The 113,962-nt window shown below is 70.0% G+C and carries 98 protein-coding genes, 8 tRNA genes and 1 pseudogene (2 of these 107 cut by a window edge); 53 read left to right on the forward strand and 54 right to left on the reverse strand.

Features of this window, described 5'->3' with window-relative positions; all coding sequences use genetic code 11:
- From ACT53Q_RS01815 to ACT53Q_RS01825, 3 genes and pseudogenes are all read right to left on the reverse strand, one after another.
- A protein-coding gene (locus tag ACT53Q_RS01815) for a sulfurtransferase (RefSeq protein WP_476184941.1) crosses the window boundary here: on the reverse strand, positions 1–49 show its 5' end (the start). Its footprint begins 803 nt before the window's first position; only the first 49 of its 852 coding nucleotides appear in the window; the start codon lies at positions 47–49; the stop codon falls past the left edge of the window.
- 2 nt (positions 50–51) lie between these two features.
- Positions 52–923, reverse strand: a pseudogene (locus tag ACT53Q_RS01820) (NUDIX hydrolase).
- Between the two features lie 69 nt (positions 924–992).
- Positions 993–1,754: an FKBP-type peptidyl-prolyl cis-trans isomerase N-terminal domain-containing protein gene (locus ACT53Q_RS01825; protein ID WP_476184942.1), complete on the reverse strand. Its 762-nt coding sequence runs from the start codon at positions 1,752–1,754 to the stop codon at positions 993–995.
- Between the two features lie 241 nt (positions 1,755–1,995).
- On the opposite strand from ACT53Q_RS01825, the gene ACT53Q_RS01830 reads away from it, so the two are divergent.
- The 16 genes from ACT53Q_RS01830 (at position 1,996) to ACT53Q_RS01905 (ending at position 15,227) form a co-directional block, all read left to right on the forward strand.
- Complete coding sequence (locus tag ACT53Q_RS01830; RefSeq protein ID WP_476184943.1) at positions 1,996–2,808, forward strand: enoyl-CoA hydratase/isomerase family protein; 813 nt, start codon at positions 1,996–1,998, stop codon at positions 2,806–2,808.
- Complete coding sequence (locus ACT53Q_RS01835) at positions 2,805–3,476, forward strand: hypothetical protein (RefSeq protein ID WP_476184944.1); 672 nt, start codon at positions 2,805–2,807, stop codon at positions 3,474–3,476. Before ACT53Q_RS01830 ends, ACT53Q_RS01835 begins: the two co-directional genes overlap by 4 nt.
- Before the next feature lie 41 nt (positions 3,477–3,517).
- On the forward strand, positions 3,518–3,862 hold the full coding sequence (locus ACT53Q_RS01840; RefSeq protein ID WP_476184945.1) for a hypothetical protein: 345 nt from the start codon (positions 3,518–3,520) through the stop codon (positions 3,860–3,862).
- Between the two features lie 4 nt (positions 3,863–3,866).
- Positions 3,867–4,577: an endonuclease III gene (gene nth / locus ACT53Q_RS01845; protein WP_476184946.1), complete on the forward strand. Its 711-nt coding sequence runs from the start codon at positions 3,867–3,869 to the stop codon at positions 4,575–4,577.
- Between the two features lie 121 nt (positions 4,578–4,698).
- Positions 4,699–5,913: an OprO/OprP family phosphate-selective porin gene (locus tag ACT53Q_RS01850; RefSeq protein WP_476184947.1), complete on the forward strand. Its 1,215-nt coding sequence runs from the start codon at positions 4,699–4,701 to the stop codon at positions 5,911–5,913.
- Between the two features lie 217 nt (positions 5,914–6,130).
- Complete coding sequence (gene pstS, locus ACT53Q_RS01855) at positions 6,131–7,159, forward strand: phosphate ABC transporter substrate-binding protein PstS (protein WP_476184948.1); 1,029 nt, start codon at positions 6,131–6,133, stop codon at positions 7,157–7,159.
- A gap of 211 nt (positions 7,160–7,370) precedes the next feature.
- Entirely contained in the window at positions 7,371–8,339 is a 969-nt protein-coding gene (pstC, locus tag ACT53Q_RS01860; RefSeq protein WP_476184949.1) for a phosphate ABC transporter permease subunit PstC, read from the forward strand.
- Between the two features lie 23 nt (positions 8,340–8,362).
- Positions 8,363–9,244: a phosphate ABC transporter permease PstA gene (gene pstA / locus ACT53Q_RS01865; protein WP_476185162.1), complete on the forward strand. Its 882-nt coding sequence runs from the start codon at positions 8,363–8,365 to the stop codon at positions 9,242–9,244.
- A gap of 64 nt (positions 9,245–9,308) precedes the next feature.
- Positions 9,309–10,142, forward strand: coding sequence for a phosphate ABC transporter ATP-binding protein PstB (gene pstB, locus ACT53Q_RS01870; RefSeq protein WP_476185163.1), 834 nt, complete (start codon positions 9,309–9,311; stop codon positions 10,140–10,142).
- Positions 10,143–10,302: 160 nt separating this feature from the next.
- Positions 10,303–11,007, forward strand: coding sequence for a phosphate signaling complex protein PhoU (gene phoU / locus ACT53Q_RS01875; RefSeq protein ID WP_476184950.1), 705 nt, complete (start codon positions 10,303–10,305; stop codon positions 11,005–11,007).
- 177 nt (positions 11,008–11,184) lie between these two features.
- Entirely contained in the window at positions 11,185–11,742 is a 558-nt protein-coding gene (locus tag ACT53Q_RS01880; protein ID WP_476184951.1) for an RNA polymerase sigma factor, read from the forward strand.
- A gap of 54 nt (positions 11,743–11,796) precedes the next feature.
- Positions 11,797–12,321, forward strand: coding sequence for an HvfA family oxazolone/thioamide-modified RiPP metallophore (locus ACT53Q_RS01885; RefSeq protein ID WP_476184952.1), 525 nt, complete (start codon positions 11,797–11,799; stop codon positions 12,319–12,321).
- A 115-nt stretch (positions 12,322–12,436) separates the two neighbouring features.
- Positions 12,437–13,291: an HvfB family MNIO-type RiPP peptide maturase gene (locus ACT53Q_RS01890; RefSeq protein ID WP_476184953.1), complete on the forward strand. Its 855-nt coding sequence runs from the start codon at positions 12,437–12,439 to the stop codon at positions 13,289–13,291.
- Positions 13,269–14,069 carry an HvfC family RiPP maturation protein gene (locus ACT53Q_RS01895; RefSeq protein ID WP_476184954.1) on the forward strand — a complete coding sequence of 267 codons (801 nt, stop codon included), beginning with the start codon at positions 13,269–13,271 and terminating at the stop codon, positions 14,067–14,069. Before ACT53Q_RS01890 ends, ACT53Q_RS01895 begins: the two co-directional genes overlap by 23 nt.
- A 46-nt stretch (positions 14,070–14,115) precedes the next feature.
- Entirely contained in the window at positions 14,116–14,739 is a 624-nt protein-coding gene (rnt, locus tag ACT53Q_RS01900) for a ribonuclease T (protein WP_476184955.1), read from the forward strand.
- Positions 14,736–15,227, forward strand: coding sequence for a hypothetical protein (locus tag ACT53Q_RS01905; protein ID WP_476184956.1), 492 nt, complete (start codon positions 14,736–14,738; stop codon positions 15,225–15,227). Before rnt ends, ACT53Q_RS01905 begins: the two co-directional genes overlap by 4 nt.
- Positions 15,228–15,248: 21 nt before the next feature.
- Here the strand turns inward: ACT53Q_RS01905 and ACT53Q_RS01910 are convergent, their stop codons facing one another.
- Both ACT53Q_RS01910 and rlmB read right to left on the reverse strand, forming a co-directional pair.
- Complete coding sequence (locus ACT53Q_RS01910; protein ID WP_476184957.1) at positions 15,249–15,512, reverse strand: CBU_0592 family membrane protein; 264 nt, start codon at positions 15,510–15,512, stop codon at positions 15,249–15,251.
- Complete coding sequence (gene rlmB / locus ACT53Q_RS01915; RefSeq protein WP_476184958.1) at positions 15,509–16,273, reverse strand: 23S rRNA (guanosine(2251)-2'-O)-methyltransferase RlmB; 765 nt, start codon at positions 16,271–16,273, stop codon at positions 15,509–15,511. Before rlmB ends, ACT53Q_RS01910 begins: the two co-directional genes overlap by 4 nt.
- Positions 16,274–16,360: 87 nt before the next feature.
- Between rlmB and ACT53Q_RS01920 the strand changes: the two genes are divergently transcribed.
- Complete coding sequence (locus tag ACT53Q_RS01920) at positions 16,361–17,608, forward strand: TIGR03862 family flavoprotein (RefSeq protein WP_476184959.1); 1,248 nt, start codon at positions 16,361–16,363, stop codon at positions 17,606–17,608.
- 216 nt (positions 17,609–17,824) lie between these two features.
- Here ACT53Q_RS01920 and rnr read toward each other — a convergent pair whose 3' ends face one another.
- A complete protein-coding gene (gene rnr, locus ACT53Q_RS01925; protein ID WP_476184960.1) occupies positions 17,825–20,383 on the reverse strand; it encodes a ribonuclease R in 2,559 nt (852 codons plus the stop codon).
- Between the two features lie 122 nt (positions 20,384–20,505).
- Here rnr and ACT53Q_RS01930 point away from each other — a divergent pair.
- A tRNA-Leu gene (locus tag ACT53Q_RS01930) sits at positions 20,506–20,590 on the forward strand.
- A 503-nt stretch (positions 20,591–21,093) separates the two neighbouring features.
- Here the strand turns inward: ACT53Q_RS01930 and ACT53Q_RS01935 are convergent.
- The 5 genes from ACT53Q_RS01935 to ACT53Q_RS01955 all read right to left on the reverse strand — a co-directional run bounded on the left by ACT53Q_RS01935 (position 21,094) and on the right by ACT53Q_RS01955 (position 30,870).
- Positions 21,094–22,524 carry a vanadium-dependent haloperoxidase gene (locus ACT53Q_RS01935; RefSeq protein WP_476184961.1) on the reverse strand — a complete coding sequence of 477 codons (1,431 nt, stop codon included), beginning with the start codon at positions 22,522–22,524 and terminating at the stop codon, positions 21,094–21,096.
- 161 nt (positions 22,525–22,685) lie between these two features.
- Positions 22,686–23,990: an MFS transporter gene (locus ACT53Q_RS01940; RefSeq protein ID WP_476184962.1), complete on the reverse strand. Its 1,305-nt coding sequence runs from the start codon at positions 23,988–23,990 to the stop codon at positions 22,686–22,688.
- A 118-nt stretch (positions 23,991–24,108) separates the two neighbouring features.
- On the reverse strand, positions 24,109–26,526 hold the full coding sequence (locus ACT53Q_RS01945; protein WP_476184963.1) for a TonB-dependent receptor: 2,418 nt from the start codon (positions 26,524–26,526) through the stop codon (positions 24,109–24,111).
- A gap of 69 nt (positions 26,527–26,595) precedes the next feature.
- The gene (gene pgmB, locus ACT53Q_RS01950) at positions 26,596–29,622 is read right to left on the reverse strand and encodes a beta-phosphoglucomutase (RefSeq protein ID WP_476184964.1); all 3,027 of its coding nucleotides are present in this window, start codon (positions 29,620–29,622) and stop codon (positions 26,596–26,598) included.
- Positions 29,623–29,856: 234 nt separating this feature from the next.
- Positions 29,857–30,870, reverse strand: a complete 1,014-nt coding sequence (locus ACT53Q_RS01955; protein WP_476184965.1) for a substrate-binding domain-containing protein — start codon at positions 30,868–30,870, stop codon at positions 29,857–29,859.
- Between the two features lie 189 nt (positions 30,871–31,059).
- On the opposite strand from ACT53Q_RS01955, the gene parC reads away from it, so the two are divergent.
- The 7 genes from parC (at position 31,060) to ACT53Q_RS01990 (ending at position 38,529) form a co-directional block, all read left to right on the forward strand.
- Positions 31,060–33,303: a DNA topoisomerase IV subunit A gene (gene parC, locus ACT53Q_RS01960; RefSeq protein WP_476184966.1), complete on the forward strand. Its 2,244-nt coding sequence runs from the start codon at positions 31,060–31,062 to the stop codon at positions 33,301–33,303.
- A gap of 17 nt (positions 33,304–33,320) precedes the next feature.
- Positions 33,321–33,980: a thiopurine S-methyltransferase gene (locus ACT53Q_RS01965; RefSeq protein WP_476184967.1), complete on the forward strand. Its 660-nt coding sequence runs from the start codon at positions 33,321–33,323 to the stop codon at positions 33,978–33,980.
- Positions 33,981–33,988: 8 nt separating this feature from the next.
- Positions 33,989–34,303 (forward strand): hypothetical protein, encoded by a 315-nt coding sequence (locus ACT53Q_RS01970; protein WP_476184968.1) that lies wholly within the window; start codon positions 33,989–33,991, stop codon positions 34,301–34,303.
- A 4-nt stretch (positions 34,304–34,307) separates the two neighbouring features.
- Positions 34,308–36,677, forward strand: coding sequence for a penicillin acylase family protein (locus tag ACT53Q_RS01975; protein ID WP_476185164.1), 2,370 nt, complete (start codon positions 34,308–34,310; stop codon positions 36,675–36,677).
- A gap of 93 nt (positions 36,678–36,770) precedes the next feature.
- The gene (locus ACT53Q_RS01980; RefSeq protein WP_476184969.1) at positions 36,771–37,079 is read left to right on the forward strand and encodes an ArsR/SmtB family transcription factor; all 309 of its coding nucleotides are present in this window, start codon (positions 36,771–36,773) and stop codon (positions 37,077–37,079) included.
- 150 nt (positions 37,080–37,229) lie between these two features.
- The gene (locus ACT53Q_RS01985; protein ID WP_476184970.1) at positions 37,230–38,018 is read left to right on the forward strand and encodes an SDR family NAD(P)-dependent oxidoreductase; all 789 of its coding nucleotides are present in this window, start codon (positions 37,230–37,232) and stop codon (positions 38,016–38,018) included.
- Between the two features lie 13 nt (positions 38,019–38,031).
- Positions 38,032–38,529 carry a GFA family protein gene (locus ACT53Q_RS01990; RefSeq protein ID WP_476184971.1) on the forward strand — a complete coding sequence of 166 codons (498 nt, stop codon included), beginning with the start codon at positions 38,032–38,034 and terminating at the stop codon, positions 38,527–38,529.
- A gap of 25 nt (positions 38,530–38,554) precedes the next feature.
- On the opposite strand, the gene asnB is transcribed toward ACT53Q_RS01990, so the two are convergent.
- From asnB to map, 8 genes are all read right to left on the reverse strand, one after another.
- Positions 38,555–40,258 (reverse strand): asparagine synthase B, encoded by a 1,704-nt coding sequence (gene asnB, locus ACT53Q_RS01995; protein WP_476184972.1) that lies wholly within the window; start codon positions 40,256–40,258, stop codon positions 38,555–38,557.
- Positions 40,259–40,550: 292 nt separating this feature from the next.
- A complete protein-coding gene (locus tag ACT53Q_RS02000; protein ID WP_476184973.1) occupies positions 40,551–41,354 on the reverse strand; it encodes an alpha/beta hydrolase in 804 nt (267 codons plus the stop codon).
- Positions 41,351–42,484 carry a succinyl-diaminopimelate desuccinylase gene (dapE, locus tag ACT53Q_RS02005; protein WP_476184974.1) on the reverse strand — a complete coding sequence of 378 codons (1,134 nt, stop codon included), beginning with the start codon at positions 42,482–42,484 and terminating at the stop codon, positions 41,351–41,353. Before dapE ends, ACT53Q_RS02000 begins: the two co-directional genes overlap by 4 nt.
- On the reverse strand, positions 42,484–42,840 hold the full coding sequence (locus tag ACT53Q_RS02010; RefSeq protein ID WP_476184975.1) for a Spx/MgsR family RNA polymerase-binding regulatory protein: 357 nt from the start codon (positions 42,838–42,840) through the stop codon (positions 42,484–42,486). Before ACT53Q_RS02010 ends, dapE begins: the two co-directional genes overlap by 1 nt.
- Positions 42,841–42,929: 89 nt before the next feature.
- Positions 42,930–43,397, reverse strand: coding sequence for a hypothetical protein (locus tag ACT53Q_RS02015; protein ID WP_476184976.1), 468 nt, complete (start codon positions 43,395–43,397; stop codon positions 42,930–42,932).
- 11 nt (positions 43,398–43,408) lie between these two features.
- Complete coding sequence (gene dapD, locus ACT53Q_RS02020; protein ID WP_476184977.1) at positions 43,409–44,248, reverse strand: 2,3,4,5-tetrahydropyridine-2,6-dicarboxylate N-succinyltransferase; 840 nt, start codon at positions 44,246–44,248, stop codon at positions 43,409–43,411.
- A 37-nt stretch (positions 44,249–44,285) separates the two neighbouring features.
- On the reverse strand, positions 44,286–46,910 hold the full coding sequence (gene glnD, locus ACT53Q_RS02025) for a [protein-PII] uridylyltransferase (protein ID WP_476184978.1): 2,625 nt from the start codon (positions 46,908–46,910) through the stop codon (positions 44,286–44,288).
- Positions 46,911–46,913: 3 nt separating this feature from the next.
- A complete protein-coding gene (gene map, locus ACT53Q_RS02030) occupies positions 46,914–47,693 on the reverse strand; it encodes a type I methionyl aminopeptidase (RefSeq protein WP_476184979.1) in 780 nt (259 codons plus the stop codon).
- A 431-nt stretch (positions 47,694–48,124) separates the two neighbouring features.
- Here map and ACT53Q_RS02035 point away from each other — a divergent pair, with 431 nt between their 5' ends.
- The 6 genes from ACT53Q_RS02035 to tsf all read left to right on the forward strand — a co-directional run bounded on the left by ACT53Q_RS02035 (position 48,125) and on the right by tsf (position 54,938).
- On the forward strand, positions 48,125–48,619 hold the full coding sequence (locus ACT53Q_RS02035; RefSeq protein WP_476184980.1) for a Csu type fimbrial protein: 495 nt from the start codon (positions 48,125–48,127) through the stop codon (positions 48,617–48,619).
- A gap of 15 nt (positions 48,620–48,634) precedes the next feature.
- A complete protein-coding gene (locus ACT53Q_RS02040; protein ID WP_476184981.1) occupies positions 48,635–49,396 on the forward strand; it encodes a fimbrial biogenesis chaperone in 762 nt (253 codons plus the stop codon).
- A 7-nt stretch (positions 49,397–49,403) separates the two neighbouring features.
- A complete protein-coding gene (locus tag ACT53Q_RS02045; RefSeq protein ID WP_476184982.1) occupies positions 49,404–51,716 on the forward strand; it encodes a fimbria/pilus outer membrane usher protein in 2,313 nt (770 codons plus the stop codon).
- A gap of 8 nt (positions 51,717–51,724) precedes the next feature.
- Positions 51,725–52,750: a Csu type fimbrial protein gene (locus ACT53Q_RS02050; protein ID WP_476185165.1), complete on the forward strand. Its 1,026-nt coding sequence runs from the start codon at positions 51,725–51,727 to the stop codon at positions 52,748–52,750.
- A gap of 299 nt (positions 52,751–53,049) precedes the next feature.
- Entirely contained in the window at positions 53,050–53,886 is an 837-nt protein-coding gene (rpsB, locus tag ACT53Q_RS02055; RefSeq protein WP_476184983.1) for a 30S ribosomal protein S2, read from the forward strand.
- 173 nt (positions 53,887–54,059) lie between these two features.
- Complete coding sequence (gene tsf, locus ACT53Q_RS02060; protein ID WP_476184984.1) at positions 54,060–54,938, forward strand: translation elongation factor Ts; 879 nt, start codon at positions 54,060–54,062, stop codon at positions 54,936–54,938.
- A gap of 118 nt (positions 54,939–55,056) precedes the next feature.
- Here tsf and ACT53Q_RS02065 read toward each other — a convergent pair whose 3' ends face one another.
- The gene (locus ACT53Q_RS02065) at positions 55,057–56,922 is read right to left on the reverse strand and encodes a glycoside hydrolase family 13 protein (RefSeq protein ID WP_476184985.1); all 1,866 of its coding nucleotides are present in this window, start codon (positions 56,920–56,922) and stop codon (positions 55,057–55,059) included.
- Positions 56,923–57,186: 264 nt separating this feature from the next.
- On the opposite strand from ACT53Q_RS02065, the gene ACT53Q_RS02070 reads away from it, so the two are divergent.
- From ACT53Q_RS02070 to ACT53Q_RS02090, 5 genes are all read left to right on the forward strand, one after another.
- Complete coding sequence (locus tag ACT53Q_RS02070; RefSeq protein WP_476184986.1) at positions 57,187–59,424, forward strand: TonB-dependent receptor; 2,238 nt, start codon at positions 57,187–57,189, stop codon at positions 59,422–59,424.
- Positions 59,425–59,435: 11 nt separating this feature from the next.
- Positions 59,436–60,371 carry a ThiF family adenylyltransferase gene (locus ACT53Q_RS02075; protein ID WP_476184987.1) on the forward strand — a complete coding sequence of 312 codons (936 nt, stop codon included), beginning with the start codon at positions 59,436–59,438 and terminating at the stop codon, positions 60,369–60,371.
- Entirely contained in the window at positions 60,368–62,029 is a 1,662-nt protein-coding gene (locus ACT53Q_RS02080) for a class I adenylate-forming enzyme family protein (RefSeq protein ID WP_476184988.1), read from the forward strand. The genes ACT53Q_RS02075 and ACT53Q_RS02080 overlap by 4 nt, the downstream gene beginning before the upstream one ends.
- Positions 62,026–63,456: an MFS transporter gene (locus tag ACT53Q_RS02085; protein WP_476184989.1), complete on the forward strand. Its 1,431-nt coding sequence runs from the start codon at positions 62,026–62,028 to the stop codon at positions 63,454–63,456. The genes ACT53Q_RS02080 and ACT53Q_RS02085 overlap by 4 nt, the downstream gene beginning before the upstream one ends.
- Before the next feature lie 76 nt (positions 63,457–63,532).
- Entirely contained in the window at positions 63,533–64,324 is a 792-nt protein-coding gene (locus ACT53Q_RS02090; RefSeq protein ID WP_476184990.1) for a helix-turn-helix transcriptional regulator, read from the forward strand.
- A gap of 27 nt (positions 64,325–64,351) precedes the next feature.
- On the opposite strand, the gene ACT53Q_RS02095 is transcribed toward ACT53Q_RS02090, so the two are convergent.
- The gene (locus ACT53Q_RS02095; RefSeq protein ID WP_476184991.1) at positions 64,352–65,083 is read right to left on the reverse strand and encodes an AIM24 family protein; all 732 of its coding nucleotides are present in this window, start codon (positions 65,081–65,083) and stop codon (positions 64,352–64,354) included.
- 87 nt (positions 65,084–65,170) lie between these two features.
- Here ACT53Q_RS02095 and ACT53Q_RS02100 point away from each other — a divergent pair, with 87 nt between their 5' ends.
- The gene (locus tag ACT53Q_RS02100; RefSeq protein ID WP_476184992.1) at positions 65,171–65,536 is read left to right on the forward strand and encodes a cupin domain-containing protein; all 366 of its coding nucleotides are present in this window, start codon (positions 65,171–65,173) and stop codon (positions 65,534–65,536) included.
- A 72-nt stretch (positions 65,537–65,608) separates the two neighbouring features.
- On the forward strand, positions 65,609–66,331 hold the full coding sequence (pyrH, locus tag ACT53Q_RS02105) for a UMP kinase (RefSeq protein ID WP_476184993.1): 723 nt from the start codon (positions 65,609–65,611) through the stop codon (positions 66,329–66,331).
- 105 nt (positions 66,332–66,436) lie between these two features.
- On the opposite strand, the gene ACT53Q_RS02110 is transcribed toward pyrH, so the two are convergent.
- The 9 genes from ACT53Q_RS02110 to ACT53Q_RS02150 form a co-directional block, all read right to left on the reverse strand.
- Positions 66,437–68,467 carry an alpha/beta hydrolase family protein gene (locus ACT53Q_RS02110; RefSeq protein ID WP_476184994.1) on the reverse strand — a complete coding sequence of 677 codons (2,031 nt, stop codon included), beginning with the start codon at positions 68,465–68,467 and terminating at the stop codon, positions 66,437–66,439.
- A gap of 91 nt (positions 68,468–68,558) precedes the next feature.
- The gene (locus tag ACT53Q_RS02115) at positions 68,559–70,487 is read right to left on the reverse strand and encodes an alpha/beta hydrolase family protein (protein WP_476184995.1); all 1,929 of its coding nucleotides are present in this window, start codon (positions 70,485–70,487) and stop codon (positions 68,559–68,561) included.
- Between the two features lie 113 nt (positions 70,488–70,600).
- A complete protein-coding gene (gene rfbD / locus ACT53Q_RS02120; protein ID WP_476184996.1) occupies positions 70,601–71,491 on the reverse strand; it encodes a dTDP-4-dehydrorhamnose reductase in 891 nt (296 codons plus the stop codon).
- A 7-nt stretch (positions 71,492–71,498) separates the two neighbouring features.
- Complete coding sequence (rfbC, locus tag ACT53Q_RS02125; RefSeq protein WP_476184997.1) at positions 71,499–72,062, reverse strand: dTDP-4-dehydrorhamnose 3,5-epimerase; 564 nt, start codon at positions 72,060–72,062, stop codon at positions 71,499–71,501.
- Positions 72,063–72,075: 13 nt separating this feature from the next.
- A complete protein-coding gene (gene rfbA, locus ACT53Q_RS02130) occupies positions 72,076–72,963 on the reverse strand; it encodes a glucose-1-phosphate thymidylyltransferase RfbA (protein ID WP_476184998.1) in 888 nt (295 codons plus the stop codon).
- Positions 72,960–74,015, reverse strand: a complete 1,056-nt coding sequence (gene rfbB, locus ACT53Q_RS02135; RefSeq protein ID WP_476184999.1) for a dTDP-glucose 4,6-dehydratase — start codon at positions 74,013–74,015, stop codon at positions 72,960–72,962. Before rfbB ends, rfbA begins: the two co-directional genes overlap by 4 nt.
- 103 nt (positions 74,016–74,118) lie before the next feature.
- The gene (dnaQ, locus tag ACT53Q_RS02140; RefSeq protein WP_476185000.1) at positions 74,119–74,835 is read right to left on the reverse strand and encodes a DNA polymerase III subunit epsilon; all 717 of its coding nucleotides are present in this window, start codon (positions 74,833–74,835) and stop codon (positions 74,119–74,121) included.
- Positions 74,832–75,284 carry a ribonuclease HI gene (gene rnhA / locus ACT53Q_RS02145; protein WP_476185166.1) on the reverse strand — a complete coding sequence of 151 codons (453 nt, stop codon included), beginning with the start codon at positions 75,282–75,284 and terminating at the stop codon, positions 74,832–74,834. Before rnhA ends, dnaQ begins: the two co-directional genes overlap by 4 nt.
- A gap of 38 nt (positions 75,285–75,322) precedes the next feature.
- Entirely contained in the window at positions 75,323–75,985 is a 663-nt protein-coding gene (locus ACT53Q_RS02150; RefSeq protein WP_476185001.1) for a hypothetical protein, read from the reverse strand.
- A 37-nt stretch (positions 75,986–76,022) separates the two neighbouring features.
- On the opposite strand from ACT53Q_RS02150, the gene gloB reads away from it, so the two are divergent.
- Together gloB and ACT53Q_RS02160 are read left to right on the forward strand one after the other, a co-directional pair.
- Complete coding sequence (gloB, locus tag ACT53Q_RS02155; RefSeq protein WP_476185002.1) at positions 76,023–76,808, forward strand: hydroxyacylglutathione hydrolase; 786 nt, start codon at positions 76,023–76,025, stop codon at positions 76,806–76,808.
- A gap of 103 nt (positions 76,809–76,911) precedes the next feature.
- Positions 76,912–77,697, forward strand: coding sequence for an enoyl-ACP reductase FabI (locus tag ACT53Q_RS02160; protein WP_476185003.1), 786 nt, complete (start codon positions 76,912–76,914; stop codon positions 77,695–77,697).
- A 112-nt stretch (positions 77,698–77,809) separates the two neighbouring features.
- Here the strand turns inward: ACT53Q_RS02160 and ACT53Q_RS02165 are convergent, their stop codons facing one another.
- The 13 genes from ACT53Q_RS02165 to ACT53Q_RS02225 all read right to left on the reverse strand — a co-directional run bounded on the left by ACT53Q_RS02165 (position 77,810) and on the right by ACT53Q_RS02225 (position 87,962).
- Positions 77,810–79,786 (reverse strand): peptidyl-prolyl cis-trans isomerase, encoded by a 1,977-nt coding sequence (locus ACT53Q_RS02165; protein ID WP_476185004.1) that lies wholly within the window; start codon positions 79,784–79,786, stop codon positions 77,810–77,812.
- Positions 79,787–79,952: 166 nt separating this feature from the next.
- Positions 79,953–80,029 (reverse strand) — tRNA-Asp (locus tag ACT53Q_RS02170).
- 145 nt (positions 80,030–80,174) lie between these two features.
- Positions 80,175–80,249: transfer RNA gene (locus tag ACT53Q_RS02175), tRNA-Val, on the reverse strand.
- Between the two features lie 16 nt (positions 80,250–80,265).
- Positions 80,266–80,538 carry an HU family DNA-binding protein gene (locus ACT53Q_RS02180; protein WP_476170802.1) on the reverse strand — a complete coding sequence of 91 codons (273 nt, stop codon included), beginning with the start codon at positions 80,536–80,538 and terminating at the stop codon, positions 80,266–80,268.
- 246 nt (positions 80,539–80,784) lie between these two features.
- A complete protein-coding gene (lon, locus tag ACT53Q_RS02185; RefSeq protein WP_476185005.1) occupies positions 80,785–83,307 on the reverse strand; it encodes an endopeptidase La in 2,523 nt (840 codons plus the stop codon).
- Between the two features lie 192 nt (positions 83,308–83,499).
- Positions 83,500–84,780: an ATP-dependent Clp protease ATP-binding subunit ClpX gene (gene clpX, locus ACT53Q_RS02190; RefSeq protein WP_476185006.1), complete on the reverse strand. Its 1,281-nt coding sequence runs from the start codon at positions 84,778–84,780 to the stop codon at positions 83,500–83,502.
- 134 nt (positions 84,781–84,914) lie between these two features.
- Positions 84,915–85,544 carry an ATP-dependent Clp endopeptidase proteolytic subunit ClpP gene (gene clpP, locus ACT53Q_RS02195; RefSeq protein WP_476170805.1) on the reverse strand — a complete coding sequence of 210 codons (630 nt, stop codon included), beginning with the start codon at positions 85,542–85,544 and terminating at the stop codon, positions 84,915–84,917.
- A 66-nt stretch (positions 85,545–85,610) separates the two neighbouring features.
- The gene (tig, locus tag ACT53Q_RS02200; RefSeq protein WP_476185007.1) at positions 85,611–86,915 is read right to left on the reverse strand and encodes a trigger factor; all 1,305 of its coding nucleotides are present in this window, start codon (positions 86,913–86,915) and stop codon (positions 85,611–85,613) included.
- A 324-nt stretch (positions 86,916–87,239) separates the two neighbouring features.
- Positions 87,240–87,324, reverse strand: a tRNA-Leu gene (locus ACT53Q_RS02205).
- Positions 87,325–87,393: 69 nt separating this feature from the next.
- Positions 87,394–87,469, reverse strand: a tRNA-Lys gene (locus ACT53Q_RS02210).
- A 121-nt stretch (positions 87,470–87,590) separates the two neighbouring features.
- Positions 87,591–87,667 (reverse strand) — tRNA-His (locus ACT53Q_RS02215).
- Between the two features lie 82 nt (positions 87,668–87,749).
- Positions 87,750–87,826: transfer RNA gene (locus tag ACT53Q_RS02220), tRNA-Arg, on the reverse strand.
- A 59-nt stretch (positions 87,827–87,885) separates the two neighbouring features.
- Positions 87,886–87,962: transfer RNA gene (locus ACT53Q_RS02225), tRNA-Pro, on the reverse strand.
- 113 nt (positions 87,963–88,075) lie between these two features.
- Here ACT53Q_RS02225 and ACT53Q_RS02230 point away from each other — a divergent pair.
- Positions 88,076–88,834 (forward strand): Bax inhibitor-1/YccA family protein, encoded by a 759-nt coding sequence (locus ACT53Q_RS02230; protein WP_476185008.1) that lies wholly within the window; start codon positions 88,076–88,078, stop codon positions 88,832–88,834.
- Between the two features lie 80 nt (positions 88,835–88,914).
- Here ACT53Q_RS02230 and ACT53Q_RS02235 read toward each other — a convergent pair whose 3' ends face one another.
- The 3 genes from ACT53Q_RS02235 to grxC form a co-directional block, all read right to left on the reverse strand.
- The gene (locus tag ACT53Q_RS02235; RefSeq protein WP_476185009.1) at positions 88,915–89,922 is read right to left on the reverse strand and encodes an isocitrate dehydrogenase; all 1,008 of its coding nucleotides are present in this window, start codon (positions 89,920–89,922) and stop codon (positions 88,915–88,917) included.
- Between the two features lie 229 nt (positions 89,923–90,151).
- The gene (locus tag ACT53Q_RS02240; RefSeq protein ID WP_476185010.1) at positions 90,152–90,574 is read right to left on the reverse strand and encodes a carboxymuconolactone decarboxylase family protein; all 423 of its coding nucleotides are present in this window, start codon (positions 90,572–90,574) and stop codon (positions 90,152–90,154) included.
- Entirely contained in the window at positions 90,571–90,819 is a 249-nt protein-coding gene (gene grxC, locus ACT53Q_RS02245; protein WP_476185167.1) for a glutaredoxin 3, read from the reverse strand. The genes ACT53Q_RS02240 and grxC overlap by 4 nt, the downstream gene beginning before the upstream one ends.
- 288 nt (positions 90,820–91,107) lie before the next feature.
- Here grxC and ACT53Q_RS02250 point away from each other — a divergent pair, with 288 nt between their 5' ends.
- From ACT53Q_RS02250 to ACT53Q_RS02285, 8 genes are all read left to right on the forward strand, one after another.
- Positions 91,108–92,688 carry a M48 family metalloprotease gene (locus ACT53Q_RS02250; protein WP_476185011.1) on the forward strand — a complete coding sequence of 527 codons (1,581 nt, stop codon included), beginning with the start codon at positions 91,108–91,110 and terminating at the stop codon, positions 92,686–92,688.
- A 168-nt stretch (positions 92,689–92,856) separates the two neighbouring features.
- Entirely contained in the window at positions 92,857–93,546 is a 690-nt protein-coding gene (gene phoB, locus ACT53Q_RS02255; protein WP_476170810.1) for a phosphate regulon transcriptional regulator PhoB, read from the forward strand.
- A gap of 40 nt (positions 93,547–93,586) precedes the next feature.
- Entirely contained in the window at positions 93,587–94,927 is a 1,341-nt protein-coding gene (gene phoR / locus ACT53Q_RS02260) for a phosphate regulon sensor histidine kinase PhoR (RefSeq protein ID WP_476185012.1), read from the forward strand.
- Entirely contained in the window at positions 94,924–97,053 is a 2,130-nt protein-coding gene (gene ppk1, locus ACT53Q_RS02265) for a polyphosphate kinase 1 (RefSeq protein ID WP_476185013.1), read from the forward strand. The genes phoR and ppk1 overlap by 4 nt, the downstream gene beginning before the upstream one ends.
- Before the next feature lie 140 nt (positions 97,054–97,193).
- Positions 97,194–98,729, forward strand: a complete 1,536-nt coding sequence (ppx, locus tag ACT53Q_RS02270) for an exopolyphosphatase (RefSeq protein ID WP_476185014.1) — start codon at positions 97,194–97,196, stop codon at positions 98,727–98,729.
- Between the two features lie 4 nt (positions 98,730–98,733).
- Positions 98,734–99,003 carry a hypothetical protein gene (locus ACT53Q_RS02275; RefSeq protein ID WP_476185015.1) on the forward strand — a complete coding sequence of 90 codons (270 nt, stop codon included), beginning with the start codon at positions 98,734–98,736 and terminating at the stop codon, positions 99,001–99,003.
- Positions 99,004–99,112: 109 nt separating this feature from the next.
- Entirely contained in the window at positions 99,113–100,306 is a 1,194-nt protein-coding gene (locus ACT53Q_RS02280; protein WP_476185016.1) for a glycosyltransferase family 4 protein, read from the forward strand.
- Positions 100,254–100,820 (forward strand): phosphatase PAP2 family protein, encoded by a 567-nt coding sequence (locus tag ACT53Q_RS02285; protein ID WP_476185017.1) that lies wholly within the window; start codon positions 100,254–100,256, stop codon positions 100,818–100,820. Before ACT53Q_RS02280 ends, ACT53Q_RS02285 begins: the two co-directional genes overlap by 53 nt.
- A 307-nt stretch (positions 100,821–101,127) precedes the next feature.
- Here ACT53Q_RS02285 and ACT53Q_RS02290 read toward each other — a convergent pair whose 3' ends face one another.
- From ACT53Q_RS02290 to creB, 6 genes are all read right to left on the reverse strand, one after another.
- Complete coding sequence (locus ACT53Q_RS02290) at positions 101,128–102,012, reverse strand: carbon-nitrogen hydrolase family protein (RefSeq protein ID WP_476185018.1); 885 nt, start codon at positions 102,010–102,012, stop codon at positions 101,128–101,130.
- Positions 102,009–102,623 carry a GNAT family N-acetyltransferase gene (locus ACT53Q_RS02295; protein ID WP_476185019.1) on the reverse strand — a complete coding sequence of 205 codons (615 nt, stop codon included), beginning with the start codon at positions 102,621–102,623 and terminating at the stop codon, positions 102,009–102,011. Before ACT53Q_RS02295 ends, ACT53Q_RS02290 begins: the two co-directional genes overlap by 4 nt.
- A 79-nt stretch (positions 102,624–102,702) precedes the next feature.
- Complete coding sequence (locus ACT53Q_RS02300; protein WP_476185020.1) at positions 102,703–103,020, reverse strand: hypothetical protein; 318 nt, start codon at positions 103,018–103,020, stop codon at positions 102,703–102,705.
- A gap of 14 nt (positions 103,021–103,034) precedes the next feature.
- Positions 103,035–104,429, reverse strand: coding sequence for a cell envelope integrity protein CreD (gene creD / locus ACT53Q_RS02305; RefSeq protein WP_476185021.1), 1,395 nt, complete (start codon positions 104,427–104,429; stop codon positions 103,035–103,037).
- 288 nt (positions 104,430–104,717) lie between these two features.
- Positions 104,718–106,172, reverse strand: coding sequence for a two-component system sensor histidine kinase CreC (creC, locus tag ACT53Q_RS02310; protein WP_476185022.1), 1,455 nt, complete (start codon positions 106,170–106,172; stop codon positions 104,718–104,720).
- Between the two features lie 9 nt (positions 106,173–106,181).
- Positions 106,182–106,889, reverse strand: a complete 708-nt coding sequence (gene creB, locus ACT53Q_RS02315) for a two-component system response regulator CreB (RefSeq protein WP_476185023.1) — start codon at positions 106,887–106,889, stop codon at positions 106,182–106,184.
- Between the two features lie 102 nt (positions 106,890–106,991).
- Between creB and ACT53Q_RS02320 the strand changes: the two genes are divergently transcribed.
- Positions 106,992–107,849 (forward strand): 23S rRNA (adenine(2030)-N(6))-methyltransferase RlmJ, encoded by an 858-nt coding sequence (locus tag ACT53Q_RS02320; RefSeq protein WP_476185024.1) that lies wholly within the window; start codon positions 106,992–106,994, stop codon positions 107,847–107,849.
- A gap of 30 nt (positions 107,850–107,879) precedes the next feature.
- Here ACT53Q_RS02320 and ACT53Q_RS02325 read toward each other — a convergent pair whose 3' ends face one another.
- Positions 107,880–108,794, reverse strand: a complete 915-nt coding sequence (locus ACT53Q_RS02325; RefSeq protein ID WP_476185025.1) for a cation diffusion facilitator family transporter — start codon at positions 108,792–108,794, stop codon at positions 107,880–107,882.
- Positions 108,795–108,951: 157 nt separating this feature from the next.
- Between ACT53Q_RS02325 and ACT53Q_RS02330 the strand changes: the two genes are divergently transcribed.
- The 3 genes from ACT53Q_RS02330 to ACT53Q_RS02340 all read left to right on the forward strand — a co-directional run bounded on the left by ACT53Q_RS02330 (position 108,952) and on the right by ACT53Q_RS02340 (position 113,687).
- The gene (locus ACT53Q_RS02330; RefSeq protein WP_476185168.1) at positions 108,952–109,539 is read left to right on the forward strand and encodes a GNAT family N-acetyltransferase; all 588 of its coding nucleotides are present in this window, start codon (positions 108,952–108,954) and stop codon (positions 109,537–109,539) included.
- 114 nt (positions 109,540–109,653) lie between these two features.
- On the forward strand, positions 109,654–113,151 hold the full coding sequence (gene mfd / locus ACT53Q_RS02335; protein ID WP_476185169.1) for a transcription-repair coupling factor: 3,498 nt from the start codon (positions 109,654–109,656) through the stop codon (positions 113,149–113,151).
- Complete coding sequence (locus ACT53Q_RS02340; protein WP_476185026.1) at positions 113,148–113,687, forward strand: SixA phosphatase family protein; 540 nt, start codon at positions 113,148–113,150, stop codon at positions 113,685–113,687. The genes mfd and ACT53Q_RS02340 overlap by 4 nt, the downstream gene beginning before the upstream one ends.
- A gap of 59 nt (positions 113,688–113,746) precedes the next feature.
- Here the strand turns inward: ACT53Q_RS02340 and virB11 are convergent, their stop codons facing one another.
- On the reverse strand, positions 113,747–113,962 hold the final stretch of the coding sequence (virB11, locus tag ACT53Q_RS02345; protein ID WP_476185027.1) for a P-type DNA transfer ATPase VirB11. It continues 834 nt past the right edge of the window; only the last 216 of its 1,050 coding nucleotides appear in the window; its start codon lies off the right edge, out of view — the gene reads right to left on this strand; its stop codon occupies positions 113,747–113,749.

Below are 113,962 nucleotides of genomic sequence, written 5' to 3' on the forward strand. Positions count from 1 at the left end.
GGCGCGCGGCGAGCGCGTCGACGGACACCAGCGTGGTCCATCCAGTCATGGTCAGGTCCTTCCGGCGATGCGCGCGAGCCGTTCGCGCAGGTTGAACAGGATCGTTGCGGTCACGCCCCAGATGCGGTGCTGCGGCACCCGCGGGGCGCGTTCGAATTCCAGCACGTGGCGCACGCGGCCGCGGTAGTCCATGCCGATGCTGCGCAGGCTGGCGGGCGCGAGCAGGAAATCGAGATCGACCTCGAACACTTCCGCGACCTCGTTCGGATCGGGCATCGCGACGTAGCCGGGATCGACCCGCGCCACCACCGGCAGCACGCGGAAGCCGGTGATCGTGACCATCGGATCGAGGTAGCCCATCGGCGCGACCAGCGACGCGCCGAGCCCGATTTCCTCGTGCGCCTCGCGCAGCGCCGCGGCCACGCTGTCGACGTCGTCCGCTTCGACCCGGCCACCGGGGAAACTCACCTGCCCGGCATGGTGGCGCAGGCTGTCGGTGCGCCGGGTGAGCAGCACCTGCAGGCCGTCCTCGCGCGGCACGAGGCCGACCAGCACCGCGGCCTCGACCGGCACCGCATCGCCGATCAGGTCGGCCAGTTCGTCGCGATTCCACGGTGGTGCGGTCGGCGGCTCGCCCAGCGGATGCAGCGCCTGCGCCAGCGTGTCGAACGGCGGCGGCAGCGGTCGCGCGGTCATCACGACCGAGCTCCCGCTGAGAGGCGGGCCTCGCGGGCGGGCAGCACGTCGTCCATCACGTGCAGGCGTTCGGCGTCGGTCATCGTCGACCAGCGCGCGATCTCGTCGCCCGTGCGGAAACAGCCGTCGCAATGGCCGTCGGGCGCCAGCGTGCAGACGCCGATGCAGGGAGTGAGGATCGCGTGGACGGTCACGGGGAAAACCGGAATGGAGGGTCCGAAAAGCATCACGCCGGCGCGGGGCCGGCGTGACGGGTGTTGCGGGGCGTCGACGCCGGCGGCATCAATTCGACAAGATCAGTTCTGGCCGGCGGTCGGCTGCGCGCTCGGCGCCGGCAGCACCGGGCCCACGCTGAGCAGCTTGATGTCGAAGATCAGCACCTGGTTGGCCATGCGGCCCGAGCGCTCGACGGACGTGCCGTAGGCGGCGCTGCCCGGCAGGGCGACTTCCCAGCGCGAACCGGCCTGCATCATCTGCAGCGCTTCGCGCAGGCCCGGCATCGGGATCTCGCTGAGGCGGATGGTGACCGGACCCGGGGCCTGGCCGTTGATCGCCTTGTTGGTGTTCTCGACTTCGGTGCCGTCGGGCAGCTTGGTGACGAATTCGACGGTGATCTGGTTGGCCTGGGTCGGCTTGGCGCCATTGCCGGCTTCGATCACCCGGTACTGGACGCCGTCCGGCAGGACCTTCACGCCGGCCTTGCCCTTGTTCTGTGCCAGGAAGGCGTCGCCCTTGGCCTTGTTGTCGGCCGCGCGCTTCTCCAGCTCGGCCTTGGCCTTGGCGACGATGCGGGCCTGCAGGGCCTGCATCACCGGCGCGGCCTGCTCGGGCGTGATCGCCGGCTGCTTGTTGCCGATCGAGTCCTGGAACGCCTTCATGACCGTGGCCATGTCGAGCTGTTCGCCACTGGACATGACCTGGGCGATTTCGCCGCCGGCGCGATAGCCGAGGGCATAGCTCATCTTGCCCTTGTCGGTCGAGATGTCCTGGGCGGACGCCGCACCTGCGGTCAGGGCCAGGGCCGCCAGCGTGCAGGCGGCAAGCACACGCAACTTCATTCAGTCACTCTCCAGAGAGGGGATCGTGCCGGATTCCGGCAAGGGATGGAGCGGTGGAACCGCCCCGGTATGGACTCGACAAACGACGGGCTAGGATACTGTCCGCCGCACTTAACCGCCACTGAGGCCGGCCCTGTGACCGGCCCGGGCACCACAAGTTCCCGGATCGCGCCGGCTTTTCCACGAACCGGCGCGCCCCGCATTTCCGTCGATGACCCCGCCCTTTCCGGACACGCTGCCCATGACCCAGGACACCGCCCCCGCCTCGCCCCTGACGATCGACGACCTGCCCGTGGCCGGCCACGGCGTGGTCCGGCGCATCGCCGTGACCCGGCCGGAGCGGCTGAATGCGCTCGATTCCCGCACGATCGACGCCCTGCAGGCCGCCTTCGACGCCGCCGCGGCCGACGCCTCCGTACGGGTGGTGGTCCTGACCGGCAGCGGCCCCAAGGCCTTCGTCGCCGGCGCCGACATCTCGGAGATGCGCGGCCTGACCCCGGCCGAGGGCCGCGATTTCTCGCTGCGCGGCACCCGGATGATGCGCCGCATCGAGAAACTGCCGAAGCCGGTGATCGCCATGGTCAACGGCTTCGCCCTCGGCGGCGGGCTGGAGCTGGCGATGTCCTGCCACCTGCGCATCGCCGCGGACACCGCCAAGGTCGGCCAGCCCGAGATCAACCTCGGCCTGATCCCCGGCTTCGGCGGCACCCAGCGCCTGCTGCGCCTGTGCGGCCGCGCCGCCACGCTGGAGCTGTGCCTGCTCGGTGCACCGATCGACGCCGCCCGCGCCGCGCAGCTCGGCATCGTCAACCGCGTCGTGCCGGCCGCCGATCTGGAAGCCGAGACGATGAAGCTAGCCGAGCAGTTGGCCGCCTCCGCCCCGCTGGCGCTGCGCGGCATGCTCGACTGCGTGAACGTCGGCGGCGAATGCGGGCTGGAGGAAGGCCTGGAATACGAATCCGCGCAGTTCGGTCTGGTGTTCTCCACCGACGACATGCGCGAAGGCACGTCGGCGTTCCTGGAACGCCGCAAGGCGGCGTTCACCGGCAAATGAGCGAATCCGTCGATCCGTGGCAGCCCCCTGCCGCGAAGTCTCGCCAAGTGGCCGTGTTCGTTACCGGCCGACCGGCGTCGCCTGCTCGTTTCGTGCTGATCCCATGGGCGGTGCTGTCGCTGCAGCTGATCGTCATCTTGACCAGTGCACTGTGGATTGAACCATTGCCACTGAGGCTGCTGCTGGCGGTGATCGTCGGCGTGGCCCCCCTGCGCTGGTCGGGCTGGTTGGGCCGCCTGCGCCCGCCTTCGGCGCAGTTGCGCTGGCTGCCCGGTGGCGGCGCACGACTCTCCGGCAATTTCGCGGAGCGATACATCCCGCTGATGAAACCGCTGATCTTGAATGCCATCGACCTGCGCAACGACCGGTTGGCCTTCGACGTACAAGCGATCACGCCTGCCGGTTCAACGGAAACGCTTTCGCTCGACTGCAAGGCCTTCCGCAGTGTCTCTGCAGGCGATCTGCATGCCTTGTTCGCAGCCGCCATGACAGGAGACGGCGCAGCCGTCGCATCGGTTGCAAAGGCACGAAACCTGAAACTACGCGAGCGGACGCCGGGCCTGACCGTTCCGGTCATGGAGGCGAAATGGATGCATGCGCTTTCGCTAGCCGGCTCTTTCTGCATCCTGGCGATCGCATTTCCGTTCCGGCACTTGGTGCTGCCATGATGCTGCTACCCGTGAGATCGGCCTGTCCCGTCCATGCATCCGTGCAGACCCTTGCGTTGCGCGACGCGGTCGACGGCAGCGACATCGACCACGCCATCTCGCTGGGCCTGCTGACGTTCGAGCCCGGTCCGCATCGCTGCGACAACTGTCGCGCCACGATCGAAACACTCCTCGCCGCCCGCGACGCCCGCCTGCGCGCGCTCGCCGCGCGCGAGCGCTTCCGGGCGCGTGCGGTGCGGCTGGCCGCACGTGCCGAGGCGCGCGCGAAGCGGCGCGCGGAAGCGCAGGCCGCCCCGCGCGCACCGGCGATGCCCGCGCTGCCGCCGGCCGCCGCGGCCGCGTTCGCGCGGGCGATGGCGAAGGCGTCGACGAAGCGCGAGGGCTGAGCGCATGGCCGCGAAGAAAGCCACCGCGAAGAAGACGCCCGCCGCATCGGCACGGACCTCGCGCGGCCTGATGCCCGAAGCCGATGTGCGCACCGCATTCGAACGCTGGCGCGAACTGAATCCGCATCCGACCACCGAACTGGAATACACGACGCCGTTCGAGCTGCTGGTCGCCGTGGTGCTGTCGGCGCAGGCCACCGATGTCGGCGTGAACAAGGCCACGCGAAAACTGTTTCCGGTCGCCAGCACGCCACAGGCCATCGCCGCGCTGGGCGTGGAGAAGCTGAAGTCCTACATCGCGACCATCGGCCTGTTCAACACCAAGGCCGCGAACGTGATCGCGCTGTGCGAGCGGTTGATCGCCGAGCACGGCGGCGAGGTGCCGCGCGACCGCGCCGCGCTGGAAGCCCTGCCCGGCGTCGGCCGCAAGACCGCGAACGTGGTGCTGAACACCGCCTTCGGCGAACCGACCATGGCCGTCGACACGCACATCTTCCGCGTGTCCAACCGCACCGGCATCGCGCCGGGCAAGACCGTGCTCGCGGTCGAGCAGGCGCTGCTCAAGCGGGTGCCTGCCGAGTTCCTGCTCGACGCCCACCACTGGCTGATCCTGCACGGGCGCTACACCTGCATCGCGCGCAAGCCCGCCTGCGGCCGCTGCCCGATCCGCGACCTCTGCCGCTTCCCGGACAAGACGCCGGACGCCGAAACCTGAACGGCTGGCCGGCCGCCGGGCGGCCCGATCCGTGACCTTCGGCGGACGACTGTCACCCGAACGAAATATTCACGGCCTACGCTTGCCCGCGGTCTTTCCCACTGCCGAAGGCGGCTTCCCCATGACGCTCTCCCGCAACACCCTGTCGCTCGCCCTGCTGGCCGCGATGTTCGCCCCGCTGGCCCACGCCGAAGTGCCGATCGACGTCATCGGCAATTCCGAGGTCTCGTTCGAGGGCCTGGTCCAGGTCGATTCCTACAAGTTCGACGTCGACACCATCGACTACGGCGCCGATTCGGCGTCCGACCAGGACGGCAAGGAGCGCCTGCAGGAACTGCGCCGCGCCGAACTCGTGCTCAAGGGCAAGGGCCCGGGCAACTTCGAGTGGGTGCTGGGCTACGACGCCAAGGACGACAAGTTCCTCGACGCCAACATCAAGTACAAGTTCGGCAACAACGCGAACCACTACCTGCAGATCGGCCAGTTCAAGCAGCCGGGCGCCACGATGGAGGAACTGTCCTCCACCAAGAACAACGACTTCATCAGCAAGTCGTCGATCACCAACAGCTTCGGCACCGCGCGCCGCCTCGCCATCGCCTACAACTACGGCGACGTGAACTGGGGCGTGACCGGCAGCTTCTTCGGCCGCGAACTCACCCGCGACCGCGAAGTCGGCGCCGGCTACAGCCTGCGCGGCTACTACGCCCCGATCAACGAGAGCGGCAACGTCCTGCACTTCGGCCTGAACTACACCAACAAGGACACCGACCACGACGTGGCCCGCCTGCGCGCGCGCCCGATGGCCGACATGGTGCCGACCCGCTTCATCGACACCGGCAGCACCGGCCTGCGCGCCGCCGACCGCATCGGCACCTTCGGCGTGGAAGGCCTGTGGGTGAAGGGTCCGTTCAAGCTGCAGGGCGAGTACATGCGCGCCGACGTCTCGCGTTACGGCAGCTTCAAGGACTTCAACGCCGATGGCTTCTACCTCAGCGGCGTGTGGAACATCAGCGGCGAGACCTGGGGCTACAAGGCCGGCGCGCCGACCACCCCGCTGCCGAACGATCCGGCCAAGGGCCTGTGGCAGGTCGGCCTGCGCTACGACACGATCGACCTCAACGACGGCAGCCCGATCGTCGGCACCTCCGGCGTCAACGGCGTGCTCGGCGGCAAGATGGATTCGTGGACGCTCGGCGTGAACTGGTACTGGCGCTCGAACTTCAAGTTCATGCTGAACTACGCGCTGGTGAACCAGGAGAAGTACAGCACCTCGCTGCGCCGGAACACGCAGGACAATCCGAACATCGTCGAAGCCCGCGCCCAGTTCTACTGGTAAGCAGGCGGCGCCGCGCAGGGATGCGCGGGATGCGAATGAACGAAAAGCGCGGCTTCGGCCGCGCTTTTTTCGTGGGTCGGACCACGGCCGCCTGAACCTCCGACCACTCGATGACAGTTTTCACGGCAGTGACACATTCGTGTCCCGGGATTGTCACACGCCGGTTTTGAAATGGCGGGCATCGCAACACCCGCCGCATCCTTCCCCGGAGTCCTCCGTGTCCAACCCGATCTCCTCGTTCAAGACCCGCCTCGCCGCCGTCGCGCTCGCCGGCCTGTTCAGCGCCAGCGCGTTCGCCGCCGATGTCACCGGCGCCGGCGCTTCCTTCGTCTATCCGGTCATGACCAAGTGGTCGTCCGACTACGCCAAGGCCACCAGCACCAAGGTCAACTACCAGTCGATCGGTTCCGGCGGCGGCATCGCCCAGATCAAGGCCGGCACCGTCGATTTCGGTTCGTCCGACGCCCCGCTGAAGCCGGAAGACCTGGCCGCCTCGGGCCTCGCGCAGTTCCCGTCGGTGATCGGCGGCGTGGTGCCGGTGGTCAACCTGGCCGGCGTGCAGTCCGGCGCGCTGAAGCTGGACGGTCCGGTGCTGGCCGACATCTTCCTCGGCAAGATCACGATGTGGAACGACCCGCGCATCGCCGAGCTCAACGCCGGCGTCGCCCTGCCCGCGCAGAAGATCTTCGTCGTGCACCGCTCCGACGGTTCGGGCACCACGTTCAACTTCGTCAACTACCTGTCGAAGGTCAGCCCGACCTGGAAGTCGTCGGTCGGCGAAGGCACCGCGGTCAAGTGGCCGACCGGCATCGGCGGCAAGGGCAACGAGGGCGTGACCGCCTACGTGAAGCAGATCAAGGGCGCCATCGGCTACGTCGAGCTGTCGTTCGCGCTGCAGAACAAGCTCACCTACCTGCGCATGAAGAACGCCGCCGGCAACTACGTGATCCCGAGCGACGACAGCTTCTCCGCCGCCGCCGCGAACGCCGACTGGGCCAGCGCGAAGGACTTCTACCTGGTCATCACCAACGCCCCGGGCGAGAAGTCCTGGCCGATCACCGCCACCAACTTCATCCTGATGTACAAGCAGCCGAAGAACGCCGCCGGCGCCAAGGCCGCGAAGGAATTCTTCCGCTGGGTCTACACCAACGGCGACGCGCAGGCCAAGGCGCTGGACTACGTCCCGCTGCCGGAAGCGCTGGTGAAGCAGATCGAGGCCTACTGGGCCAAGAACATGGCCTACTGAGCCGACGACGCAACCCCCTCCCTCCTCTCTCCTCTCCTTGAGAAAGCGGGCCTCCGGGCCCGCTCTTTTTTTGCCGACAGGACTGGGCGCGACGGCGGTCGCCGCGACGCCCACGTGACCGTGTCACACCCGCGTCACAAAAAAATCATTTGATAGGCGCAGGCCGAACGCCTGCCCCGTTCCCATCCAGCCCTCCGGACGCCCCTTCCGCATGAGCAACGCCCCTTCCATCGCCGACCCGCGCGGCATGCGCGACCGGATCGATGCGCGCCACGACCGCTGGTTCAAGGCGGTGGCGACGCTGGTCGCGGTGTTCGTGCTGTTCAGCCTCGCCGGCGCGGCCCTGTCGATGCTGTGGGGCGGCCGCGGCGTGCTGGCCTCGCAGGGCGCATCGTTCTTCTATTCCTCCGACTGGAACCCGGTCGAGAACCAGTACGGCGCGCTGGTGCCGATCTACGGCACGATCGTCACCGCCCTCATCGCGATGCTGATCGCGGTGCCGGTGAGCTTCGGCATCGCGTTCTTCCTGACCGAGGTCGCGCCGCGCTGGCTGCGCACGCCGGTGGGCATGGCGATCGAACTGCTGGCCGGCGTGCCGTCGATCATCTACGGCATGTGGGGCTTCTTCGTGCTGATGCCGGTGATGCGCGACACCATCATCCCGCTGCTCAACGACCACGTCGGCACCTGGCCGGTGGTCGGCGTGCTGTTCCAGGGCCCGCCGATCGGCGCCGGCATGCTCACCTCGGGCCTGGTGCTGGCGATCATGGTCGTGCCGTTCATCTCCTCGGTGATGCGCGAGGTGTTCCTCACCGTCCCCGGCCGCCTGAAGGAATCGGCCTACGCGCTGGGCTCGACGCGCTGGGAAGTGATCTGGGACATCGTGCTGCCCTACACCCGCTCGGCGGTGATCGGCGGCATCTTCCTCGGCCTCGGCCGCGCGCTGGGCGAAACGATGGCGGTCGCGTTCGTGATCGGCAACAGCGTGCAGTTCACCAAGTCGCTGCTGGAGCCCAGCACCACCATCGCCGCACTGATCGCCAACGACTTCGGCGAAGCCACCGCCGAATACCGCTCGGCGCTGCTGCTGCTCGGCTTCGTCCTGTTCATCGTGACCTTCGCGGTGCTGGCGGTCGCCCGCCTGATGCTGATGCAGCTCTCGCGCAGGGAGGGCAACTGATGAACGCCTCCGCCCGCCCCCGCATGACTTCGCCCACGCCGCGCAGCGCGTCGCAGGGCCTGTATCGCCGCCGCCGCGCCGCCAACGTGATCGCGATCATGCTGGCCTGCGCCGCCGCCGCGTTCGGCCTGCTGTTCCTCGGCTGGATACTGTGGACGCTGATCGCCAAGGGCCTCGGCGGCCTCGACCTCGCGCTGTTCACGCAGGACCAGCCGCCGCCGCTGGAAGCAGGCGGCCTGCGCAACGCCTTCGTCGGCAGCATCCTGATGTGCGGCATGGCGGTGCTGATCGGCACGCCGCTGGGCATCGCCGCGGGCACGTGGCTGGCGGAATACGGCAACGGCCGCAAGCTCGGCACCGTGGTCCGCTTCGTCAACGACATCCTGCTGTCGGCGCCGTCGATCGTGCTGGGCCTGTTCGTCTACGCGGTGTTCGTGATGCAGGTCGGCGGCGGCAAGTTCTCCGCGCTCGCCGGTGCGGTCGCGCTGGCCTTCATCGTGCTGCCGGTGGTGGTGCGCACCACCGACGAGATGCTGCGCCTGGTGCCGTCGCAGATGCGCGAGGCGGCGCTGTCGCTGGGCGTGCCGCAGTGGAAGGTCACGGTGCAGGTGCTGTACCGCTCCGCGCTGCCGGGCATCGTCACCGGCGTGCTGCTGGCGCTGGCGCGCATCTCGGGCGAGACCGCGCCGCTGCTGTTCACCGCGTTCGGCAACGGCTACCTCAGTTTCGACGTCACCAGCGAGATGTCCGCGGTGCCGCTGGTGATGTTCCGCTTCGCCGGCGCCGGCTTCGAGAACTGGGAACACATCGCCTGGGCCGGCGCGCTGGTCCTCACCCTGTTCGTGCTGTCGGTCAGCCTGGTCGCCCGCACGGTCCTGCTGCGCAACAAGATCACGCACGACTGATGCCGCCATGACCGATGCAGCCCTGATCGATGCGGCGACGACTCCCCTTCCGAACGGCCACGACATGAACGACCTCGCGACCACGCCTTCCGCACAGCCCCATCTCGGCATCGTCGCCGCGCACCGCGACGCCGCGGCTGCGGCGCCGATCAAGCTGCGCGCGCAGGGGCTGGATTTCTTCTACGACAAGTTCCATGCGCTCAAGCACATCGACCTGGACATCCCGGAGAAGCGCGTCACCGCGCTGATCGGGCCGTCGGGCTGCGGCAAGTCGACGCTGCTGCGCATCTTCAACCGCATCTACGCGCTGTATCCGAAGATGACCGCCACCGGCGAGGTGCTGCTGGACGGCGAGGACATCCTCGATCCGAAGTACCCGATGAACCGGCTGCGCAGCAAGGTCGGCATGGTGTTCCAGAAGCCGGTGCCGTTCCCGATGACGATCTTCGAGAACGTGGCCTACGGCATCCGCCACCATGAGCGACTCTCGAAGTCGGCGATGGCCGATCGCGTCGAGGAAGCGCTGCGCCAGGGCGCGCTGTGGGACGAGGTGAAGGACAAGCTCAACCAGAGCGCGCTGGGCCTCTCCGGCGGCCAGCAGCAGCGCCTGTGCATCGCCCGCGCGGTCGCGCTGCGCCCCGAGGTGCTGCTGCTGGACGAGCCGACCTCGGCGCTGGACCCGATCTCGACCAGCCGCATCGAGCAGCTGATCGAGGAGCTGAAGCAGAACTACACGATCGCGATCGTCACCCACAACATGCAGCAGGCCGCGCGCGTCTCCGACTACACGGCCTTCATGTACCTGGGCGACCTGATCGAACACGATTCGACCGAGAAGATCTTCTCGCGGCCCTCGAAGCAGCAGACCGAGGACTACATCACCGGGCGGTTCGGGTAAGGCAGGTCGTTTGCGCGGCATTGTTTCTGGTAGAGCGGGCTTCAGCCCGCTGCGCATCGATTCCACGCGACGGCAAGCGGGCTGAAGCCCGCTCTGCCGAAGACGGCCACCCCACCGCCCCCCGACGCTCCAGGCGATCCACCTTCACGAGACACCGACCATGAATCCTCCTCCGCACCACCACATCGTCAAGAGCCACGACGACGAGCGCCGCGTCCTGCTGGAGGAAATCCTGCGCATGGGCGAGATGGCGGCCGCGCAGCTGGAAGCCGCGCTGGACGTGGTCGACCGCCGCGACGGCAAGGCCGCCGAGCGGATCATCGCCAACGACGAGGCGATCGACGCGCTGGAACTGCAGGTCAGCCACGACGCGATGAAGCTCGCGCTGCGCGGCCCGCTGGCGCGCGACCTGCGCGAGATCCTCGCCGCGCTGCGCATCGCCTCCGACATCGAGCGCATCGGCGACTACGCCTCGAACGTGGCCAAGCGCTCGATGGCACTGAACCTGTCGCCGCCGCTGCCGCACACCCGCGGCCTGGGCAGCCTCGGCCGGCTGGTGGTGCGCCAGGTGCGCAAGGTGCTGGCGGCGTACCGCGACGGCGACGTCGAGGCCGCGCAGCAGGTGCGCGCCGAGGACGCGGAGATCGACACCCAGTACACCGGCCTCTTCCGCGAGTTGCTGACCTACATGATGGAGGACCCGCGGGTGATCACGCCCTGCACCCACCTCCTGTTCATGGCCAAGAACCTGGAACGGGTGGGCGACCATGCCACCAACATCGCCGAGAACCTCTGGTTCCAGGAATACGGCGAGACCGCGATGCCGCCGCGCGACAAGCGCGACAACTCCAGCACGACCGTCTGAGCCCGCCGGCCGGAAGCATGACTTCCGGCCTATCGCCCTGCCCGGAAAGCTGAATTCGGACTGAACCTTTCCCGCGGAGGCACGCAAACGGGCGCAACGCCCGCCCCGCCCGGGGACTCCTTTGGCGCGACCGTGAACGCAATCCCGCGTTACAGTGCGAGCCCTCAGGAGCAGGCCATGCAGGACTCACAGTTCGAACACTCCCTCGACCGCGCCCGCCGGGGCGACCGTACCGCGCTGGAGCGCGTGCTGGTGCGTTCGCGCCAGGACCTGCGCCGCTACGCCGAGTACCACTGCGCGGTGAACGACGTCGAGGACGCGGTGCAGGAAAGCCTGCTGCTGGTGTCGCGCAAGCTGGCCAGCCTGCGCGAACCGGCCGCCTTCACCTCGTGGCTGTTCCGCATCGTCAAGCGCGAGTGCAACCGCCTCAAGCGCGCCACCCGCTTGGTGCTGATGCAGCCGTCCGACCTCGAGGAGATCGAAGGCCCGCATGCCGCGGCACCGAGCGGCCTGGTGCGCGACGTCGCCCAGGCGCTGGCGCGCCTGCCGGCGCACTACCGCGAAGCCATCCTGATGCGCGATCTCGAGGGCATGACCATCGCCGAGATCGCCAAGCAGCTGTCGCTGCATCCCGAAGCCGCCAAGGCCCGTATCCACCGTGCGAGGAGCCTGGCGCGACAGTACCTGTCCGGCTCCGATGCCTGCCCGCTGTCGGCGCTGCCCGTTTCCGGCTGATCCGCCGCCACCCCGTTCCCTTTCCGCAACACTTCACACCCCAGGAGAGACTCCATGTCCAGCAACAAGAAGCCCGTCGCCCTCGCCATCTCCACCGCCCTGCTGCTGTCGGGCTCCGCGTTCGCCTCCACCCCGCTCAGCCAGGGCTACCAGCTCGGCGCCGACACCGTGATCGACGCCAAGGCCGCCGAAGGCAACTGCGGTGGCGCCAAGGCCGGCGAGGCCAAGTGCGGTGCGAACAAGCCGGCCGCCGAGGCCAGCTGCGGCGCCAACAAGCCCGCCGCCGAAGCCAAGTGCGGCGCCAACAAGCCGGCCGAAGGCAAGTGCGGCGAAGGCAAGTGCGGCATGGCGAAGATGGACACCGACAAGGACGGGAAGCTCTCCCGCGCCGAGTTCGCCGCGGCCCACGGCGGCAAGGACGACATGTTCGCCGGCCACGACACCAACAAGGATGGCTTCATCAGCGCCGACGAAATGAAGGCCGCGCATGAAGGCAAGTGCGGCGAGGGCAAGTGCGGTGGCGACAAGGCCCAGGCCGAAGGCAAGTGCGGCGAAGGCAAGTGCGGCGGCATGGCCTGATGCCCGCCCGCGCCGGCGTCCCTCGCGACGCCGGCGCTTCCCCGCGGCCGCCCGGACGACGGACGGCCGCGATGAAGGTCCCGATCCCCCGTCGTCCGTCCCGCGAACGTTCTCGATGACCGTCTCCCCGCTTCCCGACCATGCCGCCGGCCTCGGCCTGCGCCGTCCGCTGCTGGCGGACATGCGCGCCGCCTCCGCGGGCGCCTTCGACTTCCTCGAAGTCGCACCGGAGAACTGGATCGGCGTCGGCGGCGCGCTGGGTGACGGCTTCGCCGACCTGGCGTCGCGCCACCCGGTGGTCTGCCACGGCCTGTCGCTGTCGGTCGGCGGCCCGGCGCCGCTGGACGAACCGTTCCTGCTGAAGCTGCGGCGGTTCATGGACACCCATCGCTGCCCGCTCTACAGCGAACACCTCAGCGCCTGCGGCGACAGCCGCGGCCATCTCTACGACCTGCTGCCGCTGCCGTTCACCGAGGCGTCGGTGCATCACGTCGCCGCGCGCATCCGCCGCGTGCAGGACGTGCTGGGACAGCGCATCGCGATCGAGAACATCTCGTACTACGCCGCGCCGTTCCGCGAGATGGACGAGATCGATTTCCTCAACGCCGTGCTGGCCGAGGCCGACTGCCTGCTGCTGCTCGACGTGAACAACATCGTGGTGAACGCCACCAACCACCGCTACGACCCGCGCGCCTTCCTCGCCGCCGTGCCGGGCGACCGCATCGCCTACCTGCACGTCGCCGGTCATTACGACGAAGCCGAGGACCTCAAGATCGACACCCACGGCACCGCGATCGGCGACGCGGTGTGGGATCTGCTCGACGACACCTACCGCCGCTTCGGGCCGCTGCCCACGCTGCTGGAGCGCGACTTCAACCTGCCCCCATTCGAGGACCTGCTGGACGAACTCGGCCAGGTCCGCCGCCGTCTCGCCGGAGCGCCCGCGCATGACCAGCGTCGCGCCGCCTGACGCCGTGCTGCGCGCGCAGCAGGACGCGCTGGCCGCCCACATCCGCGACCCCGACGGCGTCGCGCCGCCGGACGGCGTCGAGGCGCGCCGGCTGAAGATCTACCGCGAGCTGTTCTTCAACAACGTCGAAGGTCTGCTCGCCGGCAATTTCCCGGTGCTGCGCCGCGTCTACGGCGACGACGGCTGGCCCGCGCTGGTCCGCGCGTTCTACCGCGACCACGACTGCCACACGCCGCTGTTCACCGAACTGGGACGCGAATTCCTGCGCTACCTCGACGAGCGCGCCGACGGCGACGCCGGCCGCGACGATCCGCCGTGGCTGCGCGAACTGGCGCACTACGAATGGGTGGAACTGGCGCTGCAGATCAGCGAGGCCACCCGCGACGACGTCGCGCACGATCCCGCCGGCGACCTGCTGGCCGGCGCGCCGCGGGTCTCGCCGCTCGCCTGGCCGCTGGCCTACGCCTGGCCGGTGCACCGGATCGGCCCCGACTACCGGCCCGATACCCCGCCGGACACGCCGACGCTGCTGCTGGTCCGCCGCGAACCCGACGGCCGCGTCAGCTTCCATGCGCTGACGCCGCTAGCATTCCGGCTGCTGCAGCGGCTGGAGGAAACCCCGGATCTGTCCGGCCGCGAACAACTGGTCGCCCTGGCCGCGGAGGCCGGCGCGCCGGACCTCGACGGCTTCGTCGCCGAGGGCGCCGCCCTGCTGGCCCGGATGCGCGACGAGGGCACGCTGGTCGGTACCAGCCTCGCCCGACCCGGACAAGACTGACCGTCGGCACGGCAGCCCGGCCGGGGGCGTCTGCTAGGCTTTGCGCATGGAAGCCGCCCCTGCCCCCGCCCTCGGCAAGATGTCCGAACGTTTCCGCGGCTACCTGCCGGTGGTCGTCGACGTGGAAACCGGCGGCTTCGACTGGAACCGCCACGCGCTGCTGGAGATCGCGGTGCAGCCGGTCGACCTCGACGAGGACGGCCGGCTCGTGCCCGGCGACATCGCCAGCGCCCACCTGATTCCCGCGCCCGGCACCGAGATCGATCCGAAGTCGCTGCAGATCACCGGCATCGACCTCGACCATCCGTTTCGCCTCGCCAAGCCCGAGAAGGACGCGCTGGACCACGTGTTCGCCGCGGTGCGCGCCGCGGTACGCAAGCACGAATGCCAGCGCGCGATCCTGGTCGGCCACAACGCGCATTTCGACCTGAACTTCCTCAACGCCGCGGTCGCGCGCACCCAGCACAAGCGCAACCCGTTCCATCCCTTCAGCGTGTTCGACACCGTCACGCTGGCCGGCGTCGCTTACGGCCAGACCGTGCTGGCGCGCGCGGTGATGGCCGCGGGGCTGTCGTGGAACGGCGAGGAAGCGCACTCCGCGGTCTACGACACCGAACGCACCGCCGAGCTGTTCTGCAAGATCGTCAACGGCTGGCCGCGGCTGGGGTGAGGACGAACGGGCACGCGCTGGCGCCCTGGTTCGGACCGCGCGACGGCAGTCTGTTCGATCTCGACATCGTCTTTGCATCCCCGGGCGGCGTCATCGCCGCCTTCGATGCGCTGTTCGCGCGGCATGGCGGTCGCAATGTCGCGAAGAAAGCATCGCTGTGGCTGCGGGCAGAAGAGACGGAAGTGCCGTTCACCGGCCCCGGCGACGCGCGCCGTGTGATCGACGGCACCATCGATGGCTTCCACGTCCTGCTGGGCGGTCTCATGGTCGACGGCGTGGCATTGCCGGACATCGGGGTCTTCGTGCATGCGGACACGCTGGGGTTCGACATCGCCCCCGGCCCGGAGTGGACCGATGCGGCGATCGCGGCCTTCATCACGCTGCTGGCGTCGCTGCGAATCCACGGCGGCCGGCTGGACGCCACGTCGGCCGGCAGCGAAGGCACGGTGGCGTTCCGGCGCGAGATCGACGCGATCGCCACGCGGTAGCGCTGCCCGGGGCGATGCAGCTCAGCCGCCAGCCGTCGCCTGCTGCCCCCGCCACCCGCGCACGATCCCGAACAGGCTGATCGCGATCCACGTGCATTGCAGCAGCGCGACCGACAGGTTGAAGCCGCCGACCAGCGACACGAGGATGCAGGACGAGCCGGCGATGTTGGCCAACTGGTACGGCAGGCCGGTGCCCGACAGGCGCCCGCTCTGCATCAGGAAGTAGCTGCCGACGACGAGCGCGCTGCCGAGCAGGCCGACGCCGTCGTACCACGCCAGATTCAAGCGGACACCCGCTGCCGCACCGCCTCGAACAGCGCCACGCCGGTGGCGACCGAGACGTTGAGGCTTTCCACACCGGGCGCGTTCGCCAGGCCCGGCATCGGAATGGTGACGAGGCCGTCGCAGTGCTCGCGGGTGAGCCGGCGCAGGCCGTCGGCCTCGCCGCCCAGCACCAGCGCGATGTTGCCGCGCAGGTCGATGGAATACAGCGACGCCGTGGCCTCGCCGGCCAGGCCGTAGATCCACACGCCGAGTTGCTGGATCTCGCGCAGCGTGCGCGCGAGGTTGGTCGCGCGCACCACCGGCACGCTGTCGGCGGCGCCGGCGGAGGTCTTGCGCACGGTGGCGTTGACCTGCACCGCCTTGTCCTTCGGGATGATCACCGCGGTCACGCCCGCGGCCGCCGCGCTGCGCAGGCAGGCACCGAGGTTGTGCGGGTCCTGCACGCCGTCCAGCACCAGCAGCAGCGCCTTGCCTTCGGCGGCTTCGATCAGCGCCGGCAGGTCGTCGTCGGTGTAGGTCTTCGACGCGGCATAGCGCGCGACCACGCCCTGGTGGCGCAGGCCGCCGGCGACGCCGTCGAGCGCGTTGGTCGCGACCCGGCGCACGTCGATGTCCTTGCGGCGGGCGTTTTCCTCGATCTCGGTCAGGCGCGGGTTCTTCGCGCCGGCCTCGATCATCACTTCGCGCACGTGGTCGGCGTCATGCTCGACCGCGGCGGCCACGGCGTTGATGCCGGCGATCCACTGGGAAGATTTGCTCATCCCGCCATTGTGCCCGGACCGCGGGGCGTTTGCCCGGCCACGCTATCATCCCGGCCCCGTCCGATCGCGCCCCACGACCGCCCCGCCATGTCCGCCGACACGCCCGAACACGCCCGGATCGCCATCGTCGGCGGCGGCCCCGCCGGGCTGATGGCGGCCGAGGTCGCGACCGCGGCCGGCGTGCAGGTCGACCTGTTCGAGGCCAAGGGCTCGGTCGGCCGCAAGTTCCTGATCGCCGGCAAGGGCGGACTCAACCTCACCCACGGCGAACCACGCCCCGCGTTCGACGCGCGCTACCGCGAGCGCGCGCCGCAGGTCGCGCGCTGGCTCGATGCCTTCGACGGCGAAGCGCTGCGCGCATGGGCACGCGGGCTGGGCGTGGAGACCTACGTCGGCAGCTCCGGGCGCGTGTTCCCGGACGACCGCAAGGCCGCGCCGCTGCTGCGCGGCTGGGTGCGGCGCCTGCGCGAGAGCGGCGTGCGCTTCCACGTGCAGCATCGCTGGCTCGGCTGGGACGCCGACGGCGCGCTGCGCTTCGCGACGCCCGCGGGCGAGCGCCACGTGCACGCGGACGCGACCGTGCTCGCGCTCGGCGGCGCGAGCTGGCCCGAACTCGGGTCCGACGGCGCGTGGTTCGGCGGTCTCGCCGCGCGCGGTGTCGACCTCGCGCCGCTGCGGCCATCGAACTGCGGCTTCGACATCGGCTGGAGCGCGCTGCTCGCCGACAAGCACGCCGGCGCGCCGCTGAAACCGGTGGTGCTGCACTGGCGCGACCTCGACGGCGGCGAATGCGCGCTGCAGGGCGAATGCGTGCTCACCGCGACCGGCGTCGAAGGCAGCGCGATCTACGCAATCTCGGCCGATTTGCGCGAGACCATCGCCCGCGACGGCCACGCGATGCTGTGGCTGGACCTCGCCCCAGGGCGTCAGCTGGAACGTCTGGAAGCCGTTCTCTCCGCGCCGCGCGGAAAACGCAGCGTCGGGGAATTCCTGCGGCGGCAGGCGGGGCTCGATGCGGCGAAGGCCGCGCTGGTGTTCGAAGTGTTGCCGCGCACCGCGTTCGACGATGCCGATGCCCTCGCCCGCACGATCAAGCGCCTGCCCCTGCGCCTCGTCGCCGCGCGCCCGGTCGCCGAAGCCATCAGCACCGCTGGCGGCGTGCGCCTGGAAGCGCTGGACGACACGCTGCAGCTGAAGGCCCTGCCCGGCGTCTTCTGCGCCGGCGAGATGCTCGACTGGGAAGCCCCGACCGGCGGCTACCTGCTCACCGCCTGCTTCGCCAGCGGCTTGGTCGCGGGGCGCGGGGCGGCGGCCTCACTCGAAACGACGTCGTAGGGCGGGCCCTGGCCCGCCGTTGCGACTGTTCCGATGATCGTGGCAACGATCGACACCGCTTCGATGATCCAGCGGTGCGATCGGGCACGCCGCAATGGCGGGCCAAGGCCCGCCCTACGTGCCTTTTCTGATGATCATGGCAACGATCGACACCGCTTCGATGATCCGACGGTGCAATCGGGCACGCCGCAATGGCGGGCCAAGGCCCGCCCTACATCAATATTTCTGCTTCGGCCGCTTCGCCGGCTGGCCGCGCGGGGGCGGCGGTTTGACGCCGCGTTCCTCGAACAGGCGGAAGTCGATCTTGCGGTCTTCCAGGCTGGCCTTGAGCACAACGATGCGCACGCGGTCGCCGAGGCGGAAGACGCGGCCGACGCGTTCGCCCGACAGCGTCTTGCGGATCGGATCGAAGTGGTAGTAGTCGTGCGGCAACTGGGTGACGTGCACCAGGCCGTTGACCTTCGAATCGTCCAGTTCGACGAACAGGCCGAAGCTGGTGACGCCGCTGATGGTGCCGTCGAACTCGCCGCCGACGTGCTTCTCCATCCACGCGGCGCGGTAGCGCTCGTCGACCTCGCGCTCGGCCTCGTCGGCGCGGCGCTCGCGTTCGGAACACTGCAGCGCAAGCCCGGCCATCGCGTTCGCCGAATACGTGAACGCCGCCGGCTTCTCGCCGCTCAGCGCATGTTTGATCGCGCGGTGCACCAGCAGGTCGGGATAGCGGCGGATGGGCGAGGTGAAGTGCGCGTAGGCCTCCAGCGCGAGGCCGAAGTGGCCGGCGTTGTCCGGCGAATACACCGCCAGCGACTGCGTGCGCAGCAGCACCGATTCCAGCAGCGTGGCGTCGGCACGGTCGCGGATCTTGGTCAGCAGCGCGGTGAAATCGCGCGGCTCGACCTTCGCCCAGGGCGGCATCCGCAGCTTGAACTCCTTGAGGAATTCCAGCAGGTCGGCGTACTTGCCTTCCGGCGGCTTGTCGTGGATGCGGTACGGCGCCGGCACCTTCTTCTTCAGCAGGAAGCGCGCGGCCTCGACGTTCGCCGCGATCATGCATTCCTCGATCAGCTTGTGCGCGTCGTTGCGCTGGAGCATGCCGGCCTGCACCACCTCGCCCTGCGGACCGAGGACGAAGCGGACTTCGCTGCTCTCGAATTCGATCGCGCCGCGGGCCTTCCGCGCCTTCGCCAGCAGTTGGTAGAGCTGGTGCAGGCGCTGCACCTGCGGCAGCAGCGAGCCGATGCGCGCGACCGCGTCGGCCTCGCCCGCACCGACCGCCTGCCACACCTGGGTGTAGGTCAGCCGCGCGTGCGAATGCATCACCGCTTCGTAGAACTTCGACTTCGTCACTTCGCCGTCGAAGTCCACCTGCATGTCGCAGACGAAGCAGAGGCGATCGACCTTCGGATTGAGCGAGCAGATGCCGTTGGACAGCGTCTCCGGCAGCATCGGCACGACGAAACCGGGGAAGTACACCGACGTCGCGCGCAGCTGCGCCTCGTCGTCCAGCGGGGCGCCGGGGCGCACGTAATGCGAGACGTCGGCGATGGCGACGATCAGCCGGAAACCATTCCGGTTCGGTTCGCACCACACCGCGTCGTCGAAGTCCTTGGCGTCCTCGCCGTCGATGGTGACCAGCGGCAGATGCCGGATGTCGATTCGCTTGGCGTCGGCGTGGCCGGCGAGATCGGCCTCGGTGACCGACAGCGGCACCGCGGTCGCTTCGGCGAGCACCGCGGGCGGGAATTCATGCGGCAGGTCGTGGCCGTGGATCGCGGCCTCGACCACCAGCGACGGCGTGAGCTTGTCGCCGAGCACGGCGAGGATGCGGCCGATCGGCGGCCGGTAGGCCTCCGGCGCGCTGACGATCTCGCAGACCACCAACTGGCCGTTGCGGGCATCCATCCGCGCCTCGACCGGGATCTGCACGTTGCGCTGGATGCGGGCGTCGTCGGGGACGACGTAGCTGATGCCGGAGTCGACCGTGAACCGGCCGATCAGGCGGCTGATCCGCCGCTCCAGCACTTCGACGATCGCGCCTTCGCGCCGGCCGCGGCGATCGACGCCGGTGACGCTGGCCATCACGCGATCGCCGTGCAGCACCTTGCGCATTTCCAGCGGCGGCAGGAACAGGTCGTCGCCGGCCTCCTGCCCGGCCACGACCTCGGGGCGCAGGAAGCCGAAGCCGTCGGGGTTCGCGATCACGGTGCCGCGGATCAGGTCGACCCGCGCCGCCGGCAGGTAACCACCGCGCCGGTTCTGCAGCACCTGGCCGTCGCGCAGCATCGCCGCGAGGCGCTTGCCGAGGGCATCGCGACGCTCGGGCGTGTCGAGGCCGAGATGGCCGGCGACGACTTCCGCGGTCATCGGGCCGTCGGCGCCGCCGAGCAGGCGGAGGATGGCCTCACGGCTGGGAATGGGATCGGCGTAGCGTGCGGCTTCGCGTTCGGCGAAGGGATCCTGCACGCCGCCGGTCTGGGCGGGACGCGGGGTAGCGGGGCGCGACCGGGTGTCGGGCTTCGCGCGGGCCGGTGCGGCACCGGCGACGGCATCGGGCAGCCACGGGGCCGGCTTGTTCGAGCGCGGGCCGGGTCCCTTGCGACCTTCCGACCTGGGGCCTGCGGCGGGGCGCTTCGGCGCCTTGGGCGGCTTGCCGGAACCGGGGGAACGCGGATCCGCGTTCTTCGCGGCCTTCGACCCGCCCGCGTGAGAGGAAGCGCCGGCGTCGGCGCGCGGGGGACGGCTGGCTGCCGTCTTTTTCTTGGTTTTGTTGGACATCGACCGACAGTATACGCCCCGGCCGGAACCGTGCCGGCAGGCCCGCCGCCAGGGCTCGAACACGACATGCGCAATCAACCGTTGACATCGCGCGCGTCGCAAAGCAACATACGCGCCCACCTGCCCAGGTGGCGGAATTGGTAGACGCACTAGTTTCAGGTACTAGCGGGTAAAACCGTGGAGGTTCGAGTCCTCTCCTGGGCACCAGACACGAAACAGAAAACCCCGCGAAAGCGGGGTTTTTTGTTGCCTCGGCGACGCCGATGCGAAGGCACCAGTACGGCGGTGCGGATCACGTCGGGCAGGCGATGAACTTGCCCTTCGGATCGCGGCAGGTCTTCTTCGATGCGGCGGCGGTCGGGCACCTGGCGAAGTGGCCCTTGGCGTCGCGGCAGCGCGCGGGCATGACGACCTTCGCGGCCGGTGCGGCAGCCGGCGTCACCGCGGACGCAGCGGTGGCCGGCCTTGCGGCCGGGGGCGTGGCGGTGGTCCGGGCAAAGGCGGCGGGAATGCTGGCCGCGGACAGAATCAGGGCAGCGAACAAGGAAGCAAGGGCGGGTGCACGGCGCATCACAGGTCTCCGGAAGCATCAGCCGGATCGGCTGGTCGCAGTCTCGGCCCGCGGCCTTTGCCATCGCCTTGCGGGCACATGACGATGCGTCCATGCGCCGGAAGCTCCGCCGCCGCGACGGCGGCGGAGCGGTGCCGGATCAGCGCCCGGCGGTGCCGTTGATGTAGGCGCGGCTCAGGGCATACGCCTGCGCGCCGATGCGATGGCCGAGCTTGCGCCCTTCCAGGTCGCCGTTACGGAAGTGGATACCACCGTACAGCCGCGAGATGCCGGCTTCGTCGGCCGCGGCGGTGAACGTCGACCACGAGAGCGTGAGGTCGCGCGCAGGCACCGTGCCCGGTTCCACCGACGAGCTGCCGGCCTTCACCACGGCCGAGTTCGGGAAGACATCGCTGCCGGTGAACAGCTTGAGCACTTCCGCCGCCGAGGCGCTGAAGGTGCTGTGGCCTGACACGTGTTCCGAGAACGGCGGGGTGATGAAGGTCGCGACCTGGTACGGGCGCCAGTTCTGGCCCTGGATGATCTTCGTGCCCTGCCCTTCACCGCCCCACGCGGGGATCGCGCGGCCGTTGAACAGGTAGCGGATCAGCGTGATCGGGCGCACGTAGTCGTACTGGCGCTTGAAGCCCCACACCGAGATGCCGGCGTCGAACATCGCATTGCTCAGCGCGAAGTGCATGCGCACGTCCTGGCCGAGGTCGTGGTGGCGGCGATCGGACACCTGCTTCGCGAACAGCAGCCACGTGCCCGGCGGGGTTTCGGAACCCGGACCGTCGGCCCACCATTCGGCGATGCTCTTGGTGCGATCGGTGAGCGTGGCGCTGTAGCCCACGACTTCCGCCGACTGGCGCCAGAACTCGAAGCTGCCCTGCGGCGCCGGGGCCGACACCGCGAACTGGTTGTAACGGGCGATGCCGAAGCCCTTGACGTTCCCCCAGTGCGGCACGAGGAAGCTCTGGATGGTCGTGCCGCCGCTGCCGTTGGGCACCGCCAGCGGCTGCCAGCGGGTGGGATCGATGACCTGGGTCGGCGTGTTCACCGGCACGTAGCCGGTGTAATCGCTGTAGGCCGCGCCGCCGTTGATGTCGCCCAGCTGGTTGGCGCCGTCGGCGTGGCGGAACTGGATGACGGCCGCCGCGGCGACGTTACCCACGCCCTGCGCGGTGGCGAGGTCGCCGCCGAAATCGCTCGGGTTGTAGCCCAGACGCAGCATTTCGGCGTCGAACTGCGCCTTGCGGGTCGGGAACAGATCGACCAGCGTGCGGTAGGCGGCGTAGCTCATCGCCTTGCGACGGTTGGCGTCGTTGCGTTCGGCCTCGGGACGACGCAGTTCGCCGCCCAGTTGCGTGCCGTTGGCCCTGGTGTCGTAGGCGGCCCAGGCGTCGTACATCGCGGTGTTCATGATCGCCGCCGCACGGGCGAAGATCGGCGGCGCCATGCGCGTGGCGCGCACGGCCTGCAGGGCCTGGTCGTTCCAGTCGGTGACGAGGGTGGCCGCGCCGGCATTGCCGATCGCGCAGAAGCAGGCGGCGCAGGCGATCGCCAGCGCGCCAAGGGACAGTCGTTTCATTTCGGGTCCTTGAAGGGGGTGAGCGTGACGGTGCACTGTCCGTCGGCCCCCCTGCCGCCCCCCGGACTGTCTACCCCATCACGCGGCGCATGGTGCATGGATGTCGCGGACGCCGCAACGCGGTCGCGGGTCCGGCACGGGATACGGGGAAACGGGCCGGATCAGGCCACGCGTCCATCCACGTTGGCCGCCGCCTCCACCCGACGGTGCAGGCCCAGCACCGAGCCGGCGAGCAGCGCCAGCGGCACCAGGGTGAGATAGAACGCGGTCTGCCCGCCGACGCGCGCGAACAGCTGGCCGGTCACGAACGAACCCGTGGTGCCGCCCAGCGCCGAGAACACCACGATCAGGCCGGTCATCGCCGCATGCCGGTGCTTCGGCAATGCGCTGAGCACCACCGAGTTGATGGTCGGATAGATCGGTGCGAGGAACAGGCCGATCAGCGGCAGCGCGAACGCCGCCGCAGGCGCGTGGCGCCAGCCGTCCGCAGCGGGCGGTGCGACGCCGTCGGCCAGCGGCAGCGCGAGCAGCACGATGCCGGCGGCCGCGCACAGGCAGCCCAGCAGCAGCCATTGCCAGGGAACGCGGCGCAGCACGAGGCCGGCGAGCAGCCGCCCCAGCGCCGTGCACGCGGCGAACACGCTCGCGAGCTGCACGCTGGTGGCGGTCGACAGGTGCAGCAGGTCGGCGTTGAAGGTCGGCAGCCACGTGCCGATGCTCTGTTCGATCAGCACGTACAGGAACGCCGACACCACGAACACCGCGACCAGCGGTCGCAGGGTGAGGCGCAGCATGTCGATGAACGCGCTGCCCGCAGGCGCATCGCCGGCAGCCGCCTCGTCCGCACGCGCACGCGATTCGTCCAGGCGCACGCTGGCGAGCAGCGCGATCGCCAGCGCGCACGCGCCGGCCAGCCAGAGATAAAGATCCAGCCACACCGGATCGGTGGCCGCCTGCTGGCGTTGGATGAAGAGGCCGAACAGCCACGGTCCGGCGAGCACGCCGACCATGAACCAGCCTTCGATCGTGCTGGTGAGGCTGGCGTGGCGGCGGCGATCGTCGGTGAGCAGGCCGATCGCCGCGTACACCGACACCTTCACCAGCGCGAACGCCACGCCGGTGGCGGCGAGCATCAGCTTCACCATCCAGAACGCGTTGGCCGCACGCATCGCGAGGCAGGCGATCGCGACCAGCGCGAGCCCGGCCATCATCGCGCGGCGGTAGCCGAAGCGCGGCAGCCACGCGGCGACGAGGAACGACACGATCGCGATCGGCAGGTCCTTGTAGCCGTCGAGCACGCTGACCGCGGCCTTGTCCGCGCCCAGCGCGACCTGGCTCTGCAGGATCAGCGTGCCGACGCTGTTGAGCAGCACGGCGAAGATCGCGTAGGTGGCGATCATCGCCGCGATCATGCGGCGGCGGGCGCCGGCGGGGGCATCGACGGTGGACGCGGAGGTGGTGGTCATCGCGATCTCGGAAGGCCGCCGGCGCGGAGGCACCAGCGGCAGGGACGGATAGGGTCGCATCGATCGGGCATCGCCCCCCGCCCCAGGAGAGGGGTTGGGGCGGAGGGCGACCCCGCGATCACCACCGGTACGCGGCGGAGACCTGGTAGGAGGCACCCTCGATCGGGCGACCCATGAACACACCCGCGCTGGTGGCATTGCCGATGACGCGGGCATTGCCTTCGGTCAGCGCGATCTCGTCGGTGACGTTGCGGCCGGTGAGCGCGAATTCCCAGCGCTCGCCGACGCGCATGTTCGCGCCGATGTCCCACGTGGTGTACGCCGGCAGCACCTGGCCGTTGGCCGGATCGGAATAGCGATCGCCGACGCGGGTGACGGTGGTGTAGACCTTGGCGTCGCCCCAGGGCAGCGTCCAGTAGTAGCTCGGCGTCAGCCGCGCGCGGAACCGCGGCTGGCGCACCACCTGGTTACCGCTGAAGGCGCCGAAGCGGCCGTAGTTCGCATCCAGCCAGGTCGTGTTCCAGCCCAGCTCGAACCCGGCGAGGGGCCGCCACGCGCCCTCGAACTCCAGGCCTTTCGCGCGCGAGTCGCCGATCACGACGATGTTGTTGCCGCCCTGGTCGAAGGCCTGGAACGGCAGGCCCTTGAAGTCGTTCCAGAACGCGGTGAGGTACAGCTCGTAGGTGTCGCCGGCGGCCTTCAGGCCGACTTCGTACTGGTCGATCTCCTGCGTTTCGGTCGCGCGGTCGCGCAGGTTGTCGAACGAGGGGAACTTGAAGCCGCTGTTGATCCGGCCGAACACGCTCAGGCCGTCGTTGACCTTGAAGTTCGCGCCCGCCGTCCACGACGTGTGGCTGTCGGTGCGATCGATCGAGCGCGGCGTGGTGGCGACCGACGTGTTGTTGTCGTACAGCGTGTCCGGGTTGCCGTCGAGATCGACCGACACCGGATCGACCACGGTGCCGTCCACCACCTGCCGCTCGCGGCGCACGCCGGCGTCGAAACGCAGGCGATCGGTGGGATTCCACTCGTCGGCGACGAACAGCGCGGTGTTACGGCCGTCGTAATCGCCGCGGATGTTGTAGAACGAAGTGCCGACGAAACCCTGCCGCGTCGCGACGCGGCCGTCTGCCAGCGCCACGTCGATGCGGCGGGCGTTGTTCTCGGCGCTCAGCAGCATGTTGTTGCCCAGCCACCAGCGATCCTTCGACGAGTACTTGGCGACGTACGCACCGAACGTCAGCGCGTTCTGCTCGCCCAGGTCGATGCTGAAGCGCAGGTCGTTGGTGAACGAACGCAGGTGCTTGTCGACCACCCACCAGCCGGCGGTCAGCACCTGCTGGTCCTGCGCCACCGTGCCGCCGCCGTTGACGAACGTGCCGGTGCCGGTCGCGCCGGCGCCGTAGGTGTCGGTGATGAACGACGACAGCGTCTGCGGGTTGGCACCGGTGAACAGCGCGTTGGTCGGCGCGTCGCCCGACAGCACGTTGAAGCGGTCGCTGATCGTCCAGCGGCCCACGGTCCAGTCCAGCGCGCCGCCGAACACGGTGATGTCCACGCCACGGCCGTCGGCCATGTAGCGCCGCATGGTGCCGTTGCCGATGCCGGTGGGCAGCGTCACCCGGCGGAAGTCGTCGCCGATCAGCGTGCCGCTGGTGGCGTCGATGCCCGGGAAGCCGGAGATGTCGCTGCCGTTGTTGCGCGAGCGCAGCGGGATCGCGGTGTAGAAGGCGTTGCGGTCGTCGGTGCGGCGGCCGTAGACGGTGAATTCGCCGGTGTCCCAGCGCCGGGTGAGCGTGCCGACGATCTGGCCGCCCTGCTCCGCCGGATAGCCGATGTGGCGTACGCCGTCGGTCTCGCGCCAGAAGCCGCCGACGCTGTACGACCAGCCGTTGCCCTCGCCGAGCGGACCGCCCTGGAAGACGTCGACGCGGCGCAGCGCGTCGGTGCCGAACGTCGCGCGCACGCTGCCGGCCGGGGTGTCGCCGCCCTTCTTCTGGATGAAGTTGACGGTCACGCCCGGCTGGCCGTTGGAGAAGATCGGGCTGGGGCCGCCGCGCAGGCCTTCCACGCGCTCGACGGTGTCGTCGATGCGGAACAGCGTGGTGTTCTCCAGGAACGACAGCGTCGGCGGCGGATAGATCGGCGAACCGTCGAGCTGGAGGGTGAAGAACGGCGCATCGCCTTCCGACGGCATGCCGCGCACGAACACGTTGGCGCCGGTGCCGCCGCCGCTGGATTCGGCCCACACGCCGGGCACGATCTTCAGCAGGTCGGCGGTGCTCGCCGGTGCCGCCTCGCGCACTTCGTCCTCGTTTGCGGTGCTGATCGAATAGCTCGCGTCGCGCTTGCGCACGCCGCGGAATTTAGCGCTGCCGCTGACGACGATGGTGTCGAGTTCGCCGGCCGCCTGCGCGGCGTTGCCGTCGTCGCGGCTGGCCGGTGTCGCGGCGTCCTGCGCGGCGACGAGCATCGGCGCGAGCGCCGCGGCGATGGCCATCGACAGGGCGTAGCGCATCGGGGTCGTGGACTGCATGGTGTTCCCTCCGGGTGTCTGAATTCGAGCGAGGTGGAAAAGCCGCCGCGGTTTCTGGGTCCGCGTGCGTCAGGGGTGCGGGTGTGGCTGGATGAAGCGGTCGAGGTCGAGGTCGGCGATCGACGGCAGCACGACGTCGGCACGCGCCAGCCGCAGCGGATCGCCGATGCCGATCGCCGGCATGCAGGCCGCGCGGATGGCCTCGATGCCGGCCGCGGCGTCCTCGATGCCGATGCACGCCGCCGGCGCGACGCCGAGCCCGCGCGCGGCGTCGAGGAACAGGTCGGGATCGGGCTTGCCGCGCAGCACGCGCGCCGGATCGGCGACGTAGTCGAACAGCTCGGCGATGCCCAGCCGTTCCAGCAGCCGCGGCGCATTGCGGCTGGCCGAGGCCAAGCCGAGGCGCAGGCCCCGCGCGCGCGCCGCGACCAGCAGTTCGCGCGCCCCGGGGAACAGATCCTGCGGGCCGAACGCGTCGATCGCGTCGAGGTAATAGCCGTTCTTGCGCTCGGCGAGCGCCTGCTTTTCGGCGTCGGTGAACGTCCGCGGCGCGCGCGCCAGCACGCGCTCCAGCGAGCCCATGCGATCGACGCCCTTCAGCGCCTCGTTGTCCTCGGCGGTGAACGGCGTGCCGGTCTCGTCGGCGATCCGCTTCCACGCGAGGAAATGCATGCGCGCGGTGTCGGTGAGCACGCCGTCGAGATCAAGGATCAAGGCCTCGCAGCGATGCGGGAACGCCGGCGCGCGCCGCGACGCGGCCGGCGCCAGCGGCATGCGCACCAATGCCTCTGTCGTCAGCGTGAAGGCGGTGCCGTCGTGCGACAGCGAAAGCGGCTCGCCGTCGATCAGGCGGTAGTCGACGCCCTCGCCGTCCACGCGTACCTGCAGCGCGCGGCCGCGCCAGCGCAGCGCGAACGCGTACGCGGGCCAGCCCGGCGGCAGCTGCGGCGCGAACGCCAGCACGCCGTCACGCACGCGCACCCCGCCGAAGCCCTGCACCAGCGCGAGCCAGCTGCCGGCCATCGCCGCCATGTGCACGCCGTGGCCGGTGTTGCCGTGCAGGTCGTCGAGATCGACGCGCAGGCAGTCGAGGAAGTAGTCGAGCGCGCGCGCGGGCTCGCCGATCGCCGCGGCGACGATGCCGTGCACCGACGCCGACAGCGTGGAATCGTGCGTGGTCAGCGCTTCGTAGTAGTCGAAGCTGCGCTTCATCCGCAGTGGCGGCACGTCGTCGCCGGCCAGCGCCAGCGCCATCACCACGTCGGCCTGCTTGCAGATCTGGTGGCGATACAGCGTGAGCGGGTGGTAGTCGAGCAGCAGCGGCCGGTGGCCGTCGGTCTTGCGCGCGAACGGCCAGCGCGGCTTGTCGAGGAAGGTGTCGTCCTGCGCATGGATGCCCAACTGCGCATCGACGCCCTGCCACATCGCGTCGGCCGCATGGCGCCACAGCGCGACCTCGTCCTCGTCCAGCGCCAGGCGCGCGGCCAGCGCGGCCTGCGCGTCCGGACGCTCGCGGTACAGGCGTTCCCAGACGTCGGCGGCACGCCACAGGTGCCGCTGCGCCATGCGGTTGGTGTAATGGTTGTTGTCGACCAGTGCGGTGTATTCGTCCGGGCCGGTGACCTCGTGCAGGCAGAAGGCGCCGTCGCGGCGCGGGTCGAAGTGGCCGATCTGCGGCCAGATGCGCGCGGTCTCGAACAGCATCTCCGCGCCGGCGTCGACGAGAAAGTCGAGATCGTCGGTGGCGTCGACGTACAGGCCGATCGCGTACGCCACCGCGGCGTTGATGTGGTACGCCGCTGAGCCGCTGGGATAGTGCGCCGAGCATTCGCCGCCGGCGATCGTGCGCCACGGGTACAGCGCGCCGCGCGGATGGTTGAGCTCGCGCGCATGCGCCCGGGCGGCGTCCAGCGTGCGATGGCGCCAGCCGAGCATCGCCCGCGCCGCCTCCGGTGCGACCAGCGCCATCACCGGCAGCACGAAGGCTTCGGTGTCCCAGAAGCAGTGCCCTTCGTAGCCCTCGCCGGTGAGGCCCTTGGCCGCGGTGCCGTCGACGCCGCTGCGGCCGGCCGACTGGAACAGGTGGAACAGGTTGAAGCGCAGCGCCTGCGTGATCGCAGGATGGCCGGCCACCTCGGCATTCGCGCCGTTCCAGAACGCCTGCAGCGTCGCGGCCTGGCGTGCGGCCAGGCCGTCGAACCCGTGCGTGTCCGCGAAGACGAGCGCGCGCGCGGTGCGCACGTCCAGCGCTTCGCCGGCATCGCTCGCGGCATGCACCACGTGTTTTTCCAGCACGACGGTCGAGCCCGGCGCGGCCTCGGCCGCGAACACCTGGAACACCCGCCCCGGCTCGACGCCGGCGTCGACGCACTGCAGGCCGTCGCCGGGCACGTGCCGCTGCACGCAGCGCACGCGCAGCACGCCGTCGCGCCCGCTCTGCGCGCGCCACGCGACGTGCGTGTCGGCATCGCCGCCGACGTCGCGCAGGCCCGCGCCGCCACCGGCGCCGATGCGCGGGTCGTCGCCCTGCGCGACCGCACGCCCGCCGGAAATCAGGCACGACACCAGCCGCAGCGGGCCGCGATACGTTTCCGAGGTCACCGCGTAGCGGATCGCCAGCACGTCGGGTGCGTCCAGCGGCAGCACGCGCTCGGCGCGGATCGACAGCACCTCGCCGCCGGCCGTGCGCAGGCGCTGCGTGCGCACGTAGCGCCCGGTGCGCAGGTCGAGCGTGCGTTCGGCGTCGAGGACGTCGCAGGCGGCCGGGTCGAGCCAGCGGTCGCCCAGCCACAGTTCGATGCGGGTGCCGTCGGCGACCGGCACGCGGGTGTCGGTGCTGCGCGCGAACCCGGGCAGGCGCTCGTGATGGTGGATCGGCGACTGCGCGTAGGCCGCGGCCAGGAAGGTGCCGCCGGCGCCGTCGGCCGATTCCTCCGCCCCGCCGCGGACGCCGAGCGAGCCGTTGGCGAGCGCGAACAGGGTGTCGTCCAGCGCGGCGCGGGCCGGATCGACGCCGGTCACCTGCAGCCGCCACGGGTCGATCCCGGCCGTCGCCGTCTGCCCGTCCCGCCCCGCTTCGCCACCCAGATCGCGCATGCCGTCCCCGGTCATCCGTCCGCCGACCGCGGACGGGCGCACCTTGGAATCGACTGTTATCGATGTCAAGTCATCGATGTCAGCTCATGCCCGCGCATGCCAAGCCCGGCATCGCGCACGGCGAAGGACGGCGCAAGCCCTTGTTTCGATTGAGACGGGCAGCAGGCACGGCACGACCGGCGGGCCGCCGATCGTGGTGCGACGCAGCAGGAATCCGCGCGAAGGCGGGCAGGCTCAGGTGTCGCGGACGACCAGATGGGTCGGCAGCATCTCCGAGGCAGCCGGCGTGCCCTCGATCAGCGCCCGCACCTTGCGCGCGAGCAGCACCCCGCCCTCGACGAAGCTCTGGTGGATCGAGGTCAGCGGCGGGACGTAGGTGGCGCCCAGCGGCGTGTCGTCGTAGCCGATGACCGACACGTCCTCCGGCACCCGGCGGCCGCTGGACAGCAGGCCGCGGATCGCGCCGATCGCCAGCAGGTCGCTGGCGGCGAACAGCGCGTCGGTCTTCGGCCGGTCGCGCAGCACGGCCTCCGCGGCCGCGGCGCCGGCGGTGACGGTGAACGCCGGCACCGTGACCATCTCCGGGACGATGCCGTAGCGCGCGAAGGTGTCGCGGAAGCCGGCGAAGCGTTCGGCGAATTCGCCGTGGGCGTCATCGCCGAGGAACACCGGGTGGTGCCGGCCCAGCGAGCGGAAGCGCTCGGCCGCCAGCGCGCCGCCGCGGACGTTGTCGCTGCCGACGACGACCTGCGATTCGTGGCGGCTCATCGCACCCCAGACCACGAGCGGGCGGCCCCACTGCCGCACCGCGTGCATGGCGCCCTCGTGCGAGCCCTGGCCGAGCAGGATCACGCCGTCGGCGGCCAGCACCGCCGGCGGCACCTCGGCCTGCAGCGCGGTCAGCAGCACGCTGTAGCCCTGCGGCGTGAGTTCCTGGGTGATGCCGCCGAGCAGGTCCAGCGGGTACGGCCCGGACATCTGGCGGTCGGGGCTGGGCGTCATCTCCACCACCACCGCCACGGTCATGCTGCGGCGCAGGCGCAGATTGCGGGCGCTGACGTTGAAGGCATACCCCTGGGCCTGCGCGACCTCGCGGATGCGCGCCCGCGTCTCGGCATTCACCAGCGGGCTGTCGCGCAGCGCGCGGGACACGGTGATCGCCGACACCCCGACGAGCTCCGCGATGTCCGCCATCGTCGGCGTGCCGCCGCCGGCGGGCGGGCCCTTGCCGGAGGACGGCCGGCTCACTGCCCGGCTCCCGGGCACGGCCTGCGGCGCGAGACGAAGGACGATGGCGTCATGCGGAACCTCGCGGGGACGGGGCGGAGGGGTGACGCACGTTAACCGAAGCACTCCCGGCAGGCGAGAGCAGACGCGACACATCCCCCTGCTACCATGCCGGGCTGATCCCCTCCGCACCCCTCGCACGCCCCCACGATGCCCGACACGCTCCGCCCCGCCTTCCACGGGTTCGAACAGATCCCGCTGCGCGAATACGCCGAACGCGCCTATCTCGACTATTCGATGTACGTGGTTCTGGACCGCGCCCTGCCCTTCCTCGGCGACGGCCTGAAACCGGTGCAGCGGCGCATCGTCTATGCGATGAGCGAGCTGGGCCTCAACGCCGCCGCGAAGCCGAAGAAGTCCGCGCGCACCGTCGGCGACGTGATCGGCAAGTACCACCCCCACGGCGACAGCGCGTGCTACGAGGCGCTGGTGCTGATGGCGCAGCCGTTCTCGTACCGCTATCCGCTGATCGACGGCCAGGGCAACTTCGGCTCCAGCGACGACCCGAAGTCGTTCGCGGCGATGCGCTACACCGAATCGCGGCTGACGCCGATCGCCGAGGTGCTGCTGGGCGAGCTCGGCCAGGGCACGGTCGACTGGGACCCGAACTTCGACGGCACGCTGGAAGAGCCCACCTGGCTGCCGGCGCGGCTGCCGCACCTGCTGCTCAACGGCACGACCGGCATCGCGGTGGGCATGGCCACCGACGTGCCGCCGCACAACCTCAACGAAGTGGTCAGCGCCTGCGTGCGCCTCCTCGACGATCCGGACGCGACCACCCGCGACCTCTGCGAGCACATCCGTGGCCCCGACTACCCGACCACCGCCGAGATCATCACCCCCGCCGCCGACCTGCTGGCGATGTACGAGACCGGCAACGGCAGCGTGCGCGCCCGCGCCACGTACGTGAAGGAAGCGGCGAACATCGTCGTCACCGCGCTGCCGTACCAGGTCAGCCCGAGCAAGGTGATCGAGCAGATCGCGCAGCAGATGCGCGCGAAGAAGCTGCCGTGGCTGGAGGACCTGCGCGACGAGTCCGACCACGCCAATCCGACCCGCATCGTGCTGATCCCGCGCAGCAACCGCGTCGACGTCGAACAGCTGATGGGCCATCTCTTCGCCACGACGGACCTGGAGAAGAGCTATCGCGTCAACATGAACGTGATCGGCCTCGACGGGCGCCCGCAGGTGAAGCACCTGAAGGCGCTGCTGTCGGAGTGGCTGGCGTTCCGTGCCGACACCGTCACGCGCCGGCTCAAGCATCGTCTGGAGAAGGTCGACCGCCGCCTGCACCTGCTGGCCGGCCTGCTGGTCGCCTTCCTCAACCTCGACGAAGTGATCCGCATCATCCGCACCGAGGACGAACCGAAGCCGGCGCTGATCGCGCGCTTCGGCCTCAGCGAGGAGCAGGCGGAGTACATCCTCGAAACCAAGCTCAAGCAGCTCGCCCGCCTGGAGGAGATGAAGATCCGCGGCGAGCAGGCGGAACTGGAAGCCGAGCGCGAGAAGATCGCCGGCATCCTCGAGAGCAAAGCCAAGCTGAAGAAGCTGATCAAGGACGAACTGCTGGCCGACGCGAAGAAGTTCGGCGACGCGCGCATGTCGCCATTGGTGTCCCGCGAGGCCGCGCAGGCGATCGACGAGACCGAACTGGTCGCCAGCGAGCCGATGACCGTCGTGCTGAGCGAGAAGGGCTGGATCCGCGCGGCGAAGGGCCACGACATCGACCCGGCGGCGCTGGGCTACCGCGACGGCGACGGCCTGCTGTGCGCGGTGCGCGGGCGCAGCACGCAGCAGGTGGCGTTCCTCGACGCGACCGGCCGCAGCTATTCGACCGCGATCCACACCCTGCCCTCGGCGCGCGGCAACGGCGAGCCGCTGACCGGCCGCTTCTCGCCGCCGGCGGGCGCGGGCTTCCAGGCGATGGCCGCCGGCGCGAACGACGACCGCTTCGTGCTGGCGTCGTCGCACGGCTACGGCTTCGTCACCAAGTTCGAGAACCTCACCGGCCGCAACAAGGCCGGCAAGGCGATGCTGTCGCTGACGCCGGGCTCGACGGTGCTGGCACCGGTCGCCGCCGCCGGCGGCGACGCCGGCCGCATCGTGGCCGTCACCAGCGCCGGCCACCTGCTCGCGTTCCCGCTCGCCGAACTGCCGGAACTCGACAAGGGCAAAGGCAACAAGCTCATCGAGATCCCGAAGGCCAAGCGCGGCACCGAGCGCGTGGTCGCGATCGCGGTGGTGCCGCCCGGCGGCACGCTGTCGGTGAAATCCGGCGCGCGCACGATGTCGCTGTCGTTCAAGGAACTGGAACCGTACATCGGCGCCCGCGGCGGCCGCGGCGGCCTGCTGCCGCGCGGCTGGCAGAAGGTCGACGCATTGTCGGTGGAGTGACGGAAGGAGTCGTCGCGATGCATCCGGATTTCTGGCTCCAGCGCTGGCAGGACGCGAACATCGGCTTCCACCAGGACGCCCCCACGCCGTTGCTGTGCAAACACTGGCCGGCGGTCGGCGTGCCGGCCGGCGGCACCGTGTTCGTGCCGCTCGCGGGCAAGTCGCTGGACATGGTCTGGTTCGCGTCGCAGGGCCATGGCGTGCTCGGCGTGGAGCTGTCGCCGCTGGCGGTCGAGCAGTTCTTCGCCGAACACGGGCTGGTGCCCGAGGTCTTCGAGACGCGGTACGGCCGGCACCATCGCGCCGGCGGCATCGAACTGATCCTCGGTGATGCGTTCGGCCTCGACGCCGAACTGCTGGCCCACTGCGACGCCGTGTACGACCGCGCGGCACTGATCGCGCTGCCGCCCGAACTGCGCGCCCGCTACGTCGGCGAGCTGTATCCGCGCCTGCCCGCACATTGCCGCGGCCTGCTGATCACGCTCGAATATCCGCAGCACGAAAAGGCCGGCCCGCCGTTCTCGGTGCCCGAGACCGAAGTCGCCGAGCGCTACGCCCCGCACTGGAACGTCGACCTGCTGGAACGCCGCGACATCCTCGCGACGCAGCAGGGATTCGTCGACGCGGGCGTCACCGCGCTGGATACGTGCGTGTATCGCCTGCAACGAAAGGAGTGAAGGTCGCGATGTCGTACTTCCGCGGGAATCACTACGTCTGGTCGGACGGCGACTGTCTCCATCTGTGGAGCGAGGCGCCCTACGAACCGGCGAACGACCAGTACGCCACCGGCGTGTCGATGCCCGAGGCGCTGATGGACCAGTTCGCCGTGATGCGCTTCGCCGAACTCGTGTGGCTGGGGCGTGCGGATGCCGCAATCACCGACGCCTTGCAGGCCATGAATTTCGGCGGAGATGCGCTGCGGGCGCGGGCCGACGACATCCGCCGCATCGTCGCGGCCCTCGAACAGACACGTTCCGACGGGAACGGCACCAGGGACTGACATGATCACCAAGTGGCTCAAGCGCCTCGTTTCGCTCCTGCTCGTGTTGATCGTGATCGGCACGCTCGCCGGCTGGTGGCTGCTGCGCGGCAGCCTCGCGACACTGGACGGCGACCTCGCGCTGGACGGACTGTCGGCGCCGGTGAAGGTGGAACGCGACGCCAACGGCACCGTCACCATCGACGCGGCGAACGAGGCCGACGCCATGCGCGCGCTCGGCTACGTGCATGCGCAGGAACGCTACTTCGAGATGGACCTGATGCGCCGCGTGTCCGCGGGCGAGCTGTCGGAGCTGTTCGGGCCGATCGCGATCGAGAAGGACAAGGCGCAGCGCGTGCATCGCATCCGCGCGCGGGTGCGGGCGAACCTCGCCGCGATGGCCGACGGCAAGCACGCGGTGCTCGACGCCTACACCGCAGGCGCGAATGCCGGTTTGGCGGCGCTGCGTACGCGCCCGTGGCCGTACCTGCTGGTCGGCCAGCAGCCGAAGCGCTGGACGCCCGAGGACGCCGCGCTCGTCGGCTACGCGATGTACTTCGACCTGCAGGATGCCAGCGACGCGCACGAACTGGCGCTGTGGCGGATCAAGCCGCACCTGCCGCCGGCGCTGTACACGCTGCTGACCCGCGACGGCACGCGCTGGGACGCGCCGCTGGTGGGCGCGCCGCGCGGCGATGCGCCCCTGCCGACCGCGGAGGAAGTCGACCTGCGCCGGCTGCCCGGGCCGCCGGCGGAGCGCCATGCGATCGGCTCGGATGACATCGTGCCGGGCAGCAACAACTTCGCCGTCGCCGGCCAGCTCACCGCCGACGGTCGCGCGATCGTCGCCGACGACATGCACCTCGGTCTGCGCGCGCCGAACATCTGGTTCCGCGCGCGCCTGCGCTACCCCGATCCGCGCGCGCCGGGCGGCAAGGTCGACGTCACCGGCTTCACCCTGCCCGGCCTGCCGGCGGTGGTGGTCGGCAGCAACACGCACGTGGCGTGGGCGTTCACCAACGGCTACATCGACAGTGCCGACTGGCGCATCCACACCGCCTGCGGCGGCGCGAACGTCGACGCTTCCACGTGCGTGAAGCCGACCTCGCATGCCGAGGTCATCCGCGTCGCCGGCGCGGCGCCGGTGGAATTCGAGGTGCAGGAAACCGAATGGGGCCCGGTGCTGCATCGCGAGGGCGACCAGTTGTTCGCGCTGCGCTGGAACGCGCACCTGCCGGGCGCGCTGGGTTTCGGCCTCACCGACATGCCGCTGGCCGGCAACGTCGACCAGGCGCTGGCCATCGCCGACCGCAGCGCGGTGCCGGCGCAGAACTTCGTGGTCGGCGACAGCACCGGCCGCATCGCGTGGCGGCTGATCGGCCCGCTCGCGCAGCGCGCGCCCGGCTGCGCGCCGGCGCTGCCCGCCACCGACGCCGAGCAGGCCGCGACCTGCCCGCCGTGGCGCGTCGCCACCGATCGCGCGCCGCGGCTGGTCGACCCGCCGACGCACCGGCTGTGGAGCGCGAACAACCGCACCCAGGACGGCGAGACGCTGGCGCAGGTCGGCGACGGCGGCTACGCCTTCGCCGCCCGCGCGAAGCAGATCCGCGACGGCCTGTTCGCGAAGGAGCGGTTCGCCGAACGCGACCTGATGGCGATCCAGCTCGACGATCGTGCGCTGCTGCTCACCGACTGGCAGCAGTTGCTGGAAGACACCGCAGCGCGCGCGAAGACGCCGGCGCTGCAGGCGCTGGCCGACGCCGCGAAGACGTGGGAAGGCCACGCCAGCGTCGACTCGGTGAGCTATCGCGTGGTCCGCGCGTGGCGCCTGGCCGTGCACGAGCGCGTGGCCGAAGGCCTGACCGCGCCGGCGCACGCCGCGCTGGGCGACGCGTTCGAGATGCCGGCGTTCCAGCAACTCGAAGGCGTGGTCTGGCCGCTGGTGACGCAGCGCCCGGCGCACCTGCTGTCGCGCAAGTACGCGAGCTGGGACGCGCTGCTCGAAGACGCGGCGAAGCAGGTGCGCGACGAACTCGGGAAACAGGGCCCGATCGCGCAGCGCACCTGGGGCGAACGCAACACCGCGACGATCTGCCATCCGCTGGCGAAAGCGATCCCGGTCGTCGGCAAGCGCCTGCTGTGCATGCCGGGCGACCAGATCCCCGGCGACGGCGGCATGCCGCGCGTGGTCGGCCCGGATTTCGGCGCCTCCGAGCGCATGGTCGTCTCGCCCGGCCACGAAGCCGACGGCCTGACCCACATGCCGGGCGGCCAGAGCGGCCATCCGCTGTCGCCGTTCTGGGGCGCGGGCCACGAGGACTGGGTGCACGGCCGGCCGACGCCGTTCCTGCCCGGCAAGACCGCCTACACATTGACCCTCGAACCGGCGCGCTGACGGCGCGCCATCGCGCACAAGCCCGGCTGGTCGGGCTTGTGCGTGTCCAGCGCGTCGCTTACCTTATGTCGAACCGATTAAACATATAGGCACATGCCCATCCCGCCCGACCAGGTCGCCGGCACCATGTCCGCCTGCACGCCGCTCTTCTTCGCCCTGGGCGAGCCGGCGCGGCAGCAGATCCTCGTGCTGCTGACCGAGCACGAGGAACTCAACGTGAATCAGCTGACCGAGCGGCTGCCGCTGTCCCGGCCGGCGATCTCGCATCACCTCAAGGTCCTCCGCCAAGCCGGGCTGGTCGGTGTCCGTCAGGCCGGCGTGGAGAACTTCCACTTCCTGACGGTGGACCCGGCGATCGAGCTGCTCGAACGCTTCGTCGCCGAGGTCAAGGACTGCGGCTGACCCCACCGCGACGGTGATGCGCCGTCGCACCGGGCGTCGAAGCGTCCCCGCGCCGCCCTCCCCTCTGCCCTTTCGCCCGACCGGGGCCTGTCGCGCTGTCTGGCCGGCCCATTAGGTCGATACGTTTGAACCTACTGACAGGATTTTCCCATGCAGACTTCCCTTCCGTGGGCGCTGGTGACCGGCGCCTCCAATGGCATCGGCCTGGAACTGGCGCGCGGTCTCGCGGCCGCAGGCCATCCCGTGGCGCTGGCGGCACGCAGCGGCGACAAGCTCGAAGCGCTCGCGGCCGAACTCACCCGCGACTACGGCGTGGAGGCCCGGGTCTTCGCCATCGACCTCGGCGAACCCGGGGCCGCCGATCGCCTGGTCGACGCGCTGGATGCGTCCGGCATCCACCCGCGGGTGCTGGTCAACAACGCCGGTTTCGGGCTCTACGGGCTGCACGCCTCGACCGACATCGCGCGCGAGCAGGCGATGATCGATCTCAACGTCACCGCGCTGATGCGCCTGACCAAGCGGCTGCTGCCGACCATGCTGACGGCGCGCGACGGCCGCATCCTCAACCTCGCGTCCACGGCCTCGTTCCAGCCCGGTCCGTACATGGCGGTGTACTACGCGACCAAGGCCTTCGTGCTGTCCTACAGCGAGGCGCTGGCCGAGGAACTGGACGGCAGCGGCGTCACCGTGACCGCGCTCTGCCCGGGACCGACGGCCTCGGGCTTCCAGGAGGAAGCGGCCATGCAGGCGTCGGGGCTGGTCAAGGGCAAGCGGCTGCCAAGCGCGAAAGCCGTCGCCGACTACGGCCTGCGCGCGATGCGCCGCGGCCAGCGCGTGGCGATCCACGGAACCGCGAACTGGCTGCTCGCCCAGAGCGTGCGCTTCACGCCCAGGCGCGTGGTGACGCGGCTGGTGGCGATGCTGTCGAAACCGGTCTGACGGACACACGCGCATGTCCACGCCACCTCCCGCCCATCACAGCGCATGCCCGTGCGGGCACGCCCGCTTCACCCTCTCTGCCGCGCCGATCGCGCGCTTCTACTGCCATTGCCTGATCTGCCAGCGGCTCTACGGCGCGCCGTACGCGGACGTGTCGGTGGTGCCGGCGCGGCACGTGCATGGGCCCGACCGCGACACGGTCGCGATCGGCCGTCACCGGCCGCCGCCAGCGCTGGCGCGCGCGCTGTGCCGGGACTGCGGCAAGCCGGTGCTCGGCATGCTCGGGTTCGCGGGCCTGTCGCTGCTGGCGTTCGTGCCCAGCGCCAACCTCACCGATCCCGCGCTGCTGCCGCCGCCCGCCGCGCACCTGTTCTGGAACAGGCGCACTTCGGAGCACACGGACGCCCTGCCCCGGCACAGCGGCTACTGGCGCAGCGAGCTGGCGGTGGTCGCGACCGTGCTGCGCGCGGCCACGCGCCGCGCCGATGCGCCGGGCACGCCGGGCCTGTGACCGCCGGCCCGGCGCGTCCGGCGGCTTACAGCGCCGCCTGGTGCACGCCTGCGATCGCGCGACCCGACGGATCGGCGGCGTTCGCGAACGCCGCGTCCCAGGCGATCGCCGCCGGCGACGAGCACGCGATCGACTTGCCGCCCGGCACCGTCTCCGCGCAGGCCTTGCCGGGGAACTGCTCCTCGAACAGGCGGCGATAGAAATACGCTTCCTTGGTCTGCGGCGGGTTGATCGGGAAGCGCTGCTCGGCCGCGGCGAAGTCGGCGTCGCTGACCTGCGCCTCGGCGTGCGCCTTGAGGCCGTCGATCCAGCCGTAGCCGACGCCATCGCTGAACTGCTCCTTCTGCCGCCAGAGGATTTCCTTCGGCAGATAGCCCTCGAAGGCTTCGCGCAGCACCGCCTTCTCGATCGGCCGGCCGCCGTCGGGGCCGGGGCGCACCATCTTCGCCGCCGCGTCCATGCGCATCGCCACGTCGAGGAATTCGGTGTCGAGGAACGGCACGCGCGCTTCCACGCCCCAGGCCATCATCGACTTGTTGGCGCGCAGGCAATCGTAGTTGTAGAGCGCGTCGAGCTTGCGGATGGTCTCGGCATGGAACTCGCGCGCGTCCGGCGCCTTGTGGAAATAGAGATAGCCGCCGAACACTTCGTCGCTGCCCTCGCCCGACAGCACCATCTTCACGCCCATCGCCTTGATCCGCCGCGCCAGCAGGAACATCGGCGTCGACGCGCGGATCGTGGTGACGTCGTAGGTCTCGATGTGGCGGATCACTTCCGGCAGCGCGTCCAGGCCTTCCTCGAAGGTGTAGGTGAAGCCGTGGTGCACGGTGCCCAGCGCCTTCGCCGCGATCTCGGCGGCGGCGAGATCGGGCGAACCCTTCAGGCCGATCGCGAACGAGTGCAGGCGCGGCCACCATGCTTCGGTCTGGTCGCCATCCTCCACGCGCTTGCGGGCGAAGCGCGCGGCGCAGGCCGCGACCAGCGACGAATCCAGCCCGCCCGACAGCAGCACGCCGTAGGGCACGTCGCTCATCAGCTGGCGATGCACCGCGGCCTCGAACGCCTCGCGCAGTTCGCGCGCGGAGACCTGCACGCCGTCGGTGGCGGCATGATCACGCCAGGCGCGCTCGTGGTAGCGGTGCAGTTCGCCGGTGGCGCTGTCGTACCAGTGGCCCGGCGGGAACTGCGCGACGTCGTCGCAGACGCGCACCAGCGCCTTCATCTCCGACGCCACCCAGACCCGGCCGTCGGCGTCGTGGCCCCAGTACAGCGGACAGACGCCGAGGGGATCGCGGGCAACGATGAAACGCCCGGCCGCACCGTCCCACAGCACGAAGGCAAAGATGCCGTTGAGGCGGTCGATCCACGCGCCGACGTCGCCGCTGCGCGCCTTCGATTCGACGTACAGCGCGTTGATCACTTCGCAGTCGGAGCCGCTCTGGAATGCGTACGGCTGCCTGAGCGCGCCTTCCAGCAGGCGGTGGTTGTAGATCTCGCCGTTGACGGCCAGCACGAGCGAACCGTCTTCCGACAGCAGCGGCTGTGCGCCGCCGGCCGGATCGACGATCGCCAGGCGCTCGTGCACCAACAGCGCGTGCGGCTCGACGTGCACGCCGGACCAGTCGGGACCGCGATGGCGTTGTCGTGCGGACAGCGACAGCGCGAGGGGGCGCAGCGGGCCGAGATCAGCGCCGGCGCGCAGGTCGAAGACACCGAGAATCGAACACATGGGGAAGCTCCTGGGGGTTGTCGGTACCCCGGAAGCGCGAAACCCGCGCTTCCGGCGCGGGTTTCTGGGACTGGGCGGTGTTGCTGGAACTTATGCCTGGTCGCCGGTTCGCCTCGCGCGCACGGTGTGGTCGCAATTGTTCGAATTGCGATTATTGGCGCGATTGCGATTGGCGAGGCGGAAGGTCATGGGCCCACCCTAACCCGCCGGCGATGACCGGCGCAAGCCCGGAGCCCCCCGCTCGCCGGTCATCCATCGGCAGCCGGCGCGATGCGGGCCACGTCGTGCAGGCTCAGAGTCCTGCCAGCGCCTCGCGCACGGCGGCCAGCGCACGCTGGATCTGCACGGGATCCTGCGGCGCATGCCCCTGCCCCGGGAGTTCCACCAGCACGCAGGCGTTGCCCAGCGCGCGCAGCGCGGCGCAGGCGCGACGCGACTGGTCGATCGGCACCAGCACGTCCGCGGTGCCGTGGACGATCAGCGTCGGCGGCATGCCGGGCACGAGATGCGCCAGCGGCGAGGCCGCCTCGGCCGGCTGCCCGGCCAGCAGCGCCGCCACCGCCCCGGGCACCCAGCCCGGTGCGTCCGGCGAGACTGTCGACAGGTCCCACGGCCCCCACAGCACGATCAACCGCGCCGGCCGCTTCGCGGGGTCGGGATCGCGCGCGGTCCACGCCGCCAGATGACCGCCGGCCGAGCCGCCGAGCAGCGCGATCCGGCGCGGATCGATCCCGAGCGGACCGGCATTCGCCCGCATCCAGGCCAGCACCGTCGCCACGTCGTCCGCCGGCATCGGCCAGTGCACGCCGGGCTGCGAGGTCAGCCGGTAGTCCATGCTCAGCACGACCGCGCCCTCGCGTGCGGCCAGCAGGGCGAGGTCGCGCAGTTCGGTGCGATCGCCCGCGGCCCAGCCGCCGCCGTGGACCATCAGCACCGCACGGCGTCCGCTGGTCGGCCCGCCGTCGGGCGGCGCGTAGAGGTCCACCGCCAGCCCGTACGGGCCGACGTGCCGGGTCAGGGTCGGGCCATCCGCCGCGCGGCCGCAGCCGGCGAACAGCAGGCAGAGCGCGAAGAACAGTGCGCGCAGGAACGTCACGGCGCGGGCAGCAACCGTTCCAGGATCGCGAGATACAGATCCGGCAGGCGTTCGAGATCGGCGACGGCCACGTGTTCGTCGACCTTGTGGATGCTCGCGTTGACCGGGCCGATCTCCACGCACTGCGCGCCCAGCGGCGCGATGAAGCGGGCGTCGGAGGTGCCACCGGCGGTGTTCTCCTCCGGCGCGGCACCGGCGAACGCGGTCAGCACCTCGCGCGCGGCCGCACGCAGCGGCCCTTCCGGCGTGTAGAACGGTTCACCGCCGCGATGCCAGCGGATCGCGTAGTCGAGCCCGTGCGCGCGCAGCACCGCTTCGCATTCGGCTTCGAGCCGCGCCGCGGTCCACGTCGGGTTGAAGCGCAGGTTGAACAGCACCTCCAGCGCGCCCGGGATCACGTTGTTCGCGCCGGTGCCCGCATGGACGTTGCTGATCTGGAAGCTGGTCGGCGGGAAGTTCTCGTAGCCGTCGTCCCAGCGGCGCGCCGCGAGTTCGGCCAACGCCGGAAGCGCCTGGTGGATCGGGTTGCGCGCCTTCTCCGGATACGCGACGTGGCCCTGGATGCCCTGCACCGTCAGCGTCGCCGACAGCGTGCCGCGACGGCCGACGCGCAGCAGGTCGCCCAGCAGCACCTTCGACGACGGCTCGCCAGTGATGCACCAGTCGATGCGCTGCCCGCGTTCGCGGAACACGTTCGCGACCTTCGGCACGCCGTCGATCGCATCGCCTTCCTCGTCCGAGGTCAGCAGCAGGCCGACCGTGCCTGCATGGTCCGGATGCGCGGCGACGAAACGTTCCAGCGCGACCACGAACGCGGCCACGCTGCCCTTCATGTCGGCGGCACCGCGCCCGTACAGCACGCCGTCGCGGATCGTCGGCACGAACGGATCACTGGCCCAGGCTTCGACCGGCCCCGGCGGCACCACGTCGGTATGGCCGAGGAGGATGAGGACGGGACCGCCGTCGCCATGCGTCGCCCACAGGTTGTCGGTCTGCCCGAAGCGCAGGTGTTCGCAGCGAAAACCCGCGCGTTCCAGCCGCGCGGCGATCAGCGCCTGGCAGCCAGCATCGTCCGGCGTGACCGAGCGGCGGGAAACGAGATCACGCGTGAGGTCGAGCGCGTCCGACATCAGCCGACTCCGAAGCGCTTCTTGAAGCCGTTGTCGCTGAAGCCCTGGCTGACGATGCCGTCGTCGGTGACGACCACAGGGCGCCGGATCAGCTGCGGGTATTCCTTCAGCAGCAGCTTCCACTCGGCATCGGAGCCCGGCGACTTGCGCATCTCGGGCAACTGCCGCCACGTGGTCGAAGACTTGTTGATCATCGCCTCCCAGCCGCCGAGCGCGTCCTTCCACGCCACCAGCGTCTCGGGCGACTGGCGCTGGTCGCGGTAGTCGACGAAATCATGCGCAATGTCGAACCGCTTCAGCCAGTTGCGGGCCTTCTTGCAGGTGTCGCAGTTGTTCAAGCCGTAGAGCGTGGTCAAGGGTCTCTCCTTTGTTCGAATGATCCCTGCGGGGACGCTCGCTGCCGGAACGATCGCGGGTGGACCAGGACGATCGGCAGCCGCGCGAGTCACGCGCCGGCAGGCATCCTGAGGCGATCGATGCGCAGGATCAGGTCTTCCGCAAGCGGATCGCGCGCGAACGGGTTCCACGTCCTCGCGCGGATCGGGATGAACGCGATTTCGTCGCCCAGTTTGCCCGGGCGACGCAATCGCAGGGCGATCCGCCGGGGATTGGTGAACCGGGTGACGCTCACGTTCATGACATCGCGCAACACGATGCGCTCCTCGATTCCGCCCTTGCGCACGAGCAGCGCATCGCCCGCATCCCGCACCTCATCCGCCAGATCCCAGACCAGCATGCGCATCACCACATAACCGATGCCGGCCATGAACAGCGGATGCAGCACCAACGCCGGCATCTGCCGGAAAATACCCTGGACGGCCATGCCCACCGCCACCACGCCGATGATTCCGAACCAGAACGCGGGGAAGATCCGCTTCAGGAAGAAGGTCTGGCGCGACGAGATCGTTTTCACGGCACGCGGCCTCAGTCCGCCAGCCCGCGCAGCAGGTCGTTGATCGAGGTCTTGCCGCGGGTCTTCTCGTCGACCTGCTTGACGATCACGGCGCAGTACAGCGAGTGCGAGCCGTCGGCGGCCGGCAACTGCCCCGACACCACGACGCTGCCCGGCGGCACGTAGCCGTAGCTGATTTCCTTCGTCGCGCGATTGTAGATGCGCGTGCTCTGGCCGAGGAACACGCCCATGCCGATCACGCTGTGGTGGCCGACGACCACACCTTCGACCACTTCCGAACGCGCGCCGATGAAGCAGTGGTCCTCGATGATCGTCGGCGAGGCCTGCAGTGGTTCCAGCACGCCGCCGATGCCGGCGCCGCCGGACAGGTGGCAGTGCTTGCCGATCTGCGCGCAGCTGCCGACGGTGGCCCAGGTGTCGACCATAGTGCCCTCGCCCACGTACGCACCGATGTTGACGAAGCTCGGCATCAGCACCACGTCCTTCGCGATGTGCGCGCCGCGGCGCGCGATCGCGCCCGGCACCACGCGTGCGCCGAGCGCGCGGAACTCGGCTTCGCCGTAGCCTTCGAAGCGCGCCGGAACCTTGTCCCAGAACGGTGCGGGCTGCGCATCGACCACCGCCATGTCCTGGGTGCGGAAGAACAGCAGCACGGCTTTCTTCAGCCATTCGTTGACGGTCCAGCCGCCGTCGGTGTTCGGCGCGGCGACGCGGAATTCGCCGGCTTCGAGGCCGGCGATGGCGCGGTCGACGGCGGGACGGACGCGGTCGGCGATTTCCTCCGCGGTCAGGTCGGCGCGGCGCGCCCAGGCGTCGTCGATCAGCGATTGCAGTGCGTTGTCGGTCTTCATGCGGAAAAGGGCATCACGTGGGGTGAAGGGAACGTCGTCAGGCCGGCGCGGCGGCGTCGAGCGTCGCACGCAGCGCGTCGCGCAAGGCCTCGGTCTGCGCGGGATCGAGCGCGCGATCGTCGGCGCCGGCGATCAGGAACATGTCCTCGGCGCGTTCGCCGAAGGTCGCGATGCGTGCGTCGTGCACGCGCACGTGCTGGCGACGCAGCGCATGCGCGACGTCGGCCAGCAGCCCCGGGCGGTCGGTGCAGACCAGGCTGAGGCGCGTGCAGCGGCCGCCGTCGACCGGCTCCAGTTCGATCCGCGTCGCGATGCGGAAATGCTTCAGGTGCCGCGGCTGCGTGCGTCGCGCCGGCAGCAGGCGATCGAGATCGCCCGCCAGCGCGCGCTGCAGCGCAGCCTGGATGTCGGCGGAGGCATGCGCGTGCGACGGATCGATCGGCAGCACGTGGAAGGTGTCGAAGATGCGGTTGCCGGGGCCGTCGAGCGCGCGCGCCTGCTGGATCGCCAGACCGAGGCGATCGAGGGTGATCACGATCGCGGCGAACAGGCCGTCGCGGTCGGGCGCGTGCACGAAGATCTCGCGATCACCGGCATCGGGCCGCAGGCGACGGGCGCGGACCACGGTCGCGCCGCTGTCCGCCTCGTGCAGGCCCGCGGCCTGCCACGCGATCTGGTCGGGCCGGCTGCGCAGGAAATTCTCGCGCGGCATGCGCGCGAAGACCTCGTCGATCGCGGCGTCGGAGAAGGTGGCGTCCTGCAGCAGTTCGCGCGCGGCGCCGCGGTTTTCGACGATGCGCTCCTCGGCGGCGACCGGATGCTCCAGCCCGCGGCGCAGCGCGAGGCGCGTGGCCGTATGCAGGTCGGCCAGCAGCCGGTCCTTCCACGCGTTCCACAGCTTCGGCGAGGTGCCGGCGATGTCGGCGCAGGTCAGCAGGTAGAGATGGTCGAGCCGCTGGCGGTCGGCGACTTCCGCGGCGAAGCGGTGGATCACGTCGGGATCGGTGATGTCCTGCTTCTGCGCGGTCACCGACATCAGCAGGTGCCGGCGCACCAGCCATTCGACCAGCGCACTGTCGGCTTCCGACAGCCCGTGCGACAGGCAGAACGCGCGCGCATCGACGGCGCCGAGTTCGGAATGATCGCCGCCGCGGCCCTTGGCGATGTCGTGGAACAGGCCGGCGATCAGCAGCAGTTCCGGCTTGCGCAGCGACGGCCACACCAGGTGCGCGTTCGAGAAGCGCGCATCCGGCGTGCCGGACGCGAACAGCGCGAGGTTGCGCAGCACCGCCAGCGTGTGCTGGTCGACGGTGTAGACGTGGAACAGGTCGAACTGCATGCGCCCGGAGACCTGCGCGAACGCGGGAATCCAGCGGCCGAGCACGCCCATGCGCGCCATGCGTTCGAGGATCTTCACCGGCTGCGGGCCGCGCAGCAGGCCGAGGAACTGCTGGCGCAGCAGATGATCGGCCTCGGCGTAATCGGGGATCGCCGGCAGCGTTTCCGCGAGCGACCACGCCGTCATCGAATGCAGGCCGCGGCTTTCCGGATGCGCGGCCCAGGCGGCGAACAGCTCGAACACTTCCGCCGCGCCGCGCAGCCAGGTGCGGTCGCGCACCGCCAGGTAGCCGCGGCGCAGTTCGAAGCGCTCGTCGATCGGCGCCGGTTCGCCCGCGCCTTCGAGTTGTTCCTCGAAGCGCTGCAGCAGGCGGTCGCCGATGCGCAGCACGCGGCCGGCGCTGCGGTAGAAGCCCTGCATCATCTGCTCGACGGCGAGATTGTCGTCGTCGTCGGCATGGCCGAGGCGCGCGGCGAGGCGCTTCTGGTAATCGAAGCGCAGGCGCTCCTCGCGCCGGCCGGCAACGAGGTGCAGGCCGAAGCGCAGCCGCGACAGCGCCTTGCGCTCGCGCTCCAGCGTGTCGAACTCGACCGCGCCGATCTGGCCGAACGCCAGCATCGATTCCAGCGTGCCGCTGCCCAGCACGCGCTGCGCCATCCAGCGCAGGGTCTGGATGTCGCGCAGCCCGCCGGGGCCGTCCTTGAGGTTGGGTTCGAGGTTGTCGGCGGTGTCGCCGAAGCGCGCGTGCCGCTGGCGTTGCTCCTCGACCTTGGCGCGGAAGAACGCCGCCGCAGGCCACACGCGCTCCGGCGCGATCGCCGCGCGCAGCGCATCGCAGTCCTCCGGCGTCGCGACCAGCGCCCGCCATTCCATCAGCGCGGTGAGCACGGTCTGGTCGGCCGCGGCCTCGGTGCACTGCGCGGGCGAACGCACGGCCTGGCTGGCCTGCAGCGCGGCGTCCCACAGCAGCGCGAGGAAGCGCGCCAGCGCGTCGCGCAGGGCGTCCTGCGCGGCATCGCCGGCCAGCACCAGCAGGTCGATGTCGGATTGCGGGAACAGTTCGCCGCGGCCGTAGCCGCCGACGGCGAACAATGCGGCGTCGCCGGGCACGCAGCGCGCCCAGGCCTCGCGGATCAGCGTGTCGGCCGTCGCCGCACGGGCGGCGACCAGCGCGTCGACATCGTCGCCGCGGTCGAAGCGCGCCGCGAGCGCGGTGTCGGCCTCGGCCAGCCGCGCGCGGGCGGCGGCGGCCCAGGCGACGTCGCCATCGGGCGAGGAAGGAAGCACGGGGCCGTCCGCGGTCGAGGGCGCAGCGGCGTCCATCGTTCAGAGGTCGTTGTCGTCGCCGGGCAGGCGGGTGAGGATCTCGACGCCGGTCTCGGTGACGGCGACGGTGTGCTCCCACTGCGCGGAGAGGCCGCGATCCTTCGTGACCACCGTCCAGCCATCGGGCAGCAGCCGGGTGTGGCGCGAGCCCTCGTTGATCATCGGTTCGATGGTGAAGGTCATGCCCGGCTTCAGCACGATGCTGTCGCCGTGCGGGGTGTGGTAGTGCAGCACCTGCGGATCTTCGTGGTAGACGCGGCCGATGCCATGGCCGCAGTACTCGCGCACGACGGAGAAACGTTCGGACTCGGCGTAGGTCTGGATCGCGCGACCGATGTCGCCGAGGGTCGCGCCCGGCTTCACCGTGCGGATGCCGCGGAACATCGCCTCGCGGGTGACGTCCACCAGGCGCCTGGCCATCACCGACGGCGTGCCGACGATGTACATGCGGCTGGTGTCGCCGTGCCAGCCGTCCTTGATGACGGTGACGTCGATGTTCACGATGTCGCCGTCCTTGAGGATCTTGGTCGGGCCCGGGATGCCGTGGCAGATCACGTTGTTGACCGAGGCGCAGATCGTGGCCGGGAATCCCTTGTAGCCGACGTTGGCCGGGATGGCCTGCTGCACCTGGACGATGTGGTCGTGGCAGATGCGGTCGAGCTCGGCGGTGCTGACGCCGGGCTTCACGTGCGGGGCGACGATCTGCAGCACCTCGGCGGCCAGGCGGCCGGCGATGCGCATCTTCTCGATCTCGTCCGGGGTCTTGATGGTCATGGGCATGCCGCCATTATCACCGATTCCATCGGCTTCTGAACGACTCGCATTCCCGCCTGGGGCCGGCAACGGCGGGTTTCGATGCGCTGCGCCGATGACCCGCCGTCGCCCGTGCCGCGACCGGCGCCTGATCCACGCGGGCGACGCGCCCCGGATCGGCGGATCGGGCCGCGGATCGGGCCGCGAAACAGGCCGATCCGTGCGCACGCCGATGTCCGCCACGACGACGATGCGACGACGTGCGGATGCCGTGTCGTGCGTCGGCGAAAGACGCCGCTTATCGTCGCCGGAATGCGCTGCGACGTGCCCCTGAAATTCGCGCGATAGCCTGTAAATATCGATGAAACCGCTCGTCGGAAAGCGCTGTTGCATGCACTCTTTTGCGCGCATACATGACCCCGGCAATCCCACTCACGCAGTCCAACGGGGAATGTGCAATGAACGCTCGTCGTCTTTCGATCATCGCTTCCGGTCTGCTCGTCCTCCTCGCCGGCACCGCCCAGGCCGCCGACACCACCACGTTCAACGTCACGGTGACGATCACCGCGGCCTGCAACGTCGATGCCGCGGCCGCCAGCGACGTCGCCTTCGGCAGCCAGCCGTCCACCGCCACGAATGTCGACGCCGCCGGCGCGCTCAACGTGCAGTGCACGTCGACGGCGCCGTACGCGATCACCCTCGACAACGGCCTCAACGGCGCCAGCGTCAGCACCCGCGCGATGAACAGCGGCGCGACGCTCGTGCCCTACCAGCTCTACCGGGCCGCCGCCCGCGGCGCGGGCGATGTCTGGGGCTCGACGGCCGGCGTGGACGACTACACCGGCACCGGCAACGGCGCGGTGCAGAACATCCCGGTCTACGGCCGGGTCGCCAGCGCGAATTTCCCGCCCGGCACCTACTCCGACACCGTCACGGCGACGATCACGTACTGACGGCGCCGCTCCGTCATGGGCGAGCCGCGCACACGGACGTGGCGATCGGCCTGCGCATCGGCACTGGCGGCCGCGGTGTTCGCGGTCGGCACGCCTGCAGCGCAGGGCGCGAGCCTGCAGGTCTCGCCGACCTCGGTGACCCTGCCGGCCTCGCAGAACGCGGGCGGGCTGACCTTGACCAACACCGGCGACGTCCCGCTGCGCGGGCAGGTGCGGGTGTTCCGATGGCGACAGTCGGACGGCGAGGATCGGCTGGAACCCACCCGCGATCTGATCGTCAGTCCGCCGATGCTGCGGCTGTCGCCCGGCCAGCGTCAGCTGGTGCGGGTGATCCGCCCCGGCCCGGCACCCGTCGGTGAAGAAGTCGGCTACCGGCTGATCGTCGACGAGTTGCCCGACGCCACGCCGCCCGACGACGACCGACGCGGTCTGCGGTTCGTGCTGCAGTACGTGATCCCGGTGTTCCTGCTGCCCGCGGACGGCCTGCCGCCCGCACCCGAGCTGCACGCGCGGCGCGCGCAGTCCGACGGCCGCGCGGTGCTGGAATTGCGCAACGCGGGACGGCAGCACGCCCAGATCGCGGACCTGCAGTACGTCGGCGCCGACGGTCGTCGCCACGCCATCGCCCCAGGACTGTCCGGCTACGTGTTGCCGGGCCAGACCCATCGCTGGCCGCTGCCGGCGGTCGCCCTTCCGCCGGCTTCCGGCACCTTCCAGGCGAGAATCAACGGTGAGCCGGTCGCACAGACGCTGCCGCTGGACGAGGTTGCTCGGTGAAGCCCTGTTGCCGGCCGCCCTCGCGGCGGCGGCGGTCGGGCCGGCCGGTGCCGCCGCATTGCTCGCGGGCAACGCGCCCGACATCGAAGGCGAGCCGCTTTATCTGGAAGTGACGATCAACCACGCGCGCACGCCCGTGCTCGCGGCCTTCGTGCTGCGCGACCGGCGTTTCTTCGCCAGCGCGGTCACGCTGCGGCTGCTGGGGTTCCGCATCGGCGAGGAGGACCGGCCGTGGGCGCTCGACGAGATCCCCGGCGCGGTCGTGCGCTACGACGAGGCCGCGCAGCGTCTGGACATCGACGCGCCGCTGGCGCAGATGGCGCTGCCGGTGACGGTGCTGAACCGCCCGGAGGACACGATGCCCGTCGCCGCCGACAGCCCGCCCGGGCTGCTGGCGAACTACGACCTCTACGCCAGCCGCCGGCAGGGCGACGACAACCTCGTCGCGAGCGTGGACACGCGGCTGTTCGGCCTCGGCGACGGCGTGCTGGACAACACCGCGGTCCTGCGCGCGACGCGCGCCGACGGCACGCGCGGATGGCGCGGCGACAGCGTGCGCCTGGACACGCGCTGGACCGTGTCGTTCCCGTCGTCGGCGGTCGAACTCACGCTCGGCGACACCTACAGCGGCTTCCTCGACTGGACCCGGCCGCTGCGCCTGGGCGGGATCACGGTCGGTCGCAATTTCGCGCTGCAGCCCTATCGCATCACCGCACCGCTGCCGACGTTCCTCGGCGAGGCGACGGTGCCGTCCAGCGTCGAGCTGTACGTGAACGGCCTGCGCCAGTACGGCGGCGAGCTGCCACCCGGCCCGTTCCAGCTGAGCGCGGTGCCCGGCCTCGACGGCACCGGCATGGCGCGGATCGTGGTGACCGATGCCTTCGGCCGCACGCGCGCGGTCGACATGCCGTTCTACGCCACGCAGCGACTGCTGGCGAAGGGGCTGTCGGACTGGTCGCTGTCGGTCGGCACGGTGCGCGAGGACTACGGCCTGCGTTCGTTCGAGTACGCGTCCGATCTCGTCGGCAGCGGCACGCTGCGCTACGGCGTCAACGATCGCTTCACCTTCGAAGGCCACGCCGAGGGCACGTCGGGCGTGACCGTCGCCGGTGCCGGCGGCGTCTGGCTGCTGGGGCGCGGCGGCGTGCTGGGCGCGTCGGTGGCGGGCAGTACCGCGACTGCGGGCACGGGCACCCAGACCGCGCTGTCGTACCAGTGGAACAACGGCCGCTTCAACGTCGCGATCGACCGCCAGCACGCGAGCGGCGACTACCGCGACGTCGCCTCGCGTTACGGGCCGCTGCCGGCCCGCACCAGCCAGCGCGTGCTGGTCGGCCACACCTCGCGACCGTTGGGCAGCCTCAGCCTGACCTACGTGAAGCTGGATCCGGCGCAGGGCGCGACCTCGCGCTATGCCGGCACGTTCTGGTCGCGCAGCTTCGGCGGCGGCTGGGCGGCCTATTTCTCGTTCAACCAGAACCTGGACGACCACCGCGACCGCAACGCCACGCTGGGCGTGTCGATCGCACTGGACGGCGTGCACGCCAGCACGGCCTGGCAGCGCAACGGCACCCGCGACAGTGGCGTGGCCGACGTCTCGCGCCCGGTGCCCGGCGACGGCGGCTTCGGCTGGCGGGTGCAGGCGCGCGGCGGCGACACCGGCGGCGGCGGGCTGGCCGAAGCGGCGTGGATCAACGACGCCGGCCGCTTCGGCCTGGGCGTGGCCAGCGACGACGGCCACGGCGCCGCCTACGCCAGCGCCGCCGGCGCGCTGGTGCTGATGGACGGGCACGCGTTCGCCGCGCGCCGCATCGACGACGCCTTCGCGATCGTGTCCACCGACGGCGTGGCGGACGTGCCGGTGAAGCTGGAGAACCGAACGATCGGCCACACCGGCATCGACGGCACGCTGCTGGTCACGCCGCTGAACGCCTGGCAGCGCAACAAACTGTCGATCGACGCGCTGGCGCTGCCCGCGAACCTGCACATCGGCGAGGTCGACCAGACTGCGACCCCGCGCACCCGCGCCGGCGTGCGCGTGCACTTCGAACTCGCGCCGCTGCGTTCGGCCGTGCTCGTGCTGCAGGACGCCGCCGGCCGGCCGCTGCCGGTCGGCAGCACGGTGCGTGCGGACGGGCCAGACGGCGAGGAGGCGATGGTGGGCCGCGACGGCGAGACCTACCTCGAAGCGCTGCAGCCGCACAACGCGCTGCGCGTGCAGACGCCCGACGGTGGCTGCCGCGTGACGTTCGACGCGCCGAAGACCGACGCCGTGATCCCGCGCATCGGCCCGCTGACCTGCCTGCCGGAGGCGCCATGACGTTCCGCCTGCCGAGATCTTCCGTACTCCGGGCGCTGCCGGCGTTGCTGCTCGCCGCGCTGCTGCTGGCCCCGTCGGCGCGGGCCGCCACCACCTGCTCCGCGAGCAGCCCGACCGCGATCGCCTTCGGCACGGTGTCGACCACCGGCAGCACCGACACGTCGGTCACCTTCAACGTCACCTGCAACACCTTCGGGCTGGCGGTACTGGCCAACGCGAAGGTGCGGATGTGCCTGAACATCGCCGACGGCGCCAGCGGCGGCGGCAACGTCGCGCCGCGGCGGATGCTGAACGGGTTCGCCGATCCGCTGCAGTTCCAGCTCTACACCGACGCCGCGCGCAGCCAGGTCTGGGGCGCGAATGGTCTCTCCGGGGCACCGAACCCGGCGCAGCTCGACTTCGACTACTCGGTCCCGGTCCTGGGCGGCAGCCAGACCCTCTCGATCACCCTCTACGGCCGGGTGCCGGCGCAGACCTTCACCGCCGGCAGCTACGCGAATGCCTTCAGCGGAACATCCACCTCGATCGACTTCCGCTACGCCGAGACCCTGCTCGGCACCGCCACCTACCCGCCCTCCTGCACCACCGGCGGCGACGGCGGCAGCAGCTTCGACAACGCCTTCCCGTTCACCGCGACCGCGGACGTGCCGGCGGAATGCCGGGCGTACGCCGTCTCCGATCTCGCGTTCGGCACCATTCCCGGCCTGATCGGCGCCAATGTCGACCAGGACACCACCTTTTCGATGACCTGCACCGGTCGTACGGCCTGGAACGTCGGCCTCGACGACGGCCTGAATGCCAGCGGCAGCGTCCGCCGCATGCGGCGCGGCGCGGGCAGCGACCACGTCGCCTACGAGCTGTACACCACCGGCGCCCGCAACGTGCGCTGGGGCAACACGATCGGGACGGACACGGTGACCGGCACCGGGACGGGCAGCGCCCAGTCGCTGATCGTCCACGGTCGCATCCCGGCCCCGCAGTCGGTCCCGGCCGGCAGCTACAGCGACACGATCACGGTCACGATCACCTACTGACCCGTCCGCGGGACGCCCGGGCCCGGCGCCCCCGGGACACCGGCGGTTTGCCCCGTCCGGGCGGACCGGCTACAATCCCGCGGCTTCGCAGGGCCCTGCCTCGCGAACCGCCCACGACGGGCGTCACCGTCGAATCCACACCCGCCGCACAGTCCCGTTCCGGGGTGTCCCGAGGCCGTCAGGCCGAAGGATCTGGAAACGGCGCGACGGGGAGGCCCAACCCCGGAACCACGCCCCCGCTCCGGCGGCGGCACCGCCACACCATTCCCGGCGGCCGGTTCCCCATTCGGAGTCATGCAATGCCCCAGATCACCATGCGCCAGATGCTGGAAGCCGGCGTCCATTTCGGCCACCAGACCCGCTACTGGAACCCGAAGATGGGTCCGTACATCTTCGGCGCCCGCGGCAAGATCCACATCATCAACCTCGAGAAGACCGTTCCGCTGTTCAACGACGCGATGAACTTCATCTCGGGCGTGGCCCAGCGCCGCGGCATCATCCTCTTCCTCGGCACCAAGCGCAGCGCGCGCGACGCGGTGAAGGAAGAGGCCGAGCGTTGCGGCATGCCGTACATGACCCAGCGCTGGCTGGGCGGCACGCTGACCAACTTCCGCACCGTGAAGCAGTCGGTCGCCCGCCTGAAGGAACTGGAAGCCGGCGAAACCGACGGCACCTTCCAGAAGCTGGTCAAGCACGAAGTCCTGAACCTGCGCCGCGAGCGCGACAAGCTTGACGCCTCGCTGGGCGGCATCAAGGACATGAACCGCCTGCCCGACGCGCTGTTCGTGATCGACATCGGCCACGAAGACATCGCGATCAAGGAAGCCAAGAAGCTCGGCATCCCGGTCGTCGCGGTCGTCGACACCAACTACGATCCGGCGCTGGTCGACTACGCGATCCCGGGCAACGACGACGCCATCCGCGCCGTGCAGCTGTACGCCCGTGCCGCCGCCGACGCGGTGCTGGAAGGCAAGGCCGCCGCGCCGCAGGCCGCTTCGGTCCGCGAGGAAGACTTCGCCGACGCCGATGGCGAAGGCAAGCGTGGCCCGCGCGGCCCGCGCGGTCCGCGTGGCGACGGCAAGAAGCCGGAAGGCCGCAAGCCGGAAGCCGCCGCCGAAGCGCCGGCCGCGGAGTAATCCGCAGGCTTCACGCCCGCGTCATCCGGCCGCGCCACCATGCGCGGCCGGTCGCGCCGCCCGGCAGCCTGCCCGGATCGTCCCGGCAAGTCCTGCAGCGACAATTCCGTTCCAACTGATGCGCGGCGGCGACATGCGCCACCGCGCTCGATTCCACACATTCGAGGTTTCCCATGGCTGAAATCACCGCCACCCTGGTCAAGGAACTGCGCGAGCGCACCGGCGCCGGCATGATGGAGTGCAAGAAGGCGCTCACCGAAAACAACGGCGACCTGGAAGCGTCCGCCGAGTGGCTGCGCAAGCAGGGCATCATCAAGGTCGAGAAGAAGGCCGGCCGCGTGGCCGCCGAAGGCCGCATCGCGGTCGCCCAGGACGGCGGCAAGGCCGTGCTGGTCGAGGTCAACTCCGAGACCGACTTCGTCGCCAAGGACGAGAACTTCATGGCGTTCGCCAACGCCGTCGCCCAGGCCGCCCTGGCCTCCGGCGCCGCCGACGTCGAAGCGCTGAAGTCGGCCAAGGTCGCCTCGGGCGAGACCGTCGAGGAAGCCCGCGCCGCCGCCGTCGCCAAGCTCGGCGAGAACCTGCAGGTCCGTCGCCTCGTCCGCGTCGACTCGGCCAACACCGTGGCTGCCTACGTGCACAGCGGCAAGATCGGCGTGCTGGTCGAAGTGGCCGGCGGCGACCTCGATTTCGCCCGCGGCGTCGCCATGCACATCGCCGCGATGAACCCGCCGCACAACAAGGCCTCCGACGTCCCGGCGGAATTCATCGCCAAGGAAAAGGAGATCGAGCTGGCCAAGATGTCCGAGAAGGACAAGGCCAAGCCGGCGGAAATCCTCGAGAAGATCATCGGCGGCAAGATCGCCAAGATCATCAACGAGAACACGCTGTACGGCCAGGCCTACGTGCTGAACACCGACCAGACCGTCGAGCAGGCCGCCAAGGCCGCCGGTGCGGACGTCGTCGGCTTCCAGCGCCTCGCCGTCGGCGAAGGCATCGAGAAGGTGGTCGAGGACTACGCCGCGGAAGTGGCGAAGGCCATGCAGGTCTGATCTTAGACAGGTCTGATCCTCGCGGATCACGCCCGCCGCACCATCGGCAACACGAAGAACCCGCGGGCGACCGCGGGTTTTTTGTTGCCTGCACAACGATGGCGGCGCCCGGCCGGCGTCAGCCGCCGCAGCCCGCGGGCCGCGGCGACGTGCCCGCCGCCGGGCACAGCTCGTACACCTGCGTCGCGTGCGCCGGCACCACGAGCGTGTCGCCCAACGGCACGGCCGGCGTGCCCGCGAACACGTCGCGCGCCGTCGTCGCGCCGCGCAGCCCCTCGGTGAAGCGGTCGAGCGTCACCGACACCGGCGCCTCGTTGCGGCCGAGCACCACCATCAGCCGCTGCACGCCGTCGTCGCGGAAGTAGACGTAGACGCCCTGCGCCGGCATGTAGTGCAGGAACCGGCCGCGATGCACCGCGGTCGCGGTCCTGCGCCAGGTCAGCAGCGTGCGCATCCACGCCTGCATCGCGGCCTGCCGCGGCGACAGCCCGGCACCGGTGAAGGCGTTCACCGCGTCGCCCGGCCAGCCGCCAGGGAAATCGCGCCGGGCCGCGGCATCGTCGCGCTCGGTCGGGCTGGTCATCAGCACTTCGGCGCCGTAGTAGATCTGCGGCACCCGCGGGATCGTCGCCAGGTACAGCAGCGCGAGGCGGTAGCGCGCGTCGTCCTCGCCCAGCACGCTCCACAGTCGCGGCATGTCGTGGTTGCCTTCGATCGCGACCAGCCGCAACGGCGCCGTGAACAGCCGGTCGTTCACCATCGCCTCGTACAGCCGGCGCAGGCCGTTGCCGCCGTATTCGCCTTCGGGTTCGACCAGCGCCTTGCGCAGCGCTTCCTCCAGCGGGAAGTCCATCATGCTCGGCATGCCGGGCTTGCCGTCGACCCAGCCGTTCGTCCAGCGCGCGACGACCGCGGGATGGCTGCTCCACTCCTCGCCGACCATCGAGAAATGCGGGTATTCCTGCAGGATCCGCCTCGTCCATTCGGCGAGGAAGACGTTGTCGGAATAGCCGTAGGTGTCGACGCGCAGCCCCGACAGTCCCGCGTATTCGATCCACCAGATCGCGTTCTGGATCAGGTACGTCGCCAGCAGCGGCTGGCGCTGGTCGAGGTCGGGCATCGACTCGACGAACCAGCCCTGGGTGAAATCGTCGCGATCGACCTGCGCCGCGTAGGGATCGGCCAGCGCGGTGCGCCCGTGCCGCGTCGGCACGAAGCGGCCGCCGTGGGTGATCCAGTCCTGCGTCGGCGGATCGCGCAGCCACGGGTGATGGTCGCCGATGTGGTTCGGCACCACGTCCTGGATCACGCCCAGCCCGTGCGCGCGCGCCTTCGCGACGAACGCGCGGTATTCGGCGTTGCTGCCGAAACGCGGATCGATGCGGTAGAGATCGGTGGCCGCGTAGCCGTGGTAGGAGTACGCCGGCTGCGCGTTCTCGATCAGCGGCGTGGGCCAGATCTGGGTGTAGCCCATGCCCGCGATGTAATCGAGGTGATCGGCCATGCCGCGCAGGTCGCCGCCATGGCGGCCGGAGGGCGCGCTGCGGTCGGCGGGGTCCCCATAGCCGGCCACGCGGTCGTTGCGCGGATCGCCGTTCGCGAACCGGTCGGGCATGAGGTTGAGGATGACGTCGCGACCGTCGAAACCACGCCGCTCCGCGGACCCGGGCGTGCGCGCCTGCAGCGGGTAGCGCAACGCCTGCACGCGGCCGTCGCGGGCGAGCCGCAGGGTCAGGTCGCCCGGCGCAGCGTCGGCGGCGATGGCGAGGTCGACGAACAGATAGTTCGGACTGTCGCCGCGGACCGTGCCGAGCAGCCGCACGCCCGGCGTGGGCGCGAGGCTCGCCTCGGCGGCGGCGATGCCCGGCGCCGCCAGCATCAGTTGCACGCGCGGTTCCTTCATGCCGACCCACCAGTTCGGCGGGTAGACGGCGATCCCGGGCGGCCGCGCCGCCGACGCCAGCCCGGCGACCAGCCAGAGCATCGCCAGCCCCGCGGACCACCACCCTCGCCGCCGATTGCCGGGCGTTGCCCGCGCATGCCTGTCTGTCATCGCCGTTCTTCCCCTGCCGATCGCGGCGATGGTGGCATGGCTGCCGGCGGCCCGCACGCCCCCGAAAGGCGCCATCGGCGACCGGATTCGCGTCGAACTGTGACGGAGTTCGACATGGACCTAACAGTTCTGTGAGTGTCGGGCCGGGGAGTCCCTTGGCTACGCTGCCGGCTCCCCCGCTCAGGAATCATTCGCATGCGCCTTCGACTCCACGCCCTTCCGCTCGCGATCGGCGCGGTCCTGGCCTTGCCCGTCATGGCCCAGGACGCCGCCCCCACCACTGCGCGGCCCAGCCCCGCCGACGGGCAGGCGTCCGAGCTGGACACGGTCGTGGTCACCTCGACCAAGCGCGAGGAGCGCATGCAGGACGTCCCGGCCGCGATCAGCGTGATCGGCGCGAAGGACATCGACACCGCCGGCCTGGCCACCGCCGCCGACATTGCGCCGCTGGTGCCCGGCTTCGTGATGGTGCCGCTGTTCGGCTCCTCCGGTTACAACCCGGTGATCCGCGGCCTGTCGACCACGATCGGCGAACCCAACGTCGGCTTCTTCGTCGACGGCGTCTACATGCCCTCGCGCGCCGGGCTGGACTTCATGCTCGACGACGACATCCAGCGCATCGAGGTCGCGCGCGGGCCGCAGTACGCGCTGTACGGGCGCAACACCTTCGCCGGCGCGATCAACGTGGTCACCCGGCCGCCGGGCAACGACTTCGACGGCTCGGCGCGCCTCCGCGCAGGCAGCGACGGCCTGCGCGAAGGCAACGCGGGGATCGCCGGGCCGCTGGTCGCGGACCGCGTGTACTACCGCGTCGGCGTGCTCGCCCGCGACAGCGACGGCCACTACGAGAACGAAAAGACCGGCGGCGCGCTCGATGCCAGCCGCCGGCGCGGCGCCTCCCTCACGCTCGACACCTATCCGGGCGAACGCTTCGATGCGCGCCTGCACCTGCTGTACGACGGCCTGCGCGACGGCGACGTGGCGCAGCGTTTCCTGTCCAACAACGGCGGCTTCGTCGCCCGCTACAACGACCTGCAGCAGTACTTCGGCGACCTGCCGACGCTCGACGACGGCTACGCGATCACGCCAGGGCATTTCGACCGCGACAACACGCTCGGCGCGCTGACGCTGCATTACAACGCCGACGCCGGCAAGTTCACCGCGATCACCGCGTACAACCGGCTGCACGTCGACCAGCGCTACGACGCCGACTACACGCCGGTCGACATCGCCGAAGCCGGCACCCGCGGCACGCAGACGCAGTGGAGCCAGGAGTTCACCTTCGCCACCAGCGGCGAGCGCCGCGTCGACTGGCTGGCCGGCGCGTACGTCTACGATTTCGAGGACGACCACGACGACGTCAGCCGCTACGTCGGCAGCGCCGCGCCGCTGGGCGGCGTGCTGGCCGCGAACGTCGAGAAGACCCGCAGCCGCGCGCTGTTCGGGCAGGCGACGTGGCACGTGACCGACCACTGGTCGCTGGGGCTGGCGATGCGCTACACGGTCGAGGACAAGTCCATCGACGTGGTGCAGACCAACCTGCCCAGCGCCACCGCGCCGGCGGGCTCGGTGCTGACCACGCACCTGTCGCAGCGCTTCGAACCGTTCACGCCGGGCGTGTACCTCACCTGGAAACCGACCGACCGCAGCACGTGGTTCGCGAGCGCGGTGAAGGCGATCAAGGTCGGCGGCTTCAACAGCCTGATCACCAACGGCGCGATCACGCCCGCCGAGCGCCGCTACGACGCCGAGCGCAGCATGAACTACGAGGTCGGCGGCAAGTTCAGCCTGCTCGACGGCCGCCTGCTGCTGGAAGCCGACGCCTACGCGATCCGCTGGGACGACCAGATCGTGCGCAGCATCGGCCAGCTCGGCGCAGTGCTGAACGTCAACGCCGGCCGCACGTCCTCGCGCGGCGTGGAAACCAGCTTCGAATTCCGCCCGACCACCGCGTGGACGCTGCGCGGCGGCGCGAGCTGGAACCGTTCGGTGTACGACGACTACCTCTTCCCGCTGATCGGCGCGATCGGCGGCGATCCGGACCTGTCGGGCAAGCCGTTGCAGTACAGCCCGAAATGGACCGCGAACCTCGGCGCGATGCGCACGTTCGCGTTCGGCGACTGGACCGGCTACGTGCGCGGCGACGCGCAGTACCGCGATCGCATGGCCGCGGTGCAGACCGCCACCGCGACCGTGCCGGCGTCGACCCGCGTGAACCTGCACGCCGGCGTGCGCCGCGGGCCGGTCGAAGTCACCGTGTGGGTCGACAACGTGTTCGACGACGACGCGGCGAGCGCGGCGCTGTTCCTCACCGACCCGGCGACGGTGTTCGAGTTCGCGACGCACCAGCGTCCCGGCCGGCAGTTGTTCCAGCCGCTGGTGTCCGCTCCGGTGCCGCGCACGTTCGGCGTCGGCCTGCGCTACTCCTTCTGAGCGGGATCGCCATGGACGCCGCGATGATGGACCCGGACGATTACTACGCGCTCGCGACGAAGCGCAATCTCGGCATCGTGTCGCGCGAGGAGCAGGATCGCCTGCGCCGCTCGCGCGTGGCGATCGTCGGCATGGGCGGCGCCGGCGGCATCTACCTGACCACGCTCGCGCGCATGGGCGTGGGCCGCTTCAGCATCGCCGACTTCGACACCTTCGGCGTCGTCAACACCAACCGGCAGGCGGGCGCGATGTCCAGCACCGTCGGCCGGCCGAAGGCGCAGGTGATGGCGGAGATTGCGCGCGACATCCAGCCGGGCGTCGACATCCGCGAGTTCGGCGAGGGCGTCGGCCCGCACAACATCGAGGACTTCCTCGACGGTGCCGACGCGGTGCTCGACGCGATCGACGTGTTCGCGCAGCCCGCGCGGCTGCTGATGTACCGCACCGCACGGGCGATGGGGATCCCCGTGTTGTTCGGCGCGCCGCTGGGGCTGTCCGGCACGATGGGCGTGTTCACCGCCGACGGCATGACCTACGAGGATTACTTCGACCTGCGCGACGACATGGCGCCGTTCGACATCATGATGCGGTTCCTCGTCGGCCTGGCGCCGAAGGGCCGGCACTGGACGTACATGGACGCCGCGCACGTCGTGCCGGAGGAACAGGCGGGTCCCTCCTCGGCCGCGGCGATCAGCCTGATCGCGGGTATGGTCTGCACCGAGACGCTGGTGGCGTTGCTCAAGCGCCGGCCGCTGCGCGCGGCGCCGGCGTTCTGCCAGTTCGACGCGTATCTCGGCGAGTTCCGCCGCGGCCGCCTGCGCTGGGGCAATCGCGGGCCGCTGCAGCGGCTGAAGCTGCGCGTGGCGGAAAAAAAGTTCGGGCACCTCGCAGACACGTTCAACCGCGCCGGCTTCCAGGCGCTGCCGGGCATGGACACCCCGTCATGACCATCTTCCGGTCGTGGCTGGCGCGCCTGCGCATCGCGGCGATGGTGCGCAAGGTCGAACGCGCCGACAGCCTGCGCGACCTGCAGCGCTTCGCGCTGCGCCGGCACGCGGACGCGGCGGCGCTGGCGACGCCGACGGTGCGCTGGACCTATCGCGAGGTCGAGGATCGCGTGCGGCGCCTGGTGGGGGCGTGGCGCGCGGCGGGCGTGCGCAAGGGCGCGCGGGTGGTGGTGCTGCTGCCGGACGAATGGCCGCAACTGGTCGTGCGCTTCGCCGCGACCGAGGCCGGCGCGGTGCTGGTCGGCTTCACGCCCGCGCATTCCGCGGCGCTGGTGACGCAGGCCGTGCGCGATCTCGCCCCGGCGCTGCTGATGATCGACCTGTCGCGGATGCCGGCCGGCTTCGTCGAGGCGCACGTCGCCGCCGGCGGCGCACCGATCTGGGATTGCGGGCCGGACGGCGATCTCGAAGCGCGTCTCGCAGCGTCGACGCCGATGGCGAGCGACGAGGCGATCGGCCCCGACGACGCGCTGGCGCTGGGCTTCACCTCCGGCACCTCCGGCGTGCCGAAGCTGCTGGCGCTGAAGCACGCGCCCTACCTGCACAGCGTGAGCCTGCTGCTGCTCAACCTCAGCGACCCGCCGCGCGAACGGTCGCGGATGCTGGTCGGCATTCCGCTCTCGGGCGCCGGCAGCGGCGTGGTGCTGCCGACGCTGCTCGGCGGCGGCGAGATGATCCTCGCCCGCGACTACACCGCCGACGCGCTGATCGACGCGCTGCGCGCCGAGCGCCCGTCGCACCTGTTCACGACGCCGAGCCTGCTGATCGACCTGCTCGACCACCCGGACCTGACCGCCGCCGACATGGCCAGCCTGCGCCAGGTGATCTACGGCACTGCGACGATGCCGGTCGCGAAGCTGCGCGAAGCGCTGATCCGGTTCGGCACGATCTTCCAGCAGGGCTACGGCATGTCCGAAGCGCTGCCGCCGATCGCGATGCTGCCGCCGGACGCGCACGTCGACGACGGCCTGGAACCGCAGGCCAGCGTGTTGTCGTCGTCGGGCTTCATCGCCAGCGGCGTCGGCCTGGAAGTGCGCCACGACGACGACCGCGTCGCCGCTGCCGGCACGATCGGCAGCATCTGGGTGCGCACGCCGACCGTGTTCGAAGGCTACGTCGGCCGCGCGGACCTCAACCGCGACGTGCTGCGCGACGGCTGGTACTGCACCGGCGATCATGGCTACTTCGACCCGGCCGGACGCATCCACGTGCTCGATCGCCAGCAGAACCTGATCGAACGGCCGCAGGGTCGGCTGTATCCGCGGATCGTCGAGGATCGCGCGCACGAATGCCGGCACGTGAAGGAAGCCGCGCTGGTGCAGGCGCGCGGCCAGGTGTGGCTGTGCGTGTCGCTGCGGCGCGCTAGCCGCGGACTCGATCACGCGCAGATCGAACGCGACCTGCGCGAACGCCTCGACACCACCCTGCCCGACTGGCAACGGCCGGATCGGCTGCTGATCGTCGACGAACTGCCGCGCAGCTTCCTCGCGAAACTGCTGCATCGCGAGGTGCGCGACGGCATCGAACGCGGCGCACTGGACAACGACATCGGCGTCGGCGCGCACGCCGAAGGCACGCAGGCCGGAGCCCGCGCATGACGCCGGCGCAGGCCGGCACGTGGCGGCTGCTGGGCTACGGCAGCGGCAGCATGGCGCTGTCGGCGTACTACCTCGTCAGCGGCTTCTACCTGCTGTTCGCCACCGCCATCCTCGGCGTGCCCGCGGACATCGCCGGGCTGATCATGGCGCTGTCCACGCTGTGGGACGCATTGATCGACCTGCCGCTGGGCTGGTGGTCGGACCGCACGCGCTCGCATCGCTTCGGGCGGCGCCACGGTTTCATGGCGATCGGCGGCCTCGCCACCGCCGCGCTGACCGTCGCGCTGTGGGCGACGCCGCACGGGCTGGGCCCGGTCGCGACCGCGCTGTGGCTGGGGGCGGCGATGATCGGCCTGAAGACCGCGATCGCGGCCTTCATGATTTCGCACACGGCGCTGGGCGGCGAGATCGTGGACGGCTACGACGCCCGCACCGTCGCGCAGGGCTACCGCGCGGCGTTCCAGGTGCTGGGCATGCTGTTCGCGCTGGTCGGCAGCAACCTGGTCTTCTTCCGGCCCACCGCCGCATTCCCGCAGGGGCAGCTCAACCCGGCGGTCTACGCGCCGATGGGCGTGGCCTGCGCCGTGCTGGCGCTGCTGGCCACCGCGACCACGCTGGCGGGCACGTGGAGCTTCATCCCGCGGCTGCGCGCGCCGATGGCCGCGCACCGCGTCGGCATGCGGGCGATGCGCGATCTCCTGCGCGACCGCAACCTGCGCGCCCTCGCGCTGACGATCCTGTGCATCGAGCTGACGCTGCAGATCGGCATCTCGCTCGCCAACCACATCTATACCTACACCTACCGGCTGTCCGGGCCGCAGATGGGCGTGCTGGGACTGGCGCTGCTGGGCGCGGCCGCGCTGTCGCAGCCGCTGTGGATCCGCCTCGGTCGTCGCTTCGACAAGAAGCCGACGCTGATCGTCGCCGCGCTGGTGGCGATCGGCGGGTTCGCGCTCGGGCCGCTGGCGCACGTGGCCTGGGGCTGGTTCCCGCTGGCACCGGCCGGCCACGTGGTGATGACGCTGCTGCCGTTCCAGGTGCTGGCCGGCGCGGGCACCGGCGCGTTCTGGTCGCTGCCCTACGCGATGGTCGCCGACTGCGCGGAAGTGCACGAGCGCCGCACCGGCGAATCCGTCGCCGGCAGCTACACCGGGCTGTACGTGTTCGCGTACAAGGTCGGCAGCAGTGCCAGCATCGCCGCCAGCGGCTGGCTGCTGCACCGCATCGGCTACGACCCCGCCCTCGCCGTGCAGGGCGAGGCCACGCGCTACTGGCTGGCGGTGACGCCGGCGCTGCTGATCCTCGCCGGCACGCCCGTCGCGCTGCTCGCGCTCAGTCGCTATCGCCTGACCCGCGCCGCGTTCGCGACGGCGGCCCCGGCCCGAGACCCGACCGGCATCACGGTCCATGCGCCCCCCGATTGCTAGGATGCGGACGGACCGGCGCGACGCCGGCCGCACGATCCACGGCGCAGGGGGGCCTACACCGGGGAGCATCCGATCCATGCACGCAACGGCGCTGGCGACCGAACTCTCGCCTCACCTGCTGGACGCGCGCGAGCGCTCCCGCCTGGCGGACTGCCGGGTCCGGCTGGAGACCGCCTCCAGCAACGACGAGGTCATGGCCTGCATGACCGACATCCGCGAGTGGCTGGACCTGCAGGAATTCCTGCTGTTCTCCTCCACCCTGTCGTACGACGACCACCGCATCCTCGGGCTCGGCCACGATGCCGCGTGGATGTCGCTGTACCTGCGCGAAGGCTTCGCCTACGCCGATCCGATCGTCAACGAGATCTTCGAGGGCAACGAATTCTTCCCGCGACCGCCGCTGGTCCGGCTGGAAGCGTTGCCGCGCGGCGCCTTTCCGCAGGGCACGCTGTTCCGCCGGCTGTGCGACGCCGCCCGCGATTTCCGGCGGCCGCTGGAAGGCTTCTCCGGCGGCCGCGTGCAGGACGGCCGCTTCCTGCTGATGTCGGCGCCGATGCGCGCCCGGACCCGGCATGCCGGCAGCGGCCCGATCCTCGCCACGCTGTTCCCGTCGCTGATGCAGGCGCTGTCGCGACTCGGCGACAGCGCCTCGTCCAGCGTTCGCCTGAGCCTGCGCGAGATCCACCTGCTGGAGCTGCTGGCCGAAGGCCACAGCGACGCGGAGATCGCCGCTGCGCTGGGCATCGCCCAGGCCACGGTGCGCTTCCACCTGCAGAACCTGTTCCAGAAGCTGGAAGCGCGCAACCGCTGCCACGTGATCACGAAGGCGCACCGCCACGGGCTGCTGCCGATCCGGCGACCGGTCTGATCGCGCCGGCACCCGGTATCGGCGGGCTCAGTCGAACAGCCCGCCGCCGCGACCGTTGCCCGCGCCGCCGCGATGCTGGAACGCGACTTCCTCGAACGGCTGCACCACGACCCAGCCCTCGCCGGCGAACTTCAGCTGCAGGCTCTCGCCCGACGCGCGGCCGACGAAGGTCCGCAGGCTGATGTCGGTGACCAGCTCCGGCAACAGCCCGCCCGACCACGCCACGGTCGCGTTGGGATCGGTGAACACCGGCCCGGTGGCCGCGCTCACTGGCAGCGTCAGCGGATCGTAGTGCGAAGTGATCGCCACCAGTCCGTGTCCGCCCAGCTTCATGTTGAACAATCCGCCACTGAGCATGCCCGCACCGCGACGCATCATGTGGATCTCGCTGGTCACCGACGATTCCAGCGCCAGCACGTCGTTGCCGTTGACGAAGATCGGCTCGCCCTCCAGCCGCAGCAGGGTGATCTTCTTGCCGACGTCGGCCAGGTACACGCGGCCGCGGCCTTCCACGCGCATCAGGTGCATGCCCTCGCCGCTGATCGCCTTCTTGAACAGCGTGCCCAGGCCCTGCTCCAGCAGTCCCTGGCGGGTGAAGCGGATGTCGCCCTTGCGCGCGATCATCGAGCCCGCCTTCGCCCAGACCATGCCGTCGACGCGGGCTTCGAGGATGCGCGCGCTTTCCAGCTCGAACGTGTCGGACACGAGGTCGCGCTCGCCGGTGCGGGACACGAAGTCGTCGAGGCTGTGCACGGTCATGGGGCGCTCCGCGGTGGATGACCGGGGCATTGTGGCCGCCACCGTCGACGGGCACCATCCCGGGCCATCGCCTCCCGGAATGCCGCCATGCGCCCGACCTCGTCCATCGTCCGCCTCCCGTCCACCGCCGACGGCGCCGAACGCACGCCGGTGGCGGCGGATCGCCTCGTCGCCGGCACGCCCGCGCAGGCCGTGGCCAACGCGTGGTCCGATCCCTCGAACGCCTTCCACTGCGGCGTGTGGGAAGGCGATGTGGGCACCTGGCGGGTGCGCTACACCGAACACGAGTTCTGCCACCTGCTGGCCGGGCGCGTGCGCCTCGTCGACACTGCCGGCAACGAAGCCGTGTTCGGCCCGGGCGAAAGCTTCGTCATCCCGGCCGGTTTCGAAGGGCTGTGGGACGTGCTGGAACCTGCGCGCAAGCTGTACGCGGTGTACGAACCGGCCGGCTGATCGCACCATGCGCGTGCCGGTGCTCATGCCCGCGGGTTAGAATTCCGCGGTTTGCCAGCCCCGGAGTTCCCCATGTCGACCCTCGCCTATCGCCGCGTCCTGCTCAAACTCTCCGGCGAGGCCCTGATGGGCGACGAGGACTACGGCATCGACCCCAAGGTCATCGGCCGTCTGGCCCGCGAAGTCATCGAAGTGCGCGAGGCCGGTGCGGAGATCGCGCTGGTCATCGGCGGCGGCAACATCTTCCGCGGCGCCGGCTTGGCCGCCGGCGGCATGGACCGCGTCACCGGCGACCAGATGGGCATGCTCGCCACGGTCATCAACGCACTGGCGATGCAGGACGCGCTGGAGAAGCTCGGCGCCAAGTGCCGGGTGATGAGCGCGATCAAGATCAACGACGTGTGCGAGGACTACATCCGCCGCCGCGCGGTGCGCCACCTCGAGAAGGGCCGCATCACCATCTTCGCCGCCGGCACCGGCAACCCGTTCTTCACCACCGACTCCGGCGCCGCGCTGCGCGCGATCGAGATCGGTGCCGACCTGCTGCTGAAGGCGACCAAGGTCGACGGCGTGTACGACAAGGATCCGAAGAAGCACGCCGACGCGGTGCGCTTCGACAGCCTGACCTACGACGAGGTCATCGCCCGCGACCTGCAGGTGATGGACACCGCCGCCTTCGCGCTGTGCCGCGACAGCGCGCTGCCGCTGCGCATCTTCGACATGGGCCAGCCGGGCGTGCTGCTGCGCATCCTCGGCGGCGAGCCGATCGGCACGCTGGTCACCGCTTCGGCCTGATCCTCCGCGCCACGCGCGGCAGGCGCCGCGCTCGACGAATCCGATGTGCACAAACGACAACGGCGCCCTTGGGCGCCGTTGTCGCGAGTGGAAACCGCTGCCGGATCAGTTCGTCTTCGGCGGCGCGACGGGGGCGCGGCCGCCGAGGTTCGCCTGGAAGAACTGGAACAGCTTGGTGTAGTAGGCGAACTGGTTCTCCTTCTTCACGAAGCCGTGGCCTTCGGTCGCGAAGTACATCTCGTCGACCGACTTGCCCGCGGCGCGCAGCGCGCGTGCCATCGCCTCGGAATGCGACTGCGGCGCACGCACGTCGGCGCCGCCGGCGGCGAGGAACACCGGCACCTTGATCCGCGACGCCAGCTTGGTCGGCGACGAGGCATCGAGCTGGTCCTTGCCCAGCGCATCGGACAGGAAGTCGCGGCCGTACGAGGACTGGCTGATGTCGCCGCGGCCCCACAGCATGTTGAGGTCGTACACGCCGACGTAGCCGACCGCGCAGCGATACAGGTCGGGCTCCTTCGCCACCGCCATCAGCGAGGCGTAGCCGCCGTAGCTGGCGCCGTAGATGCAGATGCGGTTCGGATCGGCGATGCCCTGCTGGATCGCCCAGCGGGTGGCGTCGGTGAGGTCGTCCTGCATCGCCAGGCCCCACTGCTTGTGGCCCTTTTCGAGGAACGCCTTGCCGTAGCCGCCCGAGCCGCGGAAGTTGACCTGCAGCACCGCGTAGCCGTGCGCCATCATCATCTGCACGTCGCGGTCGTAGGCCCACTGGTCCTCGACGCCGAATGGACCACCGTGCGGATGCACGATCAGCGGCATGTTCTTGCCGCTGCTGCCGTGCGGCACGCTGAGCATCACTTCCACGTCGAGGCCGTCACGCGCCTTGAAGTAGGCCGGCTGGATCGTGCCGAGGCGGGCGCGATCGAGCCAGTCGGCGCGATTCATGAACTTCGTCGCCTTGTTCTTCTGCGTGTCGAGGATGAAGAGCTGGCCCGGATTGCGGTCGCTGGTGACTTCCAGCAGCACGTAGTGGCCGTCGGTCGTGCTCGACACCGGAAACACCACGTCGCCATCGAAGCCGGCCTGCAGCGCCTGGTGCAGCTTGGCCTCGGTCGACTCGGGATTGAAGTATTCGAAGCGCGGACGGTTCGCGCCCCAGAACATCACGCCGATCGGGTAACGCTGCCCGCCCCAGCGCAGCAGGCCCGCGGGGTCGACGTCATCGTCGCGCGCGATCTGCTTCATCGTCATCGTCGCCGTGTCGAAGGCGCGAAGCGAGTCGGGGCCGGTCTCTTCTTCGGCGTCGATGTAGGCGGTGGCGTTGTCACGACTGAAGCCCAGCGCCTGCATCTTGCGGCCGGTGGCGGACTCGTCGTTGACGAGCTGCCATTCGGCGTTGTCGTCCTTGCGGTAGTACAGCACTTCCTTGAATTCGCGGTTCATGCCCGACGCGAACCGCACCTGGCCGTTGTAGTCCACCAGGAAGGTCGCGCCGCGCACGGGCGCGCGCGCGAGCGGCTTGTGCGTGCCGGTGTAGACGTTCATGCGTTCGAGCGACGTGTAGGGGATCTCGCCGCCGCCGTAGGGCGTGACGGTCACCAGCACTTCGTCGTCGTTGTCGACGAGGGTATCGACCATCTGGATCGCGGCGATCTCGGTGCGCGCCTTGCCGCCCGCGCGCGACGGCGTAGCGCGGGCGCCGGTGTCGGAGGCGCGCATGCCGGCGACGATGCCCTGCTTGCTGCCATCGGCATTCGTGCCCCAGATCTCGCCGACGCTGACCGGGCGCTCCAGGCCGCCGGCGCGTTCGCCGACGGTGAACAGCAGGCGCTCGTCGCTGACCCACCAGAAGTCGGCGACGTGGGTGTGGCTGTCCTTGAGGGTGACGTGGCCGTAGGGCTTGCTCTCGCCCGGCTTGAGGATGACCAGGACGGTCTTGTCGTCCTCGCCCAGCGGCACGGTGGCCGCCACGTAGGTGCCCTTGGGCGAGATCTTCACGTTGACGAAGCGATCGTCGCGGATGAAGTCGCCGAGGTTGTAGGGCGAAGCATCGCCGGCAGGCGCCGGCGACTGGGCCGAGACCACGGCCAGGGGCTGCGCGACCAGCAGGGCGAGCAGGAGGAAAGCGCGTTTCATGCAGGCAACTCCGGGGAATCCGGGGCGGATTGTAACCGTCCGCCCCGTTCGCCTCCCCTGCCCCACGTCATGCCCCCCGGGCGGGGCGGCCTCAGTCGGCGCTGGCGTCCGCCACCGGGACCGGCGCGCGGCCGCCGATGTTGCGCTGCAGGAAAGCCAGCAGCCGGGCATAGAACTCGGCCCGGTGCTCGCGCTTGTAGATGCCGTGGCCCTCGGTCTTGAAGTACAGCGTCTCCACCGGCACGCCGGCCTTCTTCAGGGCGGCTTCCATCGTCTCGGACTGCGCGATCGGCAGGCGTTCGTCGAGATGGCCGGAGGTGATGAACACCGGGACCTTGATCCGCTCGGCGAGACGCGTCGGCGAAACCGCCCCGAGGTCGCCCAGATTCATCACCTTCTCGTGGTAATGGCGGAGGTAGTCGTTGCCGAGCGAATCGTCGGACCGCATCCGGTTGAGATCGTAGACACCGACCTGGCCGATCGCGCACTTGTACAGGGTCGGCTCCTTCGCGACGCCCATCAGCGAGGCATAGCCGCCGTAGCTGGCGCCGTAGAGGCAGATCCGCGCCGGATCGGCGATGCCCTGGTCGATCGCCCAGCGGGTGGCGTCGGTGAGGTCGTCCTGCATCGCCAGGCCCCACTGCCGGTAGCCCGCGGTCTCGTGGTCGAGGCCATACCCCGTCGAGCCGCGGAAATTCACCTGCAGCACGGCGTAGCCGTGCGCGGCGAGCACCTGCACGTCGGGGTCGTAGCCCCAGTCGTCGGCGGCATACGGGCCGCCATGGGGATGCACGACCAGCGGCAGTTGCTTGCCGCTGCTGCCCACCGGCACGGTCAGGAACGCGGGGATGCGGCGGCCATCGCGCGCCTTGAAGAAGAAATCGCGGGTCGGCGACAGCCGCTCCGGTTCCAGCCAGTCCGCCGCGAACATCATCGGCGAGACCCGGCGGGTGTCGAGGTTCATGACGTAGTAGCCGCCCGGCTCGCGGTCGCTGTAGGCGTAGACCAGCACCTCGCGCTTCGCCGTGGTGTAACGCGACGTCCGCACCACCATCCCCGGGAACGCCTTCTGCAGGCGCTGGTGCGCCTTCGCGTCCTCGGAATCCGGATCGAAATAGACGTAGCGCGGCGTGGCCCCGGCATAGAACACGCCGATGGGGGCACGCCTGCCGATCGCATTGATGAGGCCGGTGGGATCGGCATCGTCGTCGTGGACGATCCGTTTCGACGTGCCGGTCTCCACGTCGAAGGCGAGGATCGAATCCGGGCCGGCGGGCTCCTCCGTCTGCAGGTAGGCGGTCTTGTCGTCCGCCGAGATGCCGATCGGCACGACGTCCAGCCCCGTGGCGGCCTGGTCGTTGATCACGACCCACTTGTCCGAACCGGGCTTGCGCCAGTACAGGCGCTTCATGTCCTGCTTGTCCTCGCCGCCCGCGAAGCGCGCTTCCTGCTTGCTGTCCGCCATGAACCAGCCGTAGCGGATCGGCGCCTCCGCGAGGCGCTTCTCCGCGCCGCCGTAGACGTCGAGGCGGGCCATCTTGGTGAAGCCGTCGCCGCCGGTGTAGATCGTGGCGATGATGTGGTCGTCGTCGTCGTCGAGCGTGTCCAGGATCCGCACGCCGTAATAGCCGCCGATCCGGATGCGCTTGCTGCCGTCCGCCTCGATCGCCCAGGTTTCGCCGGTCCTCGCCGGACGTTCGTCGAGCTGGTCCTTCACCGCCACCGAATACAGCAGGCGGTGATCGCTGACCCAGGTGATGTCATAGACGTGGCTCTTGCGCGCGCTGACGTCGACCCGCGTGAGCGGTTTGCGCTCGCCGGTCTTCAGGATGTACATCACCGTCTTGGCGTCTTCGGGTACCGCGATGGCGACATAGGTCCCCTTCGGCGACACCGCGACTTCCTTGAACTTGCTCTCCCGGACGAAATCCTCGATCTCGTAGGACTTCGGCGCCTGCGCACCCGCCAGGGCGGGCGCGGCCAGCAGCAGCGTCGACAGCAACATCGCAACAGGCTTCATTCTCGGCTCCTTGGGCCCCGGCCGGGCCAACGTCTTGTCAACGAAAAACGGCGGCGGCGAGGATCACCGCCCGCCTGGAGGCCCCCATCGACCGGACGCGCAGACCCGGGATGTTAACGAAGTTCGTCGAGCACCGCCGCCAGTCCGGCAGTCCAGTCCGGCAGGCGGACATCGAGGTCGGCGGCCAGCCGCGACGTGTCGAGCACCGAGTACGCCGGCCGCGCGGCGGGCGTCGGGTAGTCGGCGGTCGCGATCGGTTCGACCGGCACCGCACGTGCGAGCAGTCCGCGCGCATGGGCGCCGGCGACGATCGCCTCGGCGAACCCGTGCCACGTGGTCTGGCCGGCGGCGGTGAGATGGCGGATGCCGCCGACGTCGCGGCGCGCCAGCACGCGCGCGGTCATGTCGGCGATCAGCGCGGCGGACGTCGGCGTGCCGGTCTGGTCGGCGACCACGCGCAGCACGTCGCGCTCGGCGGCGAGGCGCAGCATCGTGCGCAGGAAGTTCTTGCCGTGTGCAGCGTAGACCCAAGCGGTGCGCAGGATGAGGGCGTCGGCACCGCGCGCGAGGATCGCCTCCTCGCCGGCGCGCTTGCTGGCGCCGTACACGCCGGCGGGCGCGGTCGGATCGTCCTCGCGGTACGGGCGCGTGCCGTGGCCGTCGAACACGTAGTCGGTCGAATAGTGGATCAGGCGCGCGCCGCGCACAACGCAGGCCTCGGCGATGCGCGCGGGCGCTTCCGCGTTCGCGCGGAAGGCGGCGTCGCGATCGCTTTCGGCGCGGTCGACCGCGGTGTACGCGGCGGCGTTGACGACGACGTCGGGCGCGATGCGTTCGACCAGCGCAGGCAGCGACGCGGGCGCATCGAAATCGGCGACTTCGCAGGCGGCGCCAGCGTCGAGCGTGCCGCTGCGCGTGGCCGCGACCACGTCGCCCAGCGGCGCGAGGCTGCGGCGCAGTTCCGTGCCGACCTGTCCGTTGGCCCCGAATAGCAGGATGCGCATCGCCGCCTCAGCCCGCGTAGACGGGCAGCCGCTCAGGCGCCACGTCGTCGAGGAACGGCGCCTTCGCGTCCTTGTCCGACAGCACCGGCGCGGACACCGGCCAGTCGACCGCCAGCGTCGCGTCGTTCCAGCGGATGCCGGCGTCGGCCTCGCGGTCGTAGGGCGCGGTGCACAGATAGGTGAACACCGCACGTTCGCTCAGGGTGACGAAGCCGTGCGCGAAGCCCGGCGGAATCCAGAAGTGACGCTTGTTGTCGGCGCTGAGCACCACCGCGGTCCAGCGCCCGAAGGTGGGCGAGCCGCGGCGGATGTCGACGGCGACGTCCCACACCTCGCCTTCGACCACCGACACGTACTTGCCCTGCGGCCGCGGCCACTGGTAGTGCAGGCCGCGCAGCACGCCCTGCGTCGACGAGGACACGTTGCCCTGCACGAACGCCGGCAGCACGAGCCCCTTTTCGGCGAAGCGTGCATGGTTGAACGATTCGAAGAAGAAGCCGCGGCTGTCGCCGAACACCTGCGGTTCGACGACGAAACAGCCCGGCAGATCGGTTTCGGTGATGGAGGTCATGCGGGTCCCGCGGTCAGGGCACGAAGCCGCGCTCGGCGAGGCTCAGCAGGTACTGGCCGTAGCCGTTCTTCGCCAGCGGCTTCGCCAGCGCTTCGAGCTGGGCGGCGTCGATCCAGCCGTTGCTCCACGCGATCTCTTCCGGGCAGCAGACGCGCAGACCCTGCCGCGCCTCGATCGTCTCGATGTAGTTCGACGCTTCCAGCAGCGACTGGTGGGTGCCGGTGTCGAGCCACGCATAACCGCGCCCCAGCCGCTGCAGGTGCAGGCTGCCGTCGTCGAGGTAGCGCCGGTTGAGATCGGTGATCTCCAGTTCGCCGCGCGCCGACGGCTTGAGTTCCGACGCGAATTCGCTGGCGCGGCCGTCGTAGAAGTACAGGCCGGTGACGGCGTAGCTGGACTTCGGCTTCGCCGGCTTTTCCTCCAGCCCGACCACGCGGCCGGTGGCGTCGAACTCGGCCACGCCGTAGCGCTCCGGATCGCGCACCCAGTAGCCGAACACGGTCGCGCCCAGCGTGCGCGCATCGGCTTCGCGCAGCATCGCGGTCAGGCCCGGGCCGTGGAAGATGTTGTCGCCGAGCACGAGGCAGCTCGGCTGGCCGTCGACGAAGTCGCGGCCGATCAGGTACGCCTGCGCCAGGCCGTCTGGGCTGGGCTGCACCGCGTATTCGATGCGCATGCCCCACTGCGAGCCGTCGCCGAGCAGCGTCTTGAACAGCGCCTGCTCGTGCGGGGTGTTGATCACCAGCACCTCGCGGATGCCGGCGAGCATCAGCACGCTGAGCGGGTAGTAGATCATCGGCTTGTCGTACACCGGCAGCAGCTGCTTGCTGACCGCCTGCGTGATCGGATACAGCCGCGTGCCGGAACCGCCGGCGAGGATGATGCCCTTGCGCGTGGTCATGCCGCCGCTCCGATGCGTTCGAGGCGGTAGCTGCCGTCGAGCACGCGTTGCACCCAATCCTGATGGTCGAGGTACCAGTCGACGGTGCGTTCGATGCCCTGCTCGAAGCTCAGCGACGGCGACCAGCCCAGTTCCGACTTCAGCTTCGACGCGTCGATGGCGTAGCGGCGATCGTGGCCCGGACGGTCCTTCACGAACGCGATCAGCGATTCGCGGGCGCGACCGTCGGCCAGCGGCCGGCGCGCGTCGAGCAGCGCGCAGATCGTCTTCACCACGGTGATGTTCTCGCGCTCGGCGTCGCCGCCGACGTTGTAGACCTCACCGACGCGGCCGCGCGCCAGCACCGCGCGGATCGCGCTGCAGTGGTCGCCGACGTACAGCCAGTCGCGCACGTTGCGGCCGTCGCCGTAGACCGGCAGCGTCTCGCCGGCGAGCGCCTTCGCGATGATCAGCGGGATGAGCTTCTCGGGGAACTGGAACGGCCCGTAGTTGTTCGAGCAGTTCGTGGTCAGCGTCGGCAAACCGTAGGTGTGGTGGAAGGCGCGGACCAGATGGTCGGACGCGGCCTTCGACGCCGAATACGGCGAGTTCGGCGCGTACGGCGTGGTCTCGGTGAACTTGCCGGTGTCGCCGAGCGAACCGTAGACCTCGTCGGTGGACACGTGCAGGAAGCGGAAGGCGTCGCGGGCGTCGCCGTCGAGCGACTTCCAGTGGTCGCGGGCGCATTCGAGCAGGCCGAGGGTGCCGACGACGTTGGTCTGCACGAATGCCGCGGGACCATCGATCGAACGGTCGACGTGGCTCTCGGCGGCGAAGTTGACGATCGCGTCGGGCCGGTGCGTCGCCAGCAGCGAGGCGACCAGCTCACGGTCGCCGATGTCGCCGCGCACGAAGACGTGGTCGGGATGGCCGTCCAGCGCGGCGAGGGTGTCGCGGTTGCCGGCGTAGGTGAGCGCGTCGAGATTGACGATGCGCACGCCGCTCGCGACGGCCTCCAGCACGAAATTCCCCCCGATGAAACCGGCACCGCCGGTCACGAACCATGTCGGCACGCGTGGACTCCTGGTTGGTCGGACGACGCGCGGATTGTACCCGCGGCCCATGCGCGGTCCGTCGGGCGCGGCCACGCGAATCTGAACGGATGCCGGCCTGCGTTCAGGCCGCGTCCCAGACGCAGCGGCCGGCCTTCTTGCGGATCGTGGCCAGCCGGGCCTCGTGCGCGGCCGCTTCCTCGTCGGTCGCGCGCACCCGCGGGCGGCGGGCGGCGTCCGCCGGGGCGATCGCGAAGGCCGCGCGCGTGGCGGCATTGCCGGACTCGCCGTCGGCGGACTGGCCGAAGCCGATCTCGCCCTGCCCCGAGGTCAGCGCGAGGTAGACCTCGGCCAGCAACTGGGCGTCGAGCAGCGCGCCGTGCAGTTGTCGATGGGCGTTGTCCACGCCCAGCCGCTTGCATAGCGCGTCGAGCGAATTGCGCTGGCCCGGGTAGCGCTTGCGCGCCATGTCGAGCGAGTCCTCGACCCCCGCCACGCGATCGTGCAGGCGGCCGTACTGCGGCCCCAGCAGCGACAGTTCGTGGTCGAGGAAGCCGACGTCGAACGCGGCGTTGTGGATGATCAGCTCGGCGCCGTCGATGAAGTCGAGGAAGGCGTCGGCGATCTCGGCGAACTTCGGCTTGTCGGCGAGGAATTCCAGCGTGAGGCCGGTGACTTCCTGCGCACCGGGCTCGAATTCGCGCTCGGGATGGATGTACTGCTGCCAGGTGCGACCGGTGGGCCGGCGCTCGACCAGCTCCACGCAGCCGATCTCGACCACGCGGTTGCCCTTCTTCCACTCGAGGCCGGTGGTTTCGGTATCGAGGACGATCTGCCTCATGCGCCACGGGCTCCGCTGCGGAAGGCGGTGGCCTGGGTGCGGGCGAGCTGGTCGACGCGCTCGTTGTCGGGATCGCCGGAATGGCCCTTCACCCAGCGCCAGTCGATCGTGTGGCGGCCCGCGGCCGCGTGCAGGCGCTCCCACAGGTCGCGGTTCTTCACCGGATCACCACCGGCGGTCTTCCAGCGGCGGCGCACCCAGTTCGGCATCCATTCGGTGATGCCCTGGCGCACGTACTGCGAGTCGGTGAACAGCGTGACCGAACACGGCCGGCTGAGACTTTCCAGGCCCATGATCGCGGCCATCAGTTCCATGCGGTTGTTCGTGGTCTGCGCCTCGCCGCCGGCGACCTCGCGCTCGGTGGCGTTGTAGCGCAGCAGCGCCGCCCAGCCGCCGGGGCCGGGGTTGCCGAGGCAGGCGCCGTCGGTGTGGATCTCGACCTGCTTCAGGGCGGAAGCGGGACTGGACGAGGAGGAAGCCGGAACGTTCAAGCGGAAGGAACTCCATCGGCGATCGCCAGCGGCAGCCGCGGGCGGATCGGAGTGATCGGAAGGGCGCGCTTCTCGGCACGCTGGAGGAAGGCGGCATGCAGGCCGACACCGGACTGGAGCGCGGGCGAGGCAGTGGGCGACCACTGCGGGCCGATGCCCTGCGCCGTCGGTTCGGGCGTGAGGCCGGCCTCGGCCAGCCGCCGGCGCCAGACGGCCGGATCGCGGGCCACCAGCCGGCGGCCACGCCAGCGCAGGCGGTACGGCGAATGCGGATTGAGCGCGAGCAGCGCCAACCGTCCGCCGGGCACCAGCGCGCGGGCGCATTCCTCGATCAGCGCGGCCGCCTCGCCCGGGCCTTCGCCGGGCACATGCTGCAGCACCACCGCCCCCAGCGACTCGCTGGGCAGCGGCAGCGGCAGGCCGCAGCGGACGGTGCCGGACCAGCCGGTGCCGCTGGCGACCAGGCACAGGCCGCGGCCGTTCGGCGGGTCGCAGGACAGCGCGGGCGCCAGCCACAGCCATGGCAGGCCCACCACCGGATGCGCGGTCAGCGCATCGGCCACCACCGTGTGCTCGCTGTCGAGCACGGCCTGCCCGGCCGGCTGCAGGAACCACTGCATGGCGGCATCGGACGGCAACGGGTGGGACAATGCGGGCATCGTGCCATTGTATGCCGAGCCATCCGCCGGACCGCCCATGCGCCTCATCGCCCTGCCCGCTTTCGACGACAACTACCTCTGGGTGCTGGCCGGCGATGATGGCGCGGCGCTGGTGGTCGACCCGGGCGACGCCGGCCCCGTGCTCGCGGCTGCCGACGCGGGCCTGCGGCCGGTCGCGGTACTCGTCACCCATCACCACGGCGACCACATCGGCGGCCTGCCGGCGCTGCTCGATCGCTGGCCGTCGCTCGCGGTCCACGCGCCCGACGACGCCCGGATCGCCGGTGCGACCGCCCGCGTTTCCGACGGCGACCGCGTCGAGGCGCTGGGCCTGACGTTCGAGACGCTGGCTGTCCCGGGCCACACCCGCAGCCACGTCGCCTATGTCTGCGCGGCCCCCGGCGATGCCGACGGCGGCCTGCTGTTCTGCGGCGACACGCTGTTCAGCCTCGGCTGCGGGCGGCTGTTCGAGGGCACGCCGGCACAGATGCTGGCCTCGCTCGATCGCCTCGCCGCACTGCCGGGCGACACCCGCGTCTGCTGCGCCCACGAATACACCGCGTCGAACGCCGCCTTCGCGCTCGCGGTCGATCCGGGGAATCCGGCCCTGAGCACTCGCGCGGACGCGGTGCGCGCATTGCGCGCCGCGGGCGCGAGCACGCTGCCGTCCACGATCGCGCAGGAACGCGCGACCAACCCGTTCCTGCGCTGCGACACGCCGGCCGTGCGCGACGCGATCGCCGCCCGCCTCGGCCATCCGCCCGCGGACCGGCGGGAGACCTTCGCCGCCCTGCGCGGCTGGAAGGACACGTTCCGGGCGTGACGCGCCGCACGCGCGCCACACCCGGACAGGCCGACCATACGGGCGCCCACGGTCGGGGGCGCATGGCACACTAGCCGCCCCCCGACGAATGACGAGATCGCCCATGGGTTTCCTGCAAGGCAAGCGCGCGCTCATCACCGGCATCGCCAGCGAGCGTTCGATCGCCACCGGCATCGCCGAGGCCATGCACCGCGAAGGCGCGGAACTGGCCTTCACCTACCAGAACGAGAAGCTGAAGTCGCGCGTCGAAAGCGCCGCCGCCGAATACGGCTCGAAGATCGTGCTGCCGCTGGACGTCGCCGACGACGCCCAGATCGCCGCGTGCTTCGAAGCGCTCGGCCAGCACTGGGACGGCTTCGACATCCTGATCCACGCCATCGCTTTCGCCCCGCGCGAAGCGATCGCCGGCCAGTACCTCGACGGCCTGACCCGCGAGAACTTCGCGATCGCCCACGACATCTCGTCGTATTCGCTGGCCGCGATGGCGAAGGCCGCGCGGCCGATGATGACCGGCCGCCAGGCATCGATCCTCACCCTCACCTATCTCGGCGCCGAGCGCGTGCTCAGCGGCTACAACCTCATGGGCGTGGCCAAGGCCAGCCTGGAGGCGAACGTGCGCTACCTCGCCTGCAACCTCGGCCCCGAAGGCATCCGCGTCAACGCGATCTCCGCCGGCCCGATCAAGACGCTTGCCGCCGCGGGCATCGCCGGCTTCCGCAAGATCCTCGGCCACGTCGAGCAGAACGCGCCGCTGCGCCGCACGGTCACCATCGAGGATGTCGGCAACGTCGCCGCGTTCCTCAGCTCCGATCTCGCGTCGGGCATGACCGGCGAGATCACCTACGTCGACGCCGGCTACAACATCCTCGGCATGACCGGGATCGAGTGAAGGCCACGCCGCCGGGGCCGCTCCGGCGGCCGCGACGCCCACGAAAAAGCCCGGCCGAAGCCGGGCTTTTTCGTGTCTCGGAGGAACGGAGCGCGGCGGTCAGAGCCGGCGATCAGATCCGATCGAGCGCCTTCTCGATCTTCATGCGCTTGCGCTCGGCCTTGCCGGTGGCGACCGCATCCTCGTCGCCCGTGCGCGCGGCCTGCGCACGCAGGAAACCGACGCGCTGCTCGGGCTTGATCTCGTTCTCGTCGGCGTGGCCGATGCCGGTCACCGCGAACACGATCCAGCGACCGTCCGCGGCCCGCACCTTGCCCACCGACGGCTTGGCGTCGGTCGGCGGCGGCACCGCGAAGTAGGCGGCGTTCGCCTGCGCATCGGGCACCGGCGCGTTGCGCGGCACGCCCGGCACCGGGGTGACCTGCCAATGCTTCTCGGTGGCGACCGCCACGAGGGTCTCGCCCTTCTTCAGGCGGGCCAGCGCGGCCTCGGCCTCGGCCTCGGCGGCCTTCGAGGCGCGATCGGCGCGCACGGCGGCCACCACGCGGACGCCGACCTTGTCGAGCGGCTGCACCTGTTCCGGCGTGTGCTCGACCACGCGCACCAGCACGCTGTGGTTCGGCGCGATCTCGATCGGGTCGCTGGACTGCCGGCGTTCCTTGGCCTCTTCCGAGAAGACGAAACGCTGCACCGCCGGCGTCGCGGCGATGCCGGTGCCCTGGCCGCGGGCGAACGGCCCGAGCCGCTGCACGGACAGGTTCACGGTCTTGGCCACCGACACCAGCGAGTTCGGATTCTTCAGCACTTCGTCCGACAGGCGGCCGGCGAGGTCGTTGTAGGCGCGCTCGCGGTCGGACTCGGCGACGAGGCGCTCGAGTTCGGGCCTGGCTTCCTCGAAGCTCTTGCCGTGGCTGGGCTTGATCTCGCGGACCTGCACCAGATGCCAGCCGAACTCGGTCTTCACCGGCTCGGAGATGCTGCCGGCCGCGGTCGCGAACACCGCGTCCTCGAACGGCTTCACCATCTGCCCGTTCTTCTGGATCCAGCCGAGGTCGCCGCCGGCGTCCTTGGAAGCGTCCTCGGAGTTCTGGCGCGCCAGCATGGCGAAATCGGCGCCGGCCCGCAGTTGCTTCAGCAGGTCGCGTGCCTTGGCTTCGGCCGCCTTCTGCGCGGCCGCGTCGGCCTTGGCATCGACCTTGATCAGGATGTGCGAGGTCAGGCGCTGCTCGGGCTCGACGAAACGCGCCTTTTCCTGGTCGTAGCGTGCACGCAGCGCCTTCTCGTCGGCGGCGGGTGCCGGCGGCAGCGCGGCGGCATCGACGTCCACGTATTCGATCGTGACCTGTTCCGGCGTGCGGAAATCCGACGGGTGCGCCTTGTACCAGGCGGCGATCTCGGCCGCGGTCACGGGCGCAGTGTCAGCCGCCGGCGTCGGCAGGATCGCGAACGTCACGTCGCGCTTCTCGCCGAGCAGCGTGATCAGGCGCTGCCCTTCGCTCGGCGTGACGAACGCCGATTCCGCCAGGCGCGTGGCCAGCAGGCGGTCGCGCAGGGAATCGCGGAGGGTCTGCTGGAACTGGATCGGGGTCTGCGGCGGGTTGAGCGTGGTCAACAGCATGCGGTAGCGCTGCGCGTCGAACTTGCCGTCGACCTGGAAGTCCGGGATCGCCTCGATCGCGTCGCGCAGTTGCGCGTCACCGATGACCAGACCGTCGCGCTGCGCCGCCATGCGCATCACGCGCTGGTCGATCAAGGCGTCGAGGATGCGCTCCTTGTTGTCGGCGCTCTCGAAACGGCGCGCATCGAAGGCATCGCCCTCGGCCGCGCGCTGCTGCTGGCGGGCCTGCTCGAAACGGTCGCGGAACTCGTCCGGGCCGATGTCGTCGGTCTGCCAGACCAGCTTGCGCATGACCCACCAGTCGGGAGCGCCCGGCCACCAGGACGGGGGCGACTGGATGCGGGCGGCGAAGGTGTCGTTGCGCTGGACGAGGTACTGCTCGACGCCGAAGAACGCGAACGGGACGATCAGGAGCCCGAGGATGACGGTGGCGATCCAGCCGGAGGATTTATCGCGAAGGGCCTGCAGCATTGTCGAGCGGTGCCGGAAGAGGAGCCGACTAGTGTAGCGGCTGCGGCAGGCCTCGGCATGCCCCCTACGCACAGCCCCCCGCGCCGCGGGATCCGGGCGCGGAAGCCCGGAAACGCAAAAGGCACCGTTGCCGGTGCCTTCGTCGTGTAACGCATGGGGCGGGAATTGGCGGAGTGGACGGGACTCGAACCCGCGACCTCCGGCGTGACAGGCCAGCATTCTAACCGACTGAACTACCACTCCGCTGTATGACCCGATTTGCTGCAACGCACCTGCGACCCGGTGTTTCTGGATGAATTCGCCGGTGTGAACCGGCGTCATCGTGCGGCGCGCATTCTAACTCGAACCTGCGACCGAACGGAAGAGCATGTCCGGTCATTTGCGTTCCTGGTGGGTGCTGAGGGTTTCGAACCCCCGACCCTCTCCGTGTAAAGGAGACGCTCTACCGCTGAGCTAAGCACCCCAACGGGAAGAGCTGATCAGTTTACGGCATCCTTCAGCGCTTTGCCAGCCTTGAAGACCGGGGTCTTGGAGGCCGGGATCTGGATCTCTTCCTTGGTCTTGGGATTGCGACCGGTGCGCGCGGCGCGCTCGCGCACGACGAACGAACCGAACCCGACGACCGCGACGCTGTCGCCCTGCTTCAGGGCCTTGGTGATGGCGGCGACGGTGGCGTCGAGCGCGCGACCGGCGTCGGCCTTGGAGAGCTCGGCGGAAGCGGCGATCGCATCGATGAGTTCGGCTTTGTTCATGTAAGGACTCCAATCGGAAGAGGGGGAATGGCGTGCGGCGCACGTGCGCTGTCGTGCAGCGTCTTTGCGTACGGATGCGGATGTGGTTCCGACGAACGGCAGATGCGATCCGCCGGCCTCCGCGGGCGTCCGTTATACAGCGGAGCATCCCCCCGCGCAACCGAAAAGCGCTGAAAATGCAGGGAAAACGGCAATCCGCACGACATCCGCAATCGCGTTGCGGACATCGTGACCGGGGCGTTTCGATCAGTGCTTGCGCACTTCCCGGCGCGTGCTGGCGGCGGGGCGCGTCGATTTGCGGGCGGGTGCACGCGCCGTTTTCTTAGCCGGCGACTTCGCCTGTGCCGGCGCGATCGGATGTTCGAGCGCGAGATCGAGCACTTCGTCGATCCAGCGCACCGGCACGATCTTCATGCGGTCGGTGACGGTCTTCGGAATGTCGGCGAGATCCTTGCGGTTCTCGTCGGGGATCAGCACGGTGCGGATGCCGCCGCGCAGTGCGGCGAGGAGTTTTTCCTTCAGGCCGCCGATGGCAGTGACCTTGCCGCGCAGCGTGATCTCGCCGGTCATCGCCACATCGGCGCGCACCGGCACCTTCGTCAGCGCCGACACCAGCGCCGTCGCCATCGCGATGCCCGCACTCGGACCATCCTTCGGCGTGGCGCCGTCGGGCACGTGCAGGTGCACGTCGAGCTTCTGCAGGAAATCGACCTCGATGCCGAGACGTTCGGTGCGCGCGCGCACGACCGACAGCGCGGCCGACGCGGATTCCTTCATCACGTCGCCGAGCTGGCCGGTGAGGATCAGCTGGCCCTTCCCCGGCATCAGCGTGGATTCGATCTGCAGCAGGTCGCCGCCGACTTCGGTCCAGGCCAGGCCGGTGACCATGCCGACTTCGTTGTCGCGTTCGGCGCGACCATAGTCGAAACGGCGCACGCCGAGATACTTGTCGAGGTTCTTCGCGTTGACGGCGACATTCTTCACCGCCTTCTGCGCCTTCGCCGGCGCGGAGACCTTCGCCGTCGCGGCCTTGCGCGCGCCCTTCGCGGGCATCGCTGCGGGCGCGGCGGCAGGGCCGGCCAGCGCGATTTCCTTCACCACCTTGCGGCAGATCTTCGAGATCTCGCGTTCGAGATTGCGCACGCCGGATTCACGCGTGTAGTAGCGCACGATGTCGCGCAACGCGTCTTCGGACACCTTCAGTTCGGCCGGCTTCAGGCCGTTCGCCTTCAGCTGCTTCGGCAGCAGGTAGCGCTCGGCGATGTTGAGCTTCTCTTCCTCGGTGTAGCCGGGGATGCGGATGACCTCCATGCGGTCGAGCAGCGGCCCCGGGATGTTCAGCGAGTTGGACGTGGCGACGAACATCACCTCGGACAGGTCGAGGTCGACTTCCAGGTAATGGTCGTTGAAGGCGCTGTTCTGCTCGGGATCGAGCACTTCCAGCAGCGCCGCCGACGGATCGCCGCGGAAGTCCATCGACATCTTGTCGATCTCGTCCAGCACGAACAGCGGATTGCGGCTGCCGGCCTTGTTGAGGTTCTGCACGATGCGGCCCGGCATCGAACCGACGTACGTCCGGCGATGGCCGCGGATCTCGGCCTCGTCGCGCACGCCGCCCAGCGACATGCGCACGAACTTGCGGTTCGTGGCCTTCGCGATGCTCTGGCCCAGCGAGGTCTTGCCCACGCCCGGCGGACCGACGAGGCACAGGATCGCGCCCTTCATCCGCTTCACGCGGGTCTGCACCGCGAGGTATTCGAGGATGCGTTCCTTCACCTTCTCCAGGCCGTAGTGGTCGGCGTCGAGCGTTTCCTGCGCGACCTTCAGGTCCTTGCGGATCTTGCTGCGCTTGTTCCAGGGCACGCCGAGCACCCAGTCGAGATAGTTGCGCACGACCGCGGCCTCGGCCGACATCGGCGACATCTGCTTGAGCTTGTTGAGTTCGGACTTCGCCTTGGTCTCGACCGGCTTGGGCATGCCGGCTTCGGCGATGCGGCGGGTCAGGTCCTCGATGTCGTTCGGCGCGTCGTCGAGCTCGCCCAGTTCCTTCTGGATCGCCTTCATCTGCTCGTTGAGGTAGTACTCGCGCTGGCTCTTCTCCATCTGCGACTTCACGCGGCCGCGGATGCGCTTCTCCAACTGCTGCACGTCGATCTCGCCGTCGACCAGCCCGACCAGCAGTTCCAGCCGCTTGCCGATCTCGACCGCTTCCAGCAGGCGCTGTTTCTCGGCCAGGCGCACGCTGAGATGCGCCGAGATGGTGTCGGCCAGGCGGCCCGGCTCATCCATGCCGGACAGCGTCTGCATCAGCTCCGGCGGCAGCTTGCGGTTGGTCTTCACGTACTGCTCGAACAGGCTCATCAGCGAACGCCCGATGGCCTCGACCTCGCGCGGGTCGTGGCGTTCGACCGGATCGAGCACCTCGGCGTCGCCGGCGAGCGCGCCGTCGGCCTCGTGCACGCGCGTCAGGCGCGCACGGGAGACGCCTTCGACGAGCACCTTGATCGTGCCGTCGGGCAGCTTCAGCAGTTGCAGCACCTGCGCGAGCGTGCCGACCTCGTACAGGTCGGCGGCGACGGGATCGTCGGTTTCGGGGGATTTCTGTGCGACCAGCAGGATGCGCTTGTCGCGGTCCATCGCCAGGTCGAGCGCGCGGATCGATTTCTCGCGCCCGACGAACAGCGGGATGACCATGCTGGGGAAGACGACGACATCGCGCAGCGGCAGCACGGGGATGTCGACGAAGGGACTGGCGGAGGAATCGCTCATGGGGGGCTCCGATCGGGATGCCGGCGCCCGGTAAGCGCCAACCTTCGGCCCGTTATGGGGCCGCTGCGGAAGGGATGCAAGCGCGGCCCGCCGAACGGGGATCGATCGATCCCGGATCGCGATGCCCGAAAACGCAACGGGCACCCGGAGGATGTCCGGATGCCCGCGCGGGGAAACGCCGTGGCGCTACCGTCACTCGGCGGACGCGACCTTGTTCGGCGGCGTCTGGTAGATCAGGTACGGCTCGGACTTGTGCTCGATCACCGATTCGTCGACCACCACCTTGCTGACATTCTCCAGCGACGGCAGGTCGTACATCGTGTCGAGCAGCACCGATTCGACGATGGTGCGCAGGCCGCGCGCGCCGGTCTTGCGCTTGAGCGCCTTGCGGGCGATCGCCAGGAGCGCGTCCTGGCGGAACTCCAGCTCCACGCCTTCCATCTCGAACAGCTTGCGGAACTGCTTGCTGATCGCGTTCTTGGGCTCGGTGAGGATCTTCACCAGCGCGGTTTCGTCCAGTTCCTCGAGGGTCGCGACCACCGGCAGGCGGCCGACGAATTCGGGGATCAGGCCGAACTTGATCAGGTCCTCGGGCTCGACGTCGAACAGCACCTTGCTGACATCGGCCTTGCGCTCGCTGCTCTTGAGCTTGGCGCCGAAACCGATGCCGCCGGATTCGCTGCTGCGCTGCTGGATGATCTTGTCGAGGCCGGCGAACGCGCCGCCGACGATGAACAGGATGTTGCGCGTGTCGACCTGCAGGAATTCCTGCTGCGGGTGCTTGCGGCCGCCCTGCGGCGGGACGCTGGCGACGGTGCCTTCGATCAGCTTGAGCAGCGCCTGCTGCACGCCTTCGCCGGACACGTCACGGGTGATCGACGGGTTCTCGCTCTTGCGCGAGATCTTGTCGATCTCGTCGATGTAGACGATGCCCTGCTGCGCCTTCTCGACGTCGTAGTCGCACTTCTGCAGCAGCTTCTGGATGATGTTCTCGACGTCCTCGCCCACGTAACCGGCTTCGGTCAGCGTGGTGGCGTCGGCGATCGTGAACGGCACGTTGAGCAGGCGGGCCAGGGTCTCGGCCAGCAGCGTCTTGCCCGAGCCGGTCGGCCCGATCAGCAGGATGTTCGACTTCGCCAGCTCGATGTCGTCGTTCTTCTGGCGGCTCTCGATGCGCTTGTAGTGGTTGTACACCGCCACCGCCAAGGTCTTCTTGGCGCGCGACTGGCCGATGACGTACTGGTCGAGGACTTCGAGGATCTCGCGCGGCTTGGGCAGATGGCTGCGGGTGGCCTGCGCCTTCTCCTCCAGCTCCTCGCGGATGATGTCGTTGCACAGCTCGACGCATTCGTCGCAGATGAACACGCTCGGGCCCGCGATGAGCTTGCGGACCTCATGCTGGCTTTTCCCGCAGAACGAGCAATACAGGATCTTGTTGCCGTCGCCGCTGCGGCCTTGCCGGTCTTCGCTCATGCTGCTGGGGTTCTCTGACGCAGGTAGGGGGAGGATAGCATCCGGGCTCCCGGCCGCAAGCGGGCCGGGGCTGGATTCAGGATGCCTATTGGAATCAGGAGCTTGCACCGGCCGATGACCCGGCCGGCGTCGGATCACGCCGGCTGGATCGACTCTTCCGGGCGGCGTTCCAGCACGTGGTCGACCAGACCGTAGTCGCGGGAGGCCTCGGCGCTCTTGAAGTTGTCGCGCTCGGTATCGCGGGCGATGGTCTCCAGCGCCTGGCCGGTGTGGTGCGACAGGATCTCGTTCAGGCGCTGGCGCAGGGTCAGGATCTCGCGGGCGTGGATGTCGATGTCCGTCGCCTGGCCCTGGAAGCCGCCCAGCGGCTGGTGGATCATCACGCGGGAGTTCGGCAGCGCATAGCGCTTGCCCTTCGCACCCGAGGCCAGCAGCAGCGCGCCCATGCTGGCCGCCTGGCCGACGCAGATGGTGCTCACGTCCGGCTTGATGAACTGCATGGTGTCGTAGATCGCCATGCCCGCGGTGACCACGCCGCCAGGCGAGTTGATGTACAGGCTGATGTCCTTTTCGGGATTCTCGGCCTCGAGGAACAGCAACTGGGCGACGATCACGTTGGCCATGTAGTCGTCGATGCCGCCGACCAGGAAGATCACCCGCTCCTTCAGCAGCCGGGAGTAGATGTCGTACGCGCGCTCGCCGCGGCTGGTCTGTTCGACCACCATCGGCACGAGGTTGAGGGCTTTGGTCTGGAGACTGTTCATGCGTGGTCGCACCGGTCGTGGGGGTGGGCCGCGTCGCCGCGGCCCGGAGGCAGGGCCCGCAGCAGGTTACTGCGGGGCGATCGCGTCCTGGAAGGCGAGCGTGCGGTCGGTGTGGACGGCGCGCTCGGCGATCCAGTCGATGACCTGCTCTTCCATGACGCGATTCTGCAGGCCGGCCATGAGCTGGCGGTCGCTGCGGTACAAATCAATGACCTGCTGCGGTTCTTCGTAGGTGGAGGCGATGAGACGCAGCGTTTCGTTCAGACGCTTCGGATCGAGCGACAGGCCGTTGCGGCGGGCGATCTCGCTGACCACCAGGGCGACCGTGATGCGCTTGCGGGCCGATTCGAGGAAGTCGCGCCACGCCTCTTCCGGCGCCTCGACTTGGCGACCCTGCTGGCGGGCCTGCTCCAGCGTCTGCGCGAGCATCGCGCGGGCTTCGTTCTCGACCAGACGCGGCGGCATCTCGACATGGGCGTAGGCCAGGATCAGCTGCTCGCCGACCTCGCGGCGCAGGCGCGCCATCAGGGCGCCCTTCAGCTCGCGCTCGAGGTTGCTGCGGATCTCGGTGCGGAACTGGGCCATGTCGCCGGACTTCACGCCGAAGCTGCGGATGAAGTCGGCATCGACTTCCGGCTGCACCGGCTCGGAGACGGCCTCGATCTTCACGTTCACCACGGCCTGCTTGCCCGCCAGCTGCGGCACGCGCCAGTCGGCCGGAAAATCGACGGTCACGGTGCGGTCTTCGCCGGCGCTGAGACCGACCAGCGCGTTCTCGATGTCCGGGTACATGCCGCCGGAGCCGATCATGGTCACGCCGCGCTCGGCGCCTTCGGGCGGCAGGCGTTCGCCGTCGACCAGCGACCAGGTCTCGACGTCCACCGCGTCGCCAGCCTGGGCCGGGCGGTTGACGATCGTCCAGCTGCGGCGCTGCAGGCGGAGGTTCTCGATCATGCGATCGATGTCGTCCTCGGTCACCTCGGCAGTGTCGCGCACGACTTCCAGCTTGGTCACGTCGATCTCGCCGAAGTCCGGCACCACCTCGAAGGTGGCGACGAAGGCCAGTTCGCCCTCGCCCGCGTCTTCCGACGGTTCGATGCGCGGGTTGCCGGCCAGGCGCAGTTCGTTCTCGCGCACGCCCTGGTCGAAACCCTGCTGCAGCAGGTCGTCCAGCACCTCGCCACGGACCTGCGCGCCGTAGCGCTGCTCGATGACCTTCGTCGGCACCTTGCCCGGGCGGAAGCCCTTGAGGTTGGCGGTGCGCGCGAGTTCGCGCAGGCGGCCGCCGATCCGGCTCTCGACGCTCTCGGTCGGCACGCGCAGGGTCATGCGGCGCTCGAGATTACCCACGGATTCGAGTGAAACTTGCATTGCTGGCGACTCCTGCTGCCGCGCCCTCGCGCGGCCGGCGATGAAAGGTTGGGATCCTGGCCACCGGTCCGGGCGGCCATCGGGGCATGCGCCCCCGGCGGAACGGGATAGTGTGTCCGATTACGGGCCTTCCCGCCAGATTGAGGCGATGGTTGGCGGGAATGGGGACGCAGGACGTGGCGCCGCCGGGGGAGAAGCCGGGAAAAACGTGAAGGGCGACGATCCGTGGCCGGGAGCGCCCATGGCCCGAGATCCGCGGCGCTTCGGGGCTGCCCCTCGCCACGGCTCGTTCATCTGCACCGCAGCGTCAACGCCACTGCGGCGTGGTGCGAGAGGGGGGACTCGAACCCCCACACCTTGCGGCGACAGAACCTAAATCTGTTGCGTCTACCAATTTCGCCACTCTCGCATGTCGCCCCGGCGCGTTCGCCGGAAGGCGCAAAGCAAAACGCCCGGCATTGCCGGGCGCTGCTGGAACTGGTGGGCCGTCAAGGATTCGAACCTTGGACCTATTGATTAAGAGTCAACTGCTCTACCAACTGAGCTAACGGCCCGATGCTGCAAAGGATACCGCACTTCCCCACTTCGTCGCAATCCGTTTTTCGTGCCTCGATACCGGCGTTGCCGGAAGATCGCGCACGTTGCGGTGAAATGACGCTGCGGCAACCTCGAATCTGGGGTGGCTGAGGGGACTCGAACCCCCGACATCTGGAATCACAATCCAGGACTCTAACCAACTGAGCTACAGCCACCATTGGAACGCTTGCAACCGCACGTTTCGCCGATCCGTGGCGCCCCGCCGGGCGATGAACCTTCCCCGTCCATGCCTGCGCATGGCGCGCCCGGCAGGACTCGAACCTGCAACCGCCGGCTTAGAAGGCCGGTGCTCTATCCGGTTGAGCTACGGGCGCGTGAGCGCATGATAGCGGGACGGACGGAGCGGCACACGACGACGGAAGCCGCCGGGAGTTGGTCGGGGTAGAGGGATTCGAACCCCCGACATCCTGCTCCCAAAGCAGGCGCGCTACCAGACTGCGCTATACCCCGCCGGTGCGTTCGGCCGGCTATTGTCGGGAGCACTGGCCGTGCTGTCAACGCGCAAGACGACATCGAGCGGGTATCCTGCGCGCTTCAGACCCGACATTCCCCAGGGAGCCATCATGCGCAGCGGCAATCCGGTCCTTTCGGACTCCACCTTCCTCGACGTCGGCAGCGGCCGCGTCGTCCGTGGCGGCACGGACGCGATGACGCTCGGCGGCACGGTCAACAAGACCGGTTTCCTGCTCCTGCTGTCGGTGCTGACGGCCGCGTTCGCGTGGTCGCGGACGTTCTCCGCGCCGGGCGAACTCGCGCCGGGCGCCATGGTGTACCTGATCGGCGGCGCCCTCGGCGGCTTCGTGCTGGCGCTGATCACCACCTTCAAGAAGGAATGGTCGCCGGTCACCGCGCCGCTCTACGCGCTGCTGGAAGGCTTCTTCCTCGGCACGCTCTCGGCGATCTACGACGCCCGTTTCCACGGGATCGTGCTGCAGGCCGTGATGCTGACCTTCGGCACCCTGTTCGCGCTCCTCTTCGCCTATCGCTCCGGGCTGATCCGCGCCACGGAGAACTTCAAGCTCGGCGTGGTCGCCGCCACCGGCGGCATCTGCCTGGTCTATCTGGCGACGATCGTGCTCGGGTTCTTCGGCGTCCAGATCCCGTACATCCATGGCTCCGGGATGATCGGCATCGGTTTCAGCCTGTTCGTGGTCGTCATCGCGGCGCTGAACCTGGTGCTGGATTTCGACTTCATCGAGAGTGGCGTCGACAGCGGCGCGCCGAAGTACATGGAGTGGTACGGCGCGTTCGGGCTGATGGTCACGCTGGTGTGGCTGTACCTCGAAATCCTGCGCCTGCTGGCCAAGCTGCAGCGCCGCTGAGGGCAGTTCGATCCCTCACATGCGAAACGGGGCGCCGATGGCGCCCCGTTTCGTTTCGGGTCTCGCGAGCGGGCCGCGGCTTACAACCGGCTGGCGATCGCCTTCGCGAACGACATCGTGTTGCCGGTCCCGCCGAGATCCGGGGTCAGCGAATCCTTCGCTTCCAGCGTGGCGATGATCGCCGCGCGCAGACGATTCGCGTTCTCCGGCTGGCCGATGTGGTCGAGCATCTGGCCGATCGCCATCAGCAGCGCGCAGGGATTGGCCAGGCCCTTGCCGGCGATGTCCGGCGCCGAGCCGTGCACGGCCTCGAAGATCGCCGCCTCGGTGCCGATGTTGGCGCCCGGCGCCAGGCCCAGGCCGCCGACGAGGCCGGCGCAGAGGTCGGAGATGATGTCGCCGAAGAGATTCGTGGTGACGATGATGTCGAACTGCTCCGGCCGCATCACCAGCTGCATGCAGGTGTTGTCGACGATCATCTCGTTGCACTGGATGTCCGGGTATTCCGCGGCAACCGCGCGTGCGGTCTTCAGGAACAGGCCCGAGGTCGACTTCAGGATGTTGGCCTTGTGCACGACCGTGACCTTCTTGCGGCCGGTCTTGCGGGCCAGCTCGAAGGCGTAGCGGACGATGCGCTCGGAGCCGCGGCGGGTGATCTTCTGCGTCAGCATCGCGGTCTCGCCGTCTTCCGACAGCGACTGGCCTTCGCCGATGTACGCGCCCTCGGTGTTTTCGCGGACGGTGATCAGGTCCACGCCCGACGGGAAGCGCGACTTGGTGTTCGGGAACGACTTCGCCGGGCGCACGTTGGCGTACAGATCGAAGCGCTTGCGCAGTTCCACGTTGATCGAACTGAAGCCCTCGCCCACCGGCGTGGTCAGCGGGCTCTTGAGCGCGATGCGGTTGCGGCGGATCGAGTCGAGGGTCGCCTGCGGCAGCAGCTCGCCGTGCTTCTCGAGCGCGACCATGCCGGCGTCGGCTTCTTCGTAGGTCAGGCCGGTGTTCATGGCGTCGAGCACGGACAGCGCGGCCTCCATGATTTCGGGGCCGATGCCATCGCCGCGGATGACGGTGATCGTTTGGGTCATGGGTCTGTTCCAGCTGGGCCCCGGCGCGCGTGCGCGGGGCCTTCGGTCGTCGGGGATCTGATCGGACGGCGCGTGCCGCCGCGAGGGCGTCGCGGGGACGCAGGCGGCGGAACAACCCGCGAATTATGCCGGAACGCCGCCGATCCTGCTCGAACGGCGCGTTCAGACGATGGTCGCAGGCGCGTGGCGATGTCCCGCCCGGACCGGGGAAACCCGTGCCCGGCGCAGGTCAGCCGTGCTCGTGCGCAGGGGCCGCGGCGGCCTCGCCCTGCTCCAGCCGGTCGAGGAAATCGACCGCGCGGCGCAGGTGCGGGATGACGATCGAGCCGCCGACGACCAGCCCCACCGAGAACGCCTCGAACATCTCGTCGCGATGCACGCCGGCCTCGCGGCACTGGGCCACGTGGTAGCTGATGCAGTCGTCGCAGCGCAGCACGAGCGAGGCGACGAGACCCAGCAGTTCCTTGGTCTTCACGTCCAGCGCGCCGGGCTGGTAGGTCTGGGTATCGAGCGCGAAGAAGCGGCGCACCACTTGGTTCGGCTCGGCCAGGATCCGTTCGTTCATGCGCTTGCGAAACGCGGTGAAGGCGGCGACGCGATCCTGTTCGCTTGCCTGCTCACTCGCCTGCCCGGTGCCGGCATCGGCGCTCATGCGGCACCTCCGGCGAGCAGCGGCTCGAACTGGCCGGCGCGGTGCATCGCCATCATGTCGTCGAAGCCGCCGACGTGGACGTCGCCGACGAAGATCTGCGGCACGCTGGTGCGGCCGGTGCGATCGACCATGCGCTGGCGCTCGGCGGGGTCGGTGTCGATCCGGACCTCGCTCCACGTCAGGCCCTTGCTCTTCAGGAAGTTCTTGGCCGAGATGCAGTACGGACAGATGGCCGTCGTGTACATCGTGATCGGCGGATGGGCGGCGGTGTTCAAGCGGGGCTCCTCGCGGCGGCAGGCGCCGGCGTTGGCGGCGGACTGGGCATGATGGGGGGCGGTTCCGGCCATTTCCAGCCGGACGGCATGCGTGGACAGGCAACACAACGATCCACCGAAGAGAGGCCTGCGCCCGGGAGAACGGTGCGCGGACGAGCCGGATCGACCCGGTCATCCCGGTCGGATTAACAACGCATTCACGCCTGCGTCGGCCGCAGGCGTCATCCTGTCGCCGCAATCCCCGTCCTGGATCGTCCCATGCGCCTGCCGGTCGCCATCGCCGCCCTCACCTTCGCGCTCGCCGCTGCCGTCGCCCCGGCGCAGGAGACGAAGCTGCCGGACATCGGATCGTCCGCGAACGAACTGCTGAACCCGGCGAAGCAGGCCGAGTACGGCAGCATGATGCTGGCGCAGCTGCGCCACTACGGCTACATCCTCGACGATCCGCTCATCGACGGCTGGCTGCAGTCGGTGGGTCACCGGCTGGCGGCGTCCAGCGACAAGCCGCAGCAGCCGTTCACGTTCTTCCTGATGCGGGATCGCCAGTTCAACGCCTTCGCCACGCTCGGCGGCTACGTCGGCGCCAATGCCGGCATGGTGCTGGCGGCGGAGAGCGAGGACGAAGTGGCCGGCGTGCTCGCGCACGAGGTCGCGCACGTCACCCAGACCCACGTGCTGCGCGCCGCCGAACGCGCGCAGAAGGACAGCGTGCCGATCCTGCTGGCGATGCTGGGCGCGATCGCGGTGGCGCAGTCCGCCGGCGGCAATTCCTCGGGCGACGCCTCGATGGCGGCGATGGCCTCCGCGCAGGCGTTGATGGCGCAGCGGCAGATCGACTACACCCGCTCCAACGAGTCCGAGGCCGACCGCCTCGGCATCCAGACGCTGGTCCGCGCCGGCTACGACCCGCAGGCGATGGTCAGCATGTTCGAACGCATGCAGGCGATCTCCCGCGTCAACCAGGGCGGCGAGCGCGAGCGTACGCCGGGCTACCTGCAGACCCACCCGGTCACCACCACCCGCATCAGCGAAGCCAAGGCCCGCGCCGAGACGCTGGCGGCGAAACCGCCGTCGTTCGACGCCGGCGGCGGTCTCGGCAGCAATCCGCTGCTGCCGCCGGGGATGCGCGTCTCCGGCGCGCCCGCCGGCGCCGACGCGGTGCAGTTCGGCTGGGCGCGCGAACGCATCCGCGTGTTCAGCGCCGACACGCCCGTCGAGGCCGTGCGCGAGTACGAGCGCATGCGCAAGGCCAGGCCGCTCACCGACGCCCAGCGCTACGGCCTCGCCCTCGCCCACGATCGCAACGGCGACTACCCCGGGGCGAGGAAGGAACTGCTCGCGCTGCTGGCCGACCATGCGAACGACCCGTGGGTGGTGATCGCGATGGCCGAATCCGAGGCGCACGCCGGCGATTTCGCCGCCGCCGACAAGCGCATGGACGCCCTGCTCGCGCGAATGCCGCAGCACCGCGCCGGCAGCCTCAGCTACGCGCGCATGCTGGCCGAGCGCAACGACGTCGAGTCCGGCCGCCGCGCGCAGGCCGTGCTGCGCCCGCTGCTGGTCTCGGCGAAGGACGACCCGATCTTCCAGCAGACCTTTGCCCGCGCCTGCGAAGTAGCCGGCGACCCGGTCCGCGCCGGCGAGGCCTATGCCGAGGCCGAAGTGCTGAACGGCCGTCCGGAACGCGCGCTGGTGCAGCTGAACACGCTGCTCAAGCGGCCCGAGGTCGACTATTACGCCCGCGCCCGGATCGAGGCCCGCATCGCCGAGATCACGCCGTCGGTGCTGGAACTGCGCCGCCAGGGCGTGCGCGACGACGAGCTCGAACGCCGGCTCTGACGCAGCGCCGGCTTCTTCGCCGCCGGCGCTGACGCGGCCGTCGGCGGGCATGTTGCGGCGGAGCTTCCGTCGTCACCGTCCGGTCACAAAAGTGTCGTCTACTGTGCCCTGCGCCCGGTCGCGCCCTCAGCGACCGGCCTTCCCCCGCAGTGGACCACGCCGCAGCCCATGCAGAAGCGCATCCTCATCGTCGACGACGAACCCGCGATCCGCGACATGGTCGCCTTCGCCCTGCGCAAGGGCGAGTACGAACCGATCCACGCCGGCGACGCCCGCGAAGCGCAGGCCGCCATCGCCGAGCGCGTGCCGGACCTGATCCTGCTCGACTGGATGCTCCCGGGCACCAGCGGCCTCGAACTGGCCCGGCGCTGGCGCCGCGACACCCTGACCCGCGAGATCCCGATCATCATGCTCACCGCCCGCGGCGAGGAGAACGATCGCGTCGGCGGGCTGGAAGCCGGCGTCGACGACTACGTGGTCAAGCCGTTCTCGGCGCGCGAACTGCTCGCCCGCATCCGCGCCGTGCTGCGCCGCGCCCGCGAGGACGACGAGGACGGCAGCGTCCAGGTCGGCGGCCTGCGCATCGACGGCGCCTCGCACCGCGTGTTCGCCGGCGAGACCCAGGTGCAGATCGGCCCGACCGAATACCGCCTGCTGCACTTCTTCATGACCCATGCCGAGCGCGTCTACACCCGCAACCAGCTGCTGGACCACGTCTGGGGCGGCAACACCTACGTCGAGGAGCGCACGGTCGACGTGCACATCCGCCGGCTGCGGCGCGCGCTGGAGCCGGTGCAGCTCGACGGCATGGTGCAGACCGTGCGCGGCGCGGGCTACCGCTTCTCCGCCACGCTCTGAGCGCGCCGGCCCCGACGACGATTGCCGGTAGACTGCGCGGATGCCGACCGACGCCCGCTCCGCGTGGTTCAGGACCCTGGGCCAGCTGGTGCTGGCGCTGGCGGCCGGGCTCGCGCTGGGCGTCGCGATCGGCCAGCCGTGGCCCGTCCTCACCGCGACCGCGCTGGGCGTGGTCGCCTGGCACTACTGGAAGCTCCGCCGGCTGCTGCTGCGGCTGACCGCCCGCCAGCGCGAGCTTCCGCCCGAAGGCGGCGGCGTCTGGAACCAGCTCGACCGCCTGCTGCACCGTCGCCAGGAAGAGGTCCGCGGACGCAAGCGCCGCCTGATCGCGATGCTCCGCGCCTACCGCGCCGCGGCGACCGCGATGCCCGACGCCATCGTGGTGGTCGAACGCAACAGCCAGCGCATCCAGTGGTTCAACGAGGCCGCAACCCGCCTGCTCGGCCTGCGCTATCCGCGCGACCTCGGCGCCTCGCTGGGCGATCGTCTGCAGCCGCTGCCGGTCGCGCACTGGCTGGCCGCCGGCCGCCATGCCGAACCGCTGACCGACACGCCCTCCCCGGTGCATCCGGACCTGCGCCTGAGCCTGCGCCTGATCCCCTACTCCGACGAACTGTGGCTACTGGTCGCACGCGACGTGAGCAAGGTGATGCGGCTGGAGCAGATGCGCCGCGACTTCGTCGCCAACGTCTCGCACGAACTGCGCACGCCGCTGACCGTGGTCCACGGCTACCTCGACATGCTTGATCCGGAAGAGAAGCCGGACTGGGCGCCGATGCTGGGCGAAATGCAGCGGCAGTCGCAGCGCATGACCCAACTGGTCGAGGACCTGCTCACGCTGTCGCGGCTGGAAGCGCAGGAAGCGCTGCCCGAGGAAACCGTGTCGATGCCGTCGATGCTGGCCTCGCTGCGGCGCGAGGCCGAAGCGCTGAGCCAGCGCCGGCACACCGTCACCGTCGAGGACGCCGCGGGCGTCGACCTGTGGGGCTCGACCAAGGAACTGCACAGCGCGTTCTCGAACCTCGTCAGCAACGCGATCCGCTACACCCCGGCCGGCGGCAGCCTCCGCATCCGTTTCCTGCCCGAACGCGACGGCGGCGTGTCGCTGGCGGTCGAGGACACCGGCTACGGCATCCCCGCCTCGCACCTGCCGCGCATCACCGAACGTTTCTACCGCGTCTCCACCAGCCGCTCGCGCGAGAGCGGCGGTACCGGCCTCGGCCTGTCGATCGTCAAGCACGTGCTGAACCTGCACCAGGCGCGGCTGGAGATCGAGAGCGAGGTCGGCCGCGGCAGCCGCTTCGCCTGCCGCTTCGGCCGCGAGCGCGTCCGCGCGCGCGAGCCGCTCCCCGCCAACGCCCATTCCGACGAATCCGCATGACCTCCCGCCGTTCGCAACGCCCGCCCGCCCGTCCGCAGACGCCCGCCCCCGAGGTCGTGCAGGACGCCGATCCGCTGCGCGACACCGGGCTCTACCTCAATCGCGAACTGTCGCAGCTCGACTTCAACTTCCGCGTGCTGGCGCAGGCGCAGGATCCGTCGGTGCCGCTGCTGGAGCGGCTGCGCTACCTGTGCATTTCCTGCACCAACCTCGACGAGTTCTTCGAGATCCGCGCCGCCACCGTGCGCCACGCACTGGACTTCGGCATGCCGCTGGCGGCCGACGGCATCCCGCACGCCAGCCTGCTGCGGCGCATCCATGATCGCGCCGCCGAACTGGTGCGCGAGCAGTACCGCTGCTTCTACGAGGACGTGCGCCCCGCGCTGTTCGACGCCGGCGTGCGCCTGCTCCAGCGCGAGCAGTGGTCCGAGGCGCAGAGCGCGTGGCTGCGCCAGTACTTCCTCGACGAGATCATGCCGGTGCTCTCGCCGCTGGGCCTGGACCCGTCGCATCCATTCCCGAAGATCCTCAACAAGTCGCTGAACGTGGTGGTGGTGCTGGAAGGCCGCGACGCCTTCGGCCGCGAAGCGCACCTGGCGATCGTGCGCGCCCCGCGCTCGCTGCCGCGTATCATCCGCGTGCCCGACGAGGCCACGGACGACGAGCGCAACCGCGACTACGTGTTCCTGTCGTCGATCCTGTCCGAGTTCGTGGGCGAGCTGTTCCCCGGCATGAAGGTCAAGGGCGCCTACCAGTTCCGGGTGACGCGCAATTCCGAGCTGATCGTCGACGAGGAGGAAGTCGAGAACCTCGCGCTCGCGCTGCGCGACGAACTGCTCGGCCGCGGCTACCTGCGCGCGGTGCGGCTGGAGATCGCCGAACAGTGCCCGCAGGACATCGTGCATTTCCTGCTGCAGAACTTCGACCTGCCCGAGAACGCGGTGTACCGCATCAACGGCCCGGTCAACCTCAACCGCGTCGTGCAGGTGTACGACCTGGAAGACCGTCCGGACCTGAAATTCCCGCCGTTCCAGGCGCGCAACCCGCTGGAAGGCGAGTCGGTGTTCGCGCGCGTCGCCGCCGGCGACCTGCTGCTGCACCATCCGTTCGACGCGTTCTCGCCGGTGCTCGACCTCATCCGCCAGGCGGCCGAGGATCCGAACGTGCTGGCGATCAAGCAGACGCTGTACCGCGCCGGCCGCGATTCGCCGATCGTCGAACACCTGATCCAGGCGGCGCGCAACGGCAAGGACGTGACCGTGGTGGTCGAACTGCGCGCGCGCTTCGACGAGGAAGCCAACCTGCGCCTCGCCGATCGCCTGCAGGACGCCGGCGTGCAGGTGGTCTACGGCGTGGTCGGCTACAAGACCCACGCCAAGATGCTGCTGATCGTGCGCCGCGAAGGCCGCACGCTGCGCCGCTACACGCATCTGAGCACCGGCAACTACCACGCCGGCACCTCGCGCGCCTACACCGACTTCGGCCTGATCACCGCCAACCCGGACATCGGCAGCGACGTGCAGCAGATCTTCCAGCAGATCTCCGGCCTCGCCCCGGCGATCAAGCTGCGGCGCCTGCTGCAATCGCCGTTCACGCTGCACGACGGCGTGCTCAAGCGCATCGAACGCGAGACGAAGCATGCGCTCGCCGGCAGGCCGGCGCGGATCATCGCCAAGATGAACGCGCTGAACGAACCGCAGGTGATCCGCGCGCTGTACGCCGCCTCGCAGGCGGGCGTGGAGATCGATCTGATCGTGCGCAGCGCCTGCACCCTGCGCCCGGGCCTGCCCGGCGTGTCCGAGCACATCCGCGTGCGCTCGATCGTCGGTCGCTTCCTCGAACACAGCCGCGTGTGGTGGTTCGGCAACGACGGCTCGCCGGAGCTGTTCTGCTCCAGCGCCGACTGGCTGGAGCGCAACCTGCTGCGCCGGGTGGAGACGGGCTTCCCGATCCTCGACCCCGAACTGGCCAAGCGGGTGAAGACCGAATCGCTGGACAACTACCTGCGCGACACCCTCAACGCCTGGGAGCTGCTGCCAGACGGCAGCTATCGCCGGATCGCGCCGGACGACGCACATCCGCCGCATTCGGCGCAGGCGACGCTGCTGGGCGTGCTCGGCCTTTGACGGCGTCGATCGCAGGGTCGATCGCGCTGTCGATCCGACCATCGTCGAGGGCCTGAAAACGGTTCCGTTCGGGCCGGCGTGTTGGTAGTCTGCGCGGCATTCGCCGGCGTACGCGCCGGCCTGCCCCAGAAGGCCCCCGCTTGAATCGATCCGCCGCCTCCGGCCGCGCGCCCGCCCTTCCGTTGCAGGAAGGCGCCCTGCTCGCCGCCATCGACCTCGGCTCGAACAGTTTCCACATGGTCGTCGCGCGCAACGTGCTGGGCCAGCTGCGCACCATCGACCGCCTGCGCGAGACCGTGCGCCTGGCCGACGGCCTGGACGAACGCGGCGGCCTCTCGCCCGAGGCGCGCCAGCGTGCGCTGGACTGCCTCTCGCGCTTCGGCGAACGCATCCGCGACTTCCCGCCGCACGCGGTGCGCGCGATCGCCACCAACACCGTGCGCGCGCTGCGCCAGCCGCAGGTCTTCCTGTCAGAAGCCGAAGGCGCGCTCGGCCACGGCATCGAAGTGGTGTCGGGCCGCGAGGAAGCGCGCCTGATCTACCTCGGCGTGGCCCACGCGCAGCCGCCGAAACCGGCGCAGCGCCGACTGGTGATCGACATCGGCGGCGGCTCCACCGAATGCATCATCGGCTCCGGCTTCGACGCGATCGAACGCGAGAGCCTGCAGATCGGCTGCGTCGCCAGCACCCGCCGCTTCTTCCCGAACGGCAAGCTGTCGAAGAAGCGCTGGAAGGAAGCACTGACCGAGATCGAGGCCGAATTCCAGCAGTTCGCGGGCCTGTACCGCGCGCTGGGCTGGCAGGAGGCGATCGGCTCGTCCGGCACCAACAAGGCGATCGGCGAGATCTGCGCGGCGATGAAACTGACCAAGGGCGCCGTCACCGCCGAGGCGCTGCCGGTGGTGCGCGACCGCCTGCTGGCCGCCGACCGCATCGACGCCATCGACCTGCCCGGCCTGCCCGAGGATCGCCGGCCGATCATCGCCGGCGGCGTGCTGGTGCTGGAGGCCGCGTTCGAGACGCTGGGCCTCAAGCGCATGCTGGTCAGCAAGGCCGCGATGCGCGAGGGCGTGCTGTACGACATGATCGACCGCGGCGGCGCCGACGACCCGCGCGACGCCTCGATCGACGCGCTGATGCAGCGCTACGGCATCGACCGTGCGCAGGCGCAACGGGTCGAAGACACCGCATTGCGCCTGTTCGACCAGGTCGAACCGCGCTGGAATCTCGGCGACGACAAGCGGCGCATGCTGATGTGGGCCGCACGCGTGCACGAACTCGGCCTGGCGATCGCGCACAGCCAGTACCACGTGCACGGCGCCTACGTGCTGGAGCATTCGGACATCGCCGGCTTCTCGCGCCAGCAGCAACTGTTCCTCGCCGCGCTGGTGCGCAACCATCGCCGCAACGTCTCCAACAAGCTGCTCGAAGCCCTGCCCGATCGCCTGCTCGCGCCCGCACGACGCTGCGCCGCGCTGCTGCGACTCGCGGTGCTGCTGCACCGTTCGCACGAGGCGGAAACCATCCCGCGGCTCGAACTGCGCTGCGGCAACGCCAGCCTCGCACTCGCGCTGTCGCCGGCGTGGCTGGAAGAACGCCCGCTGCTGCTGTCGGACCTCGTGCACGAACCCGAAGGCATGGCCGGCCTCGGCATCGAACTGAAGCTCGAAAGCTGAGCCCATGGCCGGCGGCCCGGTGTTCGACAAGGCGGCGTGGCTCGCGTTGCTGCGCGACGCGCTGACCGAACCGGTGGTCGATGTCGAGGCCATCGTGCGCCGCATCCCCGGCAAGGCCGACCGCCGCGGATTCCGCGCGTTCGTTGCGAGCATGCAGCCGGGTGACGTGCTCTGGCACTGGGAACACATCGACGATCGCAGTCCGTTCGGACACCACAACGCGGGCTGGTGCATCGTGCGCGACGGCGACGTGGTCGACGGCCTGGCCGACTGAGCCCGCGCCCGCGTCATCGCGCCGTCACGACGGCGCCACCATCGGTTCATCCCGCCGCCACCGATGTTTCATCGCCACCGCGCAGACTCTGCGAAACCGGAGTCCGCGCATGCGCTACGCGATCGTCACCGAAACCTGGGCCCCCGAGATCAACGGTGTCGCCCTGACCGTGCAGAGCCTGGAAGAAGGCCTGCGCGCACGCGGACACGCGGTCGAACTGATCCGCCCGCGCCAGCAGCGCGGACAGCGACCCGCGAAGCACGAACGGCTCGTCGCCGGCCTGCCGCTGCCGCGCTATCCCGGCCTGCGGTTCGGCCTGCCCGCGACGGACAAGCTCGTCGCCGCCTGGCATTTCCAGCGCCCGGACGCGATCTACGTGGCCACGGAAGGCCCGCTGGGGTGGTCGGCACTGCGCGCCGCACGCGCACTGCGCATCCCGGTCGCGACCGGCTTCCACACCCGCTTCGATCGCTACATGCGCGACTACGGCGTGCCGTTCATGGCGCCGGTGGCGCTGGCGTGGATGCGCCGCTTCCACAACGCCGGGCAGGCGACGCTGGTACCGACCGAAGCCCTGCGCGAGGAATTGCGCGGCCTCGGCTTCGCGCATCCGACGCGCCTCGCGCGCGCGGTCGACACCACGCACTTCCATCCGCACCGGCGCGACGACACCCTGCGCGCCGCATGGGGCCTGCGCGCGGAAGACCTCGCGGTCGTGCACGTCGGGCGCATCGCCGCGGAGAAGAACCTCGATCTCGCCGTGCGCGCGTTCCGCACCCTGCAGCGCGCGCTGCCGTCGGCGCGGTTCGTGTGGGTCGGCGACGGCCCCGAACGCGCGCGGCTGGAACGCGAGCATCCGGATTTCGTGTTCTGCGGCATGCAGCGCGGCGAAGCGCTGGCGCAGCATTTCGCCAGCGCCGACCTGTTCCTGTTCCCCAGCCGCAGCGAGACCTACGGCAACGTCACCCTGGAAGCGATGGCCAGCGGCATCCCGACCGTCGCCTTCGACTACGGCGCGGCGCGCGAATGCCTGCGCGACGGCGAACACGGCGCGGCGGTGGACGATCGCGACGACCATGCCGACGATGCCTTCGTCGATGCCGCCGTGCGCATCGCCACCGATCCGGCCCTGCGCGCGCACATGCGACTGGCCGCGCGCGACGCGGTCTCGATGCTGCGCCCCGAACGCGTCGCCGCGGACTTCGACGCGATCCTGCAACGCCTCGCCCACGCCCACGCGGAGCCGCGTCATGACCGCGATCACGAACCCGATCTCGCTGTGGCATCGCCTGCGGGCGAATGAATCGCGCTGGTGCCTGCGCGCCAACGCACTGTGCGACCGGCGCACGACGCTGCGTTTCTTCGCCGCCGTCAGCCGCCTCGGCGACGGCGTGTTCTGGTACGCGCTGATGGCGATGCTGGCGCTGTTCGGCGGTACCACCGGACGCGCAGCGGCGCTGCACATGATCGTCGTCGGCGCGGTGTCGCTGGTGCTCTACAAGGCGCTGAAGGCCGGCACCCGCCGCCCGCGCCCCTGCGCCGCCGACCTGCGCATCCGCGCCCGCGTCGCGCCGCTGGACGAATTCAGTTTCCCGTCCGGCCACACGCTGCACGCGGTGGCCTTCACCATCGTCACCCTCGCCTACGTGCCCGCGCTCGCCTGGCTGCTCATTCCGTTCGCCGCCAGCGTTGCGGCTTCGCGCGTGGTGCTGGGCCTGCACTACCCGAGCGACGTGCTTGCCGCGACGGGGCTCGGCAGTGCGCTGGCGGCGGGGTCGTTGTGGGTGCGCGAGGATGTGGTGGGGTTGCTGGTCTGAGCCTGCATCACGGATTCAAATGCATCGATCGTGGATGCGACCATCGCATCCTCACGTGCCTGCAACACAGCCCGGAATCTTTTCCGCGCTGGCGCGCGGGTGACTTTCTTTGGCGCAAAGAAAGTCACCAAAGAAACACTCAGGTCCAAGGCAAATCTGCCCGCTGGATCGTGACTGGGCTTTTTCGACGAGGCGTCCTGCCTCGTCGAAAAACGGCGGACTTCCTGTCCGCCGCCCTCCGGGGCTCCAATTCGGGATGACACGTCGCCTTGGAAAGCGCACCAGGACGAACAGGCCGTCCGCGCATTCAGCCCATCACTTCGATCCGAGCCTGCCGCAGTGCCGGTGCCAGTTGCCCCGCCCAATCGCGATCGTTCGCGACCTGCGCCTGCGCGCGGCTATCGGCGAGCGCGTACGGGTCGCAGTCGGCGCAGGCCCAGCCGTAATCGCCGTCGGTGATCACGAGCAGGCCGTCGGCGGGCAGGCCGACGTCCATCGGCGCGTACAGCGTCGCCTCGCCGGTGTTCACGTCGAGCGCCGGGCTCCACGGCGCTTCGCCGGCGGTCACCGCCTTCGCGACGAAGGCGCGGTTCTCCAGCGCGCGTGCGAGGCAGCCGACGCGCACGCGGGTGGCGCCGGCGGCGGTGTCGGTGCAGCTCGGCACCAGCAGCAGCCGCGCACCCGCTTCGCACTGCGCGCGCACCGGCAGCGGGAATTCGATGTCGTAGCAGATCGCGATGCCGGCGCGGACACCGTCAAGCTCGAACACCTTCAGCATGTCGCCGCCGTCGATGACGCCGGTCTTATTCTCGAAGCCGGTGAGCTGCAGCTTGTCCTGCCAGGCGTGGCCGCCGTCGGGCGAGAAAAGATCGGCGCGATTGCGATGGCGCCCACCGCCGACATCGAGCAGGAACGTGCCGGCGACGAGATACAGCCCGTGCGTGCGTGCCAGCCCAGAGAACAGGTCGATCCACGCCGCGCGATGGCACTGGATCGCCGCCAGCGACGCGTGCAGGTCGCCCGCGATGTCCGGTGCGAACGTCGCGCCCAGTTCCAGCGACAGGTATTCGGGCAGCACCGCGACGCGCGCGCCGAGCGCGGCGGCCTCGGCGATCCAGCGCGCCTGCTTGGCGGCGAATGCGTCGAACGTGGCCGGCGCGTCGATCGGATACTTCGCGACCGCGATCTTCATGCCTGCGTCTCCTGCGCGAGCGGGCGCGTCCAGAACGTGAGCCCGTGCTCGATGTCGCCGCGGTCGAGTTCGTTCCAGTGCAGGCGCACGGTCATGCCCGGGCGGCGCACGTAGCCGCGCTTCGTCCAGAACGTCTCGTTGCCGCGATGACCCGGCGGGCGGCGCGGATCGTCGTCGGCGCGATCGACGGCGCAGAACGCGGCAAGGTCGAAGCGGCCGAGCGCGCGCGCATGCGCCTCGCGATGATCGAAGAAGGCATGGCCGATGCCGCGCCCGCGATACGCCGGCAACAGCACGGATTCGCCGAAGTAGAAGACCTGCGCCGCGTCGAGGCCGGCGGCGTCGAACGGCGCTCGGAACTCCGCAGTGTCGTCGACCAACGGCAGGCCGGTGGAAGCACCGATCACCACGTCGCCGTCGAAGGCGAGCACGAACACGCTGTCGGGCGAGATGGCGTAGGCGTCGAGGTATTCGCGTTCGTACGCCGGATCACCATCGTAGAGATACGGCCAGTCGCGGAAGACGGCGATGCGCAGCGCGGCGACGGCGTCGAGGTGGCGGCGCATGTCGGCGCCGGAAAAACGGCGGATGTCGGTGACGGTCTCGGTCATGCGCCGATTCTAGACCGCCCGAACGCCGGAACGCCGCGGCCGCCCCGGGCATTCGCCCGGAGCGGCCGCAGGTCATGCCTCAACGACCGGAACTGTCCCGATGCGCCAGCGTCACGCCCTGCCGCCAGTCCGCACGCACCGCGTAGTCGATGGCGAGGCCGTCGCCGGCGTAACGGTAGTCGAAGCGGCAGAGGCCGGCGTCGGCCGCCGGATCGAGGCCGTGCGCCGGCAGGCCGCGCGCACGCAGGTCCTCGATCACCATCGCCCGCGCCTGCGTCTCGACCAGCCCGCAATCCTGGCGCAGCGTCTCGCGGTACAGCGTCCAGCTGGTGATGCCCGCGGTGGCGAAGAACAGGCCGCAGAGCATTGCGACGAAGTGCCCGGACAACGTCTTCATGCCATGCGCTCCGGTCAGGCGGCCGGCATCGGCGGCGGGGTCTCGCGATTCGGCGTCGCGCCGCTACCGATGCTGTACCAGTCGATGCGACGGGTGACGACCATGATCGCGGCCAGGATCAGGAACAGCAGGCCCGCACCGAGCACCATCGCGTTGTCCTCCGAGATCAGCAACCCGTACAGCACGGCGTAGAGCGTGGTCAGCATCGCGGTGAAGCCGAGGCCGCGCAGCCACGACCGCAGCACGTGGCTGACGTAGTAGCCGAGCAGGCCGATGCAGGCCGCGCTGGCGGCAAGGTAGGCCTGACCGAAGGGGATGTGTTCGGACAGCGCGACCAGCAGCAGGAAGAAGATCGCCAGCGCCAGCCCGACCAGGCCGTACTGCACCGGGTGGATGCGCAGCAGCTTGATCAGTTCGAACATGAAGAAGCCGACGAAGGTCAGCAGCACGAACAGGATGCCGTACTTGGTCGCACGGTCGGCCTGCGAGTAGATGTTGACCGGCTCGACCAGCGACACCGACACCACGTCCAGCCCGGTGTCGCCGCCGCCCACGTCGCCAAAGCCGATCGCGCCGAGGTTGGGCAGCGTCTTGCCGCCGAGGTACTGCGCCTGCGCGTTGGTCGCGAGCGACGAGACTTCCCACTCGCCATGGAAGCCGGCATCGCCGATCGACTGCTTGCGCGCCGTGAACGAGCCGTTGAACTGCGGATGGCGCCATGCGGAATCCAGCACCACGCGGTTGCGCTGCGCGAGCGGCGCGATCGCGAGCGTCTCGGTGCCTTCCAGCGAGAATTCCAGGGTCGCGTCGAACTTCAGCGTCGTGCCGGCGGTCGGTGCGGCGAGCAGCGCATGCAGGCCGCTGCCCTCGCGCGCGCCGAGGCCGCGTTCCAGCGGCACTTCCGCGCCGTCGACGCGCAGCTTCTGCAGGCCGACGAGGCCGCGCACGTCGCCGATGCCGTACATCAGCCACGGCTGGCCGAACTTCGTCGGCAGTTCGGGATTCTCGTCGGCCGGGATCTTCGCCGCGAACGCGGCGGAGGTGACGTCCTTCAGCTCGTACCTGCGCACTTCGTGCAGGCCGATGAACCGGCTGTGCGGCGTGATCACGCCCTTCACGTCCATGGTCTCCGGGAAGAACACCCATTGCCCGGGCTCGCCCTCTTTCTTCACCTTGCGGATGACCACGCCGTCCTTGTTCTTTTCCTCGACCTCGATCGTCGGGACGTAGGGCACCACCAGCACCGGACCAACCAGCGACTGCGCACCGGCGGCGGAGCGGGTGACGGCGCGAACCGCCTCGTCGCGGTAGGACTGACGTTCTTGGATGGTGCCGCGGATCATCATCAGCGGGACGAGCAGCAGGATGGTCATGCCGACCACCATCAGGGTCTTGAGGAGCAGGCGCATCGCGGCCTCCGTGGTTGGGAACGGAGCCAGTCTCGACAGCCCGCGCGGGGCGGCGATGGCGCTTGCGTGAAGCCGGCGTGAAGCCGGGCGGCGTGGTCACGCCCGAACGCGGACGCTGCTTTCGGTAGAGCGGCCTTCAGGCCACTGCTTTTTTCGTTGTGTCGAGAAGCAGCGGCCTGAAGGCCGCTCTACCAAGCCACTGCTCTTGATGTCATCGCGAAACGCAGCGGCCTGGTGTTCAACAGCCGAAGGCGGGTCAGGCCGCTCTACCGGGCCCGGGAAGGCAACTCAGGCCACCGGCAGCCGCAGCGACGCGACGGCCCCGCCGCCTTCACGATTGCCGAGGGTCGCGCTGCCGCCGTGCAGTTCCACGGCTTCGGCCACGAAGCACAGCCCCAGCCCGCTGCTGCGGCTGCCGCCCGCGGGGCGGGCCAGCGAGTAGAAACGCTCGAACGCGCGATCCAGCGCGTAGTCGGGCACGCCCGGGCCGCGATCCAGCACCTCGGCGACCAGCATCTCGCCCTCGCGCCGCAGCCACAGCTCCACCACGCTGCCGGGCGGCGCGAAATCCGCGGCGTTCTCCAGCAGGTTGAGCAGCGACTGCCGCAGCAGGAAGGCATCGCCGGAGACACGCGCACCGCGCGCCGCCTCGTCCTCGTCGATCTCCAGCCGCAGCGAGCGCTGCGCGAACTTAGGTGCGATCCGCTCCGCGGCCTCGTCGACGATCGCGCGCAGTTCCAGCCGCTGCGGCTGTTCGATCCGCTGCCGGTGTTCCACCGCCGCCAGCGCCAGCAGCTTGTCGATCATCTCGGCCATGCGCTCGCTCTGCGCGTGGATGGTGGCGACGAAGCGGGCGCGGTCGGCCTCGGGCATGGCGCCACCGGCAGATTCCAGCAATTCGGCGCTGCCACGGATCGCGGCCAGCGGGCTCTTCAGTTCGTGGGTCAGCGCATGCACGTACTGCTCGACGTACTGCTTGCCTTCCAGCTTCGCGCGCATCGTCTCCAGCGCGCGGCCGAGGTCGCCGAACTCGCCGGCGCTGTCCGGGGGGCTGGCGCGTTCGCCGGCGGCCACGGCGTCGGCGTAGCGGCGCAGCGCATCGAGTTGGCGCGACAGCCACCACGCCGCGAGCAGGCCGATCGCCAGCGCCACGCCCAGCAGCACGATGCCCCAGCGCAGGATCACCTCCTGGCTGCGCGCGATGAACGGCGCGATGGTCTGGTTGGGTTTGGCGACGGTGAGCACGCCGATGATGCGGTCGCCGCTGGCATCGCGCTGCTTGATCGGCGCGGCGACGTGCATGACCGACGAGGTTTCGTCGTTCGGGTCGGTCTGCGTCGAGCGCGCGCCGTACTTGCCGCGCAGCGTGAGATAGACGTCGTTCCAGCGCGAATAGTCCTTGCCGACGTCGCGGCCGTCGGAATCGAACACGACGATGCCGCGCGCGTCGGTGACGTAGATGCGGGTGCTGACGCGGCGCTTGCGGAAGCCCCAGATGTCGGCGCCGAGGTCGCGGTCGGTCAGCGCGCGCACGTGCGCGGCGAAGCGGCCGTCGTCGATGCGGCCCGCGATCATGTCGTCCGCCGCCTGCTCGGCGAGCAGGTTGGCGGTGTCGACCAGCGTGTCTTCCATCGCCTGGCGCACGCCGGGCTTCACTTCCTGCAGGAACACACGGCCCAGCAGCAGCGCGGCGATCGCGACGATCAGGAAGTAGCCGAGCAGGATGCGGAGGCCGATGCGCATGCGCGTGGCTCAGCGCTCGCCGGTCTCGAGCGAATAGCCGAGGCCGCGATGGGTGCGGATCGGGTCCTCGTCGGGCAGGCCGAGCGCGTCGTCGACCGCGCGCAGCTTGGCGCGCAGCGTCTTCACGTGGGTGTCGACGGTGCGGTCGCCGCTCTCCATCGCGTCGGCCCACACCCGGTCCATCAGCTGCGCCCGCGACAGCACCGCGCCGGGCCGCTGCAGCAGCGCTTCGAGCAGGCCGTATTCGTAACGGGTGAGGTCGAGCGCGCGTTCGCGGTAGCGGATGCGCCGGCCCTCGCGGTCGATCGCGAAGGTGCCGTGCGTGCGCCACGCGGAGGCATCGGCCTGCGCGCGGCGGCGCAGGCGCGCGCGCACGCGGGCGACGAGTTCGCGCGGCGAAAAGGGCTTCACCACGTAGTCGTCGGCGCCCAGTTCCAGCCCGACCACGCGGTCGATCTCGCCGTCGCGGGCGGTGAGGAAGATCACCGGCACCTCGCTGAAGGCGCGGATGGCGCGGCAGACCTCGAAGCCGGTGATGTCGGGCAAGCCGACGTCGAGCACCACCAGGTCGATGCCGCCAGCGCGCAGCCGCGGCACCGCGGCACTGCCGAGGGCAATGTGTTCGACCGCGAAGCCCTCGGCGCGCAGCGCGTAGAGCACGGTGTCGGCGATCGCGGTTTCGTCTTCGACGACGAGGAGGGTGGAGGTCGCGGCCATGGGCGCATCGCGTGGGGACACCGGCATTGTAGGCGGTCCGCGCGGCGGGTTTGGCCTACCATGGCGCTCCCGGTCGCCCTGCCCCGCCTTCGCCGCCCGCGCATGAACTACCGCCACGCCTTCCACGCCGGCAACCACGCCGATGCGCTCAAGCACGTCCTGCTGCTGGCGCTGTGCGACGCCCTGACCGTGAAGCCGGGCCCGCTGTTCGCGCTGGACACCCACGCCGGCGCCGGCGTGTACGCGCTGGGCGACGACGCGGCGCAGCGCACTGGCGAAGCCGAGGGCGGCCTGCTGCGGCTGCTGGCCGCGCCGCCGGCCGATCCGGCGGTGGCACGCTACCTCGACGCCGTCCGCGCCTGCCGCGCCGCCTGCGGCGACGACGCCTGCCCGGGCTCGCCGTGGCTGCTCGCGCATGCGCTGCGCGCGCAGGACCGCATCGCCTGCTGCGAACTGCGCGAGGACGACGCGGCGCTGCTCAAACGCGCGCTGGGCGGCGACGCCCGCGTCGGCGTGCACGTGCGCGACGGCTACGCGGCGATGCGCGCGCTGCTGCCGCCGAGGGTCGACGGGCAGAAATTCGGCCGCGGGCTGGTGCTGATCGATCCGCCGTACGAAGCGCAGCTGGCGGAATTCGACATCGCGCTGGCGGCGATCCGCGACGCGCTCGCGCGCTGGCCGCAGGTCGTGATCGCGCTGTGGTATCCGATCAAGGTCGGCGCCGCGCTGCAGCCGTTCCGGCGCGCGGTCGCGGCGCTGGACGCGAAATCCGCGCTGCTGTGCGAGCTGTGCGTGCGTCCCGACGATTCGCCGCTACGCATGAACGGCAGCGGCCTGGTGGTGCTCAACGCGCCATGGAAATTCGATGCGACCGCGCGGGCGGCGTGCGACGCCCTGCGTGACGTGCTGGGCGAGGCCGGCGCCAGCGCGCGCACCGAGTGGCTGCGCGCGCCGGCCTGAGCGTCCGGATTCCGGGACGATCGACCGAGGTCAGTCCTGGCCCTTGTTGTCCGGCTCGAAGAAGCTCCAGCGGATCTCGGGGAAGCGCTGCTTCACCGCGCGTTCGACCGCGTTGATGCGCTCGACGAGGTCGTCGGCGCTGCTCGCCGGCGCCATCCGCGCCTGCACCGACAGCATCACCTCGTTGCCCAGCTGCAGCGTGATCAGGCTGATCACGCCGGCCACTTCCGGGCGCGCCGCGATGAAGCCGCGCAGTTCCTGTTCGCGATCCGGATCCATGCTCTGGCCGATCAGCAGCGCCTTCACTTCGATCGCCACGAACACCGCCACCACCACCAGCAGCAGGCCGATGGCCAGCGTGCCCAGCGCGTCCCAGATCGGATCGCCGGTGACCACGGTCAGCATCACCGCCGCCAGCGCCAGTGCCAGGCCGATCAGCGCGGCGAGGTCTTCGCCGAAGATCACCACGAGTTCCGCCTGGCGGCTCTCGCGGAACCACTGCCACAGCGAGCGATCGCCGCGGGCCTTCTTCACTTCCTGCAGGCAGGCGCGCATCGACATGCCTTCGGCGACGAGGCCGAACACCAGCACGCCGGCCGCCCACCACCACTGCCGCAGGGGCTCGGGATGGCGCAGCTTGTGCAGGCCTTCGTACAGCGAATACATGCCGCCGACGCTGAACAGCATCAGCGCGACGAGGAACGACCAGAAGTAGATCGCCTTGCCGTAGCCCAGCGGGTAATCGGCGGTGGGCGCACGGCGGGATTGCTTCATGCCCAGCATCAGCAGCAGCTGGTTGCCGCAGTCGGCCAGCGAATGCACGGTCTCGGCCAGCATCGCGCCGGAGCCGGTGAAGAACGCCGCCACGCCCTTGGAACAGGCGATCGCGAAGTTGGCGCCGAGCGCGAAGAGGATGGCACGGGTGGAGTCGCCGCCGGCGGACATCGGGAGGTTCCTTTTCTGGATGCGAAACGACAAGTTTAACAGGCACTTGCAGGCGCCGGCGGGCATGCCGCACGGCGCCGTCCGGAGCCACCGTGCGGCATGCCCGGTGTCCGACGACTGGCGCTTTCCGTCATTCCCGCTGTGCGAAGATGCGGCGGTGAAGCGCGACCGTCTACCGCCCTGGCACGAGTACAAGCAGCTGCTCGACGGCCGGGAACTGTTGATCCGGCCGATCCGCCCCGAGGACGCCGAGCCCCTGCGCGCCGGTTTCACCCTGCTGCGGCCGGACGAGATCCGCCAGCGCTTCCTGTACGCGATCAAGGAACTCACGCCGGAAGCCGCCGCGCGCCTGACCCGGCCGGACCCGGAGCGCGAGTTCGCCCTCGTTGCGGCCGAGCCCCTGCCGCCCGGCCAGGCGCTGATCGGCGCCGTGGCCCGGGTCGCCATCGCCCCGGGCACCCGCGACGCCGAGTTCGCGATCCTCGTCAGCCACTTCATCGGTGGCATGGGCCTGGGCCGCCTGCTGATGCTGCGCCTGGTGCGCTGGGCGCGGCGCAAGCAGCTGCGACGGCTGTACGGCGAGGTGCTGGAGCACAACACCGCGATGCTGGGGCTGGCGCACTCGCTGGGCTTCCACCGCGAGACCGCCGACACGCCGGGGCTGGTGCGGGTGGTGCTGGAGCTGGACGCCGCCCCTGCCGCGGCCGCCGGCCGCGCCGCCGATCGCGACGACGATCGGGCGTGACGGCGCCTCCGGGCGGATCGCTGCGTGCGGCCTGCGCGGGATGACGCGTCCTCCCCGCGGGGCTACCCTGTCCGCCCTCTGCCCTGCCCCCAGACCGTGTCGATGACCGCATCGATGGATGCCTTTTCCGTTTCACTGCTGCCCCGCCCCGGCCAGACCCGCGCGTGGTGGCGCATGCCCGCCAGCGCCAGCGCGCTCGCCTGGACGATCGCACGCGTGGCCCGCACGCACGCCGGCCCGCTGCTGGCCGTCGCCCGCGACAACCAGTCGGCGCACCAGCTGGAACAGGACCTGCGCACGCTGATCGGCCACGACGAGGCGCTGCCGGTCCTGCTGTTCCCCGACTGGGAAACCCTGCCCTACGATCGTTTCAGCCCGCACCCGGACATCGTCTCGCAGCGCCTCGCCGCGCTGCACCGGCTGCCGACGCTGAAACGCGGGGTGGTGGTGGTGCCGGTACAGACGCTGATGCAGCGGCTGGCACCGCCTTCGCACGTGGTCGGCGGCAGCTTCGACGTGAAGGTCGGCCAGCGGCTGGACCTCGACGCCGAAAAGCGCCGGCTGGAAGGCGCGGGCTACCGCAACGTGCCGCAGGTGTTCGATCCCGGCGACTTCGCGGTGCGCGGCGGCCTGCTCGACGTGTACCCGATGGGCGCCGACGAGCCCTACCGCATCGAGCTGCTGGACGACGAGATCGAATCGATCCGCGCGTTCGACCCGGAGTCGCAGCGCTCGCTGGACCGGTACGCCTCGGTGCAGATGCTGCCCGGGCGCGAGGTGCCGCTGGAGGGCGACGCGCTGCGCCGCGCGCTCGACACGCTGCGCGACCGGTTCGACATCGACACCCGCCGCAGCGCGCTGTTCCAGGACCTGAAGGCGGGTCTGGCGCCGGCGGGGATCGAGTACTACCTGCCGCTGTTCTTCGCGCAGACCGCGACGCTGTTCGACTATCTCGACGCCGAGGCGCTGCCGCTGCTCGGCGACGGCGTGCAGGAGGCGGCGGATCATTTCTGGCGCAGCACCGGCGAGCGTTACGAGCAGCGCCGCCACGACATCGAACATCCGCTGCTGCCGCCGGACGACCTGTACCTGTCGCCGGATGCGCTGCGCGAACGCCTGAACCGCGGCCGCCGCATCGAGGTCTGTGGCGACGCGCATCCGCGTCGCGACGACGCACTGCCGCTCGGCGTGCAGCCCGCGCCCGACCTGCCGCTGATGATGAAGGACGCCGCGCCCGCGGCCGCACTGCAGTCGCTGCTGGACGCGTATCCGGGCCGGGTGCTGATCGCCGCGGACTCCGCCGGGCGACGCGAGGCGCTGCTCGACACGCTGCACAGCGGCGGCCTGAAGCCGCAGGTGATCGCGGGCTTCCCCGACTTCCTCGCACCGACCGTCGCCGACGCGACGCTGTGCATCGCGGTGGCGCCGCTGGACAACGGCTTCGGCGTCGACGGCGATCCCGCGAACGCCGCGCCGTGGCTGGTCGTCACCGAGCGCCAGTTGTTCCCCGATCGCGCCGCCCAGCCGCGACGCCGTCGGCGCGCGGGGCGCGAGCCGGAAGCGATCATCCGCGACCTCGGCGAACTGGCCGAAGGCGCGCCGGTCGTGCACGAGGATCACGGCGTCGGCCGCTACCGCGGGCTGATCACGCTGTCCGCGGGCGGCCAGACCGGCGAATACCTCGACATCGAATACGCCAAGGGCGACCGGCTGTACGTGCCGGTGACACAACTGCACCTCGTCAGCCGCTACAGCGGTGCCTCCCCCGACACCGCGCCGCTGCATTCGCTGGGCGGCGAGGCGTGGACGAAGGCGAAGAAGAAAGCCGCGGAAAAGGTCCGCGATGTCGCCGCCGAACTGCTCGAAATCCAGGCCAAGCGCCACGCCCGCGCCGGCCTCGCGCTGGACGTCGACCGCGGCGTGTACGAACCGTTCGCGGCGACCTTCCCGTTCGAGGAAACGCCGGACCAGTTGGCGGCGATCGAAGCGGTGTTGCGGGATCTGTCTTCGTCGCGGCCGATGGACCGCGTGGTCTGCGGCGACGTCGGTTTCGGCAAGACCGAGGTCGCGGTGCGCGCGGCGTTCGCCGCGGCGATGGCCGGCAAGCAGGTCGCGGTGCTGGTGCCGACCACGCTGCTGGCCGAACAGCACTACCGCAATTTCCGCGACCGCTTCGCCGACTGGCCACTCAAGGTCGAGGTGCTGTCGCGCTTCAAGTCGACGAAGGAGATCAAGGCCGAGCTGGAGAAGGTCGCCGACGGCCGCATCGACGTCATCGTCGGCACCCATCGCCTGCTGCAGTCCGACGTGAAGTTCAAGGACCTCGGGCTGGTCATCGTCGACGAGGAACAACGCTTCGGTGTGCGCCAGAAGGAAGCGCTGAAGGCGCTGCGCGCCGACGTGCACCTGCTCACCCTCACCGCCACGCCGATCCCGCGCACGCTCAACATGGCGATGACCGGCCTGCGCGATCTGTCGATCATCGCCACGCCGCCGGCGCACCGGCTGGCGGTGCAGACCTTCGTCGTGCCCTGGGACGACGCGCAGCTGCGCGAGGCGTTCCAGCGCGAACTGGCGCGCGGCGGCCAGGTGTACTTCCTGCACAACGACGTCGAGAGCATCGGCCGCATGCAGCGCGAGCTGGAAACGCTGGTGCCCGAGGCGCGCATCGGCATCGCGCACGGCCAGATGCCGGAGCGCGAGCTGGAAAAGGTGATGCTCGATTTCCACAAGCAGCGCTTCAACGTGCTGCTGTGCTCGACGATCATCGAGTCCGGCATCGACATCCCGAACGCGAACACCATCGTCATCAACCGCGCCGACAAGTTCGGCCTGGCGCAGTTGCATCAGTTGCGCGGCCGCGTCGGTCGTTCGCACCACCGCGCCTACGCCTATCTCGTGATCCCCGACGGACGCAACATCACCGACGACGCACGCCGACGCCTCGACGCCATCGCGTCGATGGACGAACTCGGCGCCGGCTTCACGCTGTCGACCCACGATCTGGAAATCCGCGGCGCCGGCGAATTGCTGGGCGAGGACCAGAGCGGGCAGATGGCGGAGATCGGCTTCTCGCTGTACACCGAACTGCTGGAGCGCGCGGTGCGCAGCATCCGCCAGGGCAAGCTGCCGGGCGTCGACGCACTGGGCCTGGAGCTGGACGAACAGCGCGGCGCCGAGGTCGAACTCAACGCACCGGCGCTGATCCCGGAGGACTACCTGCCCGACGTGCATGCGCGCCTGACGCTGTACAAGCGCATCAGCAGTGCGCGCGATCCCGACCGTCTGCGCGAGTTGCAGATCGAGATGGTCGATCGCTTCGGCCTGCTGCCCGACCCGGCGAAGCTGCTGTTCGCCGTCGCCGAACTGAAGCTGTCGGCGACCGCGCTGGGCATCCGCAAGTTCGATCTCGGCCCTGCCGGCGGCCGCATCCAGTTCGTCGAGAAGCCGTCGGTCGATCCGATGTCGGTGATCCGCCTGATCCAGGGCCAGCCGAAGCACTACCGCATGGACGGCCCCGACAAGCTGCGGATCACGCTGGACCTGCCCGATCCCGCCGAGCGCATCCGCGCGGCACGCGGCCTGCTCACTACGCTGGCGCCGGCGTCATGAACAGGCGGACGCTGCTTTGCGCGCTGGTCGCCGCGTTCGCATCCGTCGCGGGCTGCACATCGCTGCGCGCCGGTGATCCTGCGAACACCACGCATCGCGAAACGATGACGACGTTCGTGCTGGTCCGACATGCCGAGAAGGCGACCGACGATCCGAAGGATCCGTCGCTCAGCGACGTCGGGCGTGCGCGGGCCGCACGGCTCGCGGCGTCCTTCGATGGCATTCCGGTCGCGGCCGTCTACGCCACCGGCTATCGCCGCACGCAGGCCACGGCGCAGCCGACGGCGGAGGCGCACGGCCTGCGCGTGCGCACCTACGAGGCGGGCATGCCGGCCGATGCCTTCGCGGCCACGCTGCGGACGACGCATGCGTCGGGCACGGTGCTGGTCGTCGGCCACAGCAACACCGTGCCGGCGATCGCGTCGGCGCTGTGCGGCTGCGCTGTCGCGCCGATGCGCGACGACGAATTCGATCGCCGGATCACGGTCCGCATCGCGACGGATGGCGTCGCGACGCTCGAAGAAACCCGCGACTGAACGAAAAGGCCCGGCAATGCCGGGCCTTTCGTCGTTCGAACCGCTTCGATCCGCGCCGATCAACCCGCACCGGCGAGGCCCAGCGAACGGCTCGGGTCGAAGTCGATGCCGGTGATGTAGCGCTTGCCGGCGTGCGCCTTGATGTGCACGACGATGTCGATCGTCAGCATCAGCAGGCGCTTGATCACCGAGAACTCCAGGCCCGAACCTTCGTTCGAGGCCTTCACCATCAGCGCCAGCTGGTCCCAGGTCTGCGCCGTACTGCCGGCGTGGCA

It is taken from the genome of Lysobacter sp. DMC97 (assembly GCF_056313745.1).

What these genes read in the sequence shown, in the direction of transcription:
- ACT53Q_RS01825 (WP_476184942.1), bottom strand. Translation starts at nt 1,754, where the DNA reads ATGAAGTTGCGTGTGCTTGCCGCCTGCACGCTGGCGGCCCTGGCCCTG.
- ACT53Q_RS01830 (WP_476184943.1), top strand. Translation starts at nt 1,996, where the DNA reads ATGACCCAGGACACCGCCCCCGCCTCGCCCCTGACGATCGACGACCTG.
- ACT53Q_RS01835 (WP_476184944.1), top strand. Translation starts at nt 2,805, where the DNA reads ATGAGCGAATCCGTCGATCCGTGGCAGCCCCCTGCCGCGAAGTCTCGC.
- nth (WP_476184946.1), top strand. Translation starts at nt 3,867, where the DNA reads ATGGCCGCGAAGAAAGCCACCGCGAAGAAGACGCCCGCCGCATCGGCA.
- ACT53Q_RS01850 (WP_476184947.1), top strand. Translation starts at nt 4,699, where the DNA reads ATGACGCTCTCCCGCAACACCCTGTCGCTCGCCCTGCTGGCCGCGATG.
- pstC (WP_476184949.1), top strand. Translation starts at nt 7,371, where the DNA reads ATGAGCAACGCCCCTTCCATCGCCGACCCGCGCGGCATGCGCGACCGG.
- pstA (WP_476185162.1), top strand. Translation starts at nt 8,363, where the DNA reads ATGACTTCGCCCACGCCGCGCAGCGCGTCGCAGGGCCTGTATCGCCGC.
- pstB (WP_476185163.1), top strand. Translation starts at nt 9,309, where the DNA reads ATGAACGACCTCGCGACCACGCCTTCCGCACAGCCCCATCTCGGCATC.
- phoU (WP_476184950.1), top strand. Translation starts at nt 10,303, where the DNA reads ATGAATCCTCCTCCGCACCACCACATCGTCAAGAGCCACGACGACGAG.
- ACT53Q_RS01880 (WP_476184951.1), top strand. Translation starts at nt 11,185, where the DNA reads ATGCAGGACTCACAGTTCGAACACTCCCTCGACCGCGCCCGCCGGGGC.
- ACT53Q_RS01885 (WP_476184952.1), top strand. Translation starts at nt 11,797, where the DNA reads ATGTCCAGCAACAAGAAGCCCGTCGCCCTCGCCATCTCCACCGCCCTG.
- ACT53Q_RS01890 (WP_476184953.1), top strand. Translation starts at nt 12,437, where the DNA reads ATGACCGTCTCCCCGCTTCCCGACCATGCCGCCGGCCTCGGCCTGCGC.
- ACT53Q_RS01895 (WP_476184954.1), top strand. Translation starts at nt 13,269, where the DNA reads ATGACCAGCGTCGCGCCGCCTGACGCCGTGCTGCGCGCGCAGCAGGAC.
- rnt (WP_476184955.1), top strand. Translation starts at nt 14,116, where the DNA reads ATGGAAGCCGCCCCTGCCCCCGCCCTCGGCAAGATGTCCGAACGTTTC.
- rlmB (WP_476184958.1), bottom strand. Translation starts at nt 16,273, where the DNA reads ATGAGCAAATCTTCCCAGTGGATCGCCGGCATCAACGCCGTGGCCGCC.
- ACT53Q_RS01920 (WP_476184959.1), top strand. Translation starts at nt 16,361, where the DNA reads ATGTCCGCCGACACGCCCGAACACGCCCGGATCGCCATCGTCGGCGGC.
- rnr (WP_476184960.1), bottom strand. Translation starts at nt 20,383, where the DNA reads ATGTCCAACAAAACCAAGAAAAAGACGGCAGCCAGCCGTCCCCCGCGC.
- ACT53Q_RS01935 (WP_476184961.1), bottom strand. Translation starts at nt 22,524, where the DNA reads ATGAAACGACTGTCCCTTGGCGCGCTGGCGATCGCCTGCGCCGCCTGC.
- ACT53Q_RS01940 (WP_476184962.1), bottom strand. Translation starts at nt 23,990, where the DNA reads ATGACCACCACCTCCGCGTCCACCGTCGATGCCCCCGCCGGCGCCCGC.
- ACT53Q_RS01945 (WP_476184963.1), bottom strand. Translation starts at nt 26,526, where the DNA reads ATGCAGTCCACGACCCCGATGCGCTACGCCCTGTCGATGGCCATCGCC.
- pgmB (WP_476184964.1), bottom strand. Translation starts at nt 29,622, where the DNA reads ATGCGCGATCTGGGTGGCGAAGCGGGGCGGGACGGGCAGACGGCGACG.
- parC (WP_476184966.1), top strand. Translation starts at nt 31,060, where the DNA reads ATGCCCGACACGCTCCGCCCCGCCTTCCACGGGTTCGAACAGATCCCG.
- ACT53Q_RS01965 (WP_476184967.1), top strand. Translation starts at nt 33,321, where the DNA reads ATGCATCCGGATTTCTGGCTCCAGCGCTGGCAGGACGCGAACATCGGC.
- ACT53Q_RS01970 (WP_476184968.1), top strand. Translation starts at nt 33,989, where the DNA reads ATGTCGTACTTCCGCGGGAATCACTACGTCTGGTCGGACGGCGACTGT.
- ACT53Q_RS01980 (WP_476184969.1), top strand. Translation starts at nt 36,771, where the DNA reads ATGCCCATCCCGCCCGACCAGGTCGCCGGCACCATGTCCGCCTGCACG.
- ACT53Q_RS01985 (WP_476184970.1), top strand. Translation starts at nt 37,230, where the DNA reads ATGCAGACTTCCCTTCCGTGGGCGCTGGTGACCGGCGCCTCCAATGGC.
- ACT53Q_RS01990 (WP_476184971.1), top strand. Translation starts at nt 38,032, where the DNA reads ATGTCCACGCCACCTCCCGCCCATCACAGCGCATGCCCGTGCGGGCAC.
- asnB (WP_476184972.1), bottom strand. Translation starts at nt 40,258, where the DNA reads ATGTGTTCGATTCTCGGTGTCTTCGACCTGCGCGCCGGCGCTGATCTC.
- dapE (WP_476184974.1), bottom strand. Translation starts at nt 42,484, where the DNA reads ATGTCGGACGCGCTCGACCTCACGCGTGATCTCGTTTCCCGCCGCTCG.
- dapD (WP_476184977.1), bottom strand. Translation starts at nt 44,248, where the DNA reads ATGAAGACCGACAACGCACTGCAATCGCTGATCGACGACGCCTGGGCG.
- glnD (WP_476184978.1), bottom strand. Translation starts at nt 46,910, where the DNA reads ATGGACGCCGCTGCGCCCTCGACCGCGGACGGCCCCGTGCTTCCTTCC.
- map (WP_476184979.1), bottom strand. Translation starts at nt 47,693, where the DNA reads ATGCCCATGACCATCAAGACCCCGGACGAGATCGAGAAGATGCGCATC.
- ACT53Q_RS02035 (WP_476184980.1), top strand. Translation starts at nt 48,125, where the DNA reads ATGAACGCTCGTCGTCTTTCGATCATCGCTTCCGGTCTGCTCGTCCTC.
- ACT53Q_RS02040 (WP_476184981.1), top strand. Translation starts at nt 48,635, where the DNA reads ATGGGCGAGCCGCGCACACGGACGTGGCGATCGGCCTGCGCATCGGCA.
- rpsB (WP_476184983.1), top strand. Translation starts at nt 53,050, where the DNA reads ATGCCCCAGATCACCATGCGCCAGATGCTGGAAGCCGGCGTCCATTTC.
- tsf (WP_476184984.1), top strand. Translation starts at nt 54,060, where the DNA reads ATGGCTGAAATCACCGCCACCCTGGTCAAGGAACTGCGCGAGCGCACC.
- ACT53Q_RS02065 (WP_476184985.1), bottom strand. Translation starts at nt 56,922, where the DNA reads ATGCTCTGGCTGGTCGCCGGGCTGGCGTCGGCGGCGCGGCCGCCCGGG.
- ACT53Q_RS02070 (WP_476184986.1), top strand. Translation starts at nt 57,187, where the DNA reads ATGCGCCTTCGACTCCACGCCCTTCCGCTCGCGATCGGCGCGGTCCTG.
- ACT53Q_RS02075 (WP_476184987.1), top strand. Translation starts at nt 59,436, where the DNA reads ATGGACGCCGCGATGATGGACCCGGACGATTACTACGCGCTCGCGACG.
- ACT53Q_RS02080 (WP_476184988.1), top strand. Translation starts at nt 60,368, where the DNA reads ATGACCATCTTCCGGTCGTGGCTGGCGCGCCTGCGCATCGCGGCGATG.
- ACT53Q_RS02085 (WP_476184989.1), top strand. Translation starts at nt 62,026, where the DNA reads ATGACGCCGGCGCAGGCCGGCACGTGGCGGCTGCTGGGCTACGGCAGC.
- ACT53Q_RS02090 (WP_476184990.1), top strand. Translation starts at nt 63,533, where the DNA reads ATGCACGCAACGGCGCTGGCGACCGAACTCTCGCCTCACCTGCTGGAC.
- ACT53Q_RS02095 (WP_476184991.1), bottom strand. Translation starts at nt 65,083, where the DNA reads ATGACCGTGCACAGCCTCGACGACTTCGTGTCCCGCACCGGCGAGCGC.
- ACT53Q_RS02100 (WP_476184992.1), top strand. Translation starts at nt 65,171, where the DNA reads ATGCGCCCGACCTCGTCCATCGTCCGCCTCCCGTCCACCGCCGACGGC.
- pyrH (WP_476184993.1), top strand. Translation starts at nt 65,609, where the DNA reads ATGTCGACCCTCGCCTATCGCCGCGTCCTGCTCAAACTCTCCGGCGAG.
- ACT53Q_RS02110 (WP_476184994.1), bottom strand. Translation starts at nt 68,467, where the DNA reads ATGAAACGCGCTTTCCTCCTGCTCGCCCTGCTGGTCGCGCAGCCCCTG.
- ACT53Q_RS02115 (WP_476184995.1), bottom strand. Translation starts at nt 70,487, where the DNA reads ATGAAGCCTGTTGCGATGTTGCTGTCGACGCTGCTGCTGGCCGCGCCC.
- rfbD (WP_476184996.1), bottom strand. Translation starts at nt 71,491, where the DNA reads ATGCGCATCCTGCTATTCGGGGCCAACGGACAGGTCGGCACGGAACTG.
- rfbC (WP_476184997.1), bottom strand. Translation starts at nt 72,062, where the DNA reads ATGACCTCCATCACCGAAACCGATCTGCCGGGCTGTTTCGTCGTCGAA.
- rfbA (WP_476184998.1), bottom strand. Translation starts at nt 72,963, where the DNA reads ATGACCACGCGCAAGGGCATCATCCTCGCCGGCGGTTCCGGCACGCGG.
- dnaQ (WP_476185000.1), bottom strand. Translation starts at nt 74,835, where the DNA reads ATGAGGCAGATCGTCCTCGATACCGAAACCACCGGCCTCGAGTGGAAG.
- ACT53Q_RS02150 (WP_476185001.1), bottom strand. Translation starts at nt 75,985, where the DNA reads ATGCCCGCATTGTCCCACCCGTTGCCGTCCGATGCCGCCATGCAGTGG.
- gloB (WP_476185002.1), top strand. Translation starts at nt 76,023, where the DNA reads ATGCGCCTCATCGCCCTGCCCGCTTTCGACGACAACTACCTCTGGGTG.
- ACT53Q_RS02160 (WP_476185003.1), top strand. Translation starts at nt 76,912, where the DNA reads ATGGGTTTCCTGCAAGGCAAGCGCGCGCTCATCACCGGCATCGCCAGC.
- ACT53Q_RS02165 (WP_476185004.1), bottom strand. Translation starts at nt 79,786, where the DNA reads ATGCTGCAGGCCCTTCGCGATAAATCCTCCGGCTGGATCGCCACCGTC.
- ACT53Q_RS02180 (WP_476170802.1), bottom strand. Translation starts at nt 80,538, where the DNA reads ATGAACAAAGCCGAACTCATCGATGCGATCGCCGCTTCCGCCGAGCTC.
- lon (WP_476185005.1), bottom strand. Translation starts at nt 83,307, where the DNA reads ATGAGCGATTCCTCCGCCAGTCCCTTCGTCGACATCCCCGTGCTGCCG.
- clpX (WP_476185006.1), bottom strand. Translation starts at nt 84,780, where the DNA reads ATGAGCGAAGACCGGCAAGGCCGCAGCGGCGACGGCAACAAGATCCTG.
- clpP (WP_476170805.1), bottom strand. Translation starts at nt 85,544, where the DNA reads ATGAACAGTCTCCAGACCAAAGCCCTCAACCTCGTGCCGATGGTGGTC.
- tig (WP_476185007.1), bottom strand. Translation starts at nt 86,915, where the DNA reads ATGCAAGTTTCACTCGAATCCGTGGGTAATCTCGAGCGCCGCATGACC.
- ACT53Q_RS02230 (WP_476185008.1), top strand. Translation starts at nt 88,076, where the DNA reads ATGCGCAGCGGCAATCCGGTCCTTTCGGACTCCACCTTCCTCGACGTC.
- ACT53Q_RS02235 (WP_476185009.1), bottom strand. Translation starts at nt 89,922, where the DNA reads ATGACCCAAACGATCACCGTCATCCGCGGCGATGGCATCGGCCCCGAA.
- ACT53Q_RS02240 (WP_476185010.1), bottom strand. Translation starts at nt 90,574, where the DNA reads ATGAGCGCCGATGCCGGCACCGGGCAGGCGAGTGAGCAGGCAAGCGAA.
- grxC (WP_476185167.1), bottom strand. Translation starts at nt 90,819, where the DNA reads ATGTACACGACGGCCATCTGTCCGTACTGCATCTCGGCCAAGAACTTC.
- ACT53Q_RS02250 (WP_476185011.1), top strand. Translation starts at nt 91,108, where the DNA reads ATGCGCCTGCCGGTCGCCATCGCCGCCCTCACCTTCGCGCTCGCCGCT.
- phoB (WP_476170810.1), top strand. Translation starts at nt 92,857, where the DNA reads ATGCAGAAGCGCATCCTCATCGTCGACGACGAACCCGCGATCCGCGAC.
- phoR (WP_476185012.1), top strand. Translation starts at nt 93,587, where the DNA reads ATGCCGACCGACGCCCGCTCCGCGTGGTTCAGGACCCTGGGCCAGCTG.
- ppk1 (WP_476185013.1), top strand. Translation starts at nt 94,924, where the DNA reads ATGACCTCCCGCCGTTCGCAACGCCCGCCCGCCCGTCCGCAGACGCCC.
- ACT53Q_RS02275 (WP_476185015.1), top strand. Translation starts at nt 98,734, where the DNA reads ATGGCCGGCGGCCCGGTGTTCGACAAGGCGGCGTGGCTCGCGTTGCTG.
- ACT53Q_RS02280 (WP_476185016.1), top strand. Translation starts at nt 99,113, where the DNA reads ATGCGCTACGCGATCGTCACCGAAACCTGGGCCCCCGAGATCAACGGT.
- ACT53Q_RS02285 (WP_476185017.1), top strand. Translation starts at nt 100,254, where the DNA reads ATGACCGCGATCACGAACCCGATCTCGCTGTGGCATCGCCTGCGGGCG.
- ACT53Q_RS02290 (WP_476185018.1), bottom strand. Translation starts at nt 102,012, where the DNA reads ATGAAGATCGCGGTCGCGAAGTATCCGATCGACGCGCCGGCCACGTTC.
- ACT53Q_RS02295 (WP_476185019.1), bottom strand. Translation starts at nt 102,623, where the DNA reads ATGACCGAGACCGTCACCGACATCCGCCGTTTTTCCGGCGCCGACATG.
- ACT53Q_RS02300 (WP_476185020.1), bottom strand. Translation starts at nt 103,020, where the DNA reads ATGAAGACGTTGTCCGGGCACTTCGTCGCAATGCTCTGCGGCCTGTTC.
- creD (WP_476185021.1), bottom strand. Translation starts at nt 104,429, where the DNA reads ATGCGCCTGCTCCTCAAGACCCTGATGGTGGTCGGCATGACCATCCTG.
- creC (WP_476185022.1), bottom strand. Translation starts at nt 106,172, where the DNA reads ATGCGCATCGGCCTCCGCATCCTGCTCGGCTACTTCCTGATCGTCGCG.
- creB (WP_476185023.1), bottom strand. Translation starts at nt 106,889, where the DNA reads ATGGCCGCGACCTCCACCCTCCTCGTCGTCGAAGACGAAACCGCGATC.
- ACT53Q_RS02320 (WP_476185024.1), top strand. Translation starts at nt 106,992, where the DNA reads ATGAACTACCGCCACGCCTTCCACGCCGGCAACCACGCCGATGCGCTC.
- ACT53Q_RS02325 (WP_476185025.1), bottom strand. Translation starts at nt 108,794, where the DNA reads ATGTCCGCCGGCGGCGACTCCACCCGTGCCATCCTCTTCGCGCTCGGC.
- mfd (WP_476185169.1), top strand. Translation starts at nt 109,654, where the DNA reads ATGGATGCCTTTTCCGTTTCACTGCTGCCCCGCCCCGGCCAGACCCGC.
- ACT53Q_RS02340 (WP_476185026.1), top strand. Translation starts at nt 113,148, where the DNA reads ATGAACAGGCGGACGCTGCTTTGCGCGCTGGTCGCCGCGTTCGCATCC.